The 111,781-nt window shown below is 71.2% G+C and carries 105 protein-coding genes, 2 tRNA genes and 10 pseudogenes (2 of these 117 running past the window's edge); 50 read left to right on the forward strand and 67 right to left on the reverse strand.

The window, feature by feature from the left end; all coding sequences use genetic code 11:
* Positions 1-14, forward strand: the 3' end of a protein-coding gene (locus HNR57_RS15755) for a cytochrome c oxidase assembly protein (RefSeq protein ID WP_376772253.1). The gene continues 973 nt to the left of window position 1, outside the view; only the last 14 of its 987 coding nucleotides appear in the window; its start codon lies beyond the left edge, outside the window; it ends in the stop codon at positions 12-14.
* Positions 15-24: 10 nt separating this feature from the next.
* Here the strand turns inward: HNR57_RS15755 and HNR57_RS15760 are convergent, their stop codons facing one another.
* The 4 genes from HNR57_RS15760 to HNR57_RS15775 are packed head-to-tail and all read right to left on the reverse strand — an operon-like array spanning position 25 to position 2,006.
* A complete protein-coding gene (locus HNR57_RS15760) occupies positions 25-546 on the reverse strand; it encodes a hypothetical protein (RefSeq protein ID WP_184560628.1) in 522 nt (173 codons plus the stop codon).
* The gene (locus HNR57_RS15765) at positions 530-1,021 is read right to left on the reverse strand and encodes an RNA polymerase sigma factor (RefSeq protein WP_107456362.1); all 492 of its coding nucleotides are present in this window, start codon (positions 1,019-1,021) and stop codon (positions 530-532) included. Before HNR57_RS15765 ends, HNR57_RS15760 begins: the two co-directional genes overlap by 17 nt.
* Positions 1,018-1,632, reverse strand: coding sequence for a class F sortase (locus tag HNR57_RS15770; RefSeq protein ID WP_184560629.1), 615 nt, complete (start codon positions 1,630-1,632; stop codon positions 1,018-1,020). The genes HNR57_RS15765 and HNR57_RS15770 overlap by 4 nt, the downstream gene beginning before the upstream one ends.
* Complete coding sequence (locus HNR57_RS15775; protein WP_184560630.1) at positions 1,629-2,006, reverse strand: Tat pathway signal sequence domain protein; 378 nt, start codon at positions 2,004-2,006, stop codon at positions 1,629-1,631. The genes HNR57_RS15770 and HNR57_RS15775 overlap by 4 nt, the downstream gene beginning before the upstream one ends.
* A gap of 225 nt (positions 2,007-2,231) precedes the next feature.
* Between HNR57_RS15775 and HNR57_RS15780 the strand changes: the two genes are divergently transcribed.
* From HNR57_RS15780 to HNR57_RS15790, 3 genes are all read left to right on the forward strand, one after another.
* On the forward strand, positions 2,232-3,569 hold the full coding sequence (locus HNR57_RS15780) for a hypothetical protein (RefSeq protein ID WP_184560631.1): 1,338 nt from the start codon (positions 2,232-2,234) through the stop codon (positions 3,567-3,569).
* A gap of 106 nt (positions 3,570-3,675) precedes the next feature.
* Positions 3,676-4,923, forward strand: a complete 1,248-nt coding sequence (locus HNR57_RS15785; RefSeq protein ID WP_184560632.1) for an AAA family ATPase — start codon at positions 3,676-3,678, stop codon at positions 4,921-4,923.
* The gene (locus tag HNR57_RS15790; RefSeq protein WP_184560633.1) at positions 4,920-6,251 is read left to right on the forward strand and encodes a vWA domain-containing protein; all 1,332 of its coding nucleotides are present in this window, start codon (positions 4,920-4,922) and stop codon (positions 6,249-6,251) included. Before HNR57_RS15785 ends, HNR57_RS15790 begins: the two co-directional genes overlap by 4 nt.
* A 5-nt stretch (positions 6,252-6,256) precedes the next feature.
* Here the strand turns inward: HNR57_RS15790 and HNR57_RS15795 are convergent, their stop codons facing one another.
* From HNR57_RS15795 to HNR57_RS15820, 6 genes are all read right to left on the reverse strand, one after another.
* Entirely contained in the window at positions 6,257-6,895 is a 639-nt protein-coding gene (locus HNR57_RS15795) for a response regulator (RefSeq protein WP_184560634.1), read from the reverse strand.
* Entirely contained in the window at positions 6,892-8,082 is a 1,191-nt protein-coding gene (locus HNR57_RS15800; RefSeq protein WP_184560635.1) for a sensor histidine kinase, read from the reverse strand. The genes HNR57_RS15795 and HNR57_RS15800 overlap by 4 nt, the downstream gene beginning before the upstream one ends.
* 5 nt (positions 8,083-8,087) lie before the next feature.
* The gene (locus tag HNR57_RS15805; RefSeq protein WP_184560636.1) at positions 8,088-10,292 is read right to left on the reverse strand and encodes an MMPL family transporter; all 2,205 of its coding nucleotides are present in this window, start codon (positions 10,290-10,292) and stop codon (positions 8,088-8,090) included.
* Between the two features lie 200 nt (positions 10,293-10,492).
* Positions 10,493-12,151, reverse strand: coding sequence for an alpha/beta hydrolase (locus HNR57_RS15810; protein ID WP_184560637.1), 1,659 nt, complete (start codon positions 12,149-12,151; stop codon positions 10,493-10,495).
* Positions 12,152-12,343: 192 nt separating this feature from the next.
* On the reverse strand, positions 12,344-13,231 hold the full coding sequence (locus tag HNR57_RS15815) for an amidohydrolase family protein (protein ID WP_184560638.1): 888 nt from the start codon (positions 13,229-13,231) through the stop codon (positions 12,344-12,346).
* 96 nt (positions 13,232-13,327) lie between these two features.
* Positions 13,328-13,834: a hypothetical protein gene (locus tag HNR57_RS15820; RefSeq protein WP_184560639.1), complete on the reverse strand. Its 507-nt coding sequence runs from the start codon at positions 13,832-13,834 to the stop codon at positions 13,328-13,330.
* 118 nt (positions 13,835-13,952) lie between these two features.
* On the opposite strand from HNR57_RS15820, the gene HNR57_RS15825 reads away from it, so the two are divergent.
* Positions 13,953-15,296 carry a BTAD domain-containing putative transcriptional regulator gene (locus tag HNR57_RS15825; protein WP_184560640.1) on the forward strand — a complete coding sequence of 448 codons (1,344 nt, stop codon included), beginning with the start codon at positions 13,953-13,955 and terminating at the stop codon, positions 15,294-15,296.
* 25 nt (positions 15,297-15,321) lie between these two features.
* Here HNR57_RS15825 and pip read toward each other — a convergent pair whose 3' ends face one another.
* Entirely contained in the window at positions 15,322-16,278 is a 957-nt protein-coding gene (pip, locus tag HNR57_RS15830) for a prolyl aminopeptidase (protein WP_184560641.1), read from the reverse strand.
* An 81-nt stretch (positions 16,279-16,359) separates the two neighbouring features.
* Here pip and HNR57_RS15835 point away from each other — a divergent pair, with 81 nt between their 5' ends.
* A complete protein-coding gene (locus HNR57_RS15835; protein WP_313673809.1) occupies positions 16,360-16,839 on the forward strand; it encodes a MarR family winged helix-turn-helix transcriptional regulator in 480 nt (159 codons plus the stop codon).
* A gap of 120 nt (positions 16,840-16,959) precedes the next feature.
* Here the strand turns inward: HNR57_RS15835 and HNR57_RS15840 are convergent, their stop codons facing one another.
* Positions 16,960-17,310, reverse strand: a complete 351-nt coding sequence (locus tag HNR57_RS15840) for a winged helix-turn-helix transcriptional regulator (protein WP_102912195.1) — start codon at positions 17,308-17,310, stop codon at positions 16,960-16,962.
* A 64-nt stretch (positions 17,311-17,374) separates the two neighbouring features.
* On the opposite strand from HNR57_RS15840, the gene HNR57_RS15845 reads away from it, so the two are divergent.
* Complete coding sequence (locus tag HNR57_RS15845; protein WP_184560642.1) at positions 17,375-18,307, forward strand: NAD(P)-dependent oxidoreductase; 933 nt, start codon at positions 17,375-17,377, stop codon at positions 18,305-18,307.
* A 3-nt stretch (positions 18,308-18,310) separates the two neighbouring features.
* Here the strand turns inward: HNR57_RS15845 and HNR57_RS15850 are convergent, their stop codons facing one another.
* The gene (locus HNR57_RS15850) at positions 18,311-19,201 is read right to left on the reverse strand and encodes a LysR family transcriptional regulator (RefSeq protein ID WP_184560643.1); all 891 of its coding nucleotides are present in this window, start codon (positions 19,199-19,201) and stop codon (positions 18,311-18,313) included.
* Positions 19,202-19,302: 101 nt separating this feature from the next.
* Here HNR57_RS15850 and HNR57_RS15855 point away from each other — a divergent pair, with 101 nt between their 5' ends.
* The gene (locus HNR57_RS15855) at positions 19,303-19,668 is read left to right on the forward strand and encodes a YybH family protein (RefSeq protein ID WP_184560644.1); all 366 of its coding nucleotides are present in this window, start codon (positions 19,303-19,305) and stop codon (positions 19,666-19,668) included.
* A 100-nt stretch (positions 19,669-19,768) separates the two neighbouring features.
* Here HNR57_RS15855 and HNR57_RS15860 read toward each other — a convergent pair whose 3' ends face one another.
* Entirely contained in the window at positions 19,769-21,823 is a 2,055-nt protein-coding gene (locus tag HNR57_RS15860; RefSeq protein ID WP_184560645.1) for an RICIN domain-containing protein, read from the reverse strand.
* A gap of 277 nt (positions 21,824-22,100) precedes the next feature.
* Here HNR57_RS15860 and HNR57_RS15865 point away from each other — a divergent pair, with 277 nt between their 5' ends.
* Positions 22,101-23,096: a LacI family DNA-binding transcriptional regulator gene (locus HNR57_RS15865; RefSeq protein WP_184560646.1), complete on the forward strand. Its 996-nt coding sequence runs from the start codon at positions 22,101-22,103 to the stop codon at positions 23,094-23,096.
* 292 nt (positions 23,097-23,388) lie between these two features.
* Here the strand turns inward: HNR57_RS15865 and HNR57_RS15870 are convergent, their stop codons facing one another.
* Both HNR57_RS15870 and HNR57_RS15875 read right to left on the reverse strand, forming a co-directional pair.
* On the reverse strand, positions 23,389-24,837 hold the full coding sequence (locus HNR57_RS15870; protein ID WP_184560647.1) for a DEAD/DEAH box helicase: 1,449 nt from the start codon (positions 24,835-24,837) through the stop codon (positions 23,389-23,391).
* Positions 24,838-24,990: 153 nt separating this feature from the next.
* The gene (locus HNR57_RS15875; protein ID WP_003991681.1) at positions 24,991-25,194 is read right to left on the reverse strand and encodes a cold-shock protein; all 204 of its coding nucleotides are present in this window, start codon (positions 25,192-25,194) and stop codon (positions 24,991-24,993) included.
* 348 nt (positions 25,195-25,542) lie between these two features.
* Here HNR57_RS15875 and HNR57_RS15880 point away from each other — a divergent pair, with 348 nt between their 5' ends.
* From HNR57_RS15880 to HNR57_RS15890, 3 genes are all read left to right on the forward strand, one after another.
* Positions 25,543-27,750, forward strand: a complete 2,208-nt coding sequence (locus HNR57_RS15880; RefSeq protein WP_184560648.1) for an MMPL family transporter — start codon at positions 25,543-25,545, stop codon at positions 27,748-27,750.
* 110 nt (positions 27,751-27,860) lie between these two features.
* Positions 27,861-29,096 (forward strand): sensor histidine kinase, encoded by a 1,236-nt coding sequence (locus HNR57_RS15885; RefSeq protein ID WP_184560649.1) that lies wholly within the window; start codon positions 27,861-27,863, stop codon positions 29,094-29,096.
* The gene (locus HNR57_RS15890; protein WP_184560650.1) at positions 29,093-29,770 is read left to right on the forward strand and encodes a response regulator transcription factor; all 678 of its coding nucleotides are present in this window, start codon (positions 29,093-29,095) and stop codon (positions 29,768-29,770) included. The genes HNR57_RS15885 and HNR57_RS15890 overlap by 4 nt, the downstream gene beginning before the upstream one ends.
* Before the next feature lie 9 nt (positions 29,771-29,779).
* Here the strand turns inward: HNR57_RS15890 and HNR57_RS15895 are convergent, their stop codons facing one another.
* The 4 genes and pseudogenes from HNR57_RS15895 to HNR57_RS39540 all read right to left on the reverse strand — a co-directional run.
* The gene (locus HNR57_RS15895) at positions 29,780-30,958 is read right to left on the reverse strand and encodes a serine hydrolase domain-containing protein (RefSeq protein WP_184560651.1); all 1,179 of its coding nucleotides are present in this window, start codon (positions 30,956-30,958) and stop codon (positions 29,780-29,782) included.
* Positions 30,959-31,054: 96 nt separating this feature from the next.
* Entirely contained in the window at positions 31,055-31,768 is a 714-nt protein-coding gene (locus HNR57_RS15900) for a response regulator (protein ID WP_184560652.1), read from the reverse strand.
* Positions 31,765-32,937 (reverse strand): sensor histidine kinase, encoded by a 1,173-nt coding sequence (locus HNR57_RS15905; protein ID WP_184560653.1) that lies wholly within the window; start codon positions 32,935-32,937, stop codon positions 31,765-31,767. Before HNR57_RS15905 ends, HNR57_RS15900 begins: the two co-directional genes overlap by 4 nt.
* A gap of 85 nt (positions 32,938-33,022) precedes the next feature.
* Positions 33,023-33,157, reverse strand: a pseudogene (locus HNR57_RS39540) (ArsR family transcriptional regulator); the annotation flags it as partial.
* Here HNR57_RS39540 and HNR57_RS40870 point away from each other — a divergent pair.
* The 3 genes and pseudogenes from HNR57_RS40870 to HNR57_RS15925 all read left to right on the forward strand — a co-directional run.
* A pseudogene (locus tag HNR57_RS40870) lies at positions 33,157-33,795 on the forward strand (MFS transporter); the annotation flags it as partial. The pseudogenes HNR57_RS39540 and HNR57_RS40870 sit on opposite strands and share 1 nt — an antisense overlap.
* Before the next feature lie 19 nt (positions 33,796-33,814).
* Positions 33,815-34,072: a hypothetical protein gene (locus HNR57_RS15920; RefSeq protein WP_376772254.1), complete on the forward strand. Its 258-nt coding sequence runs from the start codon at positions 33,815-33,817 to the stop codon at positions 34,070-34,072.
* Positions 34,069-34,257: a hypothetical protein gene (locus HNR57_RS15925; protein WP_181361411.1), complete on the forward strand. Its 189-nt coding sequence runs from the start codon at positions 34,069-34,071 to the stop codon at positions 34,255-34,257. Before HNR57_RS15920 ends, HNR57_RS15925 begins: the two co-directional genes overlap by 4 nt.
* A 14-nt stretch (positions 34,258-34,271) precedes the next feature.
* Here the strand turns inward: HNR57_RS15925 and HNR57_RS15930 are convergent, their stop codons facing one another.
* Positions 34,272-34,946, reverse strand: coding sequence for a TetR/AcrR family transcriptional regulator (locus tag HNR57_RS15930; protein WP_184560654.1), 675 nt, complete (start codon positions 34,944-34,946; stop codon positions 34,272-34,274).
* 106 nt (positions 34,947-35,052) lie between these two features.
* Between HNR57_RS15930 and HNR57_RS15935 the strand changes: the two genes are divergently transcribed.
* Together HNR57_RS15935 and HNR57_RS15940 are read left to right on the forward strand one after the other, a co-directional pair.
* Positions 35,053-36,087 carry a medium chain dehydrogenase/reductase family protein gene (locus tag HNR57_RS15935; RefSeq protein WP_184560655.1) on the forward strand — a complete coding sequence of 345 codons (1,035 nt, stop codon included), beginning with the start codon at positions 35,053-35,055 and terminating at the stop codon, positions 36,085-36,087.
* A gap of 67 nt (positions 36,088-36,154) precedes the next feature.
* Positions 36,155-36,826, forward strand: coding sequence for an SRPBCC family protein (locus tag HNR57_RS15940; protein WP_184560656.1), 672 nt, complete (start codon positions 36,155-36,157; stop codon positions 36,824-36,826).
* Here HNR57_RS15940 and HNR57_RS15945 read toward each other — a convergent pair.
* On the reverse strand, positions 36,820-37,095 hold the full coding sequence (locus HNR57_RS15945; RefSeq protein WP_184560657.1) for a hypothetical protein: 276 nt from the start codon (positions 37,093-37,095) through the stop codon (positions 36,820-36,822). The two genes, HNR57_RS15940 and HNR57_RS15945, sit on opposite strands and share 7 nt — an antisense overlap.
* The gene (locus HNR57_RS15950) at positions 37,092-37,925 is read right to left on the reverse strand and encodes a phytanoyl-CoA dioxygenase family protein (protein WP_184560658.1); all 834 of its coding nucleotides are present in this window, start codon (positions 37,923-37,925) and stop codon (positions 37,092-37,094) included. The genes HNR57_RS15945 and HNR57_RS15950 overlap by 4 nt, the downstream gene beginning before the upstream one ends.
* Before the next feature lie 70 nt (positions 37,926-37,995).
* On the opposite strand from HNR57_RS15950, the gene HNR57_RS15955 reads away from it, so the two are divergent.
* The 5 genes and pseudogenes from HNR57_RS15955 (at position 37,996) to HNR57_RS15975 (ending at position 42,117) form a co-directional block, all read left to right on the forward strand.
* Complete coding sequence (locus tag HNR57_RS15955) at positions 37,996-38,790, forward strand: AraC family transcriptional regulator (RefSeq protein WP_184560659.1); 795 nt, start codon at positions 37,996-37,998, stop codon at positions 38,788-38,790.
* Positions 38,791-39,300: 510 nt separating this feature from the next.
* Positions 39,301-40,512: a cation:proton antiporter gene (locus HNR57_RS15960; protein WP_184560660.1), complete on the forward strand. Its 1,212-nt coding sequence runs from the start codon at positions 39,301-39,303 to the stop codon at positions 40,510-40,512.
* A gap of 152 nt (positions 40,513-40,664) precedes the next feature.
* The gene (locus HNR57_RS15965; protein WP_184560661.1) at positions 40,665-41,108 is read left to right on the forward strand and encodes a hypothetical protein; all 444 of its coding nucleotides are present in this window, start codon (positions 40,665-40,667) and stop codon (positions 41,106-41,108) included.
* A 69-nt stretch (positions 41,109-41,177) separates the two neighbouring features.
* Positions 41,178-41,468 (forward strand): annotated as a pseudogene (locus HNR57_RS15970) (alpha/beta fold hydrolase); the annotation flags it as partial.
* Between the two features lie 94 nt (positions 41,469-41,562).
* On the forward strand, positions 41,563-42,117 hold the full coding sequence (locus HNR57_RS15975) for a CGNR zinc finger domain-containing protein (protein ID WP_184560662.1): 555 nt from the start codon (positions 41,563-41,565) through the stop codon (positions 42,115-42,117).
* Positions 42,118-42,165: 48 nt separating this feature from the next.
* On the opposite strand, the gene HNR57_RS15980 is transcribed toward HNR57_RS15975, so the two are convergent.
* The 8 genes from HNR57_RS15980 to HNR57_RS16015 all read right to left on the reverse strand — a co-directional run bounded on the left by HNR57_RS15980 (position 42,166) and on the right by HNR57_RS16015 (position 49,555).
* Positions 42,166-42,453 (reverse strand): DUF4190 domain-containing protein, encoded by a 288-nt coding sequence (locus HNR57_RS15980; protein WP_184560663.1) that lies wholly within the window; start codon positions 42,451-42,453, stop codon positions 42,166-42,168.
* A 122-nt stretch (positions 42,454-42,575) separates the two neighbouring features.
* Positions 42,576-43,172: a TetR/AcrR family transcriptional regulator gene (locus tag HNR57_RS15985; protein ID WP_184560664.1), complete on the reverse strand. Its 597-nt coding sequence runs from the start codon at positions 43,170-43,172 to the stop codon at positions 42,576-42,578.
* A 19-nt stretch (positions 43,173-43,191) separates the two neighbouring features.
* Complete coding sequence (locus HNR57_RS15990; protein WP_184560665.1) at positions 43,192-45,255, reverse strand: galactose-binding domain-containing protein; 2,064 nt, start codon at positions 45,253-45,255, stop codon at positions 43,192-43,194.
* 239 nt (positions 45,256-45,494) lie between these two features.
* On the reverse strand, positions 45,495-45,845 hold the full coding sequence (locus tag HNR57_RS15995; protein WP_184560666.1) for a helix-turn-helix domain-containing protein: 351 nt from the start codon (positions 45,843-45,845) through the stop codon (positions 45,495-45,497).
* Between the two features lie 468 nt (positions 45,846-46,313).
* Positions 46,314-46,547 (reverse strand): CBS domain-containing protein, encoded by a 234-nt coding sequence (locus tag HNR57_RS16000; RefSeq protein ID WP_184560667.1) that lies wholly within the window; start codon positions 46,545-46,547, stop codon positions 46,314-46,316.
* Positions 46,548-46,591: 44 nt separating this feature from the next.
* Entirely contained in the window at positions 46,592-48,010 is a 1,419-nt protein-coding gene (locus HNR57_RS16005) for a DEAD/DEAH box helicase (RefSeq protein ID WP_246554650.1), read from the reverse strand.
* Between the two features lie 180 nt (positions 48,011-48,190).
* The gene (locus HNR57_RS16010; RefSeq protein ID WP_004986771.1) at positions 48,191-48,394 is read right to left on the reverse strand and encodes a cold-shock protein; all 204 of its coding nucleotides are present in this window, start codon (positions 48,392-48,394) and stop codon (positions 48,191-48,193) included.
* Between the two features lie 435 nt (positions 48,395-48,829).
* A complete protein-coding gene (locus HNR57_RS16015; RefSeq protein ID WP_184560668.1) occupies positions 48,830-49,555 on the reverse strand; it encodes an SDR family oxidoreductase in 726 nt (241 codons plus the stop codon).
* A gap of 103 nt (positions 49,556-49,658) precedes the next feature.
* Between HNR57_RS16015 and HNR57_RS16020 the strand changes: the two genes are divergently transcribed.
* The 6 genes from HNR57_RS16020 (at position 49,659) to HNR57_RS16045 (ending at position 56,337) form a co-directional block, all read left to right on the forward strand.
* Positions 49,659-50,513, forward strand: coding sequence for a LysR family transcriptional regulator (locus HNR57_RS16020; protein WP_184560669.1), 855 nt, complete (start codon positions 49,659-49,661; stop codon positions 50,511-50,513).
* Between the two features lie 234 nt (positions 50,514-50,747).
* Positions 50,748-52,109: a phosphatase PAP2 family protein gene (locus HNR57_RS16025; protein WP_376772255.1), complete on the forward strand. Its 1,362-nt coding sequence runs from the start codon at positions 50,748-50,750 to the stop codon at positions 52,107-52,109.
* Between the two features lie 151 nt (positions 52,110-52,260).
* On the forward strand, positions 52,261-52,698 hold the full coding sequence (locus tag HNR57_RS16030; RefSeq protein WP_184560671.1) for an NfeD family protein: 438 nt from the start codon (positions 52,261-52,263) through the stop codon (positions 52,696-52,698).
* 29 nt (positions 52,699-52,727) lie between these two features.
* Positions 52,728-53,819: an SPFH domain-containing protein gene (locus HNR57_RS16035; protein WP_184560672.1), complete on the forward strand. Its 1,092-nt coding sequence runs from the start codon at positions 52,728-52,730 to the stop codon at positions 53,817-53,819.
* Between the two features lie 369 nt (positions 53,820-54,188).
* Positions 54,189-55,481, forward strand: a complete 1,293-nt coding sequence (locus tag HNR57_RS16040) for a hypothetical protein (RefSeq protein ID WP_246554652.1) — start codon at positions 54,189-54,191, stop codon at positions 55,479-55,481.
* A 67-nt stretch (positions 55,482-55,548) separates the two neighbouring features.
* Positions 55,549-56,337: a calcium-binding protein gene (locus HNR57_RS16045; RefSeq protein ID WP_184560673.1), complete on the forward strand. Its 789-nt coding sequence runs from the start codon at positions 55,549-55,551 to the stop codon at positions 56,335-56,337.
* 152 nt (positions 56,338-56,489) lie between these two features.
* Here the strand turns inward: HNR57_RS16045 and HNR57_RS16050 are convergent, their stop codons facing one another.
* A complete protein-coding gene (locus HNR57_RS16050; protein ID WP_221342569.1) occupies positions 56,490-57,314 on the reverse strand; it encodes a DUF4394 domain-containing protein in 825 nt (274 codons plus the stop codon).
* A 386-nt stretch (positions 57,315-57,700) separates the two neighbouring features.
* Between HNR57_RS16050 and HNR57_RS16055 the strand changes: the two genes are divergently transcribed.
* A complete protein-coding gene (locus HNR57_RS16055; protein ID WP_184560675.1) occupies positions 57,701-58,954 on the forward strand; it encodes a PucR family transcriptional regulator in 1,254 nt (417 codons plus the stop codon).
* Positions 58,955-59,228: 274 nt separating this feature from the next.
* Here the strand turns inward: HNR57_RS16055 and HNR57_RS16060 are convergent, their stop codons facing one another.
* The 3 genes from HNR57_RS16060 to HNR57_RS40585 all read right to left on the reverse strand — a co-directional run bounded on the left by HNR57_RS16060 (position 59,229) and on the right by HNR57_RS40585 (position 60,924).
* A complete protein-coding gene (locus tag HNR57_RS16060; protein ID WP_184560676.1) occupies positions 59,229-59,693 on the reverse strand; it encodes a DUF5994 family protein in 465 nt (154 codons plus the stop codon).
* 53 nt (positions 59,694-59,746) lie between these two features.
* Positions 59,747-60,163 (reverse strand): DUF5994 family protein, encoded by a 417-nt coding sequence (locus HNR57_RS16065; protein WP_184560677.1) that lies wholly within the window; start codon positions 60,161-60,163, stop codon positions 59,747-59,749.
* Between the two features lie 248 nt (positions 60,164-60,411).
* Positions 60,412-60,924 carry a hypothetical protein gene (locus tag HNR57_RS40585; protein WP_313673830.1) on the reverse strand — a complete coding sequence of 171 codons (513 nt, stop codon included), beginning with the start codon at positions 60,922-60,924 and terminating at the stop codon, positions 60,412-60,414.
* Between the two features lie 526 nt (positions 60,925-61,450).
* Between HNR57_RS40585 and HNR57_RS16075 the strand changes: the two genes are divergently transcribed.
* The gene (locus tag HNR57_RS16075) at positions 61,451-62,125 is read left to right on the forward strand and encodes a hypothetical protein (protein ID WP_184560678.1); all 675 of its coding nucleotides are present in this window, start codon (positions 61,451-61,453) and stop codon (positions 62,123-62,125) included.
* A 35-nt stretch (positions 62,126-62,160) separates the two neighbouring features.
* Here HNR57_RS16075 and HNR57_RS16080 read toward each other — a convergent pair whose 3' ends face one another.
* The gene (locus tag HNR57_RS16080) at positions 62,161-63,876 is read right to left on the reverse strand and encodes a SpoIIE family protein phosphatase (protein ID WP_184560679.1); all 1,716 of its coding nucleotides are present in this window, start codon (positions 63,874-63,876) and stop codon (positions 62,161-62,163) included.
* Positions 63,877-64,266: 390 nt separating this feature from the next.
* Here HNR57_RS16080 and HNR57_RS16085 point away from each other — a divergent pair, with 390 nt between their 5' ends.
* Complete coding sequence (locus HNR57_RS16085; RefSeq protein WP_184560680.1) at positions 64,267-64,863, forward strand: DUF5994 family protein; 597 nt, start codon at positions 64,267-64,269, stop codon at positions 64,861-64,863.
* A 634-nt stretch (positions 64,864-65,497) separates the two neighbouring features.
* The gene (locus HNR57_RS16090; protein ID WP_184560681.1) at positions 65,498-65,875 is read left to right on the forward strand and encodes an STAS domain-containing protein; all 378 of its coding nucleotides are present in this window, start codon (positions 65,498-65,500) and stop codon (positions 65,873-65,875) included.
* On the opposite strand, the gene HNR57_RS16095 is transcribed toward HNR57_RS16090, so the two are convergent.
* Positions 65,854-67,095 (reverse strand): PP2C family protein-serine/threonine phosphatase, encoded by a 1,242-nt coding sequence (locus tag HNR57_RS16095; protein WP_184560682.1) that lies wholly within the window; start codon positions 67,093-67,095, stop codon positions 65,854-65,856. The genes HNR57_RS16090 and HNR57_RS16095 overlap by 22 nt on opposite strands.
* A gap of 204 nt (positions 67,096-67,299) precedes the next feature.
* Between HNR57_RS16095 and HNR57_RS16100 the strand changes: the two genes are divergently transcribed.
* Positions 67,300-67,482, forward strand: coding sequence for a hypothetical protein (locus tag HNR57_RS16100; RefSeq protein WP_184560683.1), 183 nt, complete (start codon positions 67,300-67,302; stop codon positions 67,480-67,482).
* A gap of 77 nt (positions 67,483-67,559) precedes the next feature.
* Positions 67,560-67,787: a hypothetical protein gene (locus HNR57_RS16105; protein ID WP_184560684.1), complete on the forward strand. Its 228-nt coding sequence runs from the start codon at positions 67,560-67,562 to the stop codon at positions 67,785-67,787.
* A 94-nt stretch (positions 67,788-67,881) separates the two neighbouring features.
* Here the strand turns inward: HNR57_RS16105 and HNR57_RS16110 are convergent, their stop codons facing one another.
* The 3 genes and pseudogenes from HNR57_RS16110 to HNR57_RS16115 form a co-directional block, all read right to left on the reverse strand.
* Positions 67,882-68,925, reverse strand: a complete 1,044-nt coding sequence (locus tag HNR57_RS16110) for a fatty acid desaturase family protein (RefSeq protein WP_184560685.1) — start codon at positions 68,923-68,925, stop codon at positions 67,882-67,884.
* Positions 68,926-69,432: 507 nt separating this feature from the next.
* A pseudogene (locus tag HNR57_RS39545) lies at positions 69,433-69,697 on the reverse strand (hypothetical protein); the annotation flags it as partial.
* Entirely contained in the window at positions 69,698-70,222 is a 525-nt protein-coding gene (locus tag HNR57_RS16115) for a hypothetical protein (RefSeq protein WP_184560686.1), read from the reverse strand.
* Between the two features lie 428 nt (positions 70,223-70,650).
* Between HNR57_RS16115 and HNR57_RS16120 the strand changes: the two genes are divergently transcribed.
* The 4 genes from HNR57_RS16120 (at position 70,651) to HNR57_RS16135 (ending at position 73,969) form a co-directional block, all read left to right on the forward strand.
* Entirely contained in the window at positions 70,651-71,169 is a 519-nt protein-coding gene (locus tag HNR57_RS16120) for a toxin-antitoxin system HicB family antitoxin (protein WP_184560687.1), read from the forward strand.
* Between the two features lie 83 nt (positions 71,170-71,252).
* Positions 71,253-72,101, forward strand: coding sequence for a DUF4097 family beta strand repeat-containing protein (locus HNR57_RS16125; RefSeq protein ID WP_184560688.1), 849 nt, complete (start codon positions 71,253-71,255; stop codon positions 72,099-72,101).
* Between the two features lie 75 nt (positions 72,102-72,176).
* On the forward strand, positions 72,177-73,154 hold the full coding sequence (locus tag HNR57_RS16130; protein ID WP_246554655.1) for an efflux ABC transporter ATPase subunit, DrrA-related: 978 nt from the start codon (positions 72,177-72,179) through the stop codon (positions 73,152-73,154).
* Positions 73,151-73,969 carry an ABC transporter permease gene (locus HNR57_RS16135; protein WP_184560690.1) on the forward strand — a complete coding sequence of 273 codons (819 nt, stop codon included), beginning with the start codon at positions 73,151-73,153 and terminating at the stop codon, positions 73,967-73,969. The genes HNR57_RS16130 and HNR57_RS16135 overlap by 4 nt, the downstream gene beginning before the upstream one ends.
* 143 nt (positions 73,970-74,112) lie before the next feature.
* Here the strand turns inward: HNR57_RS16135 and HNR57_RS39550 are convergent.
* From HNR57_RS39550 to HNR57_RS16180, 9 genes and pseudogenes are all read right to left on the reverse strand, one after another.
* Positions 74,113-74,414, reverse strand: a pseudogene (locus HNR57_RS39550) (hypothetical protein); the annotation flags it as partial.
* Between the two features lie 20 nt (positions 74,415-74,434).
* Positions 74,435-75,067, reverse strand: coding sequence for a potassium-transporting ATPase subunit C (locus HNR57_RS16145; protein ID WP_184560692.1), 633 nt, complete (start codon positions 75,065-75,067; stop codon positions 74,435-74,437).
* 25 nt (positions 75,068-75,092) lie between these two features.
* A complete protein-coding gene (gene kdpB / locus HNR57_RS16150) occupies positions 75,093-77,189 on the reverse strand; it encodes a potassium-transporting ATPase subunit KdpB (RefSeq protein WP_184560693.1) in 2,097 nt (698 codons plus the stop codon).
* Between the two features lie 32 nt (positions 77,190-77,221).
* Complete coding sequence (gene kdpA / locus HNR57_RS16155) at positions 77,222-78,898, reverse strand: potassium-transporting ATPase subunit KdpA (RefSeq protein ID WP_184560694.1); 1,677 nt, start codon at positions 78,896-78,898, stop codon at positions 77,222-77,224.
* A gap of 5 nt (positions 78,899-78,903) precedes the next feature.
* Positions 78,904-78,993, reverse strand: a complete 90-nt coding sequence (kdpF, locus tag HNR57_RS16160) for a K(+)-transporting ATPase subunit F (protein ID WP_184560695.1) — start codon at positions 78,991-78,993, stop codon at positions 78,904-78,906.
* Positions 78,990-79,163 (reverse strand): hypothetical protein, encoded by a 174-nt coding sequence (locus HNR57_RS16165; RefSeq protein WP_184560696.1) that lies wholly within the window; start codon positions 79,161-79,163, stop codon positions 78,990-78,992. Before HNR57_RS16165 ends, kdpF begins: the two co-directional genes overlap by 4 nt.
* Positions 79,160-79,507 (reverse strand): annotated as a pseudogene (locus HNR57_RS16170) (hypothetical protein); the annotation flags it as partial. The gene HNR57_RS16165 and the pseudogene HNR57_RS16170, both read right to left, overlap by 4 nt.
* A 475-nt stretch (positions 79,508-79,982) precedes the next feature.
* Positions 79,983-80,156, reverse strand: coding sequence for a hypothetical protein (locus HNR57_RS16175; RefSeq protein WP_184560697.1), 174 nt, complete (start codon positions 80,154-80,156; stop codon positions 79,983-79,985).
* A gap of 59 nt (positions 80,157-80,215) precedes the next feature.
* Positions 80,216-82,174, reverse strand: a complete 1,959-nt coding sequence (locus HNR57_RS16180) for an APC family permease (protein WP_376772258.1) — start codon at positions 82,172-82,174, stop codon at positions 80,216-80,218.
* A 662-nt stretch (positions 82,175-82,836) separates the two neighbouring features.
* On the opposite strand from HNR57_RS16180, the gene HNR57_RS16185 reads away from it, so the two are divergent.
* Positions 82,837-83,370, forward strand: a complete 534-nt coding sequence (locus HNR57_RS16185; protein ID WP_184560699.1) for a hypothetical protein — start codon at positions 82,837-82,839, stop codon at positions 83,368-83,370.
* An 8-nt stretch (positions 83,371-83,378) separates the two neighbouring features.
* Here HNR57_RS16185 and HNR57_RS16190 read toward each other — a convergent pair.
* Positions 83,379-84,175, reverse strand: a protein-coding gene (locus HNR57_RS16190; RefSeq protein WP_313673970.1) for an IS5 family transposase whose coding sequence is annotated in 2 segments (ribosomal slippage) — positions 83,379-83,837 and positions 83,840-84,175 — 795 coding nt in all. Because the reading frame shifts where the segments join, the coding sequence is not laid out codon by codon here.
* 1,061 nt (positions 84,176-85,236) lie between these two features.
* Positions 85,237-86,013 (reverse strand): hypothetical protein, encoded by a 777-nt coding sequence (locus tag HNR57_RS16195; RefSeq protein ID WP_313673841.1) that lies wholly within the window; start codon positions 86,011-86,013, stop codon positions 85,237-85,239.
* A gap of 434 nt (positions 86,014-86,447) precedes the next feature.
* On the opposite strand from HNR57_RS16195, the gene HNR57_RS16200 reads away from it, so the two are divergent.
* Positions 86,448-87,884: an FG-GAP-like repeat-containing protein gene (locus HNR57_RS16200; protein WP_184560701.1), complete on the forward strand. Its 1,437-nt coding sequence runs from the start codon at positions 86,448-86,450 to the stop codon at positions 87,882-87,884.
* A gap of 152 nt (positions 87,885-88,036) precedes the next feature.
* Here the strand turns inward: HNR57_RS16200 and HNR57_RS39555 are convergent.
* Both HNR57_RS39555 and HNR57_RS16205 read right to left on the reverse strand, forming a co-directional pair.
* Positions 88,037-88,295 (reverse strand): annotated as a pseudogene (locus HNR57_RS39555) (N-acetyltransferase); the annotation flags it as partial.
* A 303-nt stretch (positions 88,296-88,598) separates the two neighbouring features.
* Positions 88,599-88,675, reverse strand: a tRNA-Gly gene (locus HNR57_RS16205).
* Positions 88,676-88,890: 215 nt separating this feature from the next.
* Here HNR57_RS16205 and HNR57_RS16210 point away from each other — a divergent pair.
* Both HNR57_RS16210 and HNR57_RS16215 read left to right on the forward strand, forming a co-directional pair.
* A pseudogene (locus HNR57_RS16210) lies at positions 88,891-89,040 on the forward strand (DnaA ATPase domain-containing protein); the annotation flags it as partial.
* A gap of 219 nt (positions 89,041-89,259) precedes the next feature.
* Positions 89,260-89,814 (forward strand): annotated as a pseudogene (locus HNR57_RS16215) (tyrosine-type recombinase/integrase); the annotation flags it as partial.
* 79 nt (positions 89,815-89,893) lie between these two features.
* On the opposite strand, the gene HNR57_RS16220 reads toward HNR57_RS16215, so the two are convergent.
* Positions 89,894-89,967, reverse strand: a tRNA-Gly gene (locus HNR57_RS16220).
* A gap of 518 nt (positions 89,968-90,485) precedes the next feature.
* Between HNR57_RS16220 and dcd the strand changes: the two genes are divergently transcribed.
* Together dcd and HNR57_RS16230 are read left to right on the forward strand one after the other, a co-directional pair.
* Positions 90,486-91,061, forward strand: a complete 576-nt coding sequence (gene dcd / locus HNR57_RS16225; RefSeq protein WP_184560702.1) for a dCTP deaminase — start codon at positions 90,486-90,488, stop codon at positions 91,059-91,061.
* 26 nt (positions 91,062-91,087) lie between these two features.
* On the forward strand, positions 91,088-91,585 hold the full coding sequence (locus HNR57_RS16230) for a phosphoribosyltransferase (protein ID WP_184560703.1): 498 nt from the start codon (positions 91,088-91,090) through the stop codon (positions 91,583-91,585).
* A gap of 66 nt (positions 91,586-91,651) precedes the next feature.
* Here the strand turns inward: HNR57_RS16230 and HNR57_RS16235 are convergent, their stop codons facing one another.
* The 10 genes and pseudogenes from HNR57_RS16235 to HNR57_RS16280 form a co-directional block, all read right to left on the reverse strand.
* The gene (locus HNR57_RS16235) at positions 91,652-92,665 is read right to left on the reverse strand and encodes a Yip1 family protein (RefSeq protein ID WP_184560704.1); all 1,014 of its coding nucleotides are present in this window, start codon (positions 92,663-92,665) and stop codon (positions 91,652-91,654) included.
* Positions 92,666-92,791: 126 nt separating this feature from the next.
* Complete coding sequence (locus HNR57_RS16240; RefSeq protein WP_184560705.1) at positions 92,792-94,144, reverse strand: FG-GAP-like repeat-containing protein; 1,353 nt, start codon at positions 94,142-94,144, stop codon at positions 92,792-92,794.
* Between the two features lie 17 nt (positions 94,145-94,161).
* Complete coding sequence (locus HNR57_RS16245; protein ID WP_184560706.1) at positions 94,162-95,610, reverse strand: FG-GAP repeat protein; 1,449 nt, start codon at positions 95,608-95,610, stop codon at positions 94,162-94,164.
* A gap of 32 nt (positions 95,611-95,642) precedes the next feature.
* Complete coding sequence (locus HNR57_RS16250; RefSeq protein WP_184560707.1) at positions 95,643-97,067, reverse strand: FG-GAP-like repeat-containing protein; 1,425 nt, start codon at positions 97,065-97,067, stop codon at positions 95,643-95,645.
* Between the two features lie 35 nt (positions 97,068-97,102).
* A complete protein-coding gene (locus HNR57_RS16255) occupies positions 97,103-98,509 on the reverse strand; it encodes an FG-GAP repeat protein (RefSeq protein WP_184560708.1) in 1,407 nt (468 codons plus the stop codon).
* Between the two features lie 66 nt (positions 98,510-98,575).
* A complete protein-coding gene (locus tag HNR57_RS16260; protein WP_184560709.1) occupies positions 98,576-98,845 on the reverse strand; it encodes a hypothetical protein in 270 nt (89 codons plus the stop codon).
* 439 nt (positions 98,846-99,284) lie between these two features.
* Positions 99,285-99,686, reverse strand: a pseudogene (locus HNR57_RS16265) (dihydrofolate reductase family protein); the annotation flags it as partial.
* 119 nt (positions 99,687-99,805) lie between these two features.
* Positions 99,806-101,092 carry a glycosyltransferase family 2 protein gene (locus tag HNR57_RS16270; RefSeq protein WP_313673847.1) on the reverse strand — a complete coding sequence of 429 codons (1,287 nt, stop codon included), beginning with the start codon at positions 101,090-101,092 and terminating at the stop codon, positions 99,806-99,808.
* A 41-nt stretch (positions 101,093-101,133) separates the two neighbouring features.
* Positions 101,134-101,307: a ComC/BlpC family peptide pheromone/bacteriocin gene (locus HNR57_RS16275; protein WP_107456288.1), complete on the reverse strand. Its 174-nt coding sequence runs from the start codon at positions 101,305-101,307 to the stop codon at positions 101,134-101,136.
* Between the two features lie 28 nt (positions 101,308-101,335).
* A complete protein-coding gene (locus HNR57_RS16280; RefSeq protein ID WP_184560711.1) occupies positions 101,336-102,604 on the reverse strand; it encodes a nucleotide sugar dehydrogenase in 1,269 nt (422 codons plus the stop codon).
* 877 nt (positions 102,605-103,481) lie between these two features.
* On the opposite strand from HNR57_RS16280, the gene HNR57_RS40590 reads away from it, so the two are divergent.
* A complete protein-coding gene (locus HNR57_RS40590; protein ID WP_184560712.1) occupies positions 103,482-104,210 on the forward strand; it encodes a peptidase inhibitor family I36 protein in 729 nt (242 codons plus the stop codon).
* A gap of 91 nt (positions 104,211-104,301) precedes the next feature.
* The gene (locus HNR57_RS16290) at positions 104,302-104,736 is read left to right on the forward strand and encodes a hypothetical protein (protein WP_184560713.1); all 435 of its coding nucleotides are present in this window, start codon (positions 104,302-104,304) and stop codon (positions 104,734-104,736) included.
* Positions 104,737-104,815: 79 nt separating this feature from the next.
* Here HNR57_RS16290 and HNR57_RS16295 read toward each other — a convergent pair whose 3' ends face one another.
* Positions 104,816-105,595, reverse strand: a complete 780-nt coding sequence (locus HNR57_RS16295; protein WP_184560714.1) for a GntR family transcriptional regulator — start codon at positions 105,593-105,595, stop codon at positions 104,816-104,818.
* A complete protein-coding gene (locus HNR57_RS16300) occupies positions 105,592-106,134 on the reverse strand; it encodes a GntR family transcriptional regulator (RefSeq protein ID WP_184560715.1) in 543 nt (180 codons plus the stop codon). The genes HNR57_RS16295 and HNR57_RS16300 overlap by 4 nt, the downstream gene beginning before the upstream one ends.
* Before the next feature lie 134 nt (positions 106,135-106,268).
* Between HNR57_RS16300 and HNR57_RS16305 the strand changes: the two genes are divergently transcribed.
* Both HNR57_RS16305 and HNR57_RS16310 read left to right on the forward strand, forming a co-directional pair.
* Positions 106,269-106,571, forward strand: a complete 303-nt coding sequence (locus HNR57_RS16305; RefSeq protein WP_184560716.1) for a hypothetical protein — start codon at positions 106,269-106,271, stop codon at positions 106,569-106,571.
* The gene (locus tag HNR57_RS16310; RefSeq protein ID WP_184560717.1) at positions 106,571-106,855 is read left to right on the forward strand and encodes a hypothetical protein; all 285 of its coding nucleotides are present in this window, start codon (positions 106,571-106,573) and stop codon (positions 106,853-106,855) included. The genes HNR57_RS16305 and HNR57_RS16310 overlap by 1 nt, the downstream gene beginning before the upstream one ends.
* Positions 106,856-106,926: 71 nt before the next feature.
* Here HNR57_RS16310 and HNR57_RS16315 read toward each other — a convergent pair whose 3' ends face one another.
* Positions 106,927-109,251 carry a (Fe-S)-binding protein gene (locus HNR57_RS16315; RefSeq protein WP_184560718.1) on the reverse strand — a complete coding sequence of 775 codons (2,325 nt, stop codon included), beginning with the start codon at positions 109,249-109,251 and terminating at the stop codon, positions 106,927-106,929.
* 242 nt (positions 109,252-109,493) lie between these two features.
* Here HNR57_RS16315 and HNR57_RS16320 point away from each other — a divergent pair, with 242 nt between their 5' ends.
* Both HNR57_RS16320 and dnaK read left to right on the forward strand, forming a co-directional pair.
* The gene (locus HNR57_RS16320) at positions 109,494-110,513 is read left to right on the forward strand and encodes an MraY family glycosyltransferase (RefSeq protein WP_184560719.1); all 1,020 of its coding nucleotides are present in this window, start codon (positions 109,494-109,496) and stop codon (positions 110,511-110,513) included.
* A gap of 94 nt (positions 110,514-110,607) precedes the next feature.
* On the forward strand, positions 110,608-111,781 hold the 5' portion of the coding sequence (gene dnaK, locus HNR57_RS16325) for a molecular chaperone DnaK (RefSeq protein ID WP_062928188.1). It continues 683 nt past the right edge of the window; only the first 1,174 of its 1,857 coding nucleotides appear in the window; its start codon is at positions 110,608-110,610; the stop codon falls past the right edge of the window.

Raw genomic sequence — 111,781 nt, forward strand, 5'->3', positions numbered from 1 at the left:
GGCGGGGCGGCTGACGCGGGCCGGTCAGCGGCTGCCGGCGCCTGACCGGTCCGTGCTCGGGCGGGCCGCCGAGGGGACGGGGCGCACCGAGGTGGGGGTGGCCGACGGGGCGCGGGACGCCTCCGCAGGACCGGTCGCCTGCTTCTCGGGGGCGCGGGGGCCCGCCGCACGGGGGTCGTCGGTGGCCGGGCGGTGTGTGCCCGGGGAGGACGGGCGGGTTTCGGACGGGGACGGTACCGGGGTGGGTGGCGCCGAGGGGGTGGGCGGCGCCGTACGCGTGGTGGGCGGGGCCATCGGGATCGTCGGGGTCGTGGGGCGTTCGGGTGCCGTGTGACGCAGGGGGACGCTGATGAGGACGGCCGCGACGCAGCACAGACCCGCCCCGGCCGCGGTGCGCAGCAGGCGGCGGCGGGTCGCCCGGCGGCGGATCGCCCGGTACTGGCCGGGGGGCGCGCCCAGGTAGTCGGGGGAGGAGGGGCGCAGGATCACGGCGAGCGGGTCGTCGGTGCCCGGCTCCGGGCCGTCGTCGTCAAGGCGTGTGGTCAAGGCTTCTCCTCAGGTGGACGCGGAGCAGTTCCCGGGCCGCGTGCAGGTCGGCCTTGACGGTTCCTTCCTTGCGCCCGGTCAGTGCGGACACCTCCCGGATCGGCATGTCAGCGTAGTAGTGGAGGAGGATCGGGACGCGCAGTCGCTCCGGCAGCGACTGCACGAGCAGCCGCACCGACGGGTCCGCCTGTTCGGGGTGGGGCCGTACGGCGGCCTCCGAGGTGACGCGGTGCAGGGCGCGGCGCTCGCGCTCCAGCTTGCGCCAGTGGTCCCGGACGAGGTTGGCCGCGGTGACGTAGAGGAACCCGCGCGGCTCCTCCACGGACGTCCAGCGGGCCCAGAGCCGGGTGAACGCCTCCGAGGCGATCTCGTGGGCCGTTCCGTCGTCGTCGACGAGCCGGCGGCACCAGCCGGCGAGGCGCGGGTAGAGGGCGGCGAACAGCTCGGACGCCGCCTTCTCGCGGGACCGTTTCAACGCTCTCCAGGGGTGGGGGACTTCGCACCGCTCAGCGCCGCGAACACGATCACGTTGTCCGCGTAACCGTCGCCGGTCCGCGCTCCGCCGCAGGTGATCAGCCGCAGCTCCGGGCGATCCACGTTCCCGTAGACGTCGTCCGCCGGGAAGTCGGTTCTGGGGACGGTCCGCACCGCCGTGACGGCGAACTCCGCCGCCGTGCCGTTCTCCAGGCGCGCGGTGATCCGCTCTCCCCGGCGCAGCCGGGCGAGGTGCCGGAAGACGCCGTCGCCGTACGGGCCGACCGTGACATGGCCGAGGAGCACCGACGGGCCGGTCTCGCCCGGCGTCGGCGAGTGCCGGTACCAGCCCGCCCGGTCGTGGGCCGTGACCGGCGGCACCTGCACCGTGCCGTCGGCCGCCAGGCCCAGCCGGATGACCGGGGTGTCGACGCCGATCGCCGGGATCAGCAGCCGCACCGGGACCGAACGGGCCACGGGGCGTGTCCTCCTGGCCGGGACCGGCGAAGCGGTCCTCTTCGGCCGTGGTGGGGTGGCCGAGTGGCCCGCGCACGCCGTCAGCAGCAACGCCGGCGCCCCGGCCGTGAACGCGCGCCTGGAGAACGGGCTCATGCCCCGGTCGCCCGGCGGCGGCGTACGACGAAGACCGTGCCGCCGCCCAGGGCGAGCACCGCGGCGGCGCCCGCGCCGAGGGCCGTGCCGTCGCTCCCGGAGGCCGGGGCCGCCGCCACACCGGTGTCGGGTGCGCCGCTCGGCACGACGGAGACCTGTCCCTCGGCGGGCGCCCGGGTCGGTTCGTCACGGGCCGGCGCCGGGGTCGGCTCGGCCGCCCGGGTCGGTTCGGCGCTCTTCTCCGGCTGGGTGGTGGGGGCGGCGGACGCCGGGACCGGGCTCGGCGTGGCGGGCCCGTCCGCGAACGCGGGCCCCGTGCCTATCAGTACGGCGGTGCCCGCGAGGGCCAGGGCGCTGAGGACGGTTCGGCGCATGGAATCGCTCTCCTTCGGCGGTCCGCCCGACGGCCGGGCGGGGTGACAGATCGTGCGGAGAGACGAGGCGGCGCCGGGACGGGTTGTAAAGAGATGGCAAAGCCCGTCGCAGGGGCCCTCGAAATAACCTGTCGCGCACGGGAGTCGGGGGTCGCTAGCATCCGTCGCGATGACGACTCACTCTGTGAACAGATTGGGGGACCCGTCCGCGCAAGGTGAGTGCTGATGCTCACCGACCTCGCGAACGGGGACTTCCCGCTTTCCTTCTGGCCGCGCGTGCGCGAGTTCGCCGTGCCGCCCTCCATGATCGAGACCGCGACCGCGCGCCGCCGTGCCGGTGACTGGGCGGGCGCCTGCGCCGCCGCGAACTTCGACGTCGACCTCCAGCTCCGACTCCTGGCCCGGCGCCACGGACGGGAGTTCGCCGCCCGGCTCCGCGCCGACCTCCGGCACCTCGCCCCCGACCTGCTGCGCTGGCACATGCCGAGGATCGCCCCCGACGGGCTGCTGCGGCCGGGCCTGACCATCACCCTCGCCCGCTACGGCGCCACCGGCCCGGGAGCACTGCACCTCGTGGTGCGCACGCCCCCGGCCTGGGCGGACGCCGGGCAGCGGATCAGCCTCGACCTGTGGGACGCCTCCCGCGCCCGGGAGGCCCACCGGCATCATCCGCACCCGCGCCCCAGCCGGCGCTTCCGGCTCGACCTGCACCGCCACCTGTGGGACGCCCGCCGGGCCGGCGAGCTGCGGGCCCGGTCCGGCGAGGGCGGTGCGGACCCGGACACCCCCGGGCCGCTGCCGCCCGGACAGCGCTGCGCCGTCGACCGATGGGCGGCCGAGGCGGAGATCCTGCTGCGGGCCGAACGACGGTCCGGCGGCAAGGTCTCCGTGCGGCTCGGGGCACGCCACCGGGTCGTCCTGGACGTGTCCGACGGCGGGGAGCGGGCGGCGATGTCCTACGCACGCGCCCCTGACGCCTCGCTCCCCGTCCTGCCCGACGCGGCGACCTGGGTGCTGCCCGACCTGGAGCTGCTGCGGGCCGGGGCGATCGACGCCGGGCGGCTGCATCCGCTGGTCGCCGCGGCGCTGGGGGCCGAGCGGACCGCTACCCCCGGCGTGCCGGAACGGGCGGGTGATCCCCGGGTGGTGGAGTGCCGGGGCGCCCGGCACCGGATCGGCCTGGTCGACGGCGCGCTGGCCGCCCTCGACCACGACCCGGCCGAGATCCGGCGGGAGGAACTGCTCGCCGCCTTCGGCGGTCCGCCGCTGCCCTGCCTGCGGGCCGTCGACGAGGCACACCGCCGGCCCGACTGCCTCCCCGGCGTCCGCGAACGCCTCCACCACGGCGACACCGCCGGTGCGCTCGCCGCGGTCGAGAGCCTGCTCGGCCCCGAGGCGGTGCTGCGCGACGGCCCGCTGCGGGACGCGCTGGAGACGGCCGCGCGACGGCGCATCGCCCACGGGCTGTATCGCGCGGGCCTGGAGGGCCCCTCGCCCGGCAGCCTGCGCCCCTGGGACCGCCGCCGCTCCCGCGGCGACGGCCCGCACCCGCGCCACATGTGACCCGGCCCGACCCGGCCGACCGGGGCGAACACCCTGCCCCCGCCGCGCCTTCATCCCACCGACATCCCACCGAGACGGCTCACCACCGGCACACAGGTGATCACACATGCGCTCTCACACCTCGTTCCCGCCCGGCACCGCTTCCCAGCTCGACGTGGCCGGCGACCTGCTGGCCCTGCTGCGGGACACCACCACCGAACCGCGCCCCGACACCCAGCTGGAGGCCCTCACCCTGGCTGTGGCCGCCGACCTGCCCGTGCTGCTGTGGGGCGAACCGGGCATCGGCAAGACCGCGGCCCTGACCCAGCTCGCCACGGCCCTGGACCTGCCGCTCACCACGGTGATCGCGAGCGTGCACGAGCCGTCCGACTTCTCGGGGCTGCCGATCGTCGGCGACGACCCCGCCGAGCAGGGCGTGCCGATGGCCCCGCCGGACTGGGCCGTACGCCTGGTGCGGGCCGGGCGCGGGCTGCTGTTCCTCGACGAACTCTCCACCGCGCCGCCCGCCGTGCAGGCCGCCCTGCTCCGGCTCGTGCTGGAGCGGCGGATCGGCGCGCTGCGGCTGCCGCCGGGCGTGCGGATCGTGGCCGCCGCCAACCCGCGCTCCTCGGCCGCGGACGGCTGGGAACTGAGCCCGCCCCTCGCGAACCGCTTCGTCCACCTGCAGTGGACGCACGACACCGACGTCGTCGTCCGCGGCCTCGGCGGCACCTGGCCCCGGGCGACCCTGCCCCGGCTCGACCCCGAAAAGCTCCCGGAGGCCGTGGACTTCGCCCGCCGGGCCGTGTGCGGGCTGCTCACCGCACGCCCCGGGCTCACGCACCGGCTGCCCAGCGGCGAGACGCGCCGGGGCGGGCCGTGGCCGTCCCCGCGCAGCTGGGAGATGACGCTGCACCTGATCGCCTTCGCGACCGCGGCCGGCTCCGCCCGTGACGTCCTCTCCCTGCTGGTGCGGGGCACCGTCGGGGACGGGCCCGGGCTCGAACTGCTGGCGAGCCTGGACCGGATGGACCTCCCGGACCCCGAGACGCTGCTGGCCGACCCGGCCGGTGCGGTGCTGCCGGAGCGGGGGGATCTGCGGCAGGCCGCGCTGGACGGCGTCGTGGCCGCGGTGCGCAGCCGCCCGGAGCGGCCCCGCTGGGACGCGGCCTGGGAGCTCCTGGTCAAGGCCCTGGAGACCGGCCCCCCGGACGTGGTGGTCGTCCCCGCGACCACGCTCGCCGCCCTGCGCCGCGACGACTGGGACGTCCCGGCGTCCATCGAGCGCCTGGCCGGAGTGCTGTCCCTGTCCCGGCGGGCGGACCGGACCACGGCCGCGGTCGCGGCCGCCGCCGCGGCGAAGGCGGGCCGATGACGACGGACAGCCGGGACCGTGGCCGGGGCGGGCCGACGGTGACCGCTGGGTACGGAGTGACCCCCGGGCCGACGCAGACCGACGCGCCCGCGGCCGCCCCCGGCGCCCTCGACCGGGACAAGCTCTTCACGGCCCGCCTGCACGCCGCCCGCGTCCGCCCCTACCTCGCCACGGCCCTCTTCGCCCTGCACGTCGTCGAGTCACGGCGGGTGCCGACGATGGCCGTCGACCGGTACTGGCGGTGCTACGTGTCGCCCGCGTTCGTGGACCGCACGCCCGTCGAGGAACTGGCCGGTGTGTGGGTGCACGAGGTGTCGCACCTGCTGCGCGACCACCACGCACGCAGCGACCGGGTCGCCCGCGAGCGCGGCCTGAACGGCCCGGGGGAGCGGCTGCGGATGAACATCGCCGCGGACTTCGAGATCAACGACGACGTCTACGGCGACGGCCTGGCCCGCCCGGAGGGAGTCGTCGAGCCGGGCCGTCTCGGCCTGCCCGAGAACGAGCTGATGGAGGAGTACCTGCGGCAGTTCACCCTGGGCCCGCGCTCACAGGAGCTGGCCTGGCTCGACTGCGGCAGCGGCGCCGACGGCCTGGACCGGGAGTGGGAACTGGGCCCGGACGGCGCGCACGGCCTGAGCGACCAGGAGCGCGACGCGGTCCGCTTCCGGGTCGCCCAGGGCATCAACGGCCGCCCCGGCAGCGCCCCGCGGGGCTGGCGGCGCTGGGCCGAGGAGGCCTTCCACCCGCCCCAGCCGTGGCGGCAGCTGCTGGGCGCGGCGGTCCGCTCGGCGGCGTCCGCCCCGGGCGCGGGCGAGGACTACACCTACGGCCGCCCCGCCCGCCGTTCCACGGCCCTGCCCGGCACGGTCCTGCCGAGTCTGCGCCGCCGCCCGCCCCGCGTGTCCGTCGTCATCGACACCTCCGGGTCGGTCAGCGACGCCGAACTGGGCAGCGCCCTCCTGGAGGTGGCCGCGATCGCCCGGGCCGTGGGCGGCCGCCGTGACCTGGTCACCGTCGTGCCCTGCGACGCCTCCGCCGGCCTCGCCCGCCGCCTGTGCCGCGCCGAGGGCATCCCGCTCACGGGCGGCGGCGGCACCGACCTGCGGGCCGGCTTCACCCGTGCCCTGGGCACCCGCCCGGCCCCCGACGTCATCGTCGCCCTCACCGACGGCCAGACCCGCTGGCCGGGCACCCGGCCCCCGTGCCGCACGGTGATCGGCCTGTTCCCGCGCGAGTACCGGAGTCGCCCCCACGACGAGTCCGACCCCGAGTACGTCCCGGACACACCCCCGGAGTGGGCCCGGGTGGTGGACATCGGCTCCTGAACGCCCTACGGCCGGTGCAGCAGCCCCCGTTCCATCGCCACCACCACCGCCCTCGTCCGGTCGTTGACGTCGAGCTTGGCGAACAGGCGGAGCAGGTGCGTCTTCACCGTGGCCTCGGCGATGACGAGGCGGCGGCCGATCTCGGCGTTGGTGAGGCCGTCAGCGACCGCGTTCAGCACGTCCGACTCGCGGGCCGTGAGGGGGACCTGGGCGGGCTGGCGCATCCGGGCGACCAGGCGCTCGGCGACCCGGGGCGCCAGCACCGTCTCCCCGCGGGCCGCCGCGTGAATCGCGTCGGCCAGCTGCTCACGGGTGGTGTCCTTGAGGAGGTAGCCGATCGCCCCGGCCTCCACCGCGCGCTCGATCTCCGCGTCCGTGTCGTAGGTGGTCAGGATCAGCACCCGGGTGCGGGGGAAACGCGCCACGATCTCGGCGGTCGTGGCCACGCCGTCCAGCACGGGCATGCGCAGGTCGACCAGGGCGACATCGGGCTCGTGGCGTTCGACGAGGTCGAGGGCGGCGCGGCCGTCGCCCGCCTCGCCGACGATCTCGATGCCGGTCCCGGAGGAGAGGAGGGCCACCACCCCGGCGCGCATGACGGTGTGGTCGTCCACGACGACGATGCGCAGCGGTCCGTCCGTCATGCCGAGGCCCCCAGCGGTATCAGCGCCAGCACCCGGGTCCCGTCCCCCACCGAACTCGTCACCGTCAGCCTCCCGCCCAGTTCCGCCAGTCGTTTGCGCATGCCGTCCAGACCAAAGCCCGACGACTCCTCCACCGAGAACCCCGCCCCGTCGTCGGTGATCTCCAGCTCCACCCCGTACGGCAGCCGGGCCAGGACCACGCCGACCGTGGAGGCGCGGGCGTGCTTGCGGACGTTGGCCAGGGACTCCTGGGTGCAGCGCAGCAGCGCGATCCGGGTCTGCTGGTCGCACTCCAGGTCCTCCAGTTCGGCGTCGACGGTGAGGCCGGTGTCCTCGGCGAAGCGGTCCAGGGTGCGGCGGAGGGTCCGGGCCACCGAACCGGCCGCGACCTGGCCCGGACGCAGGCCCGAGCCGACCAGCTCGCGCGCCTCGGTGAGGTTCTCCCGTGCGGTGGACTCGATCGACCGCAACTGCCGGCCACTGCGGGCCGGATCGGTGTCGAGCCCCGTCCGGGCGGCCTCGGCGAGCACGATGATCGAGGCGAAGCCCTGCGCGAGGGTGTCGTGGATGTCCCGCGCGATCCGCTCCCGCTCGTCCGCCGCGCCCTGACGCTGGTGTGCCTCGGTCAACTCGGCCTGGGTCTCCTCCAGTTCGGCGAGGAGCCGGGCCCGTTCGGCGCTCTGCGCGACCACCGAGTGCGCCCACAGCCCGATCAGCGCCCCCACGGCGACGACGAGCAGCGTGGACACGAGCGTCTCGGTGAAGAACTCCACCGTCCATCCGCCGTCCCGCAGCACGCTCCCGGCCAGGGTCGCTGCCGTGGCGAGCCCCAGGAACACCATCGAGACCCTCGGTGTCCGCCCGAACATCCAGTAGTGCGGCAGCGTCACCATGAACAGGGCCGCGTAGTTGCCGCGCAGATACGCCAGCCCGCCCAGCGCCACCACCAGCACCGACAGGTACACGTCCGGCCGTACGACGGGGTTGGCGGGGAAGCGGTACAGGACCGCGTAGGACACCACCACCGCGCCCAGCAGGGCCAGCGCCGCGTACTTGCTCCCGCCGGGCCGGTCGATGGCGGCGAGACCGACGGCCATCACGGCGAACAGCAGCCAGCACACCGCGTTCCAGCGGCGCAGTGTGGTGGTCCAGAAGGCGTCGGAGGCGGCCCCGGCGAGAGCGGTCATACCGATCAACGTACGTCGACCGCCGGACGGGAGGAGGGTGTTTTCTCCGGGACGGCGAGCGCCCTGCGCACCGCCCGCGAGGGCCACCAGCTCGACTCGCCCAGCAGCAGCATCGCCGCCGGCAGCACCATGACGCGCACCACGAACGCGTCGATGAGCACGGCCGCCGCCAGGACGAAGCCGATCTGCTTCATCTCGATGATGTGCAGGAAGACGAAGCTGGCGAACACGGTCGTCATCACGACCGCGGCGCTGGTCACCACGCTCGCCGAGGACCGGATCCCGTCCAGCACCGCCTGCCGCGTGGGCACCCCGGCCAGCGCCGCCTCGCGGATCCGGCTCACCACGAACACCTGGTAGTCCATCGACAGCCCGAAGAGGATCACGAACAGGAACAGCGGCACCCGGGAACCGACGGACCCGGTGGAGTCGAAGCCCAGCAGGCCCTCGGCCCAGGTCCCCTGGAAGACCAGCACGAGCATCCCGAGCGCCGCCGCCGCGGACAGCAGGTTCAGGGCGACGCCGAGCAGCCCGAGGACCACCGAGCGGAAGGCGTACACGGTCATGGCGAACGTCACCAGCAGCAACGCGCCCAGCACCAGCGGCAGTTTGCCGTTCTGGTGGGCGGGATAGTCGGCGTAGCGGGCCACGTCCCCGCTCACGCCGTACTCGGCGCCGGCGATCCGGCCGACGGTGGCGGGCAGGAAGTCGTCCCGGAGCCGGTCGAGGGAGTCGTACGCCTCGTCGGAGTTGCCGAGGTGGGGCACCCCCAGTTCGAGGGTGCTGGTGCGGTCGTCGGCGGAGGTCCGGATCCGCGACGCGCCGGTGAACAGCGGGTCGGCCTCCGCCCGCCGGACGACCTCGCGCAGAGCGGCGGTCACCTCCGCCGACCGCGCGGCACCGGCCCGCACGACGACCTGGTGGGTCACCCGCTGCCCGGGGAACGCCTCGTTGAGCCGGTCGTACACCTGCATGGCGGGGATCTCGCGCGAGTGGGTGTCCCGGCTCATCTCGGTGATCTTCAGTCCGGTCAGCGGGACGACCAGGGCCAGCAGCGCCAGGACCGACACGCACAGGGTGGCCAGGGGGTGCCGGGCAGCGGGCCGCAGCAACGCGTTCCACATCCGGCCGCCGCCGCCCCCGCCCCGCACCCTGCGGGCGGGCTTCCCGCGCTCCGCCCGCCGCAGCGCCCGGCGTTCGGCCCGCTGCCCCAGCTTCACCAGCAGCGCGGGCAGGGCCGTCAGCGAGCTGGCCACCGCGACCAGCACGACGACGATGGTGCCGGTCGCGAGCGACGAGAAGATCACGTCGGCGGCCAGGTACAGCGTCGCCGTGGAGGCGACCACCGCGAACCCGGAGACCACGACCGCCCGCCCCGAGGTCGCCGCGGCCAGCTCGACCAGGGCCTCGGAGGACAGCCGGCCGCCGGAGCGGGCCCGTTCCTCCCGCTCGCGCTTGAGATGGAAGAGCGTGTAGTCGACGCCGACCGCGAGGCCGATCATCAGGATGACGTTGGTGCCGACCCCGGCGTCGGGCGACACGTGCGACACGACCATCGACAGGCCCACCGCGGCCGCGATCGACGACAGCGCCAGCAGCAACGGGACCCCGGCCATGGTCACCGACCCGAACACCACCAGCAGGGTGAGGAGGGTGACGGGCAGGGTGATCGCCTCGGACAGCGCGAGATCCTCACCGCGCTGCTTGTCGACACCCTTGCTGACGGAGGGACTTCCGGTCTCCTCCAGCAGCAGCTCGGGGTGGCTCTTCTGCACCGCCGCCGTCTGCGCCACCAGCGCGTCGACCTTGTCCTTGGCGTCCCGCTCCTCGCCCTTCAGCGTCACCTCGACCATCAGGGTCTCGCGGTCCGGTGACAGCAACGGGTCGGCCACACCCGCCACTTCGGGCAGTCGCCGCATCCGGTCGGTCAGGTCCTCCGCGGCGGCCCGGGCGGCGGCCTGGTCCAGGGCACCGCCCGGGCGGGAGGAGATCAGCACCTGTTCGGCGGACCGCCGTTCCAGATGCGCCTCGGCGGCGAGGGCCTCGGCCCGGCCGGCCTCACCGACCCGGTAGTCCGCCGTCTTCGCACTGTTCATGCCGACAGCACTGCCGGCGCCCAGGCACAGCACCACGAACACCAGCCAGCCGACGATCGCCCGCCAAGGATGTCGCGCACTCCAGCGCGCCACGCGCACAGTCAGGGAATTCATGCCCAAAAGCGTTGCTGAACAGGGCAGTTGTGGGACAGAGGCACTCGGTTGAACCTGCCGTCCACCGTTCGGTGGACCCGGGCCCGGGGGGTGTCCCCACCCCGGCGGCGGGTCAAGGCCTCGGAGCTCCCGGGATACGCGAACACCCCGGGCACCGGGCCGTGCCGGCCCGGCACCCGGGGTGCCGTTCAGGAGGTCGGTCAGCGCAGGACGCCGAGACGGTCGAGCCGTTCGTTGACGCCGTTGCGGAGTTCGCCGAGCGTCGTGCCGGGCGGGGTCGCCTTGGGCGTGGAGGACGGCGGCTGGGTCTCGTCCGCGCAGGTGGTGCCGCGCGCCGGGACCTTCAGGTCCACCAGGTAGTCCGTGACGGCGTCGGTCGCGCAGGCGCTGCGCCCGAAAGCGGTGTGCCCCTCGGCCTCGAAGGTGAGCAGGCGTCCGTTGTCGAGCTCCCGGGACAGGGCCACCGCGTCCTGGTACGGGGTGTCCGGGTCGCCGGTGTTGCCGATGACGAGGATCGGCGCGGAGCCCTTCGCCCGGAAGGGACCGCCGTAACGGCTGACCTGTTCGCCCTTCCACTGCGCGCAGGCCGTGGCGTGCTGGTGGTCGTAGAGCGGCGGGCCGTAGGCGAGGGCCGGGCCGAGCAGCGGCGCGGCCTCGGCGAAGGAGGTCACCTTCCGCTTGAGCAGGGCCGGGTCACGCGGGTAGGCCTTGTCGGTGCACTCGACGACGACGTTCGGGTTGAGGAAGTCGTAGCTGGCCGGGGACGGCGGCCGGAGCAGGAACGAGGTGTTGTCGCGCTGCTGGGCCTTGCGCAGGGCCTCGCCGAGCGAGGGCCAGATGACCTTGCCCTCGTTGATGTTGAACAGGATGCGGTAGACGAGGGTGTAGCCGTTCGCCTGCCCGCCGTTGGCGGTCGGTACGGGGTCGGCGTCGAGGTCGGACTTGAGCTTGTCGAAGGCGGCCCGGGGGTCGCCGTCGCCGAAGCCGCAGGTGGCCTGGTCCGCCTCGCACCAGTCGAGGAAGCGGCCCACCGCGCCGTCCAGGGCCAGGTACTGGGGCCGGTCGTAGGCGTACGGCCGGTTCGCGTAGTGCTCCGGGTCGTAGGCGCCGTCGAGCGCTAGGGCGCGCACCCGGCCGGGGAACATGGCGGCGTAGACCGTGCCGATGAAGCTGCCGAACGAGCGTCCGTAGTACGTCAGTCGATCCTCGCCGAGTGCCCGGCGCAGCAGGTCGATGTCACGGGCGACGTACCCCGTTCCGACGTACGGCAGCAGCTCGCCCGCGTTGTCCAGGCAGGCCTGGCCGAACTCGGCGGCCCGGCGCACGGCGGGCTCGTAGGCGTCCGGGCCCGGGACCCCCTTGGCCGCGGTGACGGCCCGGGTGTACGTCGGGTCGTCCCAGCACTGGACCTGCGAGCTGCGCCCGACGCCCCGTACGTCGTACCCGAAGACGTCGAAGGAGTCGCGCAGGGCGGCCGGCAGCTCGGCGTAGTTGCCGCGCACGAAGTCCACGCCCGAGTTGCCGGGCCCGCCGGGCTGCAGGAAGAGGGTGCCCTTCCTCGCGGCGGGGTTCGCCGCCTTCTTGCGGATGACCGCCAGGGTGATGGTCCTGCCCTGCGGATCCCGGTAGTCCAGCGGCACATCGGCGTTCGCGCACTCGAAGCCGTCCTGGCAGTCGGACCAGGCGAGGGACGGCACGGCCGGCTGCCGGTCCGTCCCGTCCGGCTGGGCCGCCATCACCTGGGCGGCGGTCCCGGCGACGGCGAAGGAGAGGGCGGCGGCGAGGGCGATCCTCAGCCGCGGCAGGCGTCTGCGCGCCCGGGTGCCGGACCGGCTCGGTCCGTGGTCTCGTGTAGTCACAGTGCGTTCCCCTCGGGATGCGAGTGCCGCGGCGCACCCCGGGGTGCGGTCGGGCTTGTTGAAGTTTCTAGCTCAACCGGCAGGGGAAGAGGAGCGGGAACGGCCTCCCGCCCCCCCTTGTGGGTGTCTTGTCACGTGATCTCCTCACTACCCGGCGGTAGTTGCGGAGTTGTTCATCCCGGGAACCGGGTCTCACAGGCCGAAGAGCTTCGCCGCGTTGTCGTGGCACACGGCCCGCAGCCACTCGTCCCCGAGACCCAGCCGCTCCAGGGCGTGGAGCTGATGCACGTACGGGTAGGGGATGTTGGGGAAGTCGGAGCCGAGCAGGATGCGGTCGCCGGCGTCCGCCAGCCGGGGCAGGGCGCGTCGAGGGAACGGCGCGAGCCGCTCGCTGAAGTCGGTGAACGCCATCGTCGTGTCCAGCCGCACCTCCCGGTACCGCTCGGCGAGGCCGAGGAACTCCTCGTACTCGGGCATCCCCATGTGGGCGACGATCAGCCGGAGCCGGGGGTGCTCCGCCAGCACCCGCGCGATCGGCCCGGGGCCGGTGTGCTTGCCCGGCGCGGGCCCCGACCCGCAGTGGATCACCACGGGGACCCCGGCCTCGGCCAGCACGCCCCAGGCCGGGCGGAGCAGGTCGTCGGCCGGGTCGTAGGCCCCCACCTGCACATGCGCCTTGAAGACCCGCGCGCCCGCGGCGACGGCTTCCCGGACGTACGCCTCGACGCCGGGCTCGGGGAACAGGGTCGCGGTGTGCAGACAGTCGGGGGTGCGGCGCGCGAAGTCGGCCGCCCAGCCGTTCAGCCAGCGGGCCATGCCGGGCTTGTGCGGATAGAGCATCGCGGTGAAGGCCCGTACGCCGAACCCCCGGAGTATCTCCGCCCGTTCGGCCTCCGCCTCCCGGTAGGTGATGGGCCACTCCAGCCCGCCGGTGAGCGGCCCGAGCGCGTCGAAGTACTCCCAGACCCTGTTCAGGACCCGCTCGGGCATGAAGTGCGTGTGCACGTCGACGAGGCCGGGGAGCCCGAGCCGCCCCCAGAAGCGGCGGATGTCATCGGGCTCGTCACCGTGATCGTTCATGGTGCCCACGATCGGGTGGGACGGGGCGGTGGGGCCAGTGCCGTGCGCGGGGGTTGGGTGAGGGATGTGTCACGCCCGCTGCGGCCCCCGCTCACGTCAGCCGATGCGGGCGCACAGGTCGTCCGTGCTCCCGTGGACGAGGTGCACGGACTTGTAGCCGGTGGCGCTGATGTCCATCGTGTAGACGCCGTCGACGATGTACAGGCCGCGCGGCAGGGTGCCCCCGCCCTCCCCGACGCCGACGAACACCGGCCCGTGCACGGCCCAGCGCTGTGAGCCGTCGCGCCGGTACTCCACGATCGCCGAGCCGCTCGCGTCGGCGTCGTGGGCGGCACCGGTCAGGGTGTTCGTGACGCGGACGACCAGATCGCCCTTGTAGGCGACCCGCCGCGCGGAACCGTCGGGGTGGGTGCTCAGCACCCGCCGCACCACCTCGTCGACGACGGGCTCGCCGTGGACGGGGAAGTCGCACCGCACACCGGCGGCGACGTCCCATGGTGCGGAGGGTGCCGGTTCCCACCCGGGCCCGGTCGCGGCGGACGCGGGCTGCGTGCCGAGGAGCGCGGCCACAAGTGCCAGTGGGGCGAGGGCGGTTCGGCGCATGGTTCTCCCTGTGCAGAGGGGCGAAAGGACGGTGCGCCGAAGTCTCACCCCCGCATCTGACCAAAGCCTCACCACTCCAGGCCCCGGCCCGGCCGCCCGGTTACGCTGCCGGGCAGTCATGGATTTCCAGCTGCTCGGTCCGTTCGCCGCCCGTCACGAGGGGCGGCCCGTGCTGCTCGGCAGCCGCCGTCAGGAACGGTGCCTGCTGGCGGTCCTGCTGCTGAACGCCGGCCACTCCGTCCCGACCGGCCGCCTCATCGACCTCCTCTGGGACGACGCCCCGCCCGCCTCGGCCCGCGCCACCGTCCACACCTACGTCGGCCGCCTCCGGGCCGCACTCCGGCCGTACGAGGTGTCCGTCGAGACCCGGCACGACGGCTACGCCGTGGAGCGGGGCCCGCACCGGATCGACGCGCAGGAGTTCACCGGCCTCGTCGGGCAGGCGGCCGACGTCCGTGACCCGGTGGAGCGGATCGGCCACTACGACCGCGCCCTCGCGCTCTGGCGCGGCCCCCTGCTCGCGGACGTCGCCGACGACCGGCTGCGTTCACGGCTGGGCGGCCGGCTCGGCGAACTGCGGCTGTCCGCGGTGGAACGACGGGCGGAGGCCCAGCTCGGCATGGGCCTGCCCGAGCGGGTCGTCGCGGACCTGACGCCGCTGCTCCAGGAGCATCCGGCCCGCGAACGCCTGGTCGCCGCGCAGATGACCGCCCTGCACCGCACGGGCCGCCGGGCCGAAGCGCTCCGGCTCTACGACCGTACCCGCGCCCTCCTCGCGACCGACCTCGGCATCGAGCCGAGCCGCGAACTGCGCACCCTGCACAAGCGGATGCTGAGCGGAGACCCCCGGCTGGACCGGCCGCCCGGGCCCGTCTACGCGGTACGGGTCGACGACCAGTGGCTCCCCTGGAGCACGAGCGGACACCCGGCGCTGGAGTTCTGCAACACCTACGCCGGGTGGGGCGGGGACCGGCTGCCCGGGTCGGAGTGGCTGCCCGGCTACGCCACGCTCGCCGTGTGGGCCGGGCACCTGGACCTGATCGAGGACCGGCAGACCGCCCGGCTGCGGGAGCATGCCCTGCGCAGGCCGGACGAGGCCGCCGCCGCGCTCGACGAGGCCCGGCGGTTCCGCACGGACCTGTACGCCTGCCTGACCGACCCGCAGGACGGCCGGGCCTTCAAGGCCGTCGCCCACGTCGTGGAGGAGGCCGCGGGGCTCTCGGTCTTCACCCGGGGCGAGGACGGCCTGGGCCGCTGGCGGCCGTCCCCTGCCGCCGGCCTGCGCATGCCCCTGTACGCGGTGGCCCACGCGGCGGGCGAACTCCTCGCCGGCCCAAGCCGCTTCACCGTCCGCAGCTGCCCCGGCCGGGACTGCGGCTGGCTGTTCCTCGACGAGAGCGGACGGCGCAGGTGGTGCAGCCTGGGGACGTGCGGGGAGGGGCGGGATTCCGGGAGCGGCTGACGGCGGGCGGCGGGCGGCACAACCTTCAGGCCCGGAACCGGTCCGTCGCCGCCACCACGGCCGAGGTCATGGAGGTCCCCAGCCCGTGCCCCTCACCGCCGATCAGCACGAGCTCCGCGTCCGGCCACACCTGTGCCAGGTGCCAGGCGATGTCCGCGGGCCCGCTGATGTCCATCCGGCCGTGGATCAGCACGCCCGGGATGCCGGCCAGCTTCCCGGCGTCGCGCAGCAGCGCCCCGTCCTCCAGGAACGCGGCGTGCCGCCAGTAGTGCGTGACGAGCCGGGCGAAGCGCATCCGGAAGCGCGGGTCCTCGTAGCGGGGGTCGGGCCGGTGCCCCGGCAGGGTGGAGACGTGCACGTCCTCCCACCGGCACCACTCCCGCGCGGCCCGCTCCCGCACGGCGGGATCGGGGTCGGCGAGCATCCGGGCGTAGGCGTCCACCAGACTCCCGTCCCGCTCGGCCTCCGGCACGGCGCCGCGGAACCGGGCCCACTCCTCGGGGAAGATCCGCCCCATGTCCCGGGTGACCCACTCCACCTCGCGGCGCGTGGTGTTGGTGACGCTGAAGAGGACCAGCCCGGACACGGACCCGGGGTGCTGCTCGGCGTAGGCCAGGGCGAGGGTCACGCCCCAGGAGCCGCCGACGACCAGCCACTCCTCGATGCCGAGGTACCGCCTCAACTGCTCGATGTCGGCGATGAGATGGTGCGTGGTGTTGGCGGCGAGCGAGGTCCGCGGATCGGCCGCGTCGGGCGTGCTGCGCCCACACCCGCGCTGGTCGAGGAGCACGATGCGGTACGCCGCCGGGTCGAACAGCCGGCGCCAGAAGAGCCCCGCCCCGGACCCGGGCCCGCCGTGCAGCACGAGGGCGGGCTTGCCCGCGGGATTCCCGCAGGCCTCCCAGTACACGCGGTTGCCGTCGCCGACGTCGAGCATGCCGTGCGCGTACGGCTCGATGCCGGGCGGATAGGGCTCGGGCATGCGTGACGTCCTCTCCTGCCCTGTCTCGGATGACTCGCCTCGGAGGAACCCGTGATGTAACAGCGCTGTTAGATTATCAGCGTGAGGAATCAACCGGATCCGGCCGCCGTGGGGACGCTGCTCCGCCACGTCCTGGAACTGCTCGACGGCGACGTGGCCGCGGTCTACGCGGAGCAGGGCATGGCCGAGTACCGGCCCCGCTTCTCCCCGGTCGTCCGCGCGCTGGTGGCCGAAGGCCCGCTCTCCGTGCGCGATGTGGCCGAGGCCATCGGCGTCACGCACTCGGCAGCGAGCCAGACCGCGGCCCAGATGGCCCGCGCGGGCCTGGTCACCCACACCCCCGACCCGCTGGACGCCCGCCGCCGGCTGGTCGGCCTCACGGCCGAGGCGCGGGCGCTGCTGCCGCGGATCGAGGCGGAGTGGGAGGCGACGGCCGCGGCGATGGCGGAGCTGGACGCGGAACTGTCGATGCCGCTGGGCGAGTTGCTGGCCGAGGTGGCGCAGGCGGTGGGACGGCGGCCGTTCCGGGAACGGGTGGCGGCGGCTCGCCGGACCGCGTGACCGGCCTCCGGGAGTACCCACCTTTTTGTGGGGACTTGGCAGTGCGCCGGGGCCGCGCGAACCTGGTGGTGGGCGGCCGGTGAGGCACGGGATCCGGAAGGGACGGAGGTGGCACCCGCGTCAGGAGGCCGGCCGGGCGGCCTCGGCCAGATTCTCCAGGTGCCGGTGGCCCCAGTCGGACAACGGCGCCAGTGCCTCGGAGAGTTCACGGCCGAACGCGGTCAGGGAGTAGACCGTCTTCGGCGGCAGCACGTCGTACACCTCCCGGTGCACCAGCCCGTCCGCGGCCATCTCCCGCAAAGCCTCGGTCAGCACCTTCTCGGACAGGCCCGGCAGCTGCCGGCGCAGCTCCGCCGGGCGGTGCGGGCCCGACTCCAGCAGCCAGAGCAGGGCCGTCTTCCACTTGCCGTCGACCACCGCGATCGCGGCGGTCACCCCGCAGACGTCCGGATCCTGCCGCCGACGCGTCATTTCCGCCCCTTTTCTTACGGATTGTCATGCAGATCAACTGTTCTGCACACCAGAGGAGTTCACGATGACTTCGTACAGCGCTTCCGCCGCCCCGGCGCATTCCGCCCGGCGGCCCGCCGGTCACCCGGCCCCCACGGTCACCGTCCTCGGTCTCGGCCCGATGGGCCGTGCCCTGGCCGGCGCGTTCGTCGACGCGGGCCTTCGCACCACCGTCTGGAACCGCACCCCCGGCCGGGACCGGGAACTCCTCGACCGCGGTGCGGCGGGCGCGGCGTCGGCGGCGGAAGCGGTGGCGGCGAGCGAGGTGACCGTCGTCTGCGTGGTGAACTACGACGCCTCCGACGCCGTGCTGCGCCAGGACGGGGTCGCGGCCGCCCTCAAGGGCCGTACGGTCGTGAACCTGACCGCCGACACCCCGGCCCGGGCCCGCGACACCGCCGCCTGGGCCGCCGGGCACGGCGTCCGCTACCTCGACGGCGCGATCATGACGCCGACGACCACCATCGGCACGCCCGACGCGGTGTTCCTCCACAGCGGACCCGAGGACCTCTACGAGGAAGTCGCCGCCGTACGACAGGCGTTGGGCGGTACCCACACCCACCTCGGTGCGGATCCGGGCCGGGCCGCCGCCTACGACATCGCGCTGCTCGACATCTTCTGGACGGCGATGGCGGGCTACGCGCACGCCCTCGCGGTGGCCCGGGCCGAGGGCGTCACAGCGACCGAACTGGCGCCTTTCGCCCAGGGCATCGGCGCCATCCTCCCGCCGCTGTTCGCGGAAACCGCCGCGGACACCGACGCCGGGACATACTCCGGCGACGGCAACCCGCTCACCTCGGCCGCGTCGTCCATGTCCCACATCGTCCACGTCTCCGAGTCGCACGGCATCGACGCCGGTGTCATGCGCGCGGCCGAGGGCATGGCCCGCCGCACCATCGGGCTGGGCCACGGGCAGGACGGCTTCATCCGCATCGCGGAGGTCATCGGACGGCGCTGACCGTCACGCCTGGCCGCCGGGCTCGCCGAACGCCCGCCGGCAGTGCGTGAGGAGCTCCCGCACCGCGGGGCTCCGCCCGCTCCGCCAGACCAGGGCGAGCAGCGCCGGTGCGTCGACGTCGTCGATGGTGCGGACGACGACCCGGTCGCCCCGGCCCGCGGCCATCGACTCGCTGAGGACGGCGACGCCGAGCCCGCGGGCCGCGAGGTCCACGACGGCGTCCGCGGCGCCGGCCTGCAACGCGATCCGGGGCCGCAGGTCCCGCGCGGCGCAGGCACCGTCGAAGACGGTCCGCAGGCCGGTGCCCGGGGGCATGCACACGATCGGATGAGCGGCGATGTCCCGCAGTACCACGCGCCGCCGCGACGCCAGGGGGTGGCCGTCCGGAACCACCACGACGAGCCGCTCGCTGATGATCGTCAGGCTCTCCAGCCCGTCGGGGGCGGCAGCCGTCCCGACGAGGGCCACATCCACCGTGCCGAGACGGACCGCTTCGGCGAGCCGGTCCGAGTTGTCCTCCAGCAGGGAGATCTCCACGCCCGGATGAGCCCGGTGGAACCCGGCGAGGGCGTCGAACAGGGGCGTGACCGTGCAGCCGATGACCATCCCCACCACGAGCGTGCCCCGGATCAGGCCGGTCACCTCACCCACCGCCTGGCCGACGGCCCCGGCCGCGGCGAGCGTCGCACGGGCGTGGTCGAGCGCCGCCCTGCCCGCGGCGGTGAGCGTCACGGTGCGCGCGGACCGGTCGAAGAGCTCGGCGCCGAGCTCCCGCTCCAACTGGCGGATCTGGGCGCTGACCCCGGACTGGCTGATGTGCACCCGCTCGGCGGCCCGGGTGAAGTTCCGCTCCTCGGCGACCGCGACGAAGTACTCCAGCTGCCTCAGTTCCATGACTGCTGATTCTAGTTCTGATCAGATTCATCTGTTGGACTTCTGATCACCGCGGGGTGAGGCTGGAGGCACCGAGGAATCCCGATCCCAGGAGGACCCCCGTGCCGGAGTACGAGAAGGCCATGCGCCCCGAGGACATCACGCGCCTGTTCGTCGAACGCTCCAACGCCGGCGACGCGGCCGGAGTCGCCGCGCTGTACGCCGAGGACGCGGTTCTGGCCTACCCGCCCGGCGAACGCACGGTGGGCCGCGAAGCGATCCGCACCCTCTGGGAGAAGGTCCTGGCCGACCGCCCCCGATTTGAACCGGAAGAGCCGCTGCCGACCCTGGTCCACGGCGACATCGCCCTCACCTCCACCCCGCCGAAGGACGGGGCGGGGGCCCGGGCGCAGGTGGTCCGCAGGCAGGCGGACGGAAGCTGGCTGCGGGTGCTGGACCAGCCGGAGTTCACTCCGCCGGCCCGTTGACCCGACACCGCAGGGGCAGGACACGACGACGCCCCCGCCCGCCATCGGCATCCGATGACGGGCGGGGGCGCGGAGAGAGGGCCGGGCGGGACGCGAAGCGCTAGCCGCCCGTCACCTCGGTGACCCTCCAGCGCTGGTTGGAGCCGGAGTTCGGCTGCCAGACGCCCACGGAGGCGCCGTCGTTCGTGGACTGGCCCCCGACGTCCGGGAGCTGGCCCGTCGCCGCGTTCACCAGCGTCCAGGTGCCGTCGCCGGTCGTGGACGCGATCCACTGCGCGGCGGCGTCGCGGCGGCCCTCGTCGGGTTCGGCGACCAGGGCGCCGTCACGGACGGCCAGGCGCTTGTCCGCGCCGGTCTCGGTGAGGACGTAGCGCTTGCGGTTGTCCTCGCCGCGGATCTGCTCCACCCGCCACTGCTGACCGCTAGGGTCGGACGCGTTCGGGGTCTTGATGACCAGGCCCGTGCCGTTGCCGGCGATGGTGAGGTCCTTGCCGCTCTGGACGCCGGTCAGGCGGTAGGTGTGGCCCTTGCGCAGCTCGGCCGCGTCCTTCGCGACGCCGGAGACGCCCTTGACGAGGAAGGACGTCACCGACTGGGCGGGCACCGTGAGGGTGGCCTGCTTGCCGGTCACGTGGACGGGCTTCTGCTTCTCCAGCTTGCCGTCGGCGCTGGTCACCACCGGGGTGACCGTGGCGCGGGAGGAGACCCGGCCGAACTTCGACAGGTCGAGCGTGACGTCGTGCGCCTCGGTGGCGCTGTTGACGTGGACGACCGTCGCCGCGTCGCCCTTGCGGGAGACCGCCGCGGTGCTGGACGTGTCGTTCGTCTTGATCAGCCGGTCGCCGGGCTTGATGAAGTGCGTGAAGTTGCGGGCCGTGTCGAACTTGGTGTTGGTGTAGATCGGGCAGGACTGCAGGGTGTCCTTCGAGGTGCAGCTGAACGGGAGCTGGATCTCGCCCCAGTTGCCGCCCTTGGCGGACTCGCCGCCCGGCTTCATGTTGTCGTAGTCCTCGACGGGCTGCCAGAACACCCAGGCCTTGGGCTCCAGTTCACGCAGGTCGTCCACCATGCGCTGGGCGAGGCCCAGGCCGGGCCGCATGTCCGTGAAGCTCTGGCCGTCGCCCCAGTCGCCCTCGACCTCGCTCATCCACAGCGGCTTGTCGGCGGCCTTGGCCAGGTCGCGGACGGTGGTGCGCTGGCCGGTGCCGTAGGTGTGGACGTTCATCTGGGCGACGAGGTCACGGACCTCCTGGGGGTAGGAGTTCCAGTTCGTCGCGAAGGTGCCGGGGTTGGTCTCGTCCATCGCGGATATCTCCGCGTGCGAACGGGACTTGTCCAGGACCGGGGCCAGCGCGCGGAGCACCTTCTGCTGGAGTTCGGGGCCGATGTGGGCGCCCTCCTGGCGTCCGCCGACCGGCTCGCCGTCCGGTCCGAGCTTGGTGCCCCAGTAGTTGGTGTTCGGCTCGTTGAACGGGTCGAGGGTGTCGACCTTGATGCCGTGCGCCTTCTCCAGCCGCTCGGTCGCGCCCACCAGGTACTTGGCGAAGTCCTCCACGGACTCCGGCTTGAGCTGGTCCTTGCCCGCGTCGAAGTTCCCGGAGACGTAGCCGCTCTCGGTCATGAACCAGGGCGGGGAGTTGCTGAAGGTCTCCCAGTGGGTGATGTCCTTCTTGATGCGGTCGACCCACCAGCGCTGCGTCTTGTCGGCGTGTCTGTTCCAGTCGGCCGGGTCGTCCGCGTCCCACCAGTCGACGTCCTCCCGGGTGGTGCCCGCCGGGGCCTTCCACCAGCCCTCGACGGCGCCGCCGGCCCGCAGGTAGTCCTTGACGTCGGGGGCGTTGCCGCCGCCGATGTTGTAGCGGGCGATGTTCAGGTTGAGACCGTCGTCGCCGAAGAGGAGCTTGTAGAGCTTCTCGCGGACCGCGGGCGGGTAGTCGCCGGTGGCGTTCGCGAACCAGACCAGGCTCGTGCCCCAGCCCTCGAACTCGTCCCCCGCGTAGGAGGGGTCGGGCCGGACGGTGACGCCGGCGGCCGCGGCCTGAGCCGGCTCGGCGTGCGCGGCGGGCAGGGTCGTCGTGGCCAGGAGGGTCCCGGTCGCCACGGCGGTGACGCCGATGGCCCCCAGGAGCCTTCTCTTACGGGTGCGGTGTGCCATTTCGAGTACTCCAGCTCGTGCGACCGGTGCGGGCTTCTGGTGCGGTTTGACGCCTTCTCGTACGATTCCGACTAGGCAATGTTTACGTAAACATCCACTGGCGGGATGTCTACACTGTCCGAATCTCAGGGGTCAAGGACTCGTTCCGGACCGAAAATTGCGCCGGGTGCGCGGCGAGGGGAACGAGGGGCAGGTGGGCGTAGTGGACGGGGAGAGCGAACCGGGGGGCACGAGCCGTACGAGAAGGCGTGCGGTCCGGCCCCGCCAGGGCGCGTCCATGGCGGACGTCGCCCAGCTCGCCGGGGTCTCCTCCCAGACGGTCTCCCGTGTCTCGAACGGCTTCCCGGGCGTCACCGAGGACACCCGCGCGCAGGTCCTGGCCGCCATGCGGGAGCTGGGCTACCGCCCCAACAGCGCGGCCCGGGCGCTGCGCCGGGGCGAGTTCCGCACCCTCGGCGTGATCACCTTCTCCCTCTCCACCATGGGCAACATCCGTACCCTGGAGGCCATCGCCACCTCTGCCGCCGAGCACGGGTACGCCGTCACCCTGTTGCCGGTGGCCGTCCCCACCCAGGACGAGGTGAACGGCGCCTTCTCCCGGCTGGGCGAACTCGCCGTGGACGCCGTCATCGTCATCATGGAGATCCACCTGCTCGACGCGGCGACGGTGTCCCTCCCGCCCGGCGTGCAGGTCGTGGTGGCCGATTCCGACGCCGGCGACCGCTACACCGTCGTCGACACCGACCAGGCGGGCGGCGCCCGGGACGCCGTACGGCACCTCCTCGATCTCGGCCACGACACGGTGTGGCATCTGGCCGGACCGGAGGGCTCCTTCGCCGCCCAGCGCCGCGCCAACGCCTGGCGCGGCACACTCACCGAGGCGGGCCGCACCCCACCGCCCCTGGTCCGCGGCGACTGGTCGGCCGAATCCGGCTATCGGGCGGGACTGCTCCTGGCCGACGAGCCGGAGTGCACGGCGGTCTTCGCGGCCAACGACCAGATGGCCCTGGGCCTGCTCCGCGCCCTGCACGAACGCGGCCGCCGCGTCCCCGGCGACATCAGCGTCGTCGGCTTCGACGACATCCCCGAGTCCGCGTCCTTCCTCCCGCCGCTGACCACGATCCACCAGGACTTCGCCGAGGTGGGGCGGCTGTGCGTGGAGGGGGTGCTCAGCAAGATGCGGCGGGACGGGGTGGAGCACGGGACGACGACGCTGGTGCCGACGCGGCTGGTGCGGCGGGCGAGTACGGCGGCGCCGCGGCGCGAGCGGTGAGGCGGCGGCACGCTCTCGGAGGCGACGGGCCAGGCGCCGTCCCGGCGCGTGACCTCGCGGGCCGTGTGGCGCCGGGGCTGCGGGCCGCGTCATCGGCCTTGACGCGGCCGAGGACGTGGCCTTCGACGCGGACGGGCGCTGCTGTGTCAGCGACGACCGGCTCTTCGCCCCCGGCCTGGCCCCTCGCTTCGCCGGTCTCCCCGCGGCCCCGGACGGCTCCCTGCTCGTGTCGTCGAACGGGGAGGGCACGGCGCCGCGGCTGGCGCCGAACTCCTGGACCCGGAGCGCCGGTTCAGCGGCGGCGGCCCCGGGACGGCCTGCCCCGCCGCCCGTTCGAGGCGGAACCCGTGCGCGCGGGCGGCTTCTCGGCGGCCGGCGGGGTGAGGACGACAGGCACGCCCGAAGGCTCCTGCGCCCCGGTGATGCGGCTCAGTTCGGCCTCGTCCGAGCGGACCCGGGTGACCTGCGGGGTGATGCCGGCGTCGGACATCAGCCGGGTCATCTCGCGCCGCTGATGGGGCAGGACCAGCGTGACGACGGTGCCGGACTCACCGGCGCGCGCGGTACGGCCGCCGCGGTGCAGGTAGTCCTTGTGGTCACCGGGCGGGTCCACGTTGACGACGAGGTCGAGGTTGTCCACGTGGATGCCGCGGGCGGCGACGTTGGTGGCCACCAGGACCGTGACCTGGCCGTCCTTGAAGCGGGCCAGGGTCCTGGTCCGCTGCGACTGGGACTTGCCGCCGTGCAGGGCCATGGCGCGCACGCCGACGGCCAGCAGCTTCTTGGCGAGCCGGTCCGCGGCGTGCTTGGTGTCCAGGAACATGATCACGCGTCCGTCGCGGGCGGCGATCCGGGTCGTGGTGGCGTGCTTGTCGTCGTCCTCCACGTGCAGCAGGTGGTGCTCCATCGTGGTGACGGCGCCCGCGGACGGGTCGACGGAGTGGACCACCGGGTCGTGCAGGTAGGTGCGGACCAGCCGGTCGACGTTGCGGTCCAGGGTGGCCGAGAACAGCATCCGCTGCCCGCCGGGCCGCACCTGGTCGAGCAGGGCGGTGACCTGCGGCATGAAGCCCATGTCGGTCATCTGGTCGGCCTCGTCGAGGACGGTGATGTCGACGTGGTCCAGGCGGCAGTCGCCTCGGTCTATGAGGTCCTTGAGGCGGCCGGGCGTGGCGACGACGACCTCGGCGCCGGTGCGCAGCGCGTTCGCCTGCCGGCCGATCGGCAGGCCGCCGACCACCGTGGTGAGCCGCAGCCGCAGCGCGCGGGCGAAGGGGGTGAGGGCGTCGGTGACCTGCTGGGCCAGCTCGCGGGTGGGCACGAGGACGAGGGCCAGGGGCTGCCGGGCCTCGGCCTTCTGCCCGTCGACGCGGGCCAGCAGGGCGAGCCCGAAGGCGAGCGTCTTGCCCGAGCCGGTGCGCCCGCGGCCCAGGACGTCGCGGCCGGCCAGCGAGTTGGGCAGCGTCGCGGCCTGGATCGGGAACGGCGCGGTCAGGCCCTCGGACCGCAGCGCGGCCTTGAGCCGCTCGGGCAGATCGAGGGCGTCGAACGCCTCGACGGCGGGCAGCGCCGGGGTGACCGTGGCGGGCGGTGTGAACTCCCGGCTGGGGGAGGGGCGGCGTCCGCCGCGTCCGCCGCCCGCGGGCCGGGCGGCACCACCGGCGCCGCCGGACTTGCGGGGCCGGTACCCGTTGCCGCGGGAATGGGGGGAGCCGTTGTTCTTGCGAGCTGTGCGGTCCATGGGGAACCTTTCCTCGATGCGGCACGCGTCGAGGAATGCGCGGCGGCGCCGGAGGGCCGCAGGATTCGCAAGAGTTGAGCCGGAGAAGTGCAAAACGAGCCGGGGCCCGCACCGCGAGGGTGCGGGCCCCGGTTCAGGGCGTTCGCGTACGCGTCAGGCGGGAACGATGTTCTCGGCCTGCGGGCCCTTCTGGCCCTGCGTGACGTCGAAGGTGACCTTCTGGCCTTCCTGGAGCTCACGGAAGCCAGAGGTGGCGATGTTCGAGTAGTGGGCGAAGACGTCCGGGCCGCCACCCTCCTGCTCGATGAAGCCGAAGCCCTTTTCCGAGTTGAACCACTTCACGGTGCCGGTAGCCATATGAATCTCCCTTGAGGGCAGTACTCAGGGCCCGCACCTTGCGGGCCCGTAGTCGCCGATCTGATCACCCTAAGGAGATCCGAGAATCCTCGGAAACAAAAAAGAGTGCTCGTCGACAAAAGGTCGATAGAGCACTCGAAGTCTCTGGGAACCAAAACTGCAACGCCAGCCAAGGTAGCACAGGCCCGGCCGGATGGCTCGGCAATCTCGTACCCGGGGTGGAGTGGCCCGCCCGTTCGTACTGCGTTTCGAGTACCGGAGATTGTCGGCAGGCGCACGACGACGGGACGACCCGCTCACGGACAGGCTTGGCCCCACGTCCGACACCAGATGTGGAGACCTCCTGCCGTGGCTGCTTTCCTGTATCGACTGGGCCGTATGGCCTTCCGGCGGCGCTGGTACGTCGCCCTGGTCTGGGCGGCCGTCCTGGCCGCCGTGGGGCTGGGCGCCCTCAAGGCGCCGGGGGCCGCCGACGAGGAGTTCTCGATGCCCGGCATCGAGTCCCAGAAGGCGTTCGACCTGATGGAGCAGCGCTTCCCCGGCGCCACGGCCGACAGTGCGACGGCCAGGGTCGTCTTCATCGCGCCGGGCGGCGAGAAGGTCACGGCCGCCGGGAACAAGAAGTCCATCGAGAAGGCCGTGGCCGGGCTCGGCGACGGCACGCAGGTCGCGACCGCCGTCGACCCGTTCGCGGCGAAGACGATCAGCAAGGACGGCACGACGGCCTTCGCGACGGTCACCTACAAGGTCGGTGCCAACGACCTCACCGACGCCAGCCGCGGCCACCTGGAGCGGACCATCGACCAGGCCCGGGACTCCGGGCTGACCGTCGAGGCGGGCGGTACCGCGCTGGCCGCCGAGGGCGGGCCGGGCGGCATGGCCGAGGTGATCGGCGTCGCGATCGCCGCGGTCGTGCTCCTGATCACCTTCGGTTCGCTGGCCGCCGCCGGGCTGCCCCTGCTGACGGCCGTGATCGGGGTCGGCGTGAGCATGGCCACGATCCTCGCCCTGTCCAGCGCACTTGGTCTGTCCACGACCACCGGCACCCTCGCGATGATGCTGGGCCTTGCCGTCGGCATCGACTACGCCCTGTTCGTCGTCTCCCGCTACCGCGAGGAGCGCGCCAAGGGCCGCACGCCGCAGGAGGCGACCGGGATGGCCGTCGGTACGGCCGGTTCCGCGGTCGTGTTCGCCGGGCTCACCGTCGTGATCGCGCTGGCCGGCCTCGCCGTGGTCGGCATCCCGATGCTCACCAAGATGGGGCTGGCCGCGGCGGGAGCGGTCGTCGTCGGCGTGCTGATCGCCCTCACCCTCGTCCCGGCGCTTCTCGGCTTCTGGCCGAACGCCGTGCTCACCCGCAAGGCCCGCAGGAGCGGCCGGATCGAGGACAGCACGGGGGCCAACGCCGGCACCCGCTGGGCGCGGTTCGTGCTGCGCCGCCCCCTACCCGTCCTGCTCCTCGGCGTCGTCGGCCTCGGCGCCCTCGCCCTGCCCGCCGCCGATCTCCAGCTGGGCATGCCCGGGGACGAGGCCAAGCCGACCTCCACCACCGAGCGCCGGGCCTACGACGCGCTCGCCGAGGGCTTCGGGCCGGGCTTCAACGGGCCGCTGACCATCGTCGTGGACGCCAAGGGCGCCGCCGACCCGAAGGCCGCCGCCGACACGATCGCAAAGGAGATCGGCGGCACCGAGGGCGTCGTGTCCGTCTCCCCGGCCCGCTTCAACGACGCCGGCGACACCGCCGTCTTCTCGGCCGTGCCCGCCACCGCGCCGACCGACGAGAAGACCAAGAACCTGGTGACCACCATCCGGGACGAGCGCCCAGGCATCGAGTCCGGCACCGGCGCGAGCTACGAGGTCACCGGCACCACCGCGATGAACATCGACATCGCCGAGAAGGTCCAGGCCGCGCTGATCCCGTACCTGGTGGTCGTGGTCGGCCTGGCGATCGTGCTGCTGCTGGTGGTCTTCCGGTCCCTGCTCGTCCCGCTCAAGGCGGCCCTCGGCTTCCTGCTGTCGGTGCTGGCCTCCCTCGGCGCGGTCGTCGTGGTCTTCCAGCAGGGCCACGGCGCCGAACTCCTCGGCGTGGAGCAGACCGGCCCGATCATGAGCCTGATGCCGATCTTCCTGGTGGGCATCGTCTTCGGCCTCGCGATGGACTACGAGGTGTTCCTCGTCTCCCGGATGCGGGAGGCCTACGTCCACGGTGAGTCGCCCTCCCAGGCGATCACCTCCGGCTTCCACCACAGCGCCCGGGTGGTCGTGGCCGCCGCCCTCATCATGATCGCGGTGTTCGCCGGGTTCATCGGCGAGAGCGACTCCATGATCAAGATGATCGGCTTCGGGCTCGCCTCGGCCGTCCTGTTCGACGCCTTCGTCGTACGGATGGCGATCGTGCCGGCCGTCCTCGCCCTGCTCGGCGACAAGGCCTGGTGGCTGCCGAAGTGGCTGGACCGGGCGCTGCCCCGCGTCGACGTGGAGGGCGAGGCCCTCAGCCGGCCGGAGCGGGAACAGGCCCCGGACACCGCACCCGATCTGGAGCCGGCCCGCACCTGAGGAACCCCCCTCGCACAGGGCCGCCCGTGGCGAAGGACACGGGCGGCCCCTCGGGCGTTCCGGCCCGAGGTCGACCACGATGGTTCCAGCCCCACCGACCGGAGAGCCCCATGAGCATCCCCCTGGAGCGCCGCTACGCGGACCGCCTGGAGGAATTCGCCGAGCAGCACCCCTTCCTCGTCGACCTGGCGATGGTCCTGGGACTGATGGGCTGCGCGACCTTCGGCACGTCCCTCTCCCTGCCCAGCGCCGACCCGCCGGCCCAGGACAAGGCGGGCGTCGTCCTCATGGGTGTGGCCTGCCTCGCCCTGCTCAGGCACCGCGCGAACCCGCGCACCGCCGTCGTGATCACGGCGGGCTGCACCGTCACGGCCGTCGCGATGGGCTACCTGCTCACGCCCCTGCTGCTGGCACCGGTCATGGCGGCGCTGTACTGGCTCGCCACCCTCACCGACCGCAGGACCACCCGCGTCTACGGCGTCGTCACCATGATCGCCGTGATCGTCGCGGCCGTGTTCACCGACTCCATGGACCACCTCTCGCTGCTGCTGAGGACGATCGGCCCGTTCTTCTGGCTGATGCTGCCCCTCGCCGCCGGCAACATGACGCGCCTGCGGCGCGCCTACCTCCAGGCCGTGCAGGCCCGGGCCGAACACGCCGAGCGCACCCGGGAGGAGGAGGCCCGGCTGCGCGTCACCGAGGAGCGGATGCGCATCGCCCGGGAGCTCCACGACGTCGTGGCCCACCACATGGCCCTGGCCAACGCCCAGGCCGGCACGGCCGCGCACCTCGCCCTCACCCGTCCCGAGCAGACCCAGAAGATCCTCAACGACCTGACCGGCACCACGTCCTCCGCGCTGCGGGAGCTGAAGGCCGCCCTCGGTCTGCTCCGCCAGGACGGCGAGATCCCCGGTTCGGGGCCGCTGGACCCGTCCCCGGGCCTGTCCCGGCTGCCCGAGCTGGTCTCGGCGTGCGAGTCGGCGGGCCTGGAGGTCACCGTCCACACGGAAGGGGAGCCGCAGCCGCTGTCGCCCGGCGTCGACCTGACCGCGTACCGGATCGTGCAGGAAGCCCTCACCAACGTCACCAAGCACGCCACGGCCGAGGCCGCGCGCGTCCTCCTCGCCTACACCGGCTCCCGTCTGCTGATCACGGTCAGCAACGACGGCCCCAGCAAGCCGGAGGCCGCCCGGGGCCGCGGCTTCGGCGTGATGGGCATGCGCGAACGCGCCCTGTCCATCGGCGGCGAACTGTGCGCTGGCCCCCGCCCCCAGGGCGGCTTCGAGGTCACCACCGCGCTGCCCCTGCAACCCTCCGTCCACCTCGCGGAAGGAACCACCCCATGAGCATCAGGGTGCTGCTCGCCGACGATCAGGCCCTGCTGCGGGCGACCTTCCGCATCCTCATCGACTCCTGCCCGGACATGGAGGTGGTCGCCGAGGCCTCCGACGGCGCCGAGGCGGTCGGGCTGACCCGCGAGCTGCGCCCCGACATCGTCCTGATGGACATCCGCATGCCCGGCACCGACGGCCTCACCGCCACCTCCGAGCTGTGCGCCGACCCCGAGCTGTCCGCCACCCGCGTCCTGATCCTGACCACGTTCGAGACCGAGGACTACGTCGCCCAGGCCCTGCGCGCCGGCGCCAGCGGCTTCCTCGGCAAGGACGTCACCGCCGACACGCTCCTGTCGGGCCTGCGCACGGTGGCCTCCGGCGAGGCCCTCCTCTCGCCCGTCGCCACCCGCTCCCTCATCACCCGCTTCCTCATGGCGCCGGCCTCCGGCACCGGCCTCGCGCCCCCCGAGCGCCTCGCCGACCTCACGGTCCGCGAACGCGAGGTGATGGCGCTGGCCGCGGAGGGCAGGTCCAACGCGGAGATCGCCGAGGACCTCACGCTCAGTCCGCTGACCGTGCGCACGCACATCCACCGGGCCATGACCAAGCTGCACGCCCGGGACCGCGCGCAGCTGGTCGTCATCGCCTACCAGACCGGGCTCGTACGGGCGACGCCACCGGCGTGACGCGGCGGCCTACGGCCTGCCGTAGGCCGCCACCATGATGTTCTCGGCGGTCCTGTTCATGCCCTGGCCCTTGGCGTCGGTGGAGTTGACGCTGTAGACGAGGGTGCGGGAGCCGTCGCGGGTGGAGGCGATGGCGGCGTTGTACCCCCAGCGCCCGCCCGTCTTGCCCCACACCTCGCGCCCGCCCAGCACCTTCATGGAGAGGCCCACGGAGTAGGCGGCCGGCTCCCCGGTCCCGAAGTCGGTCACCTCCGGCAGCGTGAACATCTCCTCCAGCAGCGGCCCGCGCACGATCCGCCCCTTGAACAGTGCGACGGTGAAGCGTTCCAGGTCCGCGGTGGTCGAGATGATGTCCCCGGCCGCCCATCCGTCCGTCGCCCTCCACACGGTCACGTCCCGCAGCCCGGTCGTGCCGTCGTCGAGGCGCATGGTCTGGTAGCCATGGTTGTGCGGCCCGGCGATGCGGGCGGCGGATCCCGGCAAGTAGGTGTTCCGCAGCCCGAGCGGCCCGAGCACCCGCCGGGCGACCTGACGCTCGTACGAGTCGTGGGTGACGCGCTCGATGAGCAGGCCGGTGATGGTGTAGCCGATGTTGAGGTAGTGCTGGCGCTCGCCCGGCGCGAACTCGCGCTTCTTCGACGTCGCCGAGCGGACCATGTCCTCGGGGTCGTGGACCTGAAAACGGTTCGCGTACGCCTCCTCGACGGTGGTGCCGGGGAAGTCGGGTGCCGGGATGCCGTGCGTGTGGTCGAGGAGCTGCCGGACGGTGACGCCGCCGTACGACGCCGGGATCAGCTCCGGCAGGTACGAGCGGGCGCTGCGGTCCAGGTCCAGCCGTCCCTCCTCGGCCAGTTGCAGGGCGACCGCGGCGGTGAAGACCTTGGTCACGGACCCGGCGCGGAAGCGGGCGGCCGGATCGGCGGGCCGGCCGGTCCGCAGATCGTGCACGCCCGAACTGCCGTGCCAGGTGCCCTCCTTGCCGCCGACCCGCACGAGCGCGGCGGTGGCGTCGGCGCGGGGAAGTCCCGCGATGGCGGCTGCGAGGGCCGGGCCCGGGGACGGCGCGGCCGTCGACGCGGCGGGGGCTGAGGCGGCGGGGGCGGAGGCGGCGGCCGGGAGCACGGACGGCCCCACGGCGATCCCGGCGACGAGGACGGCGGCGGTCAGCAGGCTGGTACGGGTCTTCATGGCGAACTCCGGTGAGACGGGCCGACGTTGGGCGACGGCTTCATCCTCCGCGCCCGCGCCGTTCCGCGGATCGCCCCCGCCGGTGGTCCCGCGGCGTCACTTCCTCGCCGGAGCGGGGGAGGACCCGGCCCCCGCCGATCCCCCGGGCGGGGGATCCCCGGCCGCGACGAGGCCGGTCTCGTAGGCGCAGATCACCGCCTGGATCCGGTCCCTGAGGCCCAGCTTCGCGAGCACGTTGCCGACGTGCGTCTTGACGGTGTGGTCGCTGACCACCAGCTCGGCGGCGATCTCGGCGTTCGACAGACCGCGCGCGAGCAGCAGCAGCGTCTCGCGCTCCCGGGCGGTCAGCACGTCGAGCCGGGGATCGGGGCGGCGGGCCCGGGCGGCGGCGGGCCGGGTGTACTGCTCGACCAGACGCCGGGCCACGGACGGGGCGAGCAGCGAGTCACCCCGGGCGACGACCCGCACGGCGTGCACGAGGTCGTCCCGGCGGACGTCCTTGAGCAGGAAGCCGCTCGCGCCCGCGTGCAGCGCGTCGTACACGTACTCGTCGGAGTCGAAGGTCGTCAGCATCACCGTCCGGCAGTCGCCCGCCGCGCTGATCGCCCGGCAGGCCTCGATGCCGTCCATGCGGGGCATCCGGATGTCGAGCAGCGCGATGTCGGGCGCGTGCCGCCGCACCGCCTCCACGGCCCCGCCGCCGTCACCGGCCTCGGCGACGACGTCGATGTCCGGCTGCGCGTCCAGGATCATCGCGAAGCCGCTGCGCACGAGCTCCTGGTCGTCGGCGACCACGACCCGGATCGTCATGTCCCCGCCTCCGCCGGGACGGAGAGGGGAATCCGCACCCGCACCTCGAAGCCGTGCCCGTCCGCTCCCGGTCCGGCGACCGCGCTGCCCCCATGGACCGCGGCCCGCTCGCGGATCCCGACGAGTCCGTGCCCGCCCCGGCGGGCCACGGCCCGCGCCCCCCGCCCGTCATCGGTCACGGTGACCTCCAACTCATCTTTCATATAGGCCAGTTGTACCGTCACGGCCTTGGCCTCCGCGTGCCTGACGACATTGGTCAGGGCCTCCTGGACCACCCGGTGGACGGTCACCCCGACCCCGTCGGCCACCGGCCCGGCGTCCCCCACGGTCCGGTACACCACGTCGAGTCCGCTCCCGCGCACCCGGTCGAGAAGACCGGGCAGTGCGGCGAGCCCGGGCTGCGGCTCGCGCGGGTCGGTGCCGTCGGCCTCGTCGGCGCCGTCCCGCAGCACCCCCAGCATGTGGCGCAGCTGCGCCATGGCGTCCCGCCCGGTCGCGGAGATGGCGTCGAAGGCGGCCTCGGCCCGCTCGGGCGCGGTACGCACCGCCACCGGCCCGGCCTCGGCCTGCACGATCATCAGGCTCACGGCGTGGGAGAGGATGTCGTGCATCTCCCGTGCGATCCGGGCCCGTTCGCGTGCGGCGGCCTGCTCGGCCTCGACGCGGTGGGCCCGCTGCCGGGCGTCGGTCAGCCGTCCGAAGACATAGGCGGCGGCGAACACGAAGACGGAGAAGGTCAGTTCACGTGCCGACCGGGTGTTGAGCCATACGCCCACCGGCACGGCGACCAGCAGCACGAGCCCGGCGAGGAGCCGTTTGCGGGGGGCCGCCAGCGCGGCGATGGTGTAAGTGACGATCAACCCGGTGTACGGCAGCGGCTGCCCGGGCCCCTCGACGGTCAGCCGGTACAGCAGGCTGGTGGCCAGCACCGCGAACAGCACGGCGACGGGAGCCCGCCTGCGCCAGACCAGGGGCACGACGGTGAGGGTGCTCAGCCCGTACGCCGCCCAGGTCGCCGCGGGCAGCCCGGGCGCGCGCGGCACCAGGAACGGCATGGTCATCGCGCCCTGGACGAGCAGCGCGACGCCGATGTCGACCAGCAGCGGATTGGCCGCCGCGAGCACCCGCCCCCGCTCCCACCGCCCGCGCAGTTCCCTGCGTATGCCCATGGCGACCTGCCCCCCGTCCCGTGCGGTCCGACCCCGGAACCGTAGCGGGGCGGTGGCCTCACGCGCCGGGAGAACAAGCCCTGGTTCAGGGCGCGTCCGGCGGTGTCCAGGCCGCCACCAGGTCCACCAGCCCGGGGAACCGGGCGTTGAGGTCGTCCACGCGGACGTGGCTGCGGCGTTCCAGGCCGTACTGGCGCTGGCGGGTGACGCCGGCCTCGCGGGTTCTCCAAGGGCACGCTGACCGTCGTCTTCGCGTTCTACATCGTCGGACTGCTCGGCTCGCTGCTCGTGTCGGGCGTCGTCTCGGACCGGCTGGGGCGCAAGCCCGTGCTGCTGCCCGCCCTCGCGCTCGCCCTGGCCGCATGCGCGATCTTCGCGACCGCCACGACGGTTGTCGCACTGATCGTCGCCCGGTTGTTCACCGGCATCGCCGTCGGCGCGGTCGTCTCCGCCGGTATGGCCGCGGTGACGGACGTGGCAGGCACCGCCGCCGGACGCCCGGACCTCGCCGAGGACCCGCGCGTGAGCGGCGACGCCATCGACAGCACCGACCACGAGGACCTGGCCGCGCTCCTGGAGACCTGCGCCGCGGCGCTGACCACCGAGGAGTGGGCGGAGGTGTGCGCCAAGCACAGCATCCCGATGGCCCCGGTGCTGGAGCTCGACCGCGCCCACGACGACCCCTACGTCCGTGACGGCCACCTGCTCGACACCGCCGAGCACCCGACCGAGGGCACGGTCCGCACCATCGGCATCCCGCTGCGCTTCTCCGCGACCCCCGGCTCGATCCGCCGGCTCGCGCCGGTCGCGGGCCAGGACACCGAGGACGTCCTCGCCGAACTCGACGCCGCCCGCTGATTGCCACAGGAGGACAGACATGAGCACCCCCACCCCTCCCGTCGTGCGCACCGAACGCATCGGCTCCACCCTGCTGATCACCCTGGACCGCCCCGAGGCCCGCAACGCCGTGAACGCGGCGACCGCCACCGCGCTGGCCGCCGCACTCGACGAACTGGAGGCCGACCCCGCCCTGCGGGCCGGCGTCCAACCCCGGGCCTCCACCCGGGGTTTCGCTCTGCCGGTGGGCTTATTGCGTGGCCGCCCGGCCCCGGGCCCCGTACGGTCGGGGCGGTGAGCAGGAGACGCTACGTGGCCAGGGGTGTGCCCGGCGGCTACCGCATCTGGGACAACCGGGGGCGACGCTGGTGGGGCGACCTCTACGAGTTGTGCCCCGACGACCTGCTGACCGAGCTCAACGGCCGGGCGGACCAGACGCGGATCACCGCGCTGATGAAGCGCTACCGGGCGCAGAAGCGGTAGGCCCGCCCGCGTGCTCAGGCGCCCCGGGCGCCCGGTGGGCCCGCCAGCGCGTCGACCTCCGCGGCGAAGAGCTGTGCCGGGTCGAACCGCATCCCCGTGAAGTGACCGGCCAGTTCCAGTGACAGGACGCCGTGCAGCCGGGTCCAGAAGGCCAGGGCCCGGTGCAGGGCCGCGGGCGGGGCGGGATGGCCGCCCGCCCATTCCCGGTTCTCTTCGAGGTGCGTGCCGAACGGGGTCGCCCCGGCGTCCGCGGGGCCGACGGCCCCGGCGCAGGCGTCCAGGAGGAGCGCCATGATCTCGGACGCGATCGCGGTGATGTCGTCGGGCGCGTGGTAGCCGGGCACGGGAGTGCCGTAGACGAGGAAGTACCGGTGCGGATCCGCAAGGGCCCACTCCCGCAGGGCGTGCGCCAGCGCCGCCACCTCGGCGCCGTCCTTCGCCGCCGCCCCGACGGCGTCGGCCAGGCTGCGGTAGGCGTCCCGGACGAGCTCGGTGATCAGTTCGTCCCGCCCGCGGAAGTAGCGGTACAGCGCCGGGCCGCTCATCCCCATCTGCTTGGCGATCGCGTTGAGCGACAGCGCGGACGCGCCCGCCGTCGCGATCTGCTCCCACGCCCGTTCCTTGATCTCCGCGCGCACCTGGGCGCGGTAGCGCTCGCGGGGGGTCGCTCCACCTTCGGCCTGCGTCATGGTTAGAGGCTATCACTGAAGTTATTGACACTCGCGTCGTCCTTGCGTTAGAACCTATAACGAACGCAAGGACAAGTAATTGCAGTGGGCGTCAGCGGAGGTCGTCATGAACAGCACCGGAGAACTCGTCGAGGTCGTCCTGCCGGGCCGGGTGGAGCCCGAGGAGCTCCGGATCCGCCGGGGGGCCGTGCCCGTCCCCGGCCCCGGCCAGGTCGTGGTCCGGACGGAGGCGACCGGCGTCTCCTTCGCCGAGCAGCAGATGCGGCGCGGCCGCTACTACGACCAGCCGCCGTTCCCCTTCGTCCCCGGCTACGACCTCGTCGGCACGGTGCTGGCGGCCGGCGAGGGCGCCGACCCGGGCCTGACCGGAACCCGGGTGGCCGCGCTGGTGAAGGTCGGCGGCTGGGCCAGCCATGTGCTCGTGGACGCGGCGGACGTCGTACCGGTGCCCGACGGGGTCGGAGCCGCCGAGGCGGAGACCCTCGTCGTCAACGGCGTCACCGCCTGGCAGATGCTGCACCGCAAGGCCCGCGTCCGGGCCGGGCACACCGTCGTGGTGCACGGCGCGAACGGCGGCGTCGGCTCGGTCCTGGTCCAGCTCGCCCTGGCCGCGGGAGCACGGGTGATCGGCACGGCGTCCGCGCGCCACCACGACGCCCTGCGGGAACAGGGGGTCGTCCCCGTCGACTACCGCTCCGGCGATCTCGCCGCGCGCATCCGCGCCCTCGCCCCCGGCGGCGTCGACGCAGTCTTCGACCACGTCGGCGGGCGCGGCATCACCGACTCCTGGAGCCTGATCGCCCCCGGCGGCACGCTCGTCTCCTACGGCAGCGCCTCCACCCGGGACGCCGAGGGGTCCAAGCAGTGGCCCGTCCTCAAGCTGCTCCTGAGGGTGTGGCTGTGGAACGCGCTGCCCAACCGCCGCCGCGCCTGCTTCTACAACGTCTGGGCCGGCAAGGCCCTCGCCGGGAACCGCTTCCGGTCCCGGCTGCGCGCCGACCTCACCGAGGTGTTCGCCGCCCTCCAGCGCGGAGAGGTCACCGCCCGGATCGCCGCGCGACTGCCGCTCGCCCGCGTCGCCGAGGCCCTGCGGCTGGCCGAGTCCGGCACGGTCGCCGGGAAGGTCGTCCTCGTGCCGTAGCGGCGCCGCCCCTCAAGCGACCGACCGATCGGACAGCTGACCCACCCACCCCACCGGAAGGACCACCATGTTCGGCAACGGCACGACGGCCGCACGCGCCCCTCGGCCCCTGACCCGTCCCCGTGTACGCGCGGCCGCGACGGCCCTCGCCCTCGCCGGTGTTCTCGCCGCCATGGCCCCCACCGCCCAGGCGGCCGCCCACGACCGCGGGACCGGCGAGTCCCGCTGCGGCGGACGCGGCGTCGACTCCCGCGCCCTCATCCGCTACGAATCCGGCATCCTGATCAAGGCGCCGCTGCGCACCATCTGGAAGCTGCAGACCGACGTGGAGCGCTGGCCCTCCTGGCAGCCGCCGGTCACCACGATGGAGCGTCTCGACCCCGGGCCGCTGAGGAAGCGCTCGCAGTTCCGCTGGACCACCCCGGCCCCCGCCACCCCCGCGACCCCGGCCACCACCCTCACGATCACCTCCACCGTGCAGCGACTGCGCGAGCGGGAGTGCGTCCTGTGGAAGGGGCCCGCGATCGGGGAGGACCTGCGCATCGACGAGGGCGTCCACCTGTGGACCTTCCGGAAGACCGAGGGCGGGGTACGCGTGCACACCGAGGAGACCTGGACCGGCGATCAGGTCGAAGCGGACGTCCGCACCGCGACCGAGGCCCTCGGGCGGGGACTCGAAGCGTGGCTGCGCGATCTGAAGGCCACCGCCGAAGCGAGCTCCGGCGGCCGTCCTCACTGAGACACGAGCTTCTCGAAGAAGAACTCGTGCTTGAGGAACGACGTCGTGTGCTCCGCCCCCGGATACGGCGGCACGAGCTGCGCCGCCTGGAAGAGCCGCCAGCCGTCCTCCAGGGCGCCGACCCCCGTCTCGTACGGGGGTTCGTCGCTGTCGCCGGTCGTCGGACGGGTCGAGGCCGTGCCGTCGTAGCGGGCCCATCCGACGACCTTGGAGTCGAGGGCGGAGGTGTCGAGGTAGAGGACGAGGACCTGCTGCCGGGTGGTGGTCATACGGTGCTCCTCGGTGCGGCGTGCGCGGCGGGCCGGTTGGTGATGCGGGTGGCCCAGTGGTCGATGTCGAAGCCGGGGTCGGCGGTCAGGGAGCGCCACAGCAGGATCCGGTTGTGGATCTCCAGCCGGGCGGTGGCCTGCTCGTACCAGGGGAAGGTGCGCCGCAACTCCTCGCGCACGGCGGGGGAGTCCACGTCCCGGGTGTCCCACAGCCGCACCTGCGGCACGGTCGGATTGAAGCGGATCTTGTACATGTGGCGGACGGTGCCGCTGTCGTTGCGCCGCCCTCCGTGCCAGATGCCGTGGTGCAGCAGGAGCACGGTCCCGGCCGGGCAGGTCAGCCGGGTCTGGCCGCGCAGGTTCTGGTAGCGGCCGGTGTCGGACTCGTTGGTGCGGCGCAGATGACTGCCCGGGACGACGAGCGTGCCGCCCATGCCGGCGGTGACCTCCTGCGGGTAGTACATGAGCTGCACGTCGAACGCGTCGGCCCGCACATCGATCAGGGCGTCGGCGTGCAACGGCTGCGCGCTGCCCTCATGGGGCAGGCGGGTGTGGACGAAGTGATGGTCGACGGCCGGGTCCGGGCCGACCAGACTCTCCAACGCGCCCGCCACGGCGGGCAGTCCGAGGAGCCGGCGGGTGAGGGAGCCCTCGGGGAAGGCCGCCGGTACGGGAGTTCCGTACGGCACGGCGGGCAGCGCCCCGGCGGCGAACACACCGAGCGCCTCCTCGTTCATCTCCCGGGGCACGACGCCGTCGAGGCGCAGGAAACCGTGGGCCGTGAACCGCGCCACCTCGGCGGAGCTCAGCAGCTGATTCGTGGTTGGCATGACGCAACCGTAGAAGCGCGGGGGCGGGCTGTCGTGGGGCGTAATCGGCAACCACTGGTAATTTTCCACCATGCCGACCTTCGTGGAACTGCCCCTCGAACTGCCGCCGGACCTGGTCCACGCGGGCGTGGGCGTGCACGGCTCCGCCGGCCCGCACGAGGTCTTCCGCCTCCCGCACCTGTGGCAGCTCCACCTTTACGGCTACTCCGGCACCCTGGAGTTCGGCGGCGCGCGGCACCCGATCCGCCCCGGGCACCTCAGCCTCGTACCGCCCGGCACCGAGGTGCACTTCCACTACGACGCCCCGCGCTGCGAGCACCTGTACGCCCACTTCCGGCTGCCGGGCGACGGGGAGCGGCGCCGGCTCCCGGCGATGCAGGACGCCGGTGCGGAGGCGGCGGTGCTGAGCGCGCTGCTGCGCCAGACGATCGCGGCGTGCGCGCAGTCCCCGGCCAGGGCCTCCGCGGAACTGTGGGCGGCGCTGTGGCGCACGACCGGCCTGGCCGAGGCCACCGAGACGCCCTCCGGGTCCCGGCACCCGGCGTTGCGGGCGGCCATGGCCCACATCGAGGAGCACCTGGCCGACCCGCTGAGCGTGCCCGGGATCGCCCGGGCCGCCGGGGTGTCGCACACGCACCTGACCCGGTTGTTCCGCGAGGACACCGGGCACACGGTCGTCGGCTACGTCCGGCGCCGCCGCATGGAGCGCGCCCGCCACCTGCTCATCGCCTCGACGCTGGCGATCCCCGCCGTCGCGGCGACGGTCGGGATCCCCGACCTCCAGGCGTTCAACAAGACCTGCCGCAAGGAACTCGGCGCGTCACCGCGCGCGGTGCGGCAGGCCGCGGGCGCGCAGTCCTTCTGAACTCCTGTCCGATCACGGAGCGTTGGCGTGCGCTAGGATTCTTTACCGAGCTCTTACGCTCGGTTGAGCGGTGCCGCGCACAGTCGCGCCGGCCGCTCGGTTCGTCGACAGTGGCCGCCCGGCATTCCGGGCCGGCGTGAGGGGGGCGTGACATGGGGCGAGTGGTGCCTGTCCGCGTCCACAACGCCGCCCGTGACGGCGTCCCTGATACCGACCGCTCCGCGTGAGCGGTCTCCTCTCTTTCCGACGCATGGTGCGTGATGCCTACGCGTGACGTCGAGGCCTGACGTCCGACGCCTGATGCCTGACGTCCAGGGGCGTGGCGCGTCACGCGTACTTCGGCCGCCGACGGCCGGGGCGGAGCACGCCGACGCCGCAGCACCCCGTGTCCGGCCCCGCCGCCTCGACACGAGGCCGTGCCCCGTCCCACCGCTCACCGAGCCGCACCCAAGGGCTTTCGCGCCCGCCGGCACAGACGCCGCCGACCCGATCAACGGAGGTCAGACGCCCGTGCACGACACCACCGCCATGCTCATCGAACTCGGGGCGATCATCCTCGCCCTGGGGCTCCTGGGACGCTTCGCCGGACGGGTGGGCTTCTCACCCATACCCCTGTACCTGCTGGCCGGACTCGCCTTCGGCCAGGGCGGCATCCTGCCGCTGCGGGCCAGTGAGGAGTTCGTCGCCACCGGCGCCGAGATAGGCGTCATACTCCTGCTGCTCCTGCTCGGCCTGGAGTACAGCGCCTCCGAACTCGTCACCACACTGAAGACCCAATACCCCTCCGGGGCCGTGGACTTCGTCCTCAACGCCGCCCCGGGAGCGGCCATGGCGTTCCTGCTGGGCTGGGGGCCCGTCGCCGCCGTCGCCCTGGCCGGGGTCACCTGGATCTCCTCGTCCGGGGTCATCGCGAAGGTGCTCGGTGATCTGGGCCGGCTCGGCAACCGCGAGACGCCGGTGGTCCTCGGTGTGCTGGTCCTGGAGGACCTGGCCATGGCGGTCTACCTGCCGATCCTCACCGCCCTGCTGGCCGGGGTGGGGCTCGCGGGCGGCGCGGTCACCCTGCTGATCTCGCTGGGCACCGTGGGCGCCGTCCTCTACGTGGCGCTGCGGCACGGCCGCCTGGTCAGCCGCGCCGTGTCCTCGGACAGCGCCGAGATGCTCCTGCTGGCCGTCCTCGGCCTGACCCTGCTCGTCGCCGGGCTGGCGCAGCAGCTGCACGTCTCCGCGGCCGTCGGCGCGTTCCTGGTCGGCATCGCCCTGTCCGGCGAGGTCGCCGAGGGCGCCAGCAGCCTCCTCGCCCCGCTGCGGGACCTGTTCGCCGCGGTGTTCTTCGTCTTCTTCGGACTGCACACCGACCCGGCCGCCATCCCGCCCGTGCTGCTGCCCGCGCTCGCCCTGGCCGCCTTCACCACCGTCACGAAGATCGCCACGGGTTACTGGGCCGCGCGCCGCGCCGGGATCGGGTCCAGGGGCCGCTGGCGCGCCGGCGGCACGCTCGTCGCCCGCGGCGAGTTCTCCATCGTCATCGCCGGTCTCGCGGTCGGCGCCGAACCCCGCATCGGGCCGCTGGCCACCGCCTACGTCCTGATCCTGGTCATCCTCGGCCCCCTCGCCGCCCGCTGGACCGAACCCCTCGCCCGCCGCGCCACCCACCACCGCACCCACCCGGCCCCACCGACCGCCGGCTCCCCCAAGGAGACGGCCCGCGCACACGGCTGATCCCACCCTGTCGCCCTGGTTCGCGCCCCTGGCTGTCCGGATCGGCTGTTCCCCGGAGGAGGGCTTGGTGGGACCCTGGCGAGCACCCCGGGGACCGGCGGGGGAGACCGGGGGGAGAATTCCGTCCAGGTGGACCGGAAGGAAGCGCCAGCATGATCGAGTGGAAGCCCCTGGGCACCGGAGCCAGGCCCGTTCCCCAGCCCGTGGCCACGCCGCTGGTCTGGGCCGGGGCCGGCGTCGGGGCGTTGGTGCTGGTGGCGCTCCTCAACACCGTGGTGGGGCCGGACCGGCCCGAACTGGCCCTGCCCGCACTGTCCTTGCTGGCCGCCCTGCTGGGTCTGAGCGCCCGCTTCACAGCGGCACCCGGCACGGCACTGCTGTGCTGGCTGTTCCTCAACGGCTTCGCCATACCGCCCGCGGGCACCCTCACCTGGGCGGGCCACCGCGACACCACCTGGCTGGCCTGCCTGTTCACCGCCGCCCTCATCGGCACGGCCCTGGCCCGCCTCGTCCACGCCCGCGCCGCCTACCGCCGCATGGCCCCCGGCCACGCCCGGTCCGACACCACGGCCGGCGACGGACTGCACGACTCCTGACGCGGAGCCACCACCCCTTCTCGACGTCACCACCGCGAGCGGTGACGTGATGTGCGCTGCGTATTTGATCGGCTCAAGGCCGGTGTCCTGGACGTCGGCTACGCCGAACTCGGACCCGCCCACGGCCCCGTGGTGATCTGCCTGCACGGCTGGCCGTACGACATCCACAGCTACGTCGACGTCGCCCCGCTGCCAGCCGGGCAGGGGTACCGCGTGATCGTCCCGTACCTGCGAGGACACGGCACGACGCGCTTCCGGTCCGCCCGGACCTTCCGCAACGCACAGCAGTCGGCGATCGCCATGGACGTCATCGCGCTGATGGACGCCCTGAAGATCGAACGGGCGGTGCTGGCCGCTTTCCCCAGGAGGCGCCGGAGGCCTTCGCGCGGGCCGTCGTCGACGCCGATCACCTCTGAAGCTTGCCCACGATATGGTCACCGGTCAGAATGGTGACGTGAATGTGGACCACGTCTTCGTCTGCGGAAACCCGGCGCTCGACTTCGCCGCCACGCTCCGGGCGCGCCGGTCGGCACGCTTCGAGATGTTCGTGACGCCGGACCGGCTCACCGCCTGGTACGTCGAGTCCGGCCTGGTCGACGCGGTCTCGACCGGCGAGGAGGCCGACGTCGAGCGGGCGAGGTCCGTACGGGAAGCGGTCTACCGACTGGTCACCGCCCGCCGGCTCGGGGAGGAGTACGACGGGGCCGCGCTGACCGTCGTGAACAACGCGGCCCGCACGGCACCCGCCGTACCGCAGCTCACCCCGGCGGGGCGATGGACGCAGGCGACGCCCGACGAGGCCCTCTCGATGGTGGCGCGCCACGCCGTCGAGCTCCTGAGCGGCCCGGACGTGCCCCTGCTCAAGGAGTGCGGGAACCCGGAGTGCACCCGCATCTACATCGACCGCTCACGGGGCACACGGCGGCAGTGGTGCGGGATGGACTCCTGCGGCAACAAGATCAAGGCAGCCGCGTACCGCGCCCGCAAGAGGACCACGACGGCCCACTGATCCAGCGCGCTGCCGGCCCCGCACGCCCCGCGTCGGTCCGGACGGCCGTCAGCCGCCCACGTACCAGCTGAATCCGCCGTTGCTGGTGGCCACGGCCAGGAGGACGAGCCACAGCACCACGTCGACGATGCCGAGGATGATGCCCGCCTTCGCCATGCCCGCGCCGTTCTTCACCGACGCCTGCCGGCGGGCGACGGCGCCGAAGACGATGGCCAGGGGACCGAGCACGATGTTGAGGAAGAACAGGCCGATGATGCCGCAGCACAGGCTCGCGATCGCCAGGCCGTTGGTGCGCGAACCGGAGGACGCGGCAGAGGAACCGCCGTAACTCGCCATGGAAAACTCCCAGTTGTCGATGGCGCGGACCGAACGGGCCGCACTCTCCTCACTTTCGACTTGTTTTGTTCGAATGCCCCTCCGGGGCGTTCCCATGACAGCCAATTCGGGGGAGCGTCTTGTCAGTTCTCCCGCACCAGCCCGGCGACGTGCGCGGTGACCGTGTCGAGGATGCCCGTCCAGGCCTCGTCGTCGCCCAGCACCAGGTAGTTGAGCGTCAGCCCGTCGGTCATGGCGGCCAGGTAGCGGGCCAGCACGGGAACGGGCACGCGCAGGCGCAGCCCCATGCTCTGCCGCAGCTGGTCGATGAGCTCGGTGTACGTCTCGGCGTACAGCTCGTACTGACGGCGTGCCAGGTGCTCGAAACCCGGGCGGCGCAGTGCGTACTGCGTGAGTTCGTAGGTGAGCATGTGCTCGTCCGGGTGGGTGCGGACGTGGTCCCAGTACGCCTGGAAGCCGGCCCGGACGGTCTCCTCCAGGGTGGCCCGGGGGCGTATGGCCTCCTTCACCACCATCACGTAGTGCCCGGTGATGGTGGTGATGACGGATTCGACGAGCTGCTGCTTGGAGTCGAAGCAGTAGTGGAAGACGCTCAGTGAGACGCCCGCTTCCGCGGCGATGGACCGGGTCGTCGTCCTGGGGACGCCGTCCCGGGCCATCGCCCTGATCGCCGCTTCGGTGAGCTGTCGCCGCCGCTCGGCGGACGGCAACCGCGCCATGGAGCCCCTCTCGTGGGTGTCAGCGGCCGTGGACGCCGACCTCGGTCAGGGAGTAGCCCCAGCCGGTGCCGCGTTCCAGGCCGTGCACGCGGACGTAGCGGGCCGGGGTGCCGGCGAACCGCGCGGTGTCCAGACCGCCGTCACCGGCGGTGGTGGACCAGGCGGTCCGCCAGGTCGTGCCGTCGGTGGACAGCTCGATCCGGTACGACTTCCCGTACGCGCGCTCCCAGTCGAGGGTGACCCGCCCCACGGTCCGCGCGGAGCCGAGGTCGACCTGGTACCACTGGTCGTCGCTCCAGTCGCTGGCCCAGCGGGTGCCGCGGTCGCCGTCGACGGCCCGGTGGGGCTTGTAGCTCGTGAACAGGCTCCACTCGGAGGAACTGGCCGACGCGGCGGAGCCGGCCGCGAGGTTGACCCCCGCCTCGTGGTTCTCGGAGGCCGCCCAGGTGCCCAGGTAGGACTCGGCGCCCCGGAACAGGTCGTCGACCGTGTCCTGGCCGCCGACGCGGCGGATGTCCTCGATCCAGTCCGGGACGAGGCCGTAGTGGGCGGCGCCGTCGGTGTTCAGGTCCCAGGTGCGCTCGCCGGTGGTCTGCCGGTCGATGACCGAGCCGCCGTCGACGCTCTTGAACGGGTACGTGACCTTGTTCGGCGCGTCCGCCCCGCGCGGTCCCGGCCAGCCGCCGACGCCGTTCATGTCGGTGCCGTAGCCGTAGCCCACGCCGTACTTGTCCCGCAGGCTTTCGGTGCGCTTCGCCTCCGCGATGAAGCCCTCGGAGCCGTGCATGTACTGGGCGATGAAGCCGCCGAGGCCGTAGACCCGCTCGGTCCAGTCGAGGTCCATCCAGCTGTGCGAGGAGAGCACGCCGGGGTAGGACTCGGCCTCGAAGATGTCGAGCACCCGGCCGGTGGCCTTGACGCTCATGTGGTCGATCTCCAGCATCATGCCGCGCTTCATCATGCCGCGCACGGCGTACTCGCCGAGATCGGTCAGCCCGCGCACGTTGCACTGCGCGTCGGCGCTGTAGGAGGGAACCTCCTCGCCTGCCGGGAGCTTCTTCTCGGCCGCGGGCGCCGCCGCGTTGCCGATCGGGTTGTCGGCCTGCGGGCCCGTGCACTTCTCCGTCTTCCAGTAGGTGCCGGTCGACAGGAACTGCCCGACATTGATGGCCGTTCCGAGCGCGCCCGAGTCGAACCGCACCCCGCACAGGGCGTTGTCGAACTTGTGGCACAGGAACATGCTGCGCACGCCGAGCGCGTGGAGCTCGTCGAGCCCCTTGTCGATGTCGGCCCTGCTGCACTGCGCGATGTCCAGGACCTGCTTGCAGCCGAACGGCTCGGAGGTCTCGACGCCCATGACGACCGCGAGTTTGCCCTGCTCGATGACCTTGCGGGCCTGCGCGCTGTCGGTGACGACCCGGAACCATCCCTTGCCGGGCCCGCCGTACATCCGGTCGACGAAGGCCTGCATGTCGTACGTCAGCTTGGCCTGCAGCCGGATGGACGTCATCTCGTCGCAGGAGCGGTCCTTGAAGAAGTACACCGAGCAGATCACGCCGTTGGTGACGAGGTCGTTGACGAGCACCCGCTGGCCGCCGCGCCAGGCGCGTTCGATCCAGGCGTAGTAGTTCTGCTGGTGGGTCAGCGAGTCGTGCGCGGGCCAGTCCTTGAAGGTGGGCCAGCCGTTCGGGTCGTGCTTGCCGTCGCCGCCGTTGGTGATGAAGTCGAAGATCGCGAGCGAGCCGTCCGGGTAGTGCTCGGGGCAGTCCTTGAGCGCGTCGGCAACGCCCTGCTCGGAGAACGGCTTTCCGCAGATCAGACGGCCGCCGAAGGCCTCGTTGGAGAAGATGTGGTCGTGCGCGTCGACGAACCCGCGCACCTCGCCCGCGGCGTTCGTGCCGGTGAAGGGCTCGCCCGTGACGTTGATCCGGGAGTCCGGCGCGGGCCGTGCGGTCGGGTCCCACCAGTCGTTCCCGGCCGCCGAACTCGGGGTGGGGCCGAGTGCGACCGACAGCACGAGCAGGAGGAGCGACACAACGGTGAGGTTCTTGCGTCGGCGGTACGGGCGTCCGGAACTGGTCACAGCCCACGTCCCTCGGTCGTCGGGTCGCTCGGTCGTGTTGTCATGACCTCGCAAAGTGTGCGACGAGAATCGCCACTCCCGCTTGACGAGTCAAGAGTCCGGGACGGTTGACCTGATGCCCCGGGGGAGGCCGGTTCACCGCGGGCGGCCGCCGAACCGGCCGGGGCAACAGCAAACCCCAGGTCGTCGACCTGGGGTCTCATGAGGCGGGTGACCGGGACCCGCCGGTGTCCACCCGATCAGCTCGGACCGTGATCGGGAACGCCGGACGCCTCCTGCGCGGCGCGACGGTACTCCGCGTTGATGCGCTGGGCTTCTTCCAGCTGGTCCTCAAGGATGACGATGCGGCAGGCGGCCTCGATCGGGGTCCCCCGGTCGACGAGCTCGCGGGCGCGTGCGGCGATCCGCAGCTGGTAGCGGGAGTACCGGCGGTGTCCGCCCTCCGAGCGCAGCGGAGTGATCAGACGGGCCTCCCCGACGGCACGCAGGAAGCCGGGAGTGGTGCCGAGCATCTCGGCGGCCCGGCCCATGGTGTAGGCGGGGTAGTCGTCGTCGTCCAGACGATCGCTGAGCGGAGTGTCTGCTGCCATGTCACCTCGTAGTGCAACGCGTCGAGGGGCCCTGGTGCCGTACGGCACCAGGGCCCCGAAGGAAATTCAACACCATCTGTCGGCCCTCATGCTGCGCCGACCTTCTGTTTCGCTACCCGGCCCGGCTGCGGGAGGGGTGCGGGGATCGCGGCTGCGTGACCGGGGACCACCATCCAATCCGGGGTCTTGCGGTACCCGGACCGAGAGCTTCCCGGGCCGGGCGATCCTGATGGCGTCTGCTCCTCCGTCCTTCCTCGGTTCTTCTCTGACCATGTCTACGAGAAGAAGACTAACCGCGGCGAGCGCCAATGTCTACTCTGACAAAGACAGATTTTGCAGTCCGCCGGACGCAGGCATCCTGTGGCCTCTGACCATGGACGGCAGGGCACCGGCACAGCAGTGAGGGCCCTGCCGACGCGCGTCGGCAGGGCCCTCACTGGTCTGTGGCGGCGTTCACCCGCCCGGGCTTCAGTTCTCCGGGACGTCCCGGAGACGGACCCGGTCCGTGTAGGTGGGGGCGTCCCGGAGAACGGTGAGCCGGGCCAGGGTGATCAGGCCCGTGCTCTGGTCGTCCGCGTCGCAGAGGACGAGGTGATCGACCCGGGCACCGGCCATGAGGGACAGCGCCACCTCGACCGTCATGTCGTCACGGATGTGCGGCGCGTGGGCCGGGGCGGGGTGCTGCGTCAGGACCGGTGTCATGGGTGTCTCCTGCCGAGAGGTGGAGGGCGGGTGGGCGCGGGGCGCTACGCGGCGGAGCCAAAGCCGGTCCGCCGCTGCGCCCTCGGGCGTGCCGTCTCGCCGGCGGGACGGCCCTGGCCGGTGGGGCGGCGGCCCCGCCGGCCCCGGGACGGGGCGGATGCGCCGCGGGGGCGTTCCGAGCGCGGCGCGGTGACGACGACCGGGACACCGGAAGGAGCCTGGGCCCCCGTGATGCGGCTCAGCTCCGCCTCCCCGGACCGCACCTGCGCGATCCGGGGGGTGATGCCCGCCGACGTCATCAGCCGGCTCATGCCGCGACGCTGGCGCGGGGTCACCAGGGTGACCACGCTGCCGGACTCGCCGGCGCGGGCCGTGCGGCCGCCGCGGTGCAGGTAGTCCTTGTGGTCGCTGGGCGGGTCCACGTTGACGACGAGGTCGAGGTTGTCGACGTGGATGCCGCGGGCGGCGACGTTGGTGGCCACCAGGACCGTCACGTGGCCGTCCTTGAACTGGGCCAGGGTCCTGGTCCGCTGGGGCTGGGACTTGCCGCCGTGCAGGGCCGCGGCGCGGACACCGCTCTTGAGCAGGTGCTCGGTCAGCGAGTCCACCGCGTGCTTGGTGTCCAGGAACATGATCACCCGGCCGTCCCGCGCCGCGATCTCGGTGGTCGTCCGGTGCTTGTCCGCGTCGTGCACATGGAGGACGTGGTGCTCCATCGTGGTGACGGCGCCCGCGGACGGGTCGACGGAGTGGACCACCGGGTCGTGCAGGTAGGTGCGGACCAGCCGGTCGACGTTGCGGTCCAGGGTGGCCGAGAACAGCATTCGCTGCCCGCCGGGGCGCACCTGGTCGAGCAGGGCGGTGACCTGCGGCATGAAGCCCATGTCGGCCATCTGGTCGGCCTCGTCGAGGACCGTGATGTCGACGCCGTCCAGGCGGCAGTCGCCCCGGTCGATGAGGTCCTTGAGCCGCCCGGGCGTGGCGACGACCACCTCGGCCCCGCCGCGCAATGCACCGGCCTGCCTGCCGATGGACATCCCGCCGACGACGGTGGCGAGCCGCAGGCTCACGGAACGGGCGTACGGAGAGAGCGCGTCGGTGACCTGCTGGGCGAGCTCGCGGGTGGGGACGAGGACGAGGGCGAGCGGCTGCCGCGGCTCGGCGCGCCGCCCGGCGGTGCGGGCCAGTACGGCGAGGCCGAAGGCGAGGGTCTTGCCCGAGCCGGTGCGGCCGCGGCCGAGCACGTCACGGCCGGCCAGGGAGTTCGGCAGGGTGGCCGCCTGGATCGGGAACGGCGCGGTCACGCCCTCGTGGCCGAGAGTGGCCAGCAGCCGCGCGGGCATGTCGAGATCGGCGAACGTCTCGACGGCCGGCAGCGGGGGCGTGATCGTTTTCGGCGGTGCGAACTCGCCGTGGGGAGCGGGGCGATGTCCGAAGCTCTTGGATGTGCGGGCACGCTTCATGCGGGACCTTCCTCGATGGGCGCGTGGCAAGGAAAATCCGCAGCAGAGGAGCGGCGCAGAGAATCTCGAGACGAGCCGAAGTCGATGCGGCCGGGTGAGGCCGACGGGAAAAACAGCGAGCCGGGGCCCGCACCCCTTCAGGTGCGGGCCCCAGCTGCGAAATATGCGCGAGCGCCGATGTCAGGCGGGCACGATGTTCTCGGCCGTCGGGCCCTTCTGGCCCTGCGCGATGTCGAACGACACCTTCTGGCCTTCCAGCAGCTCGCGGAAGCCCTGGGCGGCGATGTTCGAGTAGTGGGCGAAGACGTCGGCGCCGCCGCCGTCCTGCTCGATGAAGCCGAAGCCCTTTTCCGCGTTGAACCACTTCACGGTGCCAGTAGCCATTTTTGTTTCTCCTTCGGAGGCGGTTTCAGGAATTCACACTCTGTGGATTCCATGTCGCCGTGATGATCACCCCGTAGGAAATGAACCTTCTGGCAACCACACCTGCAACTGAGATCGACAGTAGCACGGTGCGTTCGGCGCCGTGTGGCTCGAAAATTCTGTTTCGGCGGGCGATCGGGGAATATTCGGCGGGCCCCGCTTCTATTTCTCATTTTGTGAGCACAGATATTGCCCTCCGCGGGCGCGGCTCTTCCTGTCGCACCCTCGCCCGCCGGCCCTGTGACCTCCGCCGATGCACGGCACGGCGGGTGACGGCGCCGGAACGCCGCGGTCGCGACGCAGGTCACACGATCCCGGCGGCAAGGAACTGGACGGCGGCGTCGTCGCCGTCGGTGACGACGGCGCCGATGAAGCGGCCCGCCGCTCCTGCCCGGCCTACCAGGGCACCTCGCCCTCGTCGTCGAAGAAGCCGCCGCTCGGGCCGTCGTCGGGCAGGGTCGCGAGCCGGATCGCGACCGCCGCGCCCTGCTCCGGGGTGCGGGTGCCACGGAATCCGTTGAGGTCCGTCGCGCAGTAGCCGGGGCACGCGGCGTTGATGAGGATGTTCGTGTCGCCGAGCTCCTTGGCGTACTGGACGGTGACGGCGTTGAGGAACGTCTTGGACGGCGTGTAGGCGGCGGCGATCGGGCCCGTGTCGCTGCCGGGAGTGGTCTGCCGGGTCAGTGAGCCCACGCCGCTGGACATGTTCACGATCCGCGGCGACGGCGAGCGGCGCAGCAGCGGCAGCATCGCGTTGGTGACGCGGATGACGCCGATCACGTTGGTCTCCACGACCGTCCGCACCGTCGCCGGGTCCACCTCGGTGGGCATCTGCGGCACACTGCCGGTGATCCCGGCGTTGTTCACCAGCACGTCCAGGCGCCCGGCGCTCTCCTCGACCAGCGCGGCGGCCCCGGCCACGCTCGCGTCGTCGGTCACGTCGAGCGGTACGCCGAACGCGTCGGCACCGGCCGCCCGCAGTTTCGCCACGGCACTCTCGCGCCGCTCCCTGTCCCGGGCGCCGACCCCGACCCTCCAGCCGAGGGCGCCGAGGCCCGCCGCGATCTCGTATCCAATGCCCTTGTTCGCGCCGGTCACCAGCGCGATCGTCTGTTCGCTCATGCCGCCGATCCTGTCCGCGCCCGGTGGCGGCGGGCCAACACCGATCGGGTGGGCGGCGATACCGCACGGGTATCGGCCCAGCTCGGAGCAGTACCATCACGGCGTGGAGACAAGGGAGTTGCGGTATTTCGTCGCCGTCGCCGAGGAGCTTCACTTCGGCAGGGCCGCCCAGCGGCTCGGGATCGCGCAGCCCCCGCTGTCGCGGGCGATCGGCCGGCTCGAACGGCGTCTGAACGCAGTCCTGCTGGAGCGCAGCAGCCGCGCGGTCACCCTGACGGAGGCCGGAGCGGTGCTCCTGAGGGAGGCCCGGGCGGCGCTCGAAGCGGTCGAGGCCGCCGAACGCCGCACCCGCCGCGCGGCGCTCGCCCCGGCCGGAGAGGCCGGCGTGGTCCTCGTCACGAAGGCCGGTGCGTCCAGCGAGCTGCTGGCGAAACTGCTCGACGCCCACGCCGCCGAACCCGGCGCGGCCGGCGTCGATCTGCTCCTGTGCGGCATGGGCGAGCAGGGGCCGATGCTGCGCGACGGCCGGGCCGACGTGGCGCTGCTGCACCTGCCGTTCGACACCACGGCCGGCCTCGACACCGAGGAGCTCTGCACGGAGGGCCAGGTCGCGATCCTCCCGGCCGGGCACCCCCTCGCCGCCCGGCCCCACCTCCGCACGGCCGACGTCACCGGTCTGCCCGACCTGCCGATGCCTCGCTGGCCCGGCCCCGACGGCACCTACCCCGCCGGCCCCGGCCCGCGGGCCCGCGACCACGCCCAGCTCCTCCAGCTGATCGCCCTGGGCCGTGCCTGCTGGATCGCGCCGGAATCCTGCCGGACCCAGCTGCGCGAGGGCCTCGCCGCCGTGCCGGTGCCGGACGCGCCGACGGTCACCACGGTGATCGCATGGCCGCCCCACAGCCGGTCCCGGGCGGTCGCGGGGCTGGTCCGGACCGCGATACGGGTGAGTTCGTGACAGTGCGGTGCCGCCTTGGCCGGGCCGGACCGGCACTCCATCATGGATGTCGGCCGACACAGCAGCCGGGCCACAGCACTCCGATAGCATGTTCGAACTCGCGATGGTCCCTCCATCGCTCTCCATCTGCCCAGCCATTCGGACGAATCGGCCAAAAGATTGATAGCCAGAGCATCGCGGGTGTTTTCGCGCACGAGCGACGAGAGTTCACGGGGCGCGTGGCGCCATTGGCGTGTGCTGCTGTGGGTCACGGCGGGCGTGGTCACGCTCGGATTCCTCGTCGCGCTGGAGATCGCCGCCCGCCACTACGGCGAACCGGGGCCGATCACCAACCAGCTGAAGGGTCTCGTCCTCGCCCCCAAGCCGGGGCCGCTGTACGGCGGTCTGGGGCTGATGATGGTCGTGCTCACCTGGCGGCAGCGGTTCATCGCGGCCGGCGCCGCGCTCGGGATCGACGGCGTCCTCCTGCTGGTGCGGTGGGCGGCGGACGCCGGCGTGACGGGCGGTCACATCTTCGGCACGGGCGCGTTGTGGGTGATGCTGGGCACCGCGATCATCGCCGTCACCCGCCGTACCGGCCCTGAACGCGTCCTGCTGCTGAAGGGCGTCGGACTCGGCCTGCTGCTCGTCGCCGCCCGCAAGACCGGCGACACCTGGCTGTTCATCACGGCGAAGACCCGCCCGACGGTGCTCGACCAGTACGTGGCGACCGCCGACCACGCGCTGGGCAACCCCTCCTGGCTGGCCGGGCGGATCGTCGAGGCCACCGACCCCTTCAGCAGCCATCTCCTCCAACTGGTCTACGGCCAGCTCGCGGTGGCCGCGGTCGTCGTCGCCTTCCACCAGTTGCGCAACGTCACGGTCGAGCGCCGCTTCCCGAGCCACCACCTGGTGCGCACCTTCCTGGTGATCGGCCTCCTCGGACCGGCCGTGTACATGCTCTTCCCGGTGGTCGGCCCGGTCTTCGCCTACGGCCCGGGCGCCTCCGGCACCGGTGGCGTGGAGTGGGCGGCGGCCAACCTGTGGCCGCACACCCCGCTGCCGGTGACCACCCCGCACCCGATGACGTACGACGGGATCACCCCCCGCAACTGCATGCCCAGCCTGCACACCGCGTGGGCCGTCGCGATCTTCGTCCACACCCGCAAGGCGCCCCGGGTCCTGCGGCTCGCCGGTACGTTCTGGCTGGTCGTCACCCTCGCCGCGACCCTGGGGTTCGGCTACCACTACGGCGTGGACCTCATCGCCGGTGTGGTGTTCGCCCTCACCATCGAGGCGGCCCTGCGCTCACTCGACCGCGGCTGGGACCGGCCGGGGATCCTGCTGGTCGCCTACGGCACCGCGGTCTTCACCGCGCTCCTGCTGTCCTACCGCTACCTGCCGACGCGGATGGCCGCACATCCGGAACTGTCCGGGCCCCTGCTCATCCTGGCCATGGCCTCGGTGATCTACGGCTACGTCCGCACCACCCCGAGGCCCACCCCGCGGTTGCCGAGCCCCCGGCTCCCGGTCGAAGAGACCGCGCCGGCGGACGCCTCGACCGGAAAGCAGGAAGGCCCCGCTCCCACGCCCACGCGCGCCCCGGAGCCTCACTGATCGCGCACTGAAGGGAGCGGCCTGCCCTGACCGGACTCCTCCGGTCAGGGCAGGCCGCCCGACGCGCGAGAACCACGGCTGCCGTGTCTGTTCTGCCCGGCGTGTCCGGGCGGTAGCTTGGTGGAGAAAGCCCCAAAAGAAGGGCGAATCGATGCCGTGGTTCCTGTGGCTGCTCGCTGCCGCGGCGCTGGGTGCCGCGGAGTTCTTCACCCTGACCCTGGTCTTCGGGCTGCTGGCGGGCGCCGCGCTGGTCGCCGCCGTCGTCGCCGGTGTGGGCATCGGCCTGCTCGGCCAGCTGGTGGCCCTCACGGCGGCAGCGGCGGCCGGCCTCGTCATCGTCCGTCCCGTCGCGCTGCGGCACATGGCACAGCAGCCCCTCATCCGCGACGGCAGCGACGCGCTGATCGGCAGGCGGGCCGAGGTCGTGCAGGAGGTCACCGCGACCCGCGGCCTGATCAAACTCTCCGGCGAGGAATGGTCCGCCCGCGCCCTCGACGAGACCCACGTGATCCCGGTGGGAGCGCTGGTGGACGTCATGGAGATCGAGGGGGCCACCGCCGTCGTCTACCCCCGCGAGCTCCTTCCCTGAACGGCTGAACACACAGCAACGGAGGCACTGTGGATCCAGTTGTCATCCCCATCCTCGTGGTGGCCCTCGTCATCGTCTTCCTCGTGGCCTCCACCGTCCGGATCGTCCCGCAGGCCCGCCGCTACAACATCGAGCGGTTCGGCCGGTACCGCCGGACGCTCCAGCCCGGCCTGAACCTGGTGCTGCCGGTGGCCGACCGCATCAACACCAAACTCGACGTGCGCGAGCAGGTCTACTCGTCCGACCCCAGGCCGGTGATCACCGAGGACAACCTCGTGGTGAACATCGACACCGTCCTCTACTACCAGATCACGGACCCGCGGGCGGCGGCGTACGAGGTCGCCGACTACCTCCAGGCGATCGACCAGCTCACCGTGACCACGCTGCGCAACGTCATCGGCAGCATGGACCTGGAGGAGACACTCACCTCGCGCGAGGAGATCAACTCCCGGCTGCGCGCCGTCCTCGACGACGCCACCGGCAAGTGGGGCATCCGCGTCAACCGCGTCGAGATCAAGGCCATCGATCCACCGCACACCATCAAGGAGGCGATGGAGAAGCAGATGCGGGCCGAGCGTGACAAGCGGGCGGCCATCCTGCACGCCGAGGGAGAGCGGCAAGCCAAGATCCTCACCGCGGAAGGCACCAAGCAGAAGGACATCCTGGAGGCGCAGGGCACCCAACAGGCCATGATCCTGCGGGCGGACGGCGAGGCCAAGGCGGTGGAGCTCGTCTTCCAGGCCGTTCACCGCAACAACGCCGACCCCAAGATCCTGGCCTACAAGTACCTGGAGACGCTCCCGCACTTGGCGAAGAGCGACAACAACACGTTCTGGGTGATCCCGGGAGAGCTGACCGAGGCGGTCCGGACCGTCACCCGGGCGTTCGGCGACGAGCCGACGGCAGGCGCTCCCCGTCCCGCGCAATCCGAGGGAGCAGCCACCGCCGCTTCCGAAGGGGTACCGCAACTCGACACGGGCTCGACGGCCGCCCTGGACGCCGCCGCGGCCGCCGACGAGGCCGGCAAGCAGGCCGCCGCAGCGGTGAGCGACGCCAAGGCGGAGGCGGAGGCGGCGAAGTCACCGCAGGTGCCGCGCCTGGGGCGGACGTCCGAGGACTGAATCCGCGTCGGCTGCCGCCGGGGGAGGACCGAGTCCCCCCGCGGAACCCGGCGCGTGCCCGGCACGGGTCACGCGTCGTCGCACCGCTCCAGAATCAGCCCCCGCGCCCGTGTGCACACCATGGCCGAATCGCCCGACGAAACCGCAAGCAGCCGAGCGGAGCTTCCCATCAGTCGCACGCTCCACGGCAGCCGCACCCCCGCACCGCCCGACGTCGTCCGCGCCAAGCTGCCGGCGGTGGTGTGACATCTGAGCACGTGGATGCGCTGGATGGTTGCGGCCGATTTATGTGACGGCTGTGACTAAGCCATGTTCATTGTGAACCGGGGGATCAGAGTGGCACCGCGTGCAGCACGTCATCGGCGTTCGTTGAAGCGTCGTCTCCTTGCCGGGGCTTCACTCGCCGCGGCGGCGGGGACAGCGGTCACCGCGACGATCGCGGTCAACGCCGAGGCGGCGTGGACGTCGGCCTGGAACGTGTCGGCGTCCGGCTGGTTCGCCGCCGACTCGCCCCAGGTCTCCGTCGACCGCCAGGGCGACGCGCTGCTGGCCTGGACGGCCGGCGACCTGTCGACGACGTACTCCTACCAGCGGGTCCAGACCAGGGTGAAGTTCGCGAACGGCACCACGGGAGCGATCCGCACCCTGTCGCCCGACGGCGCCGCCGTGTCCTGGCCGGAGACCGGCTCCGACGACACCGGTGACTCCGCGGTGGTCTGGCAGCAGGACAGCCAGGTCGTGGGCCGGCGGGTCGCAGCCTCCGGCAGCCTCGTCGGGCCGCTCCAGAAGCTCTCCACGTCGGCGCCCGCGACCACCCCGGTCGTCGCCGTGACGCCGGGTGGCACCGCGATGGCGGCGTGGACGGAGATCCGCGACGGAAGCTGGTACGCGGTCGCCCGCCGCCTCAAGCTCGACGGCACGATCGGCGCGGCCATCACCCTCGGCTCCGGCTCGGCCGAGAAGCCGGCCATCGGCGTCGACCGCAACGGCCAGTTCGTCGTCGCGTGGGCACGGGCGTCGGACGTCGTGGCCAAGCGGATCACCTCGACGTCCGTCTCCTCGGCGAAGGTGCTCACCTCGCCGATCGCGTCGTACGGCGGCTTCGGCATGGTCCGGGTCGGCGTCGACCGGGACGGCGACGCCGTCATCAGCTACCACTCCGGCGGTGGCTCCGTGGCACAGGTCTGGGCCTCGCGCTGGAGCCGCACCGGTACCCTGTCGGCCCCGCTGCGCATCTCCTCCGCCACGGACAACGTGGGCTTCCACCACGCCCTCGCGACGGACCTCGACGGCGACTCGATGATCGTGTGGACCCGCTACAGCAGTGGCAAGCTCGAGTTGCTCGGCCGCCGCCTGTCCGCGGGCGGCACCCGCGGCAGCGTCACCACCCTCGGCCCCGGCGACCGTCCCGACCTGGCCCTCGACGACGACGGCGACGGCATGGTCGTCTTCCACACCGTCCTTCCGAAGTCGACGCCGCCGTACAGCTACACGAAGAGCAGTGCCCGCCTGATCAGCCGCTCCGGCACGTTCGGCACCACGAAGACGCTCACGTCGGACGGCCGGGTGCCCCAGGTGGACGCCCGCCCCAGCTCCCTGTTCACGGTGATCTGGCAGCAGGAGACCTTCCCGTACACGATCAGGTCCGTCACCGGCCCCTGACCGGCATCGAACGCCCCCGCCCTGCTCCGCTCGGCGGTTCCCACTCATCGCTCCGTGAAGGAGACACATGCGCAAGCGCGCTGCCCTTGCCGTCCTCACAGCCGTCGCCGCAGCGGCGGGCTTCATCGTCCCCGGTGCCTACGCGGACGACAACGTCGGCGACATCCAGGTCGACGGCGTCGTCGTCAACGGCGGCAAGAACATCGTGGTCGACACGGCCGACAGGACGATCACGGTCTCGGTGACGGCCACCGACCCGTCGGGCATCTGGGACGCGGACTTCACCCTGTGGCGGGGCCCGGACGGCAGCGACCCCTACTACAGCGCCGACGCCGTGATCGATCCCAACGAGACCACCACACCGGCGGACTGCGTTGCCTCCAGCAGCACGACGTCGACCTGCTCGAAGACCTTCACCTTCGAACCGGACTGGTGGCTCACGAACGCCGACGCCGGCACGTGGAAGGTCCAGGCCCAGGTGTCGGCCAACGACGGCAGCTACACCGACCGGTGGGCCTACACCACCACCCGCCTCCAGCGGCACTCCAAGCTGACCGTCAACGCGAGCCCCGAGCCGATCGCCAAGGGCCGAACGCTCACCGTCACCGGCAAGCTCACCCGGGCCAACTGGGACACGCTCGACTACCGGGGCTACACCAACCAGCCGGTCAAGCTCCAGTTCCGCAAGGCCGGTACCACGACCTACACCACGGTCAAGACGGTGTACACCTCCAGCACCGGCTCCCTGTCGACCACGGCCGTCGCGTCCGAAGACGGTTACTGGCGCTGGAACTTCGCGGGCACGACCACCACGCCGGCCGTCCCTGCGACCGGCGATTTCGTGGACGTGCAGTAACCCGAACGCCGCAGGGGGCCGTCCGCATCACCGGCCGCATGCACATCCAGCGGCCACCGGGGCCCCCTCGGCCGCCTGACCGGATGAAACAGGGCCGGCAGCGGGCCCGGGAGCAGCCGGGCCCGCGGCGAGCAGTGACCTGCGGCTGGGGATCAGCTGCCGGTGAGGGAGATGGCCAGGTCCGTGATGTCCAGGGGGAACCTGGACTTGACGGCGTCGGACACCAGCGTGGCCTCGCCGGTGAAGAGGTTGACGCTGTAGAGGGAGGGCCTGGTGGCGCCGGAGGCGGTGAGAGTGGCGAAGGCGGCGTTGCTGACCGTCTTGCCGCCCGACAGGGTGCTGAAGACGTCCATGCCGGTGTTGATCTGCGCGTCGATGCCGAGGCCGCCGGTCGCCGCCAGCGTGCCGTTGTTGGCCGGGGACTGGATGACGACCTGGTCGCCGGCCGTGTTGATGTCGAACAGCGTGGTCCCGGTGGTCCCGTTGAGGTCGTTGTTCGTGTAGGCGGCGGCGGAGACACCCTTGGTCGTGCCCTCGATCGGCGGGGTGGTGAGGTTCAGGTCCTGGACGGTCGTGTGGTCGTTGAGGTTGTGCCGCAGGTTCTGGCCGTTGTCGCTGATCACGCGCAGCCGGTCGGCGGCCGGGTTGAAGTCGACGCCGAAGTTCGTGCCGTGCAGCGAGTACTGGAGCTGGGACACCTTGGTGATCACGACGTCCGCGGTGGCCGGCGGGGTCTTGATCGTGTAGATGCCGCCCTTGTTGCCGACGCCGTACATCAGGCCGTTCTGCACCCGGAAGTCGATGCCGATCAGAGCCGTGTCGCCACTGAGCCCGATGACGTCCCTGACCCAGTCGAGCACGTTCGGCCGGTCGGTGGTGAACGTGGCCATCTGGGTGCCGTCACCTGTGATCCCGAACGCGCGCAGGCTGGGAGTGGCGGCGGGAGCGGCCGAGCCACTGCCCGGCGCGCCCAGCATGAGCGCTGTCGACGTGGCCGTGATCGCTATCGCTGCCGCGATTCTCTTTCTCGTCCCTGCTTTCATCGGTGTTTCCCTCCCGTTTGAACAAGCACCATTGAGTGGCGCGCAGATGAGAGATTCCCGTACCGATTCCCGCGCTCATCCGGAGTAGTGGCCGGAACGAATGCTGTGGTGTTCCCCCACGGGCTGGTACGCGTTCCCATTAAGGCCAGTTCACAGTGTCTCCACAAGTGGAGCAGGCGATGGGAATGCCCCGATCCAGGGATTTTGCGCACTGTGACAAAGTGCCACAGAGGCGGTCGTCTCCAATGTTGCGCAGAGTGACAAATGCCGTCCGGATTTACCCTGTCGGCTTCTTCGGCCGGAATGGCATGCTCGCGCCCATGGGGAGCTTCTTCGCCGAGCTGGCCCGGCAGGCGTCGGCCAACGCGCGCCGGGAGGTCGAGGCGTACGCGCGCGAGATCCCGGAGTTCGGGTTCCTGGACACGAACTCCCGGGCGCGCGCCGAGACGCTGGAGTACGCGTTGTGGCTGCGGCGCCGTACGGTCGAACTATCCCCGGACAACAGCGAATTGAGCGACGACGACCTCGGCTGCATCGCGGCGGTCGGCGAGTTGCGGGCCGCAGCGGGGATGCCGTTGGACGCACGGCAGCGGGTCCTGCGACTGCACACCTCACTCATGCTGCGCGAGATCAACGAAGCGACCGAAGCTCAGCGCGGCGCCGGCGTCGACGAACTCATGCGGATGATGAGCTGGTTCGCCCCGCAGGGAGAACGCGGTATCCGTGCCTACAGTCAGGGATTCGTGACGGCGCTGCGACACCGTCTGCCGTACGTCGAGCAGGCCGCCCTGCTGGCCAGGTCGTTGCTGAACAGAGACCCCATATCGACGGAACTCGCTTCGGCCCTGGGCATGGAACTGCCCGAGCGCTGCGCAGTGACGGTGATCCGGGTGCCGGACCGTCCCGCCGGCGATCGCGACCTGGAAAGCGATATCGAGGCGCTGGTGAAAACCCACCACGCGCCGATCACGTGGTGCCCGGGCAAGGGGAGCAGGAGCGGTGAGCTGATTGCCCTGATTCCCTTGCGTCCCGCCGCACCCCAGGCGTCTCCGGGGCCCAGTACCGCCGAGACCGTACAGCCGCACTCCGTACCCGACCTTGCACCCGACCTCGTATCCGATCTCGTACGGGACTTCGCCCAGGCTCTCGGCCGCCCCTGCGCCGCCGGCACCGCCACCTCACCGCTGTCCGAGGTTGCCGACGCCCTCGACCTGGCCCGGCGGATCAGCAGGGCGGCGCCGCTGCGACGGGCGTCCGCTCTGTTGCGGCCGCACACCGTGTCGGACGTGTTCGTCGAACTCGCCGTTGCCGACGCGCCGTTCGTCGACGAATGGCTCCACGCCGTGGGCCGGAGCCTGCAGCCCGGTCCGGACCTCCTTGTCACGCTTGACGCGTACTATCGCCACGACATGCACCGCGGCGCCACGGCGGCAGCCCTCAACGTCCACCCCCGCACCCTGGACTATCGCCTCCGCCGGGTGCGGGAGCTCACCGGCATCGATCCCGGCTCGACGCGCGGCGTGCGCATTTTCAGCACGGTCGTCACGCGGCGCCTGTCGGATGCGTGGCACTGAACCGCGCGATCATCCGCAGCCGTCGGCATGCACCACGCGGCCGGGCCCGCGTCCGCGAGCAGCAGCACGCACGGTCCCGGCAGCGTGCTGTGTGATCACTACGCAACGTCTGAGCTCCGCGTCGCACTGTGCGTCCACAACCTGTGGACGCCGAGGCCGCGGCCTCGCGGTATGGAGTGGTCATGTCGCCGCAGACCCGTTGGTCTGGACGCGTCCGTGTCGTCGACCCCGGTCGTGGGGGCGGGCTCCGCCTGAGGTGTGCATCCGGGCTGAGTCAAAGGCTGGTGTCGATCAGGATCTGCCGGGCCTGCTTGAGGTTGCCGGATCGGACCGCTTCGGTCATCGCGGCTCGCGCCGCCTCGGGGGGCGTGTCCGGTGGGACCACGAGCAGGGAGAAGTGGTCCTGGTCCCCTCGGGTCACGAGCGCGGTTTCGTCGCCCACAGAGAAGACGTCGATGTGCACCACACGGTCGTCGACGGTCACCCGCGTCGGTATTTCGTCCCAGGCCGCGGAGTCCAGGCCGATCCGTGTGATCGGCCCGAGGCGCTCGGTCAGTGCGCTGATCAGGCCGGGCAGTTCGGAGGCGAGACTCCTTGAACGGGGCCACCACGCGCCGTCGAGGATGCCCCGGCGTTCGTGAGTGGTGGTGAGCCGCAGAAGCGCCGTTCCGGGGCGCATGGATTCGTGTGCACCGTCCGCCAGCAAACCTGCCGCAGGCGGGGAATCAGGATCGGGCATCGTGCTCACCTGCCTGTTCGGGGCCCCCTCGCGTCCACGCTACTCCTGGCGGGTCAGGCGCGGTCGCCGAGCACGGCGGTCATGATCGGTTCGGCCGCCTCCTCGGTGGTGTCGGGCGGCACGACCAGCAGATCCCAGCGGCCGTGGCCGGGGGCGAGCAGGACGACGGTGTCCGGGGCGTGCGCTGCCACCGTCTTCCGCAGCCGTACGACCTGGTTGGCGACGAGCATCCGGCCAGGTGCCGCGGACCAGGCCGCTCCGTTCACCGTGACGCCGGCGATGTGTCCCCAGGCGCGCGGCAGTGCGGCGAGCAGCTGCGGAAGCTCCACCAGGAGGTCGTACGAACGTGGCCACCACACCCCGTCGAGGCGACGTGGCAGCGCGCTGTGGGGCGCGAGCCGCAGGCGGAGGAGAGGGCGGATGGACGGTGCGGGAGGTGCGGGCGGTGCCGGTGGAGCTGTGGTGATCATGGCGTTTCCTTCGACGGGTTGTGGAGCGGTGGGTTCGGGTCAGGCCCGGCGTGCGGCGAGCCGGTCCGACGTGGGCCGGCGCACGTCGTGCACCCAGCCGAGCCGTCGAGGAGTCGGATGACGGCGTCGAGGAGTCGGATGACGGCGGCCGAGGGGCCGATCCGGCCCCGGTCGACGCCGTGCCGGGCGTTGGTCACGGAAGGGCCGCTTGCCCAGCACGTGGCACTGCCGGTGCTGCTGGGCCGGCGTCAGCCAGGCTCGTCGGTGTGGGCGCGTCGGGCCTGGGTGTGGCTGGTGGCCAGCCAGGGCGACTGGGGCAAGGTCTCTTCGCCGACATGCCCGGTGTCGACGGTGAGATGGAGCAGGGTGCCCTGCCCGCCGGGGCCCGCGGGGTAGCTGCGGGGCTCGTCGCAGCGAAGGTTCCGGCGCAGCAGCTGCGCCACTCGTTGGGCGATGTCGGGGCTGGTGGCGATGATGCGGACCTCCGCGAGGTCGCCCATGGGGAGATCACCATCGGCGGTCTCGTACGCCTGCGGATCTTCGCTTGTGCTGTGACTGCTGCCGGTGCCGGTGCCGGTGCCTTGGCTGCGGCTGCGGCTGCGGCTTCGGCGGAGCGGCGCGGGCATGGAAGTGACCTGGCTGTAGGAACGCAAGGCGATCCTCTCGCTGGGTGCGGAGTTGAGCCGGTGGATCACGTAGGCTCCGGCGGCGATGAGCACGAGGAGGACGGCGATGCTGAGGGCGGTGTCCATGGCGGTCACGACCTGACGGTCGGTCGAACGTGAGAAGGGCTTGGGAGAAGCGGGCCCGCCGTCCCCCGGGCGCGTGGTGGTGCAGTGGTGCCGGTGGTGCCGTTCGTGCCCGTGGCGCCGGTGGTGAAGAGCTGCAGTACGGCCCTGCGCGGGTCGGGCACCGGCCACGCGTCGGCGGCGGGGAAGGAATCGAAGGCCGGGGCCATCATGCTGACCTGTCTCCGGAAGCTCCTGCGCTGCGCGAGGCTTCCGGCGAAGTGTCTCGCCGAGGACGAGACCAGCGCGGAAGCCGGTGTGCGACATGCCCTCGGTACCTCCACCGTACTCCCGTGCGCCCCCGACTGCCGGGAAGCGGACGGCACCGCCGTACCCGCCTCGGCGTTCTCGTCCACCGTCGGTCCCGAAGGGGGGCGCGGCCGCGGGAGTACGGTTGAAGACACCGAGGGCGTCGCGCGCCGGCTCCGACACCGGTGCCGCTCTCGGCGACCGACGACGCCGGGCCGGGTCCGTCCGTGCCCGAAGCAGGGCTTGCCTCATGACCGTGAACGTGCCGGCTGCGCCGACGACCACAGAACTCCTCGGGCGTCCCGCCGGTTCGCACCCGCCCGCGACGCGGAAGCCCGGCCCGAGGCCGGAACGGGGCTCCTCGCCCCGGGAAGGGCAACGCGTCCGTCCGCTGACCCGGCGTCAGATCGAGGACCACATGCAGGAACTGGGCGATCTGTACGCGGAGACGTCCGGCGGCGGCCCCTGGGCGTGGAACCAAGCCCGCAGCGCCTTCCTGCGGCGGCTCGCGGCCGACGCACGGCGACCGGGATTCGAGCTGCTGATCGCGGAGACCACCGCGCTGACCGGTTGCGCCTACGGTTTCCCCGTAGGCGGCGACGGCCCCTGGTGGGAGGGCTTCGACGGATACCTTCCGGGGCGGCTGCTCCGGCTTGCCGCCTCCGGACGCCTCTTCGTGATCTCCGGGATCCACGTTCCCTCCCGGGTACGCAGGCAGAACCAGGACCGTGCCTGGAACCTCGCCCGGCGCCTGCAGGAACGGCTGCTCACCGACCACGGTGCCGCCGTCGCCGTCACGTTGGTGAACCGCTCCGACCACAGGACCGTCGAGGCGCTGCGGTCCTGGGGATGGCGGTACATCGAAGGTGACACACCGCGGACGGCCCCGCTCGGCCCCTTCCGCGTCCTGGTCCTCGACACCTGAGCCCCCCGGGTCCCGCCTCACCGCGGTCACCGCCTTCAGGGCGACGGCAGACGCAGGGCGAGGAGGGCCACGTCGTCGGTGCTGCCGGGCGGCATGCGGGAGGGCAGTTGGTCGCACAGCGTGTCCAGCGGTTCGTGGGCGAGAGCGAGGGCGTGGCGGCGCAGACGGGCGAGGCCGGTGTCCAGGTCGCTGCCGGGGATCTCGATCAGGCCGTCGGTGTAGAGCAGGAGAGTGGAACCCGGTGGAAGGGACTGCGCGGCGCTCGGCCGGCTGCCGCCGGTGCCCGGAGGGACACCGAGGAGGAGTCCCTGTCCCGCTTCGAGGTACTGCGCCTGTCCGTCCGGGGTCAGCAGCAGAGGCGGCGGGTGCCCCGCGCTGGTCCACCGCAGCGTCCAGGGACCGGTGTGCGGGTCGCCTTCCAGCAGGGCGAGGACGAGGGTGGCCATGGGGACGGTGGTGATGGCGGGCATGGCGTCGTCGAGGCGGTCGACGACGGCACCGGGCGGGCCGGTGTGGTCCCAGGCCAGTGAGCGCAGGATGCCGTGCAGTTGCGCCATGCCGGCCGCCGCGGTCAGGTCGTGGCCCACGACGTCTCCGATGACCAGCGCGAGCGTGCCGTCCTTCCGCTCGAACGCGTCGTACCAGTCGCCGCCCACCTGGGAGCCGGCCGGGGCGGGCTGGTAGCGGGCGGCCAGCCGCAGGCGGCCGGGCTGGGGCAGCGGGGCGAGCAGGTTGCGCTGCATGGCCTCGGCGACGGCGCGCTGGCGGCCGAACCGCCGTGCGTTGTCGATGACCAGGCCGACCCGGCGGCCGATGTCGCTCACGACGTCCAGGTCGTCGCTGTCGAAGGGGTGCTCCGGGTCCGTGCGCACCACGGTCAGGGCGCCGGTGATCTGCCCTCGGGGGCCGAGCGGCACCGTGATGGCCGACGTCGAGCCCACCGTCCGCAGGAAGTCGTCGTGGACGGCGGCCAGGGGAGAGGCGGGCGGTGCGGCCGGATCCGCCTCCTGCTGCAGTACGGGATCAGCGCCGTTGAGCACCTGGACGAGCGGTGAGTGATCTCCCTCCCCCGCCTCGGTAAGACGCTGGCGCCCGCCCTCCAGTCCGGCCTCCCGGCCCGCGGGACCGGTCACCGCCACCCGGTGGACCTCCCCGGAAGCGACTCGGAGATCCACCGCCGCCCAGTCGGCGAGGCGGGGAACCAGCAGGCGGCCCAGCCGGACGAGGGCCTCATCGGTCTCCAGGGTCTGGCCGAGTACGTCGGTGATCTCCGCGACCAGCGTCAGCCGCTCGGTGAGGTCCTCCAGCGCACGTGTGTAGGCCGCACGCTCCCGACGCGCGCTGCGCTCGCCGGCGGTGTCGGTGAACAGCACGGCCATGCCGATGAAGGCGCCGTCGTCCGTCACGGGAGAAGCGGACCAGGAGATCGCGATCAGGCGGCCGTCACCGCGCAGACAGATGTCGCCCTCCTCGCGTGCCTCGGACCTGTCGGCCACGGCCCGCAGCAGCGGGCACTGCTCCCGGGGGATCCTGCCGCCGTGCGCATCCCGGTGCAGCAGGTCGTGTGCGTCCTCCCCGCGCATCGCCGGGGCGGCGCGGCCGAGCAGCCGCTCGGCCGCCGGATTGACCGCGAGGATCCGTCCGGCGGGATCCACCACGACCAGGGCCGTGCCCAGTTGCCCGACGACCAGCTGCCAGAATCCCCTCTCGGCCGCCGGCCGGCTCCCCTCGTCTCCCGCGCTCTTCACCATGCCACCCCCTCCGTCAGGGAAACCCTTGCCGAAGCCCGCGGGCGCATCGGGGGACCGACACACCAGTGGATCGATATTCCCCCGACTCGGCACGGATCAGCTCGGCGACGTCGCGTGGCCAGGTCGTTCCCCCCGGCGCGAGACCCTGCGACCACCCTGCAATCGAACTCGCCCTCCCAGCTTGGGAAGTGCTCGTTGCCTCAGGGACGAGGGTTCCGGGGAGGGACGCATGGGAGTGTTCCTCCGTTGTCCGCACGGTCCGTCGGGCCTGTTGGAGGAGTACGCTGGATTTACCGAGGATATTTCGAACACCGGCTTCCAGGCTCGTGTCGTTTTCGGCGATTCAAGATTCCGGGCCGACCCTGGTCGGCCCGGGGCAGGGTTCGCGTCATGATGGCGACCATTTTCCACCCGCCGACGACCGAAGCCGATGACCGGCTCCCCTCGCTCTCTCCGCGTCTGTCGCTCGCTCCCATCGGCTCCGCCCCGGCTCTGCTGGACGGCGCCTGGTGGCCCCGCTCCCGCGACCTCGAGGCGGAACTCCCGTCCCTGACCGCCGTACTGGAACCGCTGTGGGGGCGGATCACCCGGGTCACGGTGAATCCCACCCAGTGGCCGGTCATCCCGCGCAAGGTGCCCGTCGCCGGGCGCGTGGTGCACGTGGGCTGGTTCCGGGACGAGCAGGACCCGCATGAACTGCTGTTGCTCTCCTACCACGTGGGCCGCTGGAACCTCTTGGTCGTCCCGCCGCAGACGGCTCCCGACTCGGCCGCCTGGCTGATGGCCGCCGCGAGCGACCCGCGCGGTACGTCGAGCGCGAGCAGGTTGATGGAGGAGGCGGCGCGCCTGCGGACGCTGCGCGACGCCGACCGGGCCGTGGAAGCGGTCTGGGACTCCGAAGGAGGGCACGGGTCCCGTAACTCGGCCGCACCTCCACGGGTTCCGGCCATGACCGGCACGGTGCCGCAGCAGCCGATGGGAAGGTGAGGATCGTGGAGACGTTCGTGACCGTGGCCGTGATCCTGGGAATGATCGCCCTCGGGGTGCTCCTCATCCGTCTGCTGAACTCGCAGCACGGCGACCGCATGGCCGGCGTCCATTACGGCCACACCGGGATGCCTGTCGCGGGACCGGCTCCGTCGGCTCGGCGAAGGGCCCGCGGCGGGGCGGCGACGAGCCGTACCGGCCGGCCCGGGCGACCCGGGCCCGGCGTACGCGGGCGACTCCGTCCGCGTGCCCGTGAAGGAGCGAGCCCCACCCTTCCGGCAGGCTCGCCCGGCCCGTCATCCGACGGGCGGAACTGACCGCACCGACAGCACCACCCCGCAATCCGGGACCCCGGCCGCAGCCGCGCACACGACAGGCCGGGGGCCCACCCGCGTCCGGTGTCCGCAGGCCGGGGCAGCCAACCCTCCAGGACACGATGCCGTCGGACGCGGACCTGCTGTCCGGTTCGTGGCGCATCCCCGGACGGCCGGTCCACCACGATGCCCGCCGACCCGGGCTCGTGGAACGGCCCTCCGCCCGCCACCCCGCACACCCCCGTATCGGCGGCACGCCGCGAGGGCAGGACCCAATCCGGCCACGCGGCTCGCCGACGGGCACTCCGAACCGAGGATCCATGCCCTTTCCACGGCTGAACGTCCACCGGCGCGACCACACCACCCGCTCGCTGATCACCCTTTCGGGGGAGATCGACCTGGCCACCGCCCCGCTCGTGCGGGCCGCGCTGGCCGAGTGCCTGAACGACGGCATGGGCATCACGGACGTCGATCTCACGGGAGTCACCTTCTGCGACGCCAGCGGACTCAACGTCTTCCTCACGGCATCGGGGCTCGCCACCGAAGCCGGCACGATCCTCCGGCTGCACCATCCGCCACCGATCATGGCCCGCATCATCGAGATCACCGGCTCCGGGTTCCTGGTCCACGAACTCCCCACCCGCGGAACGCCCTCACGTCGATCTCCCGGAGAGGCTCAATCGAGGGCGGTGAGGTGATCGGCGCCGCCGCCTCGCCACTCGACGAGGAAGATGGTGGCGTCGTCGGTCGTGCTGCCGCCCCGTTCGTGCTTCAGAGCGTGCGACAGCGCCCGCACCACCGCCCGTACTTCGGTGCGGTCGCGGAGGATCCGGTTGGTCCACTCGATGAGCTGCTCCTCACCGAACTGCTGCCCGCCGGCCTGGTGCTCCTCGATCAGACCGTCGGTGAAGCACAGCAACCGGTCACCGGGTCGCAGCATCCGCTCGCTGACCACTGGCTCCTCGCCGCCGAAGCCGACGGGCAGCGTGGTGGGGCTCTCCAGCCGGTCCACCACGGCGCGGTCACGGATCAGGAACGGAGCCGGGTGGCCGGCGTTGACCCACTGCAGCCGGCCCGTGGCGATGTCCAGGACCATCATCTGCGCGGTGACGAAGTGGTCGGGGCCGAACTGGTCGTTGATGGCCCGGTCCATGAACGCGTACACCTGGGACAGATCGGTGTGGGCCCGTCGCGTGTGGCGGTAGGCGCCGACGGCCACCGTCGCCATGGTCGCCGCGTCCAGCCCGTGGCCCATCGCGTCGAGCATGGCCACGTGAAGGATGTCGCCGTTGAGGGCGTAGTCGAAGCTGTCGCCGGCCACGTCGTAGGCGGGCTCCAGGATGCCGGCCACCTCGACCTGCGGAACGGTCATCGACAGCGGGGGCAGCAACGACCACTGGATCTCAGCGGCCACGCTCATCGGGGCGCTGCGGCGGGCCTGGAAGAACTGATCGGTGTAGGCGTCCTTGGTGACGATCATTTCCGCGACCAGACCGGCGAGTCTGCGGAGCAGCCGCCGGTCGTCGTCATCGACGCTGTCCAGGGTGACGGCCATCACCCCGATCTGGTCGCTGCCGTCCAGCAGCGGCAAGTACATTCGCACACTGCCGTCCTTCGGCACCTCCACCGTTCTCAGGCTCAGGAACGCTTCGCCGGCAGGGGAGCCCTCGACCGGTTCGGGGCCGCCGACCTTCAGCCTCCGGCCCGGCAGCGGCACCAGCAGCACCTGTTCGTAGTCCTGCAGGAGGATGGAGACCTCCCGCCCTCCGACCCTGGCCACCTCTTCCGCGACGAGCGGGGCGATCAACTCCGGCGGCATCTCGTGGGACCGGTCCAGCAGCATGCCGAGCAGCCGTTCGCCGAACCCCTCCGACCGGTCCACCCCGACCCTGTCCGGATGCCGCCCACCGTCCGTCATCACTGCTCGATTCCCTTCGTCCCGGGGTGATGGCGAGCCGATCGCGCCAAGGGCGGCATGTCGCCCCAAGCGCCCCTCGCCGCGCACGGCTTGGGCAGAAGGGTGACCATCCGCCATCGTAGGCCTTATTGCACCATTTCATCCGGAATTGTTTACAAAGCGGAGGAGGGGGAGTCAGAGTCGAGTGGGGGGCAGGAGGAAGCCATGACCGTCCTCGCAGCGTTTCTTCTCGTCATCGGGACGATATTGATCCTGATGGGGGCGATGCTGATGCTGGTCGGGACGGTCCTGATCCTCCTCGGGGCGCTGCTGATCCTCATCGGGATCGCCCTGGTCGCTGTCGCGGCCTTCTTGCTCATCCGGAGAGCGCTGAGGCGGGAAGAGTAGGGACGGCCGGACCGGAGCACGGCCGGACCGGAGCGAGGGGAACCGGATCAGGCCCGGTGCGTCGAAAGGAGCGCGTGATGAGCAGGAGCGTGGTGGGCTTGATCGCGGGAATGGCGCTGGGGTTCGCCGCGTACTTCGGTGACTTCTGGGCCTTCCTGCTGGTGCTGGGCCTGGGCATCGTCGGTCTCGTGATCGGGCGGCTCATGGACGGTGATCTCGAACCGGGCGACTTCATCCGCCGCCGGGACCGGCAGGACCGCATCCGCGATGACCGGCGACGGGCCAGGGGAGACCGGCTGCGCTGACCGGTGAGCCGATCGGCGGCCGGGCCTCCGCGGCGTCGCGCGGTGCCGTCACCGCCTCCGACGGCCGCCCGCGGACATCGCCGGACGCCCGCTGCTACGCGGGAACCCGGGTCTTCCGGAGCGGTGCTCCCGCCTGATGGAGGCTGACGAGGGCCAGCCGGTAGGAGGTGATCAGTCCGGTCTCCACGTAGTCCACGCCCAGGTCCTCGCAGTGGCGCCGGACGATGGTCCGCGCCCTGCGCAGGTTGGGGCTGGGCATGCTGGGGAACAGGTGGTGCTCGATCTGGTGGTTCAGCCCGCCCAGCGCGATGTCGGTGAGCCGGCCGCCGCGCACGTTGCGCGAGGTGAGCACCTGGCGGCGCAGGAAGTCCGGGCGGTCCTCGCCCTTCAGGATCGGCATCCCCTTGTGGTTGGGCGCGAAGAGGGAGCCGAGGTAGACACCGAAGAGGCACTGGTGGACGGCCAGGAAGGCGATCGCCATACCGAGGGGCAGCAGCCAGAACAGGACGGTCAGGTACACCGCGAAGTGCGCGAACAGCAGGACGCCGTCGAGCGCTCGGTGCTTGAGCGAGCGATTGGCAAGCGACCGCACGCTCGACACGTGCAGGTTGAAGCCCTCCAGTGTCAGGAGCGGGAAGAACAGGAACGCCTGCCAGCGGCCGATCACACGGGGGAGCCCGGTGGCGACCCGGGCCTGGTCCTGGGACCAGATCAGCAGGTCGGGGTCGAGGTCGGGGTCGAGGTCCTCGTGGTTGGGGTTGGCGTGGTGGCGGGTGTGCTTGTCCTGCCACCACCCGTAGCCCATCCCGATACCGGCACCGGCGATCCGTCCCGACACCTCGCTGGCCCGGCGCCGGCGGAACACCTGACGGTGGGCCGCGTCATGGGCGAGCAGGGCGACCTGACCGAAGACGATGGCCAGGAAAGCGGCGACGGTCAGGGTCCACCAGCTGTCACCGACGAGTGCGACGGTGGCCCACCCGCCGACGTAGAGCCCGGCGACCACGGTGATCCGCAGGGCGTAGTAGCCGGGACGGCGGCCCATCAGACCGGCATCGGCGATCTTCCTCGACAGCCGGGCGAAGTCACTGCCGGACCTCTCCGAGGGCGGGGGGTGGACGATGGAATGCGTGGTCATGACGATTGTTCTCCCCGGATGAGGCCGATGACTCGGCGCCGCCCGGGAGCCGCTGAGACCGGGCCGTAGGTAGGGATGCGCTTCCTCCATTGCCGGAAGCGCATGGCGCGACCGCGGAGCAAGGACGACGTCTGCTTCGTCAGCGGGCGGCCGCGCAGGCCCTCTATGTGGTTGCGTGTTCCCTGCCGGACGGGACTCACACACTGTGACGGCACCGGGCTTGCGGAGCGGGCCGCGATTTCGACGTCATGGCCGGATCGGTGGCAGAGGCAAAAGCGCTCCGCCCGAGGCGAGTTGCGGAGGGCCGTGACCGAGCAGGGTGAAGTGGGCGTCGGGCCTGTCCGGTCATGCGGCGAGGGCGGGAGCAACGTGCAACTCGGCTGGTGTTCCGACTCCGTTCCGCCGTCCACAACCTGTGGACGAAAGATCGCGGCCCTTGTGGGGCGGCGTGGCGCACATCTGGCACGCGGCCCATCCGCCCCGCCGCCCGGATAGTTCCGGGCAGGCGCCGGGCGCCTGCTTCGGGCCGTTGAGGCTCAGCCGGGCCATCAGGGCGGTGGCGCAGGGCGAACTCGGCGGCGGCGAACATCGCGGCGCGCTCGATGGCCCTGCCCATGTCCAGGTAGTCGGCGGAGAAGCGCCAACTGGTGTCCGCGCTGTAGGCGGTGCAGCAGATCGCGGCGACGGCTGCGACCCGGACTGCTGCGGCTTCACGCCGCTGACCGTCGCCACGTCTGCGGGCGCCCGCGCGGCACGCCGCCCGGTGGACCAGTCAGGCGGCGTAGCTGAGCACCGCGGGGCCCGCCGGGGTCGCGGTGGGGGCCACGGTCGTGTGCACGGGACGGGTGGTGCGAACGGTGGGCGCTGCCTGCGCGCGGTTCCGCGTGAAGACGACGAGGCGCAGCACCGTGAACCGCGCGACACCGGCGAGTGCGGAGGCGGACAGGTAGACGACCTGCTCCAGCACCGCACCGGGCGCCGCCACCAACTGCTGCAGGACAAGCATCGCCACGCACGTCGCTGCGTATGCGGCCGCCGCGGACCCGGCCGATTGCGCATGCTGGCGCCAGGTCGCGCGCCCGCCAGCGCCGAAGGTGAAGCGGGCGTGCAGCTCGGTGGCGAGGAGCGTGGAGACCACGGTGATCAGGGCATTGGCCAGAGCCCAGGGGATGTAGGAGGCGAGGGCCGCCACGGCGAAGCTGGAGGTGATCCCCACCCCACCGCCGCAGAGCACGAAGCGGGCGAAGGCGGTGAAGGCGGCGGGCGCCGCCTGCTCCTGACTCTGTGCTGTCTCCATGATCCGACCCCTTCGATGGCTCACTCCGCGAAAACGCGCGACCCTCGGCCTGCGCGGCCGAGGAGTTCACTGCCAATGGCGCCACTATGGCACATCAGTGGCACCATATCGAGCCTGAATGGCGCCACAGGGTGGGCGTCAGTCGCGAAAGCGCAGGCCAGGTACTCGCCACAACTTCGTCGCCCGCCGCCAGGGGTGGTGAGGTCGTGGCGCATGCCGGCGCACCCGCCTGCGCCAATGCCGGCTGATACGGGACCGGGGCCGCCCTGGGGGCGCGCTCCCAGGCGGGCGTGACGTGCATGGCGCCACAATGACTCGGGGCGCCCTGCTGGCGTTCTCGCAGCTCAGGGTGATCGCCTTTGCGTCTGCCCCACGTGAGGCGCCACTCGGCCTTGCGTGTGGCGCCATTGCGATGCCATGATGGCGTCATGGACCTCACCCCGTATGTCGACAACCTCCGCCGCGAACTCGCGGTAGCCGCCGAAGCCGGCGGCGACGAGGCCCGAGAGCTGGCCGAGAGGCTCCTCGCGCCCCTGGAGTCGGCGACCCGCCTGACCATGCTCAATGTGCTCTCCGCCGCGATGGACGAGATCACCCGCGAACTCGCCCCCGGCTCGGTCGACGTACGGCTGCGCGGGCTCGACCCCGACTTCGTGGTGACACCGCCGCCCACCGGCGACGGCGCCCCTGCGGAGCCGGCCGCGCCCGTCGAACCTCTCAGGACCCCGGCCCCGGCCGACGGCGATGAGGGCGGCACTGCCCGCGTCAACCTGCGCCTGCCGGCCCACCTCAAGGCCCGCGCAGAGGAGGCCGCGAGCCGCGAGGGCCTGTCGGTCAACGCGTGGCTGGTGCGCGCCGTGTCGGCCGCGGTCGACGGCGGCCCCCGGCCGCGTACGACGGAGAAGACTCAGACGGTCGGACAGAGCTTCACGGGCTGGGTGCGCTAGCCGCGCCCCCCATCAGCACCACTTCATCCACGCCACGTCCCACCAGCAGGGACGGCTCAAGGACTCACGAGGACGGGACAGCCATGCCTTCTTTCAACACTCCCGAACCGATCTCGGTCACCGCGCGCGTGGAGGCCGGTTCCATCCAGTTCACCGCGGACGACCGCCTCGACACGGTCGTCGAGGTGCGGCCCCGCGACCCGAAGAAGGACCTGGACGTACGGGCGGCCGAGCAGACCGAGGTCACCTACGCGGGCGGCGTACTGACGATCAGGACGCCCAAGGGCAATCTGCTCGGGCTCGGCCGCACCGGCACGGTCGACGTGACGGTCGAACTGCCCGCGGGCTCGCGTATCGACATGACCGGCGCCTGGGCCCAGGTGCTCGGCGAGGGCCGCCTCGGCGAGGTCAGTGTGAAGACCTCGTCCGGCGACGTCCGTCTCGACACGACGGGTCCGCTCCAGCTGACCGCGTCGCACGGCTCGATCACCGTGGACCGCATCGAGGGCAGGGCGGAGATCACCACCAGCTCCGGCAGTCTGCGCGTCGGCCTCGTCGACGGCCCCGCCGTCCTGAAGAACTCGCACGGCACCACGACCGTCGACGCCGCGACCGGCGAGCTGCGGGTGAGTGGCGCCAACGGCGACATCGAGATCCGGCGCGCCGAGGACTCCGTCACCGCCACCACCGCCCACGGCACCCTGCGGGTGGGTGAAGTTGCCCGCGGAACCGTCCAGTTGGAGACCAATTACGGCGCCATCGACGTCGGTGTCCGCGAGGGCACGGCCGCCTGGCTCGACGTCAGCTCGAACTCCGGCCAGGTGCGCAACACGCTGACCGCGTCCGAGAGCCCCGAGCAGACCGAGGACACGGTCAAGGTCCGCGCCCGCACCAAGTACGGCAACATCGATGTCCGCCGCGCCAGGGCCTGAGCACCACATCGTCAACCGGCCTCTTCTCACACTCACTTCAGCCTTCGATCGGAGGGCCCTATGCCTTCATCTGTCATGTCCACATCCAGGTGGGGTGACGGTCCACAGTCGTCGGCCGCCGTATCCACCGTCGGTCTGCGCAAGTCGTACGGCGACAAGCCCGTCCTCGACGGCATCGACCTGCATATCCCGGCCGGGTCCGTGTTCGCGCTGCTCGGACCCAACGGCGCCGGCAAGACCACCGCCGTGAAGATCCTGTCCACGCTCATCAGCGCCGACAGCGGACAGGCCCAGGTCGCGGGCCACGACGTCGCCACCTCCCCGGACGGGGTGCGCGCCGCGATCGGTGTCACCGGGCAGTTCTCCGCCGTCGACGGGCTGATCACCGGCGAAGAGAACATGCTCCTCATGGCGGACCTGCACCATCTGTCCAAGAGCGAGGGGCGGCAGGTCGCCGCCGAGCTGCTGGAGCGGTTCGACCTCACCGAGGCCGCGAAGAAGCCCGCCTCCACCTACTCCGGCGGGATGAAGCGCCGCCTGGACATCGCGATGACCCTGGTCGGCAACCCGCGGATCATCTTCCTCGACGAGCCGACCACCGGCCTCGACCCGCGCTCCCGCCACAACATGTGGCAGATCATCCGCGAACTCGTCTCCGACGGCGTCACCGTCTTCCTCACCACCCAATACCTGGAAGAGGCCGACGAGCTCGCCGACCGCATCGCGGTGCTGAACGACGGCAAGATCGCCGCCGAGGGCACCGCCGACGAGCTGAAGAGGCTGATCCCCGGCGGGCATGTCCGTCTGCGCTTCACCGACCCGGCCGCATACCAGAGAGCCGCCTCCGCGCTGCGTGAGGTCACCCGGGACGATGAGGCGCTGGCGCTGCAGATCCCCAGCGACGGCAGCCAGCGCGAACTGCGCTCCATCCTCGACTGGCTGGACTCCGCCGGCATCGAGGCCAATGAGCTGACCATGCACACCCCCGACCTCGACGACGTGTTCTTCGCCCTGACCGGCGGCACCGACCAGCCCAAGGAGGCTGCCCGATGAGCACCCCCCTGGCCCCCGCCCGCCCGACCCGGCTCTCCCTCGCTCTGCGCGACTCCTCCACGATGCTGCGCCGCAACCTCCTGCACGCGCGGCGCTACCCGTCCCTCACCCTGAACCTGCTGCTCACGCCGATCGTCCTGCTGCTGCTCTTCGTCTACGTCTTCGGCGACGTGATGAGCGCGGGCATCGGCGGTGGCGGCGCCGATCGCTCGGAGTACATCGCCTATCTCGTCCCGGGCATCCTGCTGATGACCATCGGCGGCACCCTGGTCGGTACCGCGGTGTCCGTCTCCATGGACATGACCGAGGGCATCATCGCCCGCTTCCGTACCATGGCGATCCACCGCGGTTCCGTGCTCATCGGACACGTCATCAGCAGCGTGGTGCAGTCGGTCATCAGCGTGACTCTCGTCGGCGCCGTCGGCGTGGCCATCGGCTTCCGCTCCACGGATGCCACGGTCCTGGAGTGGATCGCGGCATTCGGGCTGCTCGCGCTGTTCGCCCTGGCGTTCACCTGGATCGCGGTCGGTATGGGCATGGTCAGCCCCAGTGCCGAGGCAGCGAGCAACAACGCGCTGCCGCTAATCTTCCTGCCGCTCATCTCCAGCGCCTTCGTCCCGGTCGACGCGATGCCGGGCTGGTTCCAGCCGATCGCCCAGTACCAGCCGTTCACGCCCGCCATCGAGACGTTGCGCGGACTGCTGCTCGGCACCGAGATCGGCAACAACTGGTGGATCACCGTCGTGTGGTGCCTGGGCCTGGCGGCGCTCGGCTACTGCTGGTCGAAGGCCGTGTTCAACCGCGACCCGAAGTAACCGCGCGGATGGCCTCCGGCGGCTCGTCCCGCTAGAGGGCCGCATGCTCCGACACCGCGTCGGCGTCGCCAGACTTTCCGTTCAGCGGTGAGGGCTCTTCGTCAACCGCCCGCCCTTCCGCCACACTGCTGGCCCCCTGCCCCTCAGGGCGAGGCCGCCGCCGGCAGGTCCGGCTGCTGTGGCCGCCGCCCCGGTGCCGTCCGTACGGTGAGCACCATGGTGAGACCGCCGCCGGGTGTGTCCTCGGCGTGCAGTGTGCCGCCGATGGCCTCGGTGAAGCCGCGTGCCACCGCCAGGCCGAGGCCGACACCATGATCGGGGTGACCGTGCCGGTCTGCGGCCGGGACATGTCGAGCAGGTTGCCGACCACGTGGTCGAGCCGGTCCGCCCCCTCCTCGATGGCCTCCAGCAGTTCGGCCCGGTCCTCTTCGGACCTCTCGACGTCGCTCCCGCTCCTTCAGCTCGTCAGTCCTTGGCCACGAGGTCCTTGAGCGCGATGTTGAGTTCGAGCACGTTGACCCGGGGCTCGCCGATGAAGCCGAGGGTGCGGCCCTCGGTGTGGTCGTCGACGAGCTTCTGCACCCGGTCGACGGTCAGGCCATTGCGCTCGGCCACGCGGTGGACCTGGAGGTCGGCGTAGGCCGGGGAGATGTCCGGGTCGAGGCCGGAAGCGGAGGAGGTCACCGCGTCTGCGGGGATGTCCTCCGGCTTGACGGTGTAGCCGGGCACGGAGTTGTCCTTGGACACCTTGGCCTTGGCGTCCTCGACCTGCTTGACGAGCTCCTTGTTGTCGGCGGCCAGGTTGGTGGCGCCCGAAAGGATCAGCTTGTACTGGGTGTTGACCGAGTTCTCGCCGAGCCCGTTCGCCGGGCGCGGCTGGAAGTAGCCCAGGCTGTAGCCCTGTTGCCCGATCAAAGACGAGCCGACGACCTTGCCGTCCGCCTTGACCTCCGAGCCGTTCGCCTTGCCGGGAAACAGCCCCTGGGCGATGCCGGTGACGACCAGCGGGTAGATGACGCCGGTGACCAGGGTCAGCACGAGGAGGGCGCGCAGGCCCGCTCCGAGCAACCGGGCGGTGTTCACAACGGAGTTGTTCATGGTCCTTCACCACGCTTTCGAAAAGTTACAGCCCGGGGATCAGAGAGATGAGCAGGTCGATGAGCTTGATGCCGATGAACGGGGCGATCAGACCGCCCAGCCCGTAGATCGTCAGGTTCCGCCGCAGCATCCGGTCAGCGCTGACCGGCCGGTACCGCACGCCCTTCAGGGACAGCGGCACCAGCGCGATGATGATCAGCGCGTTGAAGACGACGGCCGACAGGATCGCGGAGTCGGGCGAGGACAGACCCATGATGTTGAGCTTGTCCAGGCCTGGGTAGACCGCGGCGAACAGTGCCGGGATGATCGCGAAGTACTTGGCGACGTCGTTGGCGATGGAGAACGTCGTCAACGCGCCCCGGGTGATGAGGAGTTGTTTGCCGATCTCGACGATCTCGATGAGCTTGGTCGGGTTCGAGTCGAGGTCGACCATGTTGCCGGCCTCCTTCGCGGCCGACGTGCCCGTGTTCATCGCCACCCCGACGTCGGCCTGGGCCAGCGCGGGGGCGTCATTGGTGCCGTCGCCGGTCATCGCGACGAGCTTGCCGCCCGCCTGCTCCCGCTTGATCAGGGCCATCTTGTCCTCGGGGGTGGCCTCGGCGAGGAAGTCGTCGACCCCGGCCTCCTGGGCGATCGCCTTGGCCGTCAGGGGGTTGTCGCCCGTGATCATGACGGTCCTGATGCCCATGCGGCGCAGCTCTTCGAACCGCTCGCGCATGCCCTCCTTGACGACGTCCTTGAGGTGGATGACACCCAGGACGCGCGCGCCCTGCTCGTCGTCCACCGCGACCAGCAGCGGGGTCCCGCCCGCCTCGGAAATGCGGTGTGCGACCCGTTCCGCGTCCTCCGCGACCGTGCCGCCCTGCTCCTCGACCCAGGCGATGACCGAGGCCGTGGCGCCCTTGCGGATCTTGCGGCCGTCGATGTCGACGCCCGACATCCGGGTCTGAGCGGTGAACTCGATCCACTCGGCGCCGACGAGCTCGCCCTGGTGGCGCTCACGCAGCCCGTACTGCTCCTTCGCCAGGACGACGACCGAGCGGCCCTCCGGCGTCTCGTCGGCCAGCGACGACAGCTGGGCGGCATCCGCGACCTCCGCTTCCGTGGTCCCGCGCACCGGCACGAACTCGGCGGCCTGCCGGTTGCCGAGGGTGATGGTGCCGGTCTTGTCGAGCAGCAGCGTGGAGACGTCACCGGCGGCCTCGACAGCCCGGCCCGACATGGCCAGCACGTTGCGCTGCACCAGCCGGTCCATGCCGGCGATGCCGATCGCGGACAGCAGTGCGCCGATGGTGGTCGGTATCAGGCAGACCAGCAGGGCGATGAGCAGCACCATCGTCAGGTGCGTACCGGCGTAGTCCGCGAACGGCGGGAGAGTGGCGCACGCGAGGAGGAAGACGATGGTCAGTGAGGCGAGCAGGATGTTCAGCGCGATCTCGTTGGGCGTCTTCTGCCGTGCGGCGCCCTCGACGAGGTTGATCATCCGGTCGATGAAGGTCTCGCCCGGCTTCGTCGTGATCTTGATGACGATCCGGTCGGACAGCACCTTCGTACCGCCGGTTACGGCGCTGCGATCACCGCCCGACTCACGGATGACCGGGGCCGATTCACCGGTGATCGCCGACTCGTCGACCGACGCGACGCCCTCGACGACGTCCCCGTCACCGGGGATGACGTCCCCGGCCTCGCACACCACGAGGTCGCCGATCGTCAGCTCGGTGCCGGGGATCCGCTCTTCCGAACCGTCGGTGAGCAGCCGGCGGGCGATCGTGTCGGTCCTGGCCTGGCGCAGGGTGTCGGCCTGCGCCTTGCCGCGGCCCTCGGCGACCGCCTCCGCCAGGTTGGCGAAGATCACGGTCAGCCACAGCCAGGCGCTGATCGTCCAGCCGAACCAGTCGCCCGGGTCCTTGAAGGAGAAGACGGTCGTCAGGACCGAGCCGATCCACACCACGAACATCACGGGCGACTTGACCATCACCCGGGGGTCGAGCTTGCGGAAGGCGTCCGGCAGCGACGTGACCAGTTGCCCGGGGTCGAAGAGGCCCGCACCGACACGGCCCTCGGCGGGCTTGTGCCCGGTGGGAGCGTCGCTGTGCGCCCGGGTGGGAGTGGCTGTGGACATGGAGTCCTCTGACTTCTCTGTACGGGTGGTCATCACGCCAGCCCCTCGGCGAGCGGGCCCAGCGCGAGGGCGGGGAAGTACGTGAGACCGGTGATGATCAGGATCGCGCCCACCAGCAGGCCGGTGAACAGCGGCTTCTCGGTGCGCAGGGTGCCCGCGGTCACGGGCACCGGCTTCTGCTCGGCGAGCGAGCCGGCCAGCGCCAGCACGAACACCATGGGCAGGAAGCGGCCCAGCAGCATCGCGAGTCCGGTCGTGGTGTTGAACCAGTCGGTGTTCGCGTTCAGTCCGGCGAAGGCCGAGCCGTTGTTGTTCGACGCGGAGGTGAAGGCGTAGAGCACCTCGGAGAAGCCGTGCGCGCCGCTGTTCAGCATCGAGTGCGGCGGGGTCGGCAGGGCCATGGAGACGGCGGTGAAGACGAGCACCAGCGCCGGCGTGATGAGGATGTAGCAGGCGGCCAGCTTGATCTCGCGGGTGCCGATCTTCTTGCCCAGGTACTCGGGCGTGCGGCCGACCATCAGGCCGGCGATGAACACCGCGATGACCGCCATGACCAGCATGCCGTAGAGGCCGGAGCCCACACCGCCGGGCGCGATCTCGCCCAGCATCATGCCGAGCATCGTGATGCCGCCGCCGAGGCCGGTGAAGGAGGAGTGGAAGGAGTCCACCGCGCCGGTCGAGGTGAGCGTGGTCGACACCGCGAAGATCGAGGACGCGCCGACGCCGAAGCGGACCTCCTTGCCCTCGTACGCCCCGCCCGCAGCCTGGAGCGCCGGGCCGTGGTGGGCGAACTCGGTCCACATCATCAAGGCCACGAAGCCCAGCCAGATGGTGAACATCGTGGCGAGGATCGCGTATCCCTGCCTGACCGAGCCGACCATGACCCCGAAGGTGCGAGTCAGCGAGAACGGGATCACCAGGATCAGGAAGATCTCGAACAGGTTCGTGAAGGGCGTCGGGTTCTCGAAGGGGTGAGCGCTGTTGGCGTTGAAGTAGCCGCCACCGTTGGTGCCGATCTCCTTGATCGCCTCCTGCGAGGCGACCGCGCCGCCGTTCCACTGCTGCGAGCCGCCCATGCTGTGCCCGTCAAAGAATTGCCCGACCTCGTGGATGCCGGAGAAGTTCTGGATCACGCCGCACGCCACCAGCGCGATCGCGGCGATCGCCGCCGCCGGCACCAGGATCCGCAGGGTGCCGCGCACCAGGTCGGACCAGAAGTTGCCGAGCTCACCGGTACGCGAGCGGGCGAAGCCCCGCACCAGTGCCACGGCGACGGCCATGCCGACGGCTGCGGAGACGAAGTTCTGCACGGCGAGACCGGCGGTCTGCACGACGTGCCCCATGGTCTGCTCGCCGTAGTACGACTGCCAGTTGGTGTTGGTCACGAACGACACGGCCGTGTTGAACGACTGCGCCGGGTTGACCGAGGAGAACCCCAGCGAGCCGGGCAGGACGCCCTGGAGCCGCATCAGCAGATAGAGGAAGAGGACGCCGACGGCCGAGAAGGCGAGCACGCCGCGCAGGTACGCGCACCAGGTCATTTCGGCGTCGGGGTTGGCACCGATGCCCTTGTAGACCCACTTCTCGACGCGCCAGTGCTTGTCGGAGGAGTAGACCCTGGCCATGTAGTTGCCAAGGGGGATGTAGGCGAGAGCCAGCGCGGCTGTGAGTGCGAGCAGCTGGAGCACGCCGGCGAGGACGGGACCCATCAGGCTCAGAACCTCTCCGGGAAGATCAGGGCGAGGACGAGGTAGCCCAGCAGGGAGACAGCCACGATCAGGCCGACGATGTTCTCGGTGCTCACAGCTTCGTCACCCCCTTGGCAAAGAGAGCCACCAGCGCGAACGCCGCGAGCACGGTGACGACGAAGGCCAGATCGGCCATCGCGAACTCCTGGAGTGAGGTTCGGTGAAACGGACGATTTGAGGAAAGCGCCTCATTGGCCGGATCGGGTCCGCCCTTGACGGCTCTCATACGGCGGGACCCAGGGCCTTGACGGAACTCTGACGCGGTCTGGCGCAGAGGAGCCGGAAGCGGAGCCGGCAGATCACCGCGTCCGTCTCCCGCCGTACGGCGTGCGCGACGACCACGCCCCGCTGGTTCTGCAGCAGCCGCTGCCACAGCCGCTCCGGCTCGGCCTCCGGGATCAGCACGGTGACGCGCGTGTCCGGCTCGGCGGCGGCTACCCCACGGATGTACGCGGCGATCGGACGCCCCAGGCTGCGCCGCTCGCTCGACAGCCGGACCAGAGGCACACCGGGATCCCATTGCGCCCAGGAGCGCTCCAGGGCGTGCAGGTGAGCCCGGTCCTCGGGATCACGGACATGGATGCGAGCTCCTTCTTCCTCGGCCGCGCACGAGGGCTGACGTGTATGCGGTCGCATCCAGGTTCGGTCCGTTTCCCCCCACGTCTGGAGGTTCCTTGCGGGATCTTCGCGCGCAACCGGCTGACCCTGACGCACTCTTGATGGGCGACTGCCGCGTGCCGCAGCCGTCCGGCGACGCGGTCCGCGGTCACGGGGCAAGGAACCGTTGGGTATCCGTCAGCACTGCGTCAAGGCGGGCCGACCGGATCCAACCGGTCGCTGGCGTCCACTCCATGGGATGCCTTGATGAGGTGCGCGACGGCTTCGGTGAGGTGCCGAACGGCCTCTGGTGTGCGCATGGCTGCCCGCGCACTCTGCTCACTGGCTCAACTCCCTTGTGCGGAAAGGGCAGGGCCCTCCTCCCAAGCCAGGACCTTGACGCTGCCTCGACGTGACTGAGCCGGCGTTCGCCCGGGCGGCCGGGGCTTCAGGGCCGGTAGATCATCTCGATGAGACCGGCCGTGATCAGAGCCCAGGCGGCGAGCCCCAGAAGCCACAGCGATGCGGTGAGGACCCCGGCGGTTCCCAGGCCGGCCATGAGCAAGAGGAGGGCGTACTGGATGCGCCGGAGAACGCGGTAGGGATTGTCGGAATCCGTCATCACGCCTGCTCCCTTTTCGGTCGACGTTCTGCCGCGTTTCCCAGGCGGAGGTGACGGGCTCAGCCGCCGACGTGGATACCGGGGCGGCGGTCGGGGTCGGGTTCGTTGCTGCGGATGATCTCGCGGGTGACCGGGGCGGTGTCACCGCGGCCGAGGAGGAAGTAACGGATCATGTGCACCAGGGGGCTGCCTTCGGCCCAGGCGAAGTAACAGTGCGGCCGCACGCCGGTGGCGTCGCGCAGGGCGAGCAGGACGGCGGCGATGGCGTTGGGGGCGGCCGGCGCTTCGGCGCGCAGGATGCGGTAGCCGTCGACTTCGACACCGTGGACGGTGAGGGTTTCGCTGAAGTCGGACGGGTCGACCACGTCGATCTCCAGGAAGATCACGTCAGCCGGGCCCGGTACCGGGTTGGTGCCGCGCTGTTCGCGTTCCTTGGCGCTGTACTCGGCGAAGTCGCCGGCCTGGCGGCGGTTGGCGATGATGTTGATGGACTCGTCGTGGGCGAGGGTGTCGGCGATGAACCGGCGGGCGTTCTCGTCGAAGACGATGCGGTCGGCGCGCAGTTCGGTGGTGCGCGAGACGCGGGAGACCAGCGACACGACGATGATGCCCAGGATGAAGAAGCCGGAGATGGCGATGCCGTCGGGCTTGTCGACGATGTTGGCCACGAGGGCGTAGAGCAGAACCGCGGTGAGCAGGGCGAAACCGACGGTGCTCGCGCGCCGGCGGCCGCGTGCGACGAAGACGGTCACGGCGAAGGCGCCGGAGACCATCATCGCCAGGATCCCGGTGGCGTACGCACCGGCCTGGGCGTCGACGTCGGCGTCGAAGGCGATGGTGATCAGGATGCACAGGGCGGTGTAGACGATGACGACCGGACGCACCGCGCGTCCCCACTCGGGGGCCATGCCGTAGTCGGGCAGGTAGCGGGGAACGATGTTGATCAACCCTGCCATGGCGGAAGCGCCGGCGAACCACAGGATGAGGATGGTGCTGATGTCGTACGCGGTGCCGAACGCCTCACTGACATGCTCGTGCGCCAGCCAGGCCAGCGCCCGGCCGTTGGCCGCACCACCGGGCTCGAACTCCTTCTCCGGGATGAGGACGGTGGTCACGAAGCTGGCGGCCAGCAGATAGACGCTCATGATCACAGCGGCCGTGGTCAGAAGCCGGCGGGCGTTGCGAATCCTGGCGCGCAGCCGCTGCTCGGCGTCGGCACCCTCGGCCGCCACGAGCGGCATCATGCTCACACCGGTCTCGAAGCCTGACAGCCCCAGCACCAGCAGTGGGAAGGCCAGCAGTGCCGGACCGGCAAGGTCACCGAGGCCGCCTCCGCCTTCGACGAGCGCGTCGGTCCAGGCCGACAGCGCGCCGTCCGTCGTGAACACATGGGCCAGGCCGACGCCGATGACGACCGCGTTGAGCGCCAGGAAGACGGCGACCAGCGGGATGGCGACACTGACCGCCTCACTGAAACCGAGCAGGAAAACACCTCCCAGGATCAGCAGCAGTCCCACGGTCAGGGCAACCTCGTGGCCGTGGAGGACGGAGGGGAAGAAGGGGTTCTCCACCACGTGCACGGAGGCGTCCGCCGTGGACAGCGTGATGGTGATGATCCAGGAGGTGGCCACGAACCCGAGCAGGACGAGCACGAACAGCTTGCCCCACCAGAACGGCAGCAGATCCTCCAGCATGGCGACCGACCCCGCGCCGTGCGGGCTCTCCTTGGCCACCTTCCGGTACATCGGCAGCATCCCCAGCAACGTCAACGCCACGATCAGCAGCGTCGCCAGAGGAGAGACGGCCCCGGCGGCCAGAGCGGCGATCGCCGGCACGTAGGCCAGACTGGAGAAGTAGTCGACCCCGGTCAGGCACATCACCTTCCACCAGGCGTGCGGCTCGGCATGACTCTCACCGGCTGCCGGCCCGACCGGTTGCACCTGGTGACGCAGCAGCCACCGCGCCGCCTTGCCCGTCGGCGGTGTCCGCAGAGCTGGACTGTCCACCGACTCCGGCATTATCGGCCGGTTGCCACCACTCATGTCCCCCATGCCCTTCCTTGTCTGACCACCGAATCGGTCGCGGCAGCCACCGCCCTGACGGCACCGCAACGATCACCGAGTATGCGGCCTCCCTCCCGGCCCCTCCACCCAGTACCGAGGCACCTATGAGCCGGCCGACGGCGGAACTTACGTGCCGACAGTGGCGCTGACCGTTTCCACGGGATGGGAAGGCACCCAGTTGCCGGTGCAGGGGCCTTGTCCGATGTCCGGGCCGGGCGGGGGAGCACCACGCCCAACTACGCCTTTGCATAGGCGAGTACGTGAGGATTTGCATGCGTTGTGACGCGGGTCACGGAAAATGCGTCTCACCGTCTCGGGCTGGCGCTTCGTCTCGGAATTTCGCGCCCGAGGGGCCGCCTGGCGGCTATTTCATCTGCACTCAGGGCACGTGGAGAGCGCGTCGAGGTGGTCGGGCGCCTTCTGCGCACGGCTGACCGACCTACTCGTGCGGACCTGTGAGGCCCTGAACCGCACTGGTTCAGGGCCTCACGGATGTCGAGGCGACGAACGGCCGGGAGGGTTTTAAGCCTCGACTAAGACGTCGTTTCTTATGGCGCTCTTGCGGTTATCGTGCCCGAGGCCGCCAGCGTTTGGGTTGGGCAAGGGACGGGGGGATCGTGGACGAGGCGTTTGACGCTGCGGGAACGGCGCTGTGTTGCGCCGCAGCCATCCGGCTGGGCGGAGCCGTGCAGGTACTGACCACACGATCTGGCCTGCTTGACCACTACAGCCCGATCATGGCGGGGCTGGAGAACATCACAGCGTTTCTCGACGGTCGAGGGCTCGATGACGACTTGCTCGGCTCTGCGTTTGCCGAGAGCTGGTCCCTGGATGCCAGGTATCCGGCAGAGCTCGCCGGCCACGCCTTTGTCAAAGGATGGTCCTCTCTGGTCTTCGGCACGGTGGTGCTGACCAGGTCGAAGCAACAGAACATTACGGCAGCGCAGACCCTAGAGTTCGCCTCGAAGGCGGCGGCATCCTGGCCGACCGCCGTCCATATCGGCTCCTTCGACAGCCTGCTCCGCTTCGAGGCGGCGTGCCAGCAAGAGGCGGAAGCCCGGATGCAGGAGGACGGTCTGCCTGCTCTGTGGAAACTGACGGAAAATCGATCGAAGCAGTATCGCCAGACGACGGAACAGCTCATCGGGTAACTGGCGTCTCAGCCTGTCAGCCTTCGGTAGCCGATGAGGGCTGCGGCTATGCCGACGAAGGCGAGGAAGTGCTCGGCCTTCCGTTCATAGCGTCGGTGGAGCCTTCGGCAACCGGCCAGCCAGGACACGGTTCTCTCGACCACCCACCGATGCCGGCCCAGCCGCTGCGAGGACTCGACACCCTTGCGGGCGATGCGATGGCGGATACCGCGCTCGCGAAGCCATCGTCGCAGGTGGTCGTAGTCATAGCCCTTGTCCGCATGCAGCTTCGCCGGTCGCCGACGCCGGGGACCACGGCGGCACCGGATCGGTGGGATGCCGCGCACGAGCGGCTCCAGACCCTGGCTGTCGTGCATGTTCGCGCCGGAGATGCCCAGGGATAGCGGCAGTCCGTTCCGGTCGCAGATCAGATGAATCTTCGATCCCAGCTTGCCGCGGTCGGTCGGATTCGGTCCCGTCAAAGGCCCCCTTTTGCCGCCCGCAGACTTACCGAGTCAATCGCACACCGCGACCAGTCCAGCTCGCCCCGCGCTCCGAGTTCGTCGAGGATTACCCGGTAGAGCCGGGCCCAGACCTGGTCCCGGCTCCACTGAGCGAACCGGCGGTAGACCGTGGGCCAGGCCGGGCCGAACACCGGCGGAAGCTGCCGCCAGGTGCAGCCCGACGTCGCCACGAAGATGATCGCCGCCAGGGCTTCGCGGTCACCGGCCCGACGCCGGCCACCGCCCTGCGGACGTATCACCTCAGTCGGTGGCACCACCCGCCGGAACAGCACCCACAACTCGTCCGGCACCAGTCGCTCCACAAGATCCGCCACGCACGGATCAACGAACGATCAAGCCATAAGAAACGACGTCTAACGGCTCCAATTCGCTTGGTCGACAGTCCAGTTTTCAACGACTGGCGGTGCGCTGTTCTCATCTGCAGCATCCGAGTTTGCCAGATCCGCCGGTGTCACACCTACACCTTCATAGGCGGCGAGGTCCGGCGCCTGGGTAGCGGCTGCGTCAATATTGCTGGCGATCGATGGTGCGCCATCAGAGCGGGCGCTGGGGGGGGCGGAGCGTCCTGGGATGACTTAGGTGGCCGGTGTCCCTGCCAGGCGGCGTAGAGCGTCGACAGGCCGAGGGCAATAGCCGCGATGGACTCTGGACTCACACCGAGCAGGATCAGCAGTACGCCGGCCACCGAGGAGCCAATCCATCACCCGACCCAAGCACGCCCCCCAGGCCTCGTGCAACGCACCCCCGAGACCTCCTGACCGCTGTCCCCCACGACCCCGGCGCATGAGTACGACTACTCAGCCGCACAAAGCCAGAGGACTACACGGCATCGATCTGCCAGGCGATCACACCGGTCGCTCCCTTGGCGCCGGCCACGTCGATACGCACCAGCCCGTGCGACCAGCAGACGGTCAGAGCTCGGCGGGGCGCCCCGGTCACCCAAGCGACGAGAACAGCCGATCTGCCCCCGACAGCCCCGACCCCACCCCGACGGTGTTGGCACACACGAAAAGCGGGTTCTGCCTCGTGGAAAAAGGGCTCGCCCTCGGGATCGGCCGTCAGCTCCCTGAGCCGGTCCCGGTTCAACCCCCACACCATCCCCCGGACACCGACCGGCTTACGGAAGGCGAGAAGGACCCCCACAGCCACCAGCAACTGGGCCGCGCCACCCAGCGGGACATCCGCTGCGACTCCACAGCGCCCGAACCGAGCAGGAGCGGTATGACGAGCCGGTACGCCTCGGGGACCGGCAACCTGCCCCCGCCTTCCCCCTGGGCCCGACGGGCCCTCCACCCCGCCGTCGATCATTGAAACCAAGAGAGGGTGGGGTGTCGGCCCCTGTCAGCGTCGGATGTCATTCGGATCATTCGGAGAGCAGCAGGAGGATCAGTTGCAGGGGCATCATGATGAACGCGAGCGACAGCAGCAGCCCGCCGGCCAGCGTCACGCCGACCGTACGCCACAGCAGGGTCGAGGCCGCCAGCGAGCAGATGGCCCTGTCGGGCCGCTGACGGTCGTAGACGACTTCGATGCGTGTCGGATCGCCGCCGATGCCCCTGACCGCGTAGTCGGACTCGATCTCGTGCGTCCCGCCCTCCAGGTCCGTGTACCGGAAGAACGTCCGCTTGCGCTGTCTCCGGGCGAGCACCGCGACGACCGTGACACCCCGCCTGCGCACGGTCCACCGCTTCCACGCCCACCGGAGCGAGGGCACCACGATCAACAGACCGAAGAGTGCGGGCGTCACCCCGAGCAGCCACAACGCCGCCCGCTGCGGTTCGCCGGCCCACGCCAGCACGGCGAGCCCGCCGATGTAGACGACAAGGAGAGCGATCCCCACGGCGCGTTCCCGGCGGGTCAGCCCCAAGCCCTTCTTCCGGACGGAGGTACTCGCCGGCCGCTCCTCCACCAAGGCCGCCCCACCCTGCGGCGGACCGCTGTCAGCCCGTGCCGCGTTGGCCACCTCGACGAGCCGGACCGCTTGGGCGGCGTCGCGCCCGTCCAGGGTGAGCACAGGGCCGGCAGAACCGTCCACGCCCCACAGCGCGATCTCGACCGAGCGCCGTCCCCGGCCCACAACCCGCGCTTCCTCCACGGCCTCGATGGGTATCCGCCGTCGCAGCCCCTTCTGCTCGAGCACCAGAGCCCGGGACTCCAACCAGATGGTCTCGCCATACCCTCGCAGCGTGATCGACGGCAGAGGCGCCAACCGCGGCGACGGCTCGGACCGACGGGACATCAGGACCTCTTTCGTTGATCCGGAGGGGGTGGCACGAGCACCCGAAGCATTCCACGCATCGGCCCCCAGGTAGAGACCATCCCCGTGAACCGGTCGGTGGTTGCGTATCGGCTGGAACGCGGGCGACCGCGCTATGTGTGAGCACAGGGTTCACGGCAATGGGCGGCTGACGAAGGCCCCTGATCCTTGCCCCAGAAGTGCACCGAACTCCAGTACAACCTTCACGTACCTTCGCCGGTCCTCTACTCGCAGTTCCTCACGTCCTACCTCACACGGCAGTTGGGCCGCGCCCAGGCGGCGCGACCCCCGGCTCCTGGCTCCCTTCTGGAGTTTCCTTGCGCACTCGTCCCTTCCTCCTGGCCGCCGGCCTGCTCACGAGCACGCTCGCGTTGACCGCTCCCCCCGCCTTCGCGGCTGGTCCGGCCGCCCCGTACGACTTCAACGGCGACGGCTACCGCGACCTCGCGATCGGCGCCCCCGGAGCGACGGTCGGCGGTAAGACCAAGGCCGGCGCGGTCACGGTCGTCTACGGCGGCTCGACGGGCCCGAGCGCGGCCAAGTACAAGCTCCTCACCCAGGACACGACCGGTGTGCCGGACAGTGCCGAGTCCGGTGACGGCTTCGGTATGGCGGTGGCCTCGGCCGATCTGAACAAGGACGGTTACGCGGACCTGGTCGTCGGCACACCGGGCGAGGACCGGAACGGTGACACCGACGACGGCATGATCCAGGTCGTCTGGGGCGGCTCGTCGGGCCTGTCGGGTTCCCTCACCCTCTCCGGCGGCGGTGCCGACACCGACCGTCTCGGGCAGGCCCTCGCCATCGGCGACTTCGACGACAACGACAAGATCGACGTGGCGATGGGCGGCAAGGGCGCCGTCGACCTCGTCATCCTGCAAGGTCCGTACACCAAGGCGGGCGGCGCCGACGGAGGTCTGCGGGCCGCGTCGATGGCGAACGCGCCCAAGCCCTTCGACCCGGCGTACGGCGTGGAGTACCTGTCGGCGGGCGACATCAACGGCGAGGGCTTCGACAGCCTCGTCGTCCACGGTCGCAAGAAGGGCACCGACGACGCGCTCACGGCGGTCGCCGACACCCGCGTTCTCGACTTCCTCGGCTGGATGGAGTACGTGCCGGGCGGCTATGTCTCGGCCGTCGGCGACGTCACCAAGGACGGCCGCGCCGACCTCCTGATCGGCAACCACCGCGAGCCCTCCGCCGACCCCTCCGGGGCGCTCGGCGGCAAGGTGACGCTCGTGTTGGGCGCCCCCGAGTCCCAATGGGTGAACGCCCGCTCCCTCGCAACGATCACCCAGGACTCCTCCGGTGTCCCCGGCGCCGCGGAATCCGGCGACGGCTTCGGCAGCGGCGTCGCCATCGGCGACTTCACCGGCGACGGCTACGGCGACCTGGCTGTCGGCACGCCGTACGAGACCATCGGCGCGGCCGAGGACACCGGCACGGTGACCCTGCTTCGCGGCATGAGCGTCGGCTGGTTGTCGACCGGCGCGGTCAGCCTCTCCCAGTCCACCGCCGGCGTCCCCGGCACGGCCGAGACGGGCGACCGCTTCGGAGCCCGCGTCGTCCTCTCCGACACGACGAAGGACGGCAAGGCGGACCTGACGGCGGCCGCCCCTGCCGAGAACGCCGGCGACGGCGCCCTGTGGTGGCTGAAATCGGCGACCACGTCGACGGCACGAAGCTACGGCCCCACGACGTTCGGCATCTCCACCGCCGGTACCCCGGCCTTCGGCACAACCCTACGCGGCTGACCCACAGCGCCTCCCACCTTCCTGCCTGGTGTCGCTGGCGGACCGCCGGGCCGGGCCGCCGCCGGCGAACACGAGGCGGCGGCCCAGCCGTAGAGGCTGCGCGCGCCCACGTCGTGCCCGGCGGAGGTAGCGATTGACAGTTCGTTGAGCAGTCAGCCCACGCGCTCGGGATCTGAGGTTTCGTCTGTGAATCCATGGGCTGCGAGTCGTGTTGCCCGCTGTGCGAGCCACCCCCAACCTCGGACCTCCATTCACAGCAACACCCTGCTGAACCGTCCGTACGTGCCGGAACCCGTGGCGCAGGTAGTACGCCTGCAAGCCAGCGTTGGTCGTCCAGGCGTCCAGGCGGAGCCACTCAGCACCCGCCCGACAGCCACGATCACCGGCCCAGTCGAGCAGTCGGCCTCCGATGGTCGGTGCCGAGACGAGACAGCCAAGCTGCTGCTGGGCGACTGAGACACCGGCGCCGACCGCGTTGATGTCACCCGCTGATGTCAAAGGCCCCGCCGGGTGAACCGGCGGGGCCTTTGACCTGTGTGCACTCGGCAGGATTCGAACCTGCAACCTTCTGATCCGTAGCTCTATAGAGATCGGACATTGATGGTCATCCAGGCTGCCGGACGGGCGGTGAGGGACCCCGACGGCCATGATCGGTTGCTGTAGTGGGCGGAACTTGGTGGAGGTGGGGAGTACGCAGTGCGCACTCCCACCCCCTGGTGGGCCTGACGGGATTCGAACCCGTGACCTGCCCTTCGGCAAAGAGCTGCTCTATCCGCTGAGCTACAAGCATCTCAAGTTGTAGACTATCGACCCGACTTGAGGCAAATCGGATTGTTTCACGTGAAACATCCTTTTGACTGCGCCTGGTCGAGACATCTGGATCTTGCCTACGCGCCCGTATCCGTTCGAAGCCGCTCAACAGAAGGACGACGACCTTGGCGCACTCCCTCTGGGAGATCATCGACACCTCCGACGACGAGAGCCTCGGCTCAAGCATGGCGGACATCGTCGGCCCAGAGTCAGCTCGGAGGAGCTCACCAACGAGTTCGTCAACGACATCCGCGACGGCAAGGGCGACAGCTTCCGCAAGCGCTACCGCGAGATGGACATCCTGCTCGTCGACGACATCGAGTTCCTCGCGGACAAGGAGTCGACGGCCTGTCCTGCACTGAAGCCGCCATGACCGAGCTGCACAATCACGGCAAGTTCAAGGTGAAGTTGCTCCGCTTCGGCTAGTACAAGGGCTCTCCCTGACGCGGTCCTATCCGTCGTGGTGGGTCTGGCATGGAAGGCCAAGAGGCCCGCCGACAAGGGCAGAGGTGGTGCCCAAAAGTCCAAGGCACCTGTCACGCTGCGGCAGTTCCTCCCGCACACGCGCCCGGAGGAGCTGGTCGGCCTTCGCCGCCGAGACGTGGACCTGGACAACCTCGTCATCCGTGTCCGCGTGGTCGAGCCCGAGCGGACGAACGGCAGACGCGCTCCCGGCGAGACCAAGTCCGATGCGGGCGTTCGCACGGTGGTCCTCCCGGCCTTCCTGTACAAGGAGGTGAAGCGGCACCTCGCTTGGTACGCCGAGAAGGGGCCGGATGGTCTGGTCTTCGTAGGGGAGAAGGGCGCGCCTTTCCGTCGTACCTCCTTCGGTCGGAAGTGGCGCCGGGCTCGCGCCATCGTCGGTCTCCCGGACGGCTTCCGCTTCTACGACCTCCGTCACACCGGGCACACCCTTTCGACCCGCTCCGGCGCCACCCTCGAGGACACGATGGTCCGTACCGGGCAGTCCTCCGAGAAGGCCGCGCTGATCTACCAGCACTCCGACGAGGAGCGGCAGCGGGAGGTGGCTGCCGGGCTCGACGACCTGGTGCGAGCCGAGCGTGCGAAGTGCCACAAGGACGACCCCGCGCACCACAGTGAGGAGGCTGCCGAGGGCTAATGGTGCGGTTGTGGTGCGCGACCGGCTCACCGGTCTAGACAACAAAGAACCCCCAGGTCTCTGACCTGGGGGTTTCGCATGGAGCGGGTGACGAGAATCGAACTCGCGCTCTCAGCTTGGGAAGCTGATGTTCTACCATTAAACTACACCCGCGTAAGACGCCGACCGAGTCGGTGTCCGAGCGATCGCCACTTTACCTCATGTCAGGCCCCCGGTGTTGATGCCGCGGGGCCTGAGGCCGTTTCAGGGATGGGATGCGGCTGCGGGGGAAGGGAGTTGGGGCGTACGGTGGTGGGGCGTGAGAGGGCCCGGGCGGGACCGGAGTGCCGCCTGGAGGGCCGTCCCTTTGATCCCGTACTGTGGCTTTTGTCGTCAGGCAAGCAGCAGCCAGACGCGGCTCTTGGGGAAGGGACTCTTGGACTTGATGGAGCGCACCGTCGTCCGTTGTGCCGATGGGCACGTGTTCACCACCGCTTCGTTCCCGATGCAGCAGGCCGAGCGGCTCGGCCCCGGGCGGCTGCTTCGGTGCCCGCGATGTGCGCGGCTCCGGAGTGTGGTGCCCGTCAGCTACCAGAAGCGGTAGCGGAACGGACAAACGTAAGGCAACAGGCACAAGGCGCGCGGAGACGTCCGGTTGTGGTCGCTCCGCGCGCCTTGCGTATCCTCGGGGCGTGCTTCTCTCAGACAAGGACATCCGGGCCGAGATCGATGCCGGGCGGGTACGGATCGATCCCTATGACGACTCGATGGTGCAGCCCTCGAGCATCGACGTGCGCCTCGACCGCTACTTCCGGGTGTTCGAGAATCACCGGTACCCCCACATCGACCCCGCCATCGAGCAGTCCGACCTGACCCGGCTCGTGGAGCCGGAGGGGGACGAGCCGTTCATCCTGCACCCCGGGGAGTTCGTCCTCGCCAGCACCTACGAGGTCATCACCCTGCCCGACGACCTCGCCTCCCGCCTGGAGGGCAAGAGCTCGCTCGGCCGGCTCGGGCTCGTGACGCACTCCACCGCCGGGTTCATCGACCCCGGCTTCAGCGGGCACGTCACCCTGGAGCTGTCCAACCTCGCCACTCTGCCCATCAAGCTCTGGCCGGGCATGAAGATCGGGCAGCTGTGCATGTTCAAGCTGAGCTCGCCCGCCGACTTCCCGTACGGCAGCGAGCGGTACGGGTCCCGGTACCAGGGGCAGCGCGGGCCGACCGCCTCCCGGTCCTTCCTCAACTTCCACCGGACCCAGGTGTGAGCGACCCGAACGTGAGCGACGCAGGCATGAGTGACGTGCGCGAGAACCTGACCTACGAGAAGTTCGGCGTCGCCGTGCGCGAGCTCGCGCAGGCCATCGCCGACGACGGCTACGAGCCCGACATAGTCCTCAGCATCGCCCGCGGCGGCGTCTTCGTGGCCGGCGGCCTCGCCTACGCGCTCGACTGCAAGAACATCCACCTGGTGAACGTGGAGTTCTACACCGGCGTGGGGACGACCCTCGAGATGCCCGTCATGCTCGCCCCCGTCCCCAACGTGATCGACTTCTCGCGGAAGAAGGTGCTGATCACCGACGACGTCGCCGACACCGGCAAGACGCTCAAGCTGGTGCGCGACTTCTGCCTCGACACCGTCGCCGAGGTGCGCAGCGCCGTCGTCTACGAGAAGTCGCAGTCGCTGGTGAAGTGCGAGTACGTGTGGAAGCGCACCGACGAGTGGATCAACTTCCCGTGGAGTGTCGAACCGCCGGTGGTGCGTCGGGCGGGGCAGGTTCTCGACGCCTGACCAGCAGGATCAGAGACAGAAAGAGGGGCTCCCCTTGGGGAGCCCCTCTGTCGTACCCGCTGAGCCTCAGACCGTGCCCAGCTTCACGATCGACAGCAGCGCGAACAGCTGGATGGCCGACGCGCCCAGGGCCTTCGGCCAGGGCAGGTCGTGGGAGCGGCTGACCATGAGGGTCAGCAGGGCGCCGCCGGCGATCCAGGTGGCCCAGCCGAGCAGCTGGACGAACATCGCGTCGCCGCCGGCGAACATCGCGAAGACCAGGCGCGGCGCGTCCGTGAGGGACATGATCAGCATCGACAGGCCGACCGTGGGCTGCCAGGCGCCGTCGCCGCCGAGCTGGCGGGCCAGGGTGTGGGTGACCACGCCCAGGACGAAGGCGCTGAGCACCATCGCGACGGCCGTCGTCAGAACGATCGGGACCGCGTTCGACAGTGTGGCGTTTATCGCATCCTTGCGGGCGCCGTCGAAGCCGAAGACGGCGAGCAGGCCGTAGAGGAACGTGACGATGAGGGCCGGGCCCCACATCGCGTAGTCCCGCATCTGGAGGAAGGTCTGGTTGGGGGCGAGGACGATCCCCCGGAGCAGGTCCTTCCAGTGCAGCCGCGGGCCGACCGGGCCGGGTGCCGGGGCCGCCGAGCCGGCGCGGTAGGTGTCGCCCTGGGTGTAGGGGTCCTCGCCGACCGAGAAGGCCTGGGTGTGGCCCGGGTTGTTCGCCGCGTACGGGTCGGGCGGTCCCTGCGGGCCGGGCGGGTACGCGCCGTCGCCGAAGTACTCCGGCTCGCCCTGGCCGCCGTAACCGCCGCCGTGCGCGGCGTTCGGCTGCGGCCATGCGGGGCCGCCGCCGTCGCCGTACGGCGGCTGCTGCCGCGGGTACGGCTGCGGCGCCGGCGGGGAGCCGTACGACGGCCCCTGCGGCGTCTGCTGCCCGTACGGAGGGTTTTGCGGTCGCGTCTGAGGAGCGCCGTTGTTCCGGCCGCGTCCGATCCTGAATCCAGCCACGTCTTCGAACGTACCTGGTCCCCGGCGGTGGCGTGCCGGGCCCGGGCTTCCGGGCCCGGCTTTGCGGCCGAGCTGTGACATCCCTTAAGGGAGAGGGACTTGGGGTGTCGGTGAGGCGTCAGGGTTCGGCCCTACGGGCCGCGCCCGGGGCCGGTTCGGCCGTACGGGCCGCCGGGTCCGTACGACCATACGGGTCGCGCCCCGGCCTCAGTCGGGGAGTCCGCCGCCGAGCTCCGGCAGGACGATCGCGCCGGTCTTCGTCGGGACCGTGCTCGTGCCGGGCATGAGCAGCGCGCCGCTCGCCGCGCCGACGGCCAGGTCCGCCTTGCCGTCGGCGGTCAGGTCGCGCAGGCGCAGGGTGTAGCCGAAGCCGGTGTGGGAGTCGGCCGGGCCGAGCACCGTCTGGGCGATCCACGAGGAGCGCGCGCCGCTGAGGCCGCCGGAGCCGCCGCGGAACACGTGGACGCCGCCCTGGTCCTCCTCGCCGTCGACGTCCTCGTGCGGCACGCCGACCGCGAGGTCCGCGTAGCCGTCGCCGTTGGTGTCGGCGGCCGAGATCGCGTAGCCGAAGTTGTCGTCCGCCTCGGGGCTGCCGGAGACGCCGGAGGTGGCCTGGGTGAGGGTGAGGGACGTGCCCGGGCCCGACGACGTGCCGCGCCAGACGGTGACCGCGCCCTTGCCGTTGTCCTTGTCGGGCACGCCGAGGACGATGTCGCCGTAGCCGTTCTTGTCGAAGTCGCCGACGACGGGGCTCGGGTAGAGGCCCTGCTGCCGGTCGCTGAGGGTCCTGGACGTGCCCGAGGCGAGGCCGGAGGAGGTGCCCTTCAGGTACCAGGCGCGCTCGCGGATGTCGCTGCCGGTGATCTCCGTGCCGATGACCACCAGGTCGGTCCTGCCGTCCCCGTCGACCTTCCCGGCTCCGAGGGCGGAGGAGTACCAGCCGCCGGACCCCTTGTCGATCTTGCTGACCTTGCCGGTGGTGCCGGACTTGGTGAAGGGGCCGCGGTACAGCCAGGCCTCCTCGCCGCCGATCAGGGCCAGGTCGGGGGAGCCGTCGCCGGTGAAGTCGCCGGTGGCCAGGTCGCGGCCGAAGTGGCCGGTCGCGCCGCCGATCGGGGTGATGCCGGTGCCGCCGGACAGGCCGGTCTTCGAGCCCCACAGGACGGTGACCGTGCCCCGGTAGTCGTCGCTGCCCACGTGCTCGGTGGGGTTGCCGACGACGAGGTCCGCGTAGCCGTCCTTGTTGAGGTCGGCGCTCGCCAGGGACGCGCCGAACTGGTCGTCCTCCTCGCCGGCGCCGGGGACGCCGGCGCTGTCCTGGTGGAGGAACTTCGGGTGGGCGGTGTCGAGGCCGGTGGCGGTGCCGTACACGACGGTGATCGTGCCGCCCTCGCGGTCGACGTCGTTGTAGCCGCCGTAGGCGAGGTCGCGGCGGCCGTCGCCGTTGAAGTCGTCGTAGTGCTTGGCCGGCGCCGCGGAGGCGGGGCCTGCGAGGAACACGGGGGTGATGCCGGTCGCCAGCAGGGCGGCGACCAGGGCGGTCGTGGTGGATCTGCGCATGCTGTCTCCCTGGCCGGTCAGCCGATGAGGTTGGCGCCGAACGCGCCGTACGAGCGGATCTGGCCGAGGCTGCCCGGGCCGAAGGTGCTGGCACCGTCGGTGACGGGGCCGGTGGCGGAGCCGCGCAGGGCCGTGACGGCGCCGATGCCCTCGTCCTCGAAGCTCGCGGTGATCGTGAACTCGGCGTGGCCGTCCTTGGTGACGTCGGCCAGCAGGGTCTCGGAGCCGAAGTAGTCCGTGGCCTCGGCGGTGCCGGGGACGCCGGCGGTGTTCTGGGTGACGGTGCGGGCGCCGGTGCGCGAGACACCCGAGGCCGAGCCGTTCATGAGGATCGCGGCGCCGGCGTCCTCGGTGGTGCCGATGTCCTCGAAGCCGACGCCGATGGCGAGGTCGCCGTAGCCGTCGCCGTTGGTGTCGTCGATGGAGACGGAGCCGCCGAAGTTGTCGCGCTCCTCGTCGGCACCGGGGACGCCCGGGGAGTCCTGGGTGAGCTCGGCCATGGGCGCGTCGCCGTTGACGGGGCCGCCCTCGGAGCCGCGGACGACGACGACCTTGCCGCCGAGGCTCCCGGTGTGGTCGCTGCCCTTCCCGAAGACGTTGCCGAGGGCGATCTCGTCGTGGCCGTCACCGTCGATGTCGCCGAGGGCCAGGGAGGTGCCGCCGTTCAGGGCGCGGGGGGCCGAGGTGTCCGGGCCGGTGGGGGAGCCGAGGTAGGCGACGCCCTTGGACCAGCTGGTCGCCTCGCCCTCGGTCATGGCGACCCGGTAGGTGAGGACCAGGTCCGACCTGCCGTCGGCGTTGGTGTCGCCCGCGTTCATGGCGTCGACGATCCACGCCGGCTCGGGGGTGGAGATCTTCCGCGTGGCGCCCGTGGTGCCGGTGGTGGTGAACGGGCCGCGGACGATGTGGACGTCGTCGGTGTCGGTGCCGACGGCCAGGTCCTGCGCGCCGTCACCGTCGAAGTCGCCCGCGGTCAGCAGGTTGCCCCAGTTGTTGTGGGCGGAGACGGCCGGGTCCTTGACCGTCGTGCCGTTCTGCAGGCCGTTCGCCGAGCCCCACAGGACGGTGACGGTGCCGCCGTCGCCGTCGGTGCCGTCGCGGTCGCCGGGAGCGCCGACCGCGAGGTCGGTGTAGCCGTCGCCGTTGAGGTCGGCCTGGGCGAGCGCGCCGCCGAAGGTGTCCTCGGTGCCGGCGTCACCGGGCACGCCGGCGGTGTTCTGGCTGACGACGGTGCGCTTGGCCGGGTCGAGGCCGGCGGCGCCGCCGTGGACCACGGCGACGTAGCCGGCCATGCCCTTGCCGTCGACCTTGGCGTAGGGGGCGGCGAAGGCCACGTCGCCGTAGCCGTCGCCGTTGAAGTCGGCCGTGGGGCCGGCGGCGGGTGCGGCGGTGGCCGCCGTCGCGGGCAGGGCCGTGAGCAGGCCGGTGGTGAGTGCCGTGGCCAGGAGGATGGTGCGCTTGCGCATCGGGATCCCCGTCGGGTCGGAAGTGGTGGTGATCAGGAGTTGAGCGCGGTGCCGTAGCTCGGGGCGCCGGCTGTCGAGATGCCCGTCGTGCCCGGGCCGAAGCTCGTCGAGCCGGTGGCCGTCGGGCCCGTCGCCGTGGCGCGCAGGGACCAGACCGCGCCGTCGCCGGCGTTCTCGCCCGGCGCGGAGACGGTCAGGTCGGCGCGGCGGTCGCCGGTGTGGTCGGTGAGCGTGACGCGTTCGCCGAAGCGGTCGCCCTGCTCCGAGGCGCCGGGCACCCCCGCGGTGTTCTGGGTGTACGCCGTGGCGCCATTGGTGGTCAGGCCGGACGCCGAGCCGTACAGCACGGTGACGGCACCGGCGGAGCCGTTCTCGCCCGCGGTACCGATCGCCAGGTCGGCGTATCCGTCGCCGTTGACGTCGCCGAGACAGACGTCGCTGCCGAAGCGGTCGCCCTTCTCGGCGGCGCCGGGGACACCGGCGGTGTCCTGGGTGAGGACGAGCGGGGCGCGGCCGCTGTCGCGGCCGTCGGGTCCGCCGTAGACGACGGTGACCTTGCCGCCGAGGGCGCCCTCGGGGTCGGCGGAGGCCTCCCGGTCGTTCCCCACGGCGATGTCGTCGTGGCCGTCGCCGTCGATGTCGCCGACGGCGGAGACGAACCCGGCGGGCAGTTTCTGCAGCCAGTCGACGTAGTTGCTGATCTTCATGTCGGCGAGGGCGGTGGTGGCGGCGCCGTTGTGCGCGGCGCGGCCGTGCAGGACCACGCGGGGGTGGCCGTCGCCGGTGACGTCGCCGGAGGAGAGGTGGGTGATGCCGTTCGAGGACGACCACCAGTCGTTGCCCGAGCCCGAACCGGCGTTCGAGGTGCTGGTCTTGCTGAACGGGCCGTCCACGAGGGAGAGGGTGATCGGGCCGGTGGAGCCGACCGCGACGTCGGTGTCCCCGTCGCCGTCGAAGTCGCCCGCGGCCAGTGCCTGGCCGTAGCGGTCGTAGTCGGTGCTGAAGAAGCCGGCCAGCGAACGGGCGCCGGACAGGCCGGACGCCGATCCCCAGACGATGGCGACCGTGCCGTCGTTGGTGTCGCTGCCGTCCTCGCCGGGTGTGCCGATCAGCAGGTCGGCGTAGCCGTCGGTGTTCAGGTCGGCGGAGGCCAGGGCGGAGCCGAACGCGTCGTCGGCCTCGGCGGCACCGGGCATCCCGGCGGTGTTCTGGGTCAGCAGGGTGCGCGTGGAGGTCTTCGGCCCGCTGGTGCTGCCGTAGACCACCGACACGGCACCGGCCTTCGCCTGCCCGGCGACGGTGGCGCCCGGCGCGCCGATCGCGAGGTCGGTGCGGCCGTCGCCGTTGAAGTCGTAGGGGGCGGCGGCCGGCACGGCGTGTGCGACGGGGGCGGAGAGGGTGAGGGCGAGCGGAGTCAGGGCCGCGGCGAGGACGGCGGTGGTGATACGGGTGCGCATGGGTGCACGTGCCTCACAGGGGAGTCGGCGGGACGTCACTGGGCCACGCTCGAGCCGAGGTTGACGCTGCCCTTGAGGGAGACGGCGGTGGTCGTGATGCCCTGGGCGCCGCTCGTGGTCAGGCCGGAGGCGGAGCCGCGCAGGGTCCACAGGCCGCCCGTGGAGTTCTCGCCGTACACGCCGACGACCAGGTCCGCCTTGCCGTCCTTGGTCACGTCGGTCAGGCCGACCGCGGAGCCGAAGCGGTCCGAGGACTCGGCGGAGCCGGGCACCCCGGCGGTGTCCTGGGTGTACGACTTCACGCCGCTGCTGGTGTTCAGGCCCGAGGCCGAGCCGAACAGCACGGTCACCGAGCCGGCGTCCTTCGCCGAGCCGAGGTCCTCGCCCGGGGCGGAGACCACGACGTCGGCGTACCCGTCGCCGTTGATGTCGCCGGTGCTCACCGCACTGCCGAAGCTGTCCTCGGCCTCGGCCGCGCCGGGCACGCCCGCGGTGTCCTGGTGGACGACGGTCGGCTGCTGCGCCGGGTCGGGGCCGTTCGGGCCGCCGTACCAGACGGTGATCTGGCCGCCCTTGTGGCCGCCGGGCTTGAGGTCGTACGGGTCCGTGGGGTCGCCGAGGACGAGGTCGCCGTAGCCGTCGCGGTTGATGTCGCCGATGGAGCCGGGGTAGCCGTCGGCGTTCGGCAGGTCGGCCATCTTGTACGTCGTGCCGGTCCAGCGGAAGTAGTCGATCTGGCCGCCGGTGTCGCCGTCCACGTTGAACGGGTAGACGCGCTCGGCCGCCCCGTCGCCGGTGAGGTCGCCCGCGAACACCTCGAACGTCGTGCCGACTTCGCCGACGCGGAGGTTGTTCAGCGGGCCGCCGGTGCGGGTGAAGGGGCCGTTGTAGATACGGGTGTGGCTCTGGCCGGTGAGGGTGACGTCCGTGTCGCCGTCGCCGTCGAAGTCGCCGGTCGCGATGCCCCGGGAGAAGTTTCCGTACTCGGAGAGCGTCGACGGCTGCGGCAGGCCCTTGCCGCCGGACAGGCCCGACTGGCCGCCCCACAGGACGGTGCCGGAGCCGACGCCGTCCCGGTCGCCGACGCTCTCGTTGGAGGCGCCGACGACGAGGTCGGAGTAGCCGTCCCGGTCGAGGTCGCCGGCGGCCAGGGCGGAGCCGAACAGGTCGCCCGCCTCGGCGGTGCCGGGCACGCCCGCGGAGTTCTGGGTGATGACGGCCTTGCGGGCGGCCGAGACACCGGACGCCGAGCCGTACAGCACGACGACCGCGCCGGCGCAGGCGGCCGAGCCGACGTCGGCACAGGCGGCGCCGGCCGCGAGGTCGCGGTATCCGTCGCCGTTGAAGTCCCCGGCGAGGCCGGAGGGGGCGGCGGTGGCCGGGGTGGCGGAGAGCAGGCCGGTGGTGAGGGCGGCGGCCAGCAGGAAGGTGCGCTTGCGCAAGGCGGGGCTCCGGATGGGGAGGGGACCGGACCGGGAGGGCCCGGCCCCGGGGCGTGCGGGGGTGGCTCAGTCGGCGAAGTCGGCGCCGACGTTCGGGCAGCCCGTCGTCGAGACGCCCGAGGCGCTGAGGGAGACGGTGGTGCGCGAACCGGTGGCGGTGATCTTCGCGCCGTCGGACGGCGGGTGGAGAACCGCAACGATGCCGTCGCCGATGAAGTCGGCCCGCGGGGCGTGCGTGCCGTCCGCGGCCGTCGCCAGGGCGAGCCGCACGCGGGGGCGCCGCCACGGGTGGGCGAGTGCGTGCCGGCGCCCGGGGGGACGCTCGTGCTGCTGCATGCGGGGTCTCCTGCTGCATGCGGGGGATGTCTGGCGGACATCCACAGTCGATGGAGGGCCGGCCTGTCCGCGTTCGCCGGGAGTTGTCCGGGCGTTCACGGCTGGTCGGCGATCAAGAGACCTGTGGAGGGACGTAAGGGTTGTACGTGAGTCCGGTTGATTTCCGGTGCTGCCCGGGGTGTGCGGTGATCGGACGGCAGTCGTCGGCCGGTACCGCACGTCGACGGCGGCCCCGCGGTCCGGCCCGGTGAGCAGCTCCAGCCGGACGGGCTCGCCCGGGGCTGTCGAACAGCCGGATCCCTTCGCCGAGCAGCACGGGCGCGAGGTACCAGACCACTGTGCCTGCCCAGGGCGTCGGGGCTCTCCTCCTGGTGCGTCGCGGCTGCCGGCCGGCCCGGCGGCTCCGTGGTGTCCCGCATGCCGTTCTGGTTCGTCCCGGTCACGGCTGCTTGCGGACCCGGTAGCGCAGGTGCAGCACCCGGTCGCCCCGGATCACGACGTGCGGGTCGTCGAGCAGGTGCCGGGTGCCGACCGAGCCGAAGTACCGCTTGCCCGAGCCGAAGACCACGGGCACGACGTCCATCGCGACCTCGTCGACCAGACCGAGGGCGAACGCCTGCCCGCCGACGTCGCCCGCGGCCACGCCGATGTCGCGGTCCTCGCCGGTCAGCTCCCTAGCCTTGTCGAGGGCCCGCGCCACGCCGTCGACGAAGTGGAACGGCGCGTCGGGGTGCCACCCCGCGGGGCGGGGCCGGTGCGACACGACCACCAGCTGCTCCCCGGCCGGCGGGACGCCCTCCCACCCGTCGGTCATGTCGAACACGTGCCGACCGACGACCAGCGTCCCGATCCTGGCCACTGAGGGGCTCCTGTGCGGTCGGGGGCCTGGGCGGCCCTTCCGCATAAAGAGACCCCTCACGAGCCCGGAACTCATCGGCCGGGCTCGTGAGGGGTGGGGACTCACACCTTCAGCAGCTTCTCCGCAGGCGCGCGGTGCCGTCCCCCGGGCAGCGCCGTCTTCGCCGTCAGCCCCCGCGACTGCCACGCGTTGTCGCGCAGCTTGAACAGGGCCCAGTACCGCGTCGGGCACAGCAGCACGATGTTCATGAACACGGCCGCCGGGGTGCCGACGAGCCAGGAGTGCCAGCGCTGCCGGGGGGTCATGTCCGGGCGCATCAGGATGTAGAGCCCGGACTGGCCGAAGCGCACCACCAGGTACACGGCGAGATACACCAGGGCGATGCCGGGGTCGTGGTACCGCCCGCCCAGCGTCATGAGCGTCATGACGACGATCCAGGCCAGCATCACCGGCGTGATGACGAGCTGGAGCAGCCCGAACGTCGGCGATATGAGCTGCTTCAGTGAAAGCCGCGCGTACACGAACGGCAGCATCCACCACCACGAGCGGGCCCACCGCAGCCGCTGCCGGTAGGTCTTCTTCAGCGTCGTCGGCATGTCGGTGACGACCCCGGCCTCGTTGACGGCGACGACCTCACCGCGCATCAGCGCCCTGAGCGCCAGCCAGCGGTCGTCGCCCGTGCCGCACTCCACCTCGTAGGCGTCCAGGTGGTCGTAGAGCAGCTCGGCCCGGTAGAGGGCCAGGGCGCCCGAGGTGGTCTCCAGGGCACCGAGCATGGAGCGCGAGGAGCGCATCATCACGCACGAGGTGCCGATGTCGATGTCCGCGGCCCGGGAGACCCAGGTCTCCTCGAAGTTGCGGACGTAGATCATGCCGGTGGTGGCCTGGATCCGCGGGTTGCTCATGGCGCGCAGCTGCTGCTCCAGCGCGTCCGGGAAGGGCTCGCCGTCGGAGTCGATGGTGAGCACGTACTCGAAGTGCTTGTGCTGCTCCTGGAGGTGCCGCAGCACGGTGACCTGGGCCCCGCGCTTGCCCTTGTTCTCCTGCCGGTGCCAGAAGACCCGCGGGTGGTCGAAGGGCTCGACGGGATGCTGTCGCGAGCCGTCGTCGATGACGTGGATCTCGTCGATCGGGTGGGTCTGCGCCAGCAGCGACCGCACCGTGCGGTGCAGGTTCTCCGTGGGTTCCTCGAAGGCCGGGATGATCGCCACGGTCCGGCCCGGGGCGACCGGGAGGTGGGTGAAGGACCGGCCCTTCAGGAACGAGACCAGGCACAGCACGATCACCGCCACGCCCAGCCACCAGTAGAACGTCAGGATCGGGCTCTTCGACTGGACGTGCACCACCACGGTGGCAGCGGCCAGAGCCGCCACCACCACAGCGGTCACCACGGTGAGCCTCACCCGCGGCGCACGGTCCTGGAACGCGCTCAAGCGGTCACCCGCTTGCCGCGGCTCGCCAGGCGGAACGCCGCCACACCGCCGATCACGAGGAGCATCGCCGCCAGCACGATCCATCCGAGCGCGGTTCCGCCGGTCGCCGCCAGGGCCGCTCCGCCCGTGGCGGTCCCGATCGCCGCGCCCACACCGTTCTGTCCGTACATGTTGTCCCTGCTTTCCTTCCGGGGCTCTCTAGAGCCGTTCGATGTGGGGTGCGGCGGCCATGACGCCGCGGGTGTCGAGCACGTAGGAGGCCTCGGCGGCGAGCCGGACGAGGTCGAACTCGCCGTGCGGGGTGAGCAGGACCACGGCGTCGAAGTCGGAGACGGTCGCTGTCGTCGCCGTGGTCGGCTCGAAGGGAATCTCCCGGCAACTGCCGTCCGTCACGGCCAAGTAGGGATCCACGACGGTCACGTCCGCCCCCATCTGCCGCAGCCGGTCGATGACTTCGACGGCCGGTGACTGACGGGCGTCCGAGGTGCCCGGCTTGTAGGTGGCGCCGAGGGCGAGAATCCGCGCCCCGTGCACGCTCCGCCGGAACCGCCGGCTGAGGGCGTCCTGCAGCCGCCGCACCACGTAGTCCGGCTGGCTCTCATTGATGTCCTGGGCCAGCTCGATGAGCCGGAAGGTCTGCCCGTGCCGCGCCTTGACGTGGTGGCTGAGGTAGACCGGGTCGATGGGCAGGCAGTGCCCGCCGACCCCGGGCCCGGGCAGGAACTTCGTGAACCCGAAGGGCTTGGTCGCGGCCAGCTCCAGCGTGTGCCAGACGTCCACGCCGAGCGTGTGCGCCATCCGCGAAAGCTCGTTGACCAGCGCGATGTTGACGTGCCGGTAGGTGTTCTCGAACACCTTGGCCAGCTCTGCCTCTTCGAGCCCCGAGGCGGGCACGGTGACGTCGGTGACGGTGTCGTAGAAGGCCTTCACGCGCTCCAGGCAGCCCTCGGTCAGCCCGGCGACGATCTTCGGCGTGTTCTCCAGGCGCCACTCGGCGTTGCCCGGATCGATGCGCTCGGGGCTGAACCCGACGTGGAAGTCCCGCCCGGCGACGAGGCCGGAGCCCTCCTCCAGCAGCGGAACGAGCACGTCACGGGTGGTGCCGGGGTGCGTCGTCGATTCGAGCACGACGGTGGCGCCCGGCTCGATCCATTCGGCGAGCACGCGGCCGGCGTCCCGTACGCAACTCAGGTCCGGAGCTCGGTCGGTGAGCGGCGTGGGCACGGTGATGACCGCGACGTCGAACCCCTTGAGGTCCTGCGGATCGGAGCTCGCGTAATAGGTGTCCGAGGCGAGCACCGCCTGAAGCCGGTCGTCGCCGATGTCCTCGACGTACGACGACCCGGCGGCCAGCGCCTCGCAACGGGCCCGGTCGGGCTCGTATCCGGTCACGGTGTGCCCGGCCTCGGCGGCCCTCACGGCCAGGGGCAGGCCGACATAGCCCTGCCCCAGCACGCATATGTGCATGTGGATTCCTCACCCCTGAAGTACGGCCGTCTGTTCCTGAGGCAGGCGGCCGTGGCGTGGTACTGCGTGAGAAGCGGCGTGGGAGCGACACCACCACCGCGTCACCGGCCTGCCGGGCCCCCTTGCCCGACCGTGCGCAAAGCGCAACCGGTGATCTTCACAAATCCCCCTCATCTGTGGACCTTCATGGTTCAACAAAAATTCGCTGAACGGAACCCTCTTTACTGTTTCGATACGTCAAGTGTGGCGCGAGCAACGCTGGTTAGGGGGTGACACCCCCTCAACTGCCATGCAGGGACGCCAGTAGGAGTTCGTGATCTTCACAAATCGCAAGGGGGTGGCGGTCCATGAGGTGTCGGGCTGAGTGCATTCGCGAATGCCGTGCGCCCCTGTCTGCGCCCCCTGTAGCACCACTGCGCACCTCCAGCGGTCACCCGGCGGGCGCCGCCTGCATGCACCGGGCGCGTGCGATCTGCGGGACGAGGTGTGTGCTCACTTCTGGCCGAAAAATATCCATGTACCGGTGCGCATCGCTGTGCTACATTCCGTTCGATTCCGATCAGTCACACTTCGCACCCAACGCGACAAGGTGAGTGGAAGTGGACTGGGGCATTCTGACCAAGTGGCCCAGTCGATCGGAATTGAGAAGCGGGGGGATAATGCGTCTGGTTCGGCAATGCCGCCGGGGGATCATGTTTCATGTTCTTCGGCGATGAATTCTCGGCTCACCACGTGATGCGTAGAGTCCGGGATTCCGCTACCGCGGCAGTATTCAATGACGTGCATTGACTGCTGCTCGACCGCCCGTCTCGGACGGGCGCTCTGTGGTGTCCTCCCCAGCCAATTTTGTCGTGCACCGGAAGACTAGGGGATCTTCGTGCGCATACGCACCATGCTGACCATTGCGGCTATCGGATCGGTGACGCTGGCCGGCGTCACCGCGGCTCCGTCTCTGGCGGCCGATGAACCGGTCCCGGGGCCTGAGATCGTCTCGGACGTTCTCACGCCCGAGGAGGAGGCAAAGGTTCACGCCGCGGCGGACCCCGCCGACAAGGTCGACATGTATTACAAGGGCGAGAAGGTGGATCCGGCATCCGACTGGAACGGCGCGGACATCTGCGCCGAGGTGTCGGAGGACGGCACGATGCAGTGCTTCGACAGCGACGCCGAGGCCAACAAGTTCCTCGCTGCCAACGCGCCCACGGCGGAGGCCCGGGCCGGAGCGAAGCGGGCGCTGGCGGCGACGCAGAAGGTGACCATGGTGGCCCCGCAGGAAGCGGCCATCCAGAGGTACCAGGACTGCCCCAGCAGCTACGTCTGCCTCTGGCAGAACTCGAACTATTCCGGTAGGCGCCTGCAGTGGCCGACCTACGACACTGCCAAGACTCGTCACCTCGACCAGTACTCGCCGTCGTTCCGGGACAAGGCCTCGTCCGCTTTCATCAATCGACCGCAGCGGGGAGTCGAACTGTACGACTTCCGCAGCGGACTTCCTGACCCCCACCTGTTCCTGGGATCCGGGTACAGCCTGTACTCCAATTTCAAGAACATCGACTACACCTACGGTGGCAGCTGGAACGACAGGGCTGACGCCATCAAGTTCTGATTCAGTCAACTCACCGGTACCGGCACCTCTGTCTGGGGGTGCCGGTACTCTGACATCTCGCATCCAGCCCAAGCATGCGACGGAGACCCCTGTGAAGCGCACCCCCCACACCGCTGCCGTTCTCACGCTCGGTGCTGTCCTGATCGCCGGAACTGCCGCCTGCAGCACCGAGAGTGCCGCGAAGCCCGACAAGATCGGAGTCGTGGAAAAGCTTCCCGCGGATCCGAATGAGGCGAAGTCGAAGGAGAATGCCCAGGAGTTCCGTTCCTGGGTCGAAGCGCATGGAACCGCGCAGGAGAAGGAAGCGGTCGGACGGGTGCAGCGCGTCATCGGCGAGTGGAACGAAAAGACCGGCAACGTCTACCTCTCCACCGACATCGAAGGCGGGAAGACCCAGGTGGAGGACCCCCAAGCGGCTGCCACCGCGATCGTGAAGGCGTTCGGCGACTGGAAGGACTCGGACCAGGGGTATGCCTCGGTCTATGACGTCTTCGGCAACGCGATGATCACCAATTACAAGTTCTGAGCGAATCGCAAGTTCTGGCGCAGTGTCGACTCGCCTCTGGCTGCGCCCGGAGCGTACGGAAGCGATCTGCGGAGCGGTGTCACTCCGGTGTGAACTCGTACTGCAACTCGTAGAGATGTCCCGCCTTGACCATCGACGTCGCCTCGATGGGGCGGCCGTCGGCCGCGTGGACGACACGCAGCGTGCACAGGACCGGCAGACTGCCGGGGAGGCGTAGGGCTTCGAACTGCTCCTGCGTGGGGACGCGGGCGGATACGCGGTCCACGCAGTGGTGAGGGGTATGGCCCAGTTGCCTGAGCAGGGCGGCGGTTCCGCCCTTGATGCGGTGGTGGTCCATCAGAGGTGTGTCTCGGGCGATGGCCAAAGGGTAGTAGGACGCCACGAGTTCGGCAGGTTCGTCGTCGATCAGCAGCAGCTGGCTGCGCCGTACGGCAGTGTCCTCGCCCCGGAGGCCGAGAGCCGTGCGGATGTCCGCAGGCGGATTCGTCTCCGTCACGTCGAGGAGGGTGATGCGGGCGTCCCTGCCGTGCTTGGCGGCCTCGGCCAGCCAGGGGTAGGGCTCGCCGGCTGCCGCCGGTGTGAGGGACGTGGCAGGACGAATCGTCCGCTGCCTGTGCTCGCGGACCGTCACCGCCGCTCCCGCGCGTCCGACCACCAGGCGCTCGTCCTTGAGGAGTTGGAGGGCCTTCTGGATCGTGGCGTTGGAGGCGTCGAAGCGGGTCCTGAGCTGGCCGGTGGAGGGCAGGTTCGCGCCCGGCGGCAGTTCTCCGGCCATGATGTCGTCGCGTAGGTCGGCCGCGATCCGTTCGTGCAGGGAGCGGCGGTCGTGAGCTTCTGGTTCTGCCTTGGGCACGGTCATCCGATTCTGATCTCGTAGCGCAACTGCTGGCGCTGGGCGGGCATCACCATACGGTCGACCTGGATCGGTCGGTCGTCGTGACTCAGGGTGAGCCTGGTCAGGCGCAGGACGGGGTCCGTCCCGGTGAGCCGCAGGGTCTCTTGCTCTTCCTCATCCGGCAGTCCGGCGGTGACGTCCTCCCTGACCAGGGCGCCGGCATGTCCCAACTCGGCGAGCAGGGTGACGGCTCCGCCCCGGATCTTGGCCGTTCCGGCAAGAGGGGTACCTCGTGCGATGGCGGTGGGGTAGTAGGTGTCGGTCAGTTCGTTCGGCTCGTCGTCCAGGAGGATCAGGCGGCGTCGCACGACGACCGGTTCTCCGTCCTGGACTCCGAGCAGCCGCGCAACCTCGCCAGGTGCGGGCACCTCTCCGGCATGCACGATGTGCTGGGATCCACGCCTGCCCTGGGCAGCCGCGTCCGCGCTCCAGGCGTCGTCCTGCCCCTGCTCACGGGGCGTCAGATACGGCATCGACGTACTGACCCACCGGCTCGTGCTCACGATGCCCTCCCACAACTGACGCTCGCGCCAACCTTGCCGCTTTACACGGTAAGCGACTTGGTGGCCAGAGGTTCATGGCGAGTCAGATCCCTCAACCCTGCTGCCTTTCGCGAACAGTAGTAAGGTTGCATGCCATGACCGAGCTACTGCGCTGTCTCGCCGCCTGGGCGGGCTTTTCATGCCGTCTCCGCCGGGCGCACCATCACGCTCTACGCGATCCCCTCCTCGCCACCGGTGTTTCCTCTCCGCGGATCCCCCCTCTCCCCGTCCACCGCAGCCCCTACTGCGCGGACGTCGTCATCGACGGCACCTCCACCGTCGCCGTGCGCCCCTACCTCGTCGCCCATGAACAGCAGCAGTGGCGCAAGCAGGGCGAGACCACATCGGCATGGCCGGGTGCAGTCCTGTATCCGGCCGCCGGTATCGAGGCCGCCTGATGAGCACCGGCCCGCGTCGTACGCTGCGGCTCCTGCCCTGGACCGGTCCCGAGGCCAAGCCCTGCTTCCTGATCACGGACGACGCCGGCGGACCCCTGTCCCGTCTGGCCGACATCACCGAAGCGACCAAGCTCGACATGGGGGCCCGACTCCTGACCCACGCCGAGGACCTGCTACCCGACGCCACCGAGGCACAACTCCGCTTCCTTGCCGAGCGCCTCACCGAGGCCCTGCGGGACGTCCTCCGCGTTGCCGAGAGCCGGGAGCAGAGGACTCTCGGGTGAACGCCGACGCCCCCCGCCCGATGACTCGGACAGGGGGCGTCTCAACAATCGGACGAACCGCGGGGATCCGCCTACTTCACCGGCTCCGGCTCCGGCGCGTTCTCCGAGTCCGCCGTGCCGGCCGGCGGCTCGCCGTCGTCGTTCGAGTCGTCGCCCTCGTCCTCCGCCAGGATCGGCGTCTTCACCGAGTCCAGCAGCAGCTGGGCCACGTCCACCACCTGGATGGACTCCTTCGCCTTGCCGTCGTTCTTCTTGCCGTTGACGGAGTCGGTGAGCATGACCAGGCAGAAGGGGCAGGCCGTCGAGACGATGTCGGGGTTGACCGACAGGGCCTCGTCGACGCGCTCGTTGTTGATGCGCTTGCCGATCCGCTCCTCCATCCACATCCGCGCACCACCGGCGCCGCAGCAGAAGCCGCGCTCCTTGTGGCGGTGCATCTCCTCGTTGCGGATGCCGGGGACGCTCGCGATGATCTCGCGCGGCGGCGTGTAGATCTTGTTGTGGCGGCCCAGGTAGCACGGGTCGTGGTACGTGATGATGCCCTCGACCGGCGTGACCGGGATCAGCTTGCCCTCGTCCACCAGGTGCTGCAGCAGCTGCGTGTGGTGGATGACCTCGTAGTCGCCGCCGAGCTGCGGGTACTCGTTGCCGAGCGTGTTGAGGCAGTGCGGGCAGGTCGCGACGATCTTCTTCGAGGCCTTCGGCTTAGCCGACTCCGGCGTGACCTTGCCGTCCTCGTCCATCTCCTCGCCGAACGCCATGTTCAGCGCCATGACGTTCTCCATGCCGAGCTCCTGGAACAGGGGCTCGTTGCCGAGGCGGCGGGCGGAGTCACCCGTGCACTTCTCGTCGCCGCCCATGATCGCGAACTTGACGCCCGCGATGTGGAGCAGTTCGGCGAAGGCCTTGGTGGTCTTCTTCGCGCGGTCCTCCAGGGCGCCGGCGCAGCCGACCCAGTAGAGGTACTCGACCTCGGACAGGTCCTCGATGTCCTTGCCGACGACCGGGACCTCGAAGTCGACCTCCTTGAGCCACTCCAGGCGCTGCTTCTTCGCCAGGCCCCAGGGGTTGCCCTTCTTCTCCAGGTTCTTGAGCATCGTGCCCGCCTCGGACGGGAACGACGACTCGATCATCACCTGGTAGCGGCGCATGTCGACGATGTGGTCGACGTGCTCGATGTCCACCGGGCACTGCTCGACGCAGGCGCCGCAGGTGGTGCAGGACCACAGGACGTCCGGGTCGATGACGCCGTTCTCCTCGGCGGTGCCGACCAGCGGGCGCTCGGCCTCGGCGAGAGCCGCCGCGGGGACGTCCTTGAGCTGTTCCTCGGACGCCTTCTCCTCGCCCTCCATCGTCTTGCCGCCGCCCGCCAGCAGGTACGGCGCCTTGGCGTGCGCGTGGTCCCGCAGCGACATGATCAGCAGCTTCGGGGAGAGGGGCTTGCCCGTGTTCCACGCGGGGCACTGCGACTGGCAGCGGCCGCACTCGGTGCAGGTGGAGAAGTCCAGCAGGCCCTTCCAGGAGTACTGCTCGACCTGGGAGACACCGAAGACGTCGTCGTCGCCCGGGTCGGTGAAGTCGATCGGCTTGCCGCCCGAGGTCATCGGCTGCAGCGCGCCCAGCGCCGTGCCGCCGCTCGCCTCGCGCTTGAACCAGATGTTCGGGAACGCCAGGAAGCGGTGCCAGGCGACGCCCATGTTGGTGTTGAGCGACACCACGATCATCCAGATGAACGAGGTGCCGATCTTGATCATCGCGACCAGGTAGACCAGGTTCTGCAGCGCGGTGACCGACAGGCCCTTGAAGGCGAGGACCAGCGGGTACGACGCGAAGTAGGACGCCTCGTAGTGGTCGACGTGGTGGAGTGCGCCCTCCAGGCCCCGCAGCACGTAGATCGCCAGGCCGATGGTGAGGATGACGTACTCGACGAAGTAGGCCTGGCCGGCCTTGGAGCCGGCGAAGCGGGACTTGCGGCCCGGGCGGCTCGGCAGGTTCAGCAGGCGGATCGCGATGAGCACCGCGATGCCCAGGACCGTCATCACGCCGATGAACTCGATGTACAGCTCGAACGGCAGGAACTCACCGATGACCGGCAGCACCCAGTCGGCCTGGAACAGCTGGCCGAAGGCCTGGGCGAGGGTCGGCGGGAGGGTCAGGAACCCCACGGCGACGAACCAGTGGGCGACACCGACGATGCCCCACCGGTTCATGCGCGTGTGGCCGAGGAACTCCTTCACCAGGGTCACGCTGCGCTGGTAGGGGTTGTCGGTCCTGGTACCGGCGGGGACCGGCTGGCCCAGCTTGAAGTACCGGACGAACTGGCCGATCGCGCGTGCGAGCAGCGCGACGCCGACCACGGTCAGAACCAGCGACACGATGATCGCGGCGAGTTGCATGGGGGCTCCTCGGGCCTGCGAGGGGTTTCGTCGGGGTGACCTGTCGCTTTTCAGGGTTCCCCGAAATTACTAAGCGGTAACTTATGCAGTCCGTCTGAGACTACCCTCATCCTCCGCCGCACTGTAGCCGGGTGGGCAGTGATCTGAATCGCTGAGGGTTGCCTCAGAAACCGAGCGGATCAGGGCGCGATCCTGCCGTGTTATTCATACCGAAATGTCATAGTCCCGCCTAACTTATATCCGTGCTCTACGGGATCAGCGCCGCCGCCACCGCCCTCCTCGTCACCGCCCTGCTCGTGGCCGCCCTGCGGGCCCCCGCCCTGCGGCTGCGGCTGGTCGGGCGGCGGCGGCAGCGGGACGTGCCGCTGTCCGGGGGTGTCGCCGTCGTGCTCGTCACGGGGCTGGTCGTGGGGGCGGGGGAGTGGCTGGGGGTCGCGCCGCCCGCCGGCGGGACGCTCGGTGTGCTCGTCGCCGCGGGTGCCGTCGCTCTGCTCGGGCTCGCCGACGACGTCTGGCGGCTGCGGCGGCGGGTCCTGGCCGCCGGTACGGGCGTGGCGGCTGCCTGTGTCGTGCCGTACGGGGAGACGGGGGTGGGGACCGGGCTGCTGGCCGTCGCGTGGGTCGTGGCGGTGGTGTTCGGACTGCGCGGGCTCGATCACGCCGACGGGCTGGCGGGTACGGCCGGGGCCGTCGCCGCCTTCGGGGTGGCGGCCTGTGCGGCCGTAGAGGGGATGGACGGGGTCGCGGGGCTGATGAGCGTCCTGGCCGCCGCCCTGACCGGCTTCCTGCTGCACAACTGGCATCCCGCGCGCGTGGCGCTGGGCAGTTGCGGGTCCATGTCCGCGGGGTTCGTGATCGCCGTGGGGGCCGTGTACGCCCGGGCCGGGTTCGGGGTCGTGGAGAGCGCGGGAGTGCTGTTCGCCCTGACCGCCCTGGCGGGTGCCGACGCCGTACTCGTACTGGGGACGCGGCGGCTGGGCGGGCGGGGCCTGCTCCGCAGTGGCCCCGACCATCTGGCGCACCGGCTGCGGCGGCTCGGGCTGACCGCGCCGGGGGCGAGTCTGCTGCTGGGAACCGGGGCGTTGTCCGGGACGCTCGTCGGGGTACTCGCGCATGCCGGCCGGATCGGCGCAGGCGCCCTGTGGTGGGTGGTGGGAGGGGCCCTCGTGATGGTGTTCGCCCTCTCGCGTGTCCCTGTGTTCGGACCTCGACGCAGCGTATCGCCGCAGGTCGGAGCCCCATTGCGTGTAAGGAACGGATAAGAGTTGAGCCTGCCCGACTCAGCTCTGTTGACCGGTTGGGAGCCGTCGTGCACACTTGAGTCCGTTCCACTCAAGTCAGCTGGAGGAATCAACCATGGCACGTGCGGTCGGCATCGACCTGGGCACGACTAACTCCGTCGTCAGCGTTCTGGAGGGCGGCGAGCCCACCGTCATCACCAACGCCGAGGGCGCCAGGACCACGCCGTCCGTCGTCGCCTTCGCCAAGAACGGTGAGGTGCTCGTCGGAGAGGTGGCCAAGCGCCAGGCGGTCACGAACGTGGACCGGACCATCCGCTCCGTGAAGCGTCACATGGGCACCGACTGGAAGATCGAGCTCGACGGGAAGCCCTTCAACCCGCAGCAGATCAGCGCCTTCGTGCTCCAGAAGCTCAAGCGGGACGCCGAGTCCTACCTGGGCGAGAAGGTGACCGACGCGGTCATCACCGTCCCGGCGTACTTCAACGACTCCGAGCGCCAGGCCACGAAGGAGGCCGGTGAGATCGCCGGTCTGAACGTGCTGCGCATCGTCAACGAGCCCACCGCGGCCGCCCTGGCGTACGGCCTCGACAAGGACGACCAGACCATCCTGGTCTTCGACCTCGGTGGCGGCACGTTCGACGTCTCGCTGCTGGAGATCGGCGACGGCGTCGTCGAGGTGAAGGCCACCAACGGTGACAACCACCTCGGTGGTGACGACTGGGACCAGCGCGTCGTCGACTACCTGGTCCAGCAGTTCCAGTCCGGCCACGGCGTGGACCTGGGCAAGGACAAGATGGCCCTGCAGCGTCTGCGCGAGGCCGCCGAGAAGGCGAAGATCGAGCTGTCCTCGTCCACCGAGACCTCGATCAACCTGCCCTACATCACCGCCTCCGCCGAGGGCCCCCTGCACCTCGACGAGAAGCTCACCCGCGCCCAGTTCCAGCAGCTGACCGCGGACCTCCTGGAGCGCTGCAAGACGCCGTTCCACAACGTCATCAAGGACGCCGGCATCTCCATCAGCGAGATCGACCACGTCGTCCTGGTCGGCGGCTCGACCCGTATGCCCGCCGTCGCCGAGCTCGTCAAGGAGCTGACCGGCGGCAAGGACGCCAACAAGGGCGTCAACCCGGACGAGGTCGTCGCCATCGGCGCCGCCCTGCAGGCCGGTGTCCTCAAGGGCGAGGTCAAGGACGTCCTGCTCCTCGACGTCACCCCGCTGTCCCTCGGCATCGAGACCAAGGGCGGCATCATGACCAAGCTCATCGAGCGGAACACGACGATCCCGACCA

The organism is Streptomyces paradoxus (assembly GCF_014202475.1).
Lineage (GTDB): Bacteria > Actinomycetota > Actinomycetes > Streptomycetales > Streptomycetaceae > Streptomyces > Streptomyces paradoxus.

Coding starts and splice junctions, on each gene's coding strand:
- HNR57_RS15770 (WP_184560629.1), bottom strand. CDS start 1,632: ATGAGCCCGTTCTCCAGGCGCGCGTTCACGGCCGGGGCGCCGGCGTTG.
- HNR57_RS15775 (WP_184560630.1), bottom strand. CDS start 2,006: ATGCGCCGAACCGTCCTCAGCGCCCTGGCCCTCGCGGGCACCGCCGTA.
- HNR57_RS15780 (WP_184560631.1), top strand. CDS start 2,232: ATGCTCACCGACCTCGCGAACGGGGACTTCCCGCTTTCCTTCTGGCCG.
- HNR57_RS15785 (WP_184560632.1), top strand. CDS start 3,676: ATGCGCTCTCACACCTCGTTCCCGCCCGGCACCGCTTCCCAGCTCGAC.
- HNR57_RS15790 (WP_184560633.1), top strand. CDS start 4,920: ATGACGACGGACAGCCGGGACCGTGGCCGGGGCGGGCCGACGGTGACC.
- HNR57_RS15795 (WP_184560634.1), bottom strand. CDS start 6,895: ATGACGGACGGACCGCTGCGCATCGTCGTCGTGGACGACCACACCGTC.
- HNR57_RS15800 (WP_184560635.1), bottom strand. CDS start 8,082: ATGACCGCTCTCGCCGGGGCCGCCTCCGACGCCTTCTGGACCACCACA.
- HNR57_RS15805 (WP_184560636.1), bottom strand. CDS start 10,292: ATGAATTCCCTGACTGTGCGCGTGGCGCGCTGGAGTGCGCGACATCCT.
- HNR57_RS15815 (WP_184560638.1), bottom strand. CDS start 13,231: ATGAACGATCACGGTGACGAGCCCGATGACATCCGCCGCTTCTGGGGG.
- HNR57_RS15820 (WP_184560639.1), bottom strand. CDS start 13,834: ATGCGCCGAACCGCCCTCGCCCCACTGGCACTTGTGGCCGCGCTCCTC.
- HNR57_RS15825 (WP_184560640.1), top strand. CDS start 13,953: ATGGATTTCCAGCTGCTCGGTCCGTTCGCCGCCCGTCACGAGGGGCGG.
- pip (WP_184560641.1), bottom strand. CDS start 16,278: ATGCCCGAGCCCTATCCGCCCGGCATCGAGCCGTACGCGCACGGCATG.
- HNR57_RS15840 (WP_102912195.1), bottom strand. CDS start 17,310: ATGACGCGTCGGCGGCAGGATCCGGACGTCTGCGGGGTGACCGCCGCG.
- HNR57_RS15845 (WP_184560642.1), top strand. CDS start 17,375: ATGACTTCGTACAGCGCTTCCGCCGCCCCGGCGCATTCCGCCCGGCGG.
- HNR57_RS15850 (WP_184560643.1), bottom strand. CDS start 19,201: ATGGAACTGAGGCAGCTGGAGTACTTCGTCGCGGTCGCCGAGGAGCGG.
- HNR57_RS15860 (WP_184560645.1), bottom strand. CDS start 21,823: ATGGCACACCGCACCCGTAAGAGAAGGCTCCTGGGGGCCATCGGCGTC.
- HNR57_RS15865 (WP_184560646.1), top strand. CDS start 22,101: ATGGCGGACGTCGCCCAGCTCGCCGGGGTCTCCTCCCAGACGGTCTCC.
- HNR57_RS15870 (WP_184560647.1), bottom strand. CDS start 24,837: ATGGACCGCACAGCTCGCAAGAACAACGGCTCCCCCCATTCCCGCGGC.
- HNR57_RS15875 (WP_003991681.1), bottom strand. CDS start 25,194: ATGGCTACCGGCACCGTGAAGTGGTTCAACTCGGAAAAGGGCTTCGGC.
- HNR57_RS15885 (WP_184560649.1), top strand. CDS start 27,861: ATGAGCATCCCCCTGGAGCGCCGCTACGCGGACCGCCTGGAGGAATTC.
- HNR57_RS15890 (WP_184560650.1), top strand. CDS start 29,093: ATGAGCATCAGGGTGCTGCTCGCCGACGATCAGGCCCTGCTGCGGGCG.
- HNR57_RS15895 (WP_184560651.1), bottom strand. CDS start 30,958: ATGAAGACCCGTACCAGCCTGCTGACCGCCGCCGTCCTCGTCGCCGGG.
- HNR57_RS15900 (WP_184560652.1), bottom strand. CDS start 31,768: ATGACGATCCGGGTCGTGGTCGCCGACGACCAGGAGCTCGTGCGCAGC.
- HNR57_RS15905 (WP_184560653.1), bottom strand. CDS start 32,937: ATGGGCATACGCAGGGAACTGCGCGGGCGGTGGGAGCGGGGGCGGGTG.
- HNR57_RS15920 (WP_376772254.1), top strand. CDS start 33,815: ATGAGCACCCCCACCCCTCCCGTCGTGCGCACCGAACGCATCGGCTCC.
- HNR57_RS15930 (WP_184560654.1), bottom strand. CDS start 34,946: ATGACGCAGGCCGAAGGTGGAGCGACCCCCCGCGAGCGCTACCGCGCC.
- HNR57_RS15935 (WP_184560655.1), top strand. CDS start 35,053: ATGAACAGCACCGGAGAACTCGTCGAGGTCGTCCTGCCGGGCCGGGTG.
- HNR57_RS15940 (WP_184560656.1), top strand. CDS start 36,155: ATGTTCGGCAACGGCACGACGGCCGCACGCGCCCCTCGGCCCCTGACC.
- HNR57_RS15945 (WP_184560657.1), bottom strand. CDS start 37,095: ATGACCACCACCCGGCAGCAGGTCCTCGTCCTCTACCTCGACACCTCC.
- HNR57_RS15950 (WP_184560658.1), bottom strand. CDS start 37,925: ATGCCAACCACGAATCAGCTGCTGAGCTCCGCCGAGGTGGCGCGGTTC.
- HNR57_RS15955 (WP_184560659.1), top strand. CDS start 37,996: ATGCCGACCTTCGTGGAACTGCCCCTCGAACTGCCGCCGGACCTGGTC.
- HNR57_RS15965 (WP_184560661.1), top strand. CDS start 40,665: ATGATCGAGTGGAAGCCCCTGGGCACCGGAGCCAGGCCCGTTCCCCAG.
- HNR57_RS15980 (WP_184560663.1), bottom strand. CDS start 42,453: ATGGCGAGTTACGGCGGTTCCTCTGCCGCGTCCTCCGGTTCGCGCACC.
- HNR57_RS15985 (WP_184560664.1), bottom strand. CDS start 43,172: ATGGCGCGGTTGCCGTCCGCCGAGCGGCGGCGACAGCTCACCGAAGCG.
- HNR57_RS15995 (WP_184560666.1), bottom strand. CDS start 45,845: ATGGCAGCAGACACTCCGCTCAGCGATCGTCTGGACGACGACGACTAC.
- HNR57_RS16000 (WP_184560667.1), bottom strand. CDS start 46,547: ATGACACCGGTCCTGACGCAGCACCCCGCCCCGGCCCACGCGCCGCAC.
- HNR57_RS16005 (WP_246554650.1), bottom strand. CDS start 48,010: ATGAAGCGTGCCCGCACATCCAAGAGCTTCGGACATCGCCCCGCTCCC.
- HNR57_RS16010 (WP_004986771.1), bottom strand. CDS start 48,394: ATGGCTACTGGCACCGTGAAGTGGTTCAACGCGGAAAAGGGCTTCGGC.
- HNR57_RS16015 (WP_184560668.1), bottom strand. CDS start 49,555: ATGAGCGAACAGACGATCGCGCTGGTGACCGGCGCGAACAAGGGCATT.
- HNR57_RS16030 (WP_184560671.1), top strand. CDS start 52,261: ATGCCGTGGTTCCTGTGGCTGCTCGCTGCCGCGGCGCTGGGTGCCGCG.
- HNR57_RS16045 (WP_184560673.1), top strand. CDS start 55,549: ATGCGCAAGCGCGCTGCCCTTGCCGTCCTCACAGCCGTCGCCGCAGCG.
- HNR57_RS16050 (WP_221342569.1), bottom strand. CDS start 57,314: ATGCTGGGCGCGCCGGGCAGTGGCTCGGCCGCTCCCGCCGCCACTCCC.
- HNR57_RS16055 (WP_184560675.1), top strand. CDS start 57,701: ATGGGGAGCTTCTTCGCCGAGCTGGCCCGGCAGGCGTCGGCCAACGCG.
- HNR57_RS16060 (WP_184560676.1), bottom strand. CDS start 59,693: ATGCCCGATCCTGATTCCCCGCCTGCGGCAGGTTTGCTGGCGGACGGT.
- HNR57_RS16065 (WP_184560677.1), bottom strand. CDS start 60,163: ATGATCACCACAGCTCCACCGGCACCGCCCGCACCTCCCGCACCGTCC.
- HNR57_RS16075 (WP_184560678.1), top strand. CDS start 61,451: ATGACCGTGAACGTGCCGGCTGCGCCGACGACCACAGAACTCCTCGGG.
- HNR57_RS16080 (WP_184560679.1), bottom strand. CDS start 63,876: ATGGTGAAGAGCGCGGGAGACGAGGGGAGCCGGCCGGCGGCCGAGAGG.
- HNR57_RS16085 (WP_184560680.1), top strand. CDS start 64,267: ATGATGGCGACCATTTTCCACCCGCCGACGACCGAAGCCGATGACCGG.
- HNR57_RS16090 (WP_184560681.1), top strand. CDS start 65,498: ATGCCCTTTCCACGGCTGAACGTCCACCGGCGCGACCACACCACCCGC.
- HNR57_RS16095 (WP_184560682.1), bottom strand. CDS start 67,095: ATGACGGACGGTGGGCGGCATCCGGACAGGGTCGGGGTGGACCGGTCG.
- HNR57_RS16100 (WP_184560683.1), top strand. CDS start 67,300: ATGACCGTCCTCGCAGCGTTTCTTCTCGTCATCGGGACGATATTGATC.
- HNR57_RS16105 (WP_184560684.1), top strand. CDS start 67,560: ATGAGCAGGAGCGTGGTGGGCTTGATCGCGGGAATGGCGCTGGGGTTC.
- HNR57_RS16110 (WP_184560685.1), bottom strand. CDS start 68,925: ATGACCACGCATTCCATCGTCCACCCCCCGCCCTCGGAGAGGTCCGGC.
- HNR57_RS16115 (WP_184560686.1), bottom strand. CDS start 70,222: ATGGAGACAGCACAGAGTCAGGAGCAGGCGGCGCCCGCCGCCTTCACC.
- HNR57_RS16120 (WP_184560687.1), top strand. CDS start 70,651: ATGGACCTCACCCCGTATGTCGACAACCTCCGCCGCGAACTCGCGGTA.
- HNR57_RS16125 (WP_184560688.1), top strand. CDS start 71,253: ATGCCTTCTTTCAACACTCCCGAACCGATCTCGGTCACCGCGCGCGTG.
- HNR57_RS16130 (WP_246554655.1), top strand. CDS start 72,177: ATGTCCACATCCAGGTGGGGTGACGGTCCACAGTCGTCGGCCGCCGTA.
- HNR57_RS16135 (WP_184560690.1), top strand. CDS start 73,151: ATGAGCACCCCCCTGGCCCCCGCCCGCCCGACCCGGCTCTCCCTCGCT.
- HNR57_RS16145 (WP_184560692.1), bottom strand. CDS start 75,067: ATGAACAACTCCGTTGTGAACACCGCCCGGTTGCTCGGAGCGGGCCTG.
- kdpB (WP_184560693.1), bottom strand. CDS start 77,189: ATGTCCACAGCCACTCCCACCCGGGCGCACAGCGACGCTCCCACCGGG.
- kdpA (WP_184560694.1), bottom strand. CDS start 78,898: ATGGGTCCCGTCCTCGCCGGCGTGCTCCAGCTGCTCGCACTCACAGCC.
- HNR57_RS16165 (WP_184560696.1), bottom strand. CDS start 79,163: ATGAGAGCCGTCAAGGGCGGACCCGATCCGGCCAATGAGGCGCTTTCC.
- HNR57_RS16175 (WP_184560697.1), bottom strand. CDS start 80,156: ATGACGGATTCCGACAATCCCTACCGCGTTCTCCGGCGCATCCAGTAC.
- HNR57_RS16180 (WP_376772258.1), bottom strand. CDS start 82,174: ATGCCGGAGTCGGTGGACAGTCCAGCTCTGCGGACACCGCCGACGGGC.
- HNR57_RS16230 (WP_184560703.1), top strand. CDS start 91,088: ATGAGTGACGTGCGCGAGAACCTGACCTACGAGAAGTTCGGCGTCGCC.
- HNR57_RS16235 (WP_184560704.1), bottom strand. CDS start 92,665: ATGTCACAGCTCGGCCGCAAAGCCGGGCCCGGAAGCCCGGGCCCGGCA.
- HNR57_RS16240 (WP_184560705.1), bottom strand. CDS start 94,144: ATGCGCAGATCCACCACGACCGCCCTGGTCGCCGCCCTGCTGGCGACC.
- HNR57_RS16245 (WP_184560706.1), bottom strand. CDS start 95,610: ATGCGCAAGCGCACCATCCTCCTGGCCACGGCACTCACCACCGGCCTG.
- HNR57_RS16250 (WP_184560707.1), bottom strand. CDS start 97,067: ATGCGCACCCGTATCACCACCGCCGTCCTCGCCGCGGCCCTGACTCCG.
- HNR57_RS16260 (WP_184560709.1), bottom strand. CDS start 98,845: ATGCAGCAGCACGAGCGTCCCCCCGGGCGCCGGCACGCACTCGCCCAC.
- HNR57_RS16275 (WP_107456288.1), bottom strand. CDS start 101,307: ATGTACGGACAGAACGGTGTGGGCGCGGCGATCGGGACCGCCACGGGC.
- HNR57_RS16280 (WP_184560711.1), bottom strand. CDS start 102,604: ATGCACATATGCGTGCTGGGGCAGGGCTATGTCGGCCTGCCCCTGGCC.
- HNR57_RS16295 (WP_184560714.1), bottom strand. CDS start 105,595: ATGACCGTGCCCAAGGCAGAACCAGAAGCTCACGACCGCCGCTCCCTG.
- HNR57_RS16305 (WP_184560716.1), top strand. CDS start 106,269: ATGACCGAGCTACTGCGCTGTCTCGCCGCCTGGGCGGGCTTTTCATGC.
- HNR57_RS16310 (WP_184560717.1), top strand. CDS start 106,571: ATGAGCACCGGCCCGCGTCGTACGCTGCGGCTCCTGCCCTGGACCGGT.
- HNR57_RS16315 (WP_184560718.1), bottom strand. CDS start 109,251: ATGCAACTCGCCGCGATCATCGTGTCGCTGGTTCTGACCGTGGTCGGC.